At 58.3% G+C, this 113,680-nt stretch carries 108 protein-coding genes, 10 tRNA genes and 1 riboswitch (1 of these 119 running past the window's edge); of the genes, 61 read left to right on the top strand and 57 right to left on the bottom strand.

The window, feature by feature from the left end; translation table 11 throughout:
• Positions 1–63: 63 nt before the first annotated feature.
• The 11 genes from ybeD to leuS all read right to left on the bottom strand — a co-directional run bounded on the left by ybeD (position 64) and on the right by leuS (position 11,667).
• Positions 64–327, bottom strand: coding sequence for a DUF493 family protein YbeD (gene ybeD, locus AC6I7J_RS14010; RefSeq protein WP_010618866.1), 264 nt, complete (start codon positions 325–327; stop codon positions 64–66).
• A 93-nt stretch (positions 328–420) separates the two neighbouring features.
• Positions 421–1,632 carry a D-alanyl-D-alanine carboxypeptidase DacA gene (gene dacA, locus AC6I7J_RS14005; RefSeq protein WP_021508587.1) on the bottom strand — a complete coding sequence of 404 codons (1,212 nt, stop codon included), beginning with the start codon at positions 1,630–1,632 and terminating at the stop codon, positions 421–423.
• Positions 1,633–1,750: 118 nt separating this feature from the next.
• The gene (gene rlpA / locus AC6I7J_RS14000; RefSeq protein ID WP_498005976.1) at positions 1,751–2,851 is read right to left on the bottom strand and encodes an endolytic peptidoglycan transglycosylase RlpA; all 1,101 of its coding nucleotides are present in this window, start codon (positions 2,849–2,851) and stop codon (positions 1,751–1,753) included.
• 10 nt (positions 2,852–2,861) lie between these two features.
• Positions 2,862–3,974 carry a peptidoglycan glycosyltransferase MrdB gene (gene mrdB / locus AC6I7J_RS13995; RefSeq protein ID WP_031279886.1) on the bottom strand — a complete coding sequence of 371 codons (1,113 nt, stop codon included), beginning with the start codon at positions 3,972–3,974 and terminating at the stop codon, positions 2,862–2,864.
• An 8-nt stretch (positions 3,975–3,982) separates the two neighbouring features.
• Positions 3,983–5,887 (bottom strand): peptidoglycan DD-transpeptidase MrdA, encoded by a 1,905-nt coding sequence (gene mrdA, locus AC6I7J_RS13990; protein WP_394516299.1) that lies wholly within the window; start codon positions 5,885–5,887, stop codon positions 3,983–3,985.
• A 34-nt stretch (positions 5,888–5,921) separates the two neighbouring features.
• Positions 5,922–6,392, bottom strand: a complete 471-nt coding sequence (rlmH, locus tag AC6I7J_RS13985; RefSeq protein WP_058757899.1) for a 23S rRNA (pseudouridine(1915)-N(3))-methyltransferase RlmH — start codon at positions 6,390–6,392, stop codon at positions 5,922–5,924.
• Between the two features lie 3 nt (positions 6,393–6,395).
• On the bottom strand, positions 6,396–6,713 hold the full coding sequence (gene rsfS, locus AC6I7J_RS13980) for a ribosome silencing factor (protein ID WP_021508582.1): 318 nt from the start codon (positions 6,711–6,713) through the stop codon (positions 6,396–6,398).
• A gap of 92 nt (positions 6,714–6,805) precedes the next feature.
• A complete protein-coding gene (gene nadD, locus AC6I7J_RS13975; RefSeq protein ID WP_058769435.1) occupies positions 6,806–7,450 on the bottom strand; it encodes a nicotinate-nucleotide adenylyltransferase in 645 nt (214 codons plus the stop codon).
• A complete protein-coding gene (gene holA / locus AC6I7J_RS13970) occupies positions 7,443–8,474 on the bottom strand; it encodes a DNA polymerase III subunit delta (RefSeq protein ID WP_498005973.1) in 1,032 nt (343 codons plus the stop codon). Before holA ends, nadD begins: the two co-directional genes overlap by 8 nt.
• Positions 8,471–9,070: an LPS assembly lipoprotein LptE gene (gene lptE / locus AC6I7J_RS13965; RefSeq protein ID WP_498005971.1), complete on the bottom strand. Its 600-nt coding sequence runs from the start codon at positions 9,068–9,070 to the stop codon at positions 8,471–8,473. Before lptE ends, holA begins: the two co-directional genes overlap by 4 nt.
• Positions 9,071–9,084: 14 nt before the next feature.
• Complete coding sequence (leuS, locus tag AC6I7J_RS13960; protein ID WP_127833800.1) at positions 9,085–11,667, bottom strand: leucine--tRNA ligase; 2,583 nt, start codon at positions 11,665–11,667, stop codon at positions 9,085–9,087.
• Positions 11,668–11,888: 221 nt separating this feature from the next.
• Between leuS and AC6I7J_RS13955 the strand changes: the two genes are divergently transcribed.
• Positions 11,889–12,371, top strand: a complete 483-nt coding sequence (locus AC6I7J_RS13955) for a zinc ribbon-containing protein (RefSeq protein ID WP_021508577.1) — start codon at positions 11,889–11,891, stop codon at positions 12,369–12,371.
• 435 nt (positions 12,372–12,806) lie between these two features.
• Here the strand turns inward: AC6I7J_RS13955 and AC6I7J_RS13950 are convergent, their stop codons facing one another.
• The 9 genes from AC6I7J_RS13950 to miaB form a co-directional block, all read right to left on the bottom strand.
• Positions 12,807–13,532, bottom strand: coding sequence for an amino acid ABC transporter ATP-binding protein (locus tag AC6I7J_RS13950; RefSeq protein WP_058757895.1), 726 nt, complete (start codon positions 13,530–13,532; stop codon positions 12,807–12,809).
• Complete coding sequence (gltK, locus tag AC6I7J_RS13945; protein ID WP_021508575.1) at positions 13,533–14,210, bottom strand: glutamate/aspartate ABC transporter permease GltK; 678 nt, start codon at positions 14,208–14,210, stop codon at positions 13,533–13,535. It lies immediately after the preceding gene.
• Positions 14,210–14,950: an amino acid ABC transporter permease gene (locus AC6I7J_RS13940; RefSeq protein WP_021508574.1), complete on the bottom strand. Its 741-nt coding sequence runs from the start codon at positions 14,948–14,950 to the stop codon at positions 14,210–14,212. The genes gltK and AC6I7J_RS13940 overlap by 1 nt, the downstream gene beginning before the upstream one ends.
• A 161-nt stretch (positions 14,951–15,111) precedes the next feature.
• The gene (locus tag AC6I7J_RS13935) at positions 15,112–16,005 is read right to left on the bottom strand and encodes a glutamate/aspartate ABC transporter substrate-binding protein (RefSeq protein WP_021508573.1); all 894 of its coding nucleotides are present in this window, start codon (positions 16,003–16,005) and stop codon (positions 15,112–15,114) included.
• Positions 16,006–16,441: 436 nt separating this feature from the next.
• A complete protein-coding gene (lnt, locus tag AC6I7J_RS13930; RefSeq protein WP_498005968.1) occupies positions 16,442–17,968 on the bottom strand; it encodes an apolipoprotein N-acyltransferase in 1,527 nt (508 codons plus the stop codon).
• A 4-nt stretch (positions 17,969–17,972) separates the two neighbouring features.
• Entirely contained in the window at positions 17,973–18,854 is an 882-nt protein-coding gene (corC, locus tag AC6I7J_RS13925; protein ID WP_021508571.1) for a CNNM family magnesium/cobalt transport protein CorC, read from the bottom strand.
• An 82-nt stretch (positions 18,855–18,936) separates the two neighbouring features.
• Entirely contained in the window at positions 18,937–19,410 is a 474-nt protein-coding gene (gene ybeY, locus AC6I7J_RS13920; RefSeq protein ID WP_010616134.1) for an rRNA maturation RNase YbeY, read from the bottom strand.
• Complete coding sequence (locus AC6I7J_RS13915) at positions 19,407–20,480, bottom strand: PhoH family protein (RefSeq protein ID WP_058769440.1); 1,074 nt, start codon at positions 20,478–20,480, stop codon at positions 19,407–19,409. The genes ybeY and AC6I7J_RS13915 overlap by 4 nt, the downstream gene beginning before the upstream one ends.
• 205 nt (positions 20,481–20,685) lie before the next feature.
• Positions 20,686–22,110 carry a tRNA (N6-isopentenyl adenosine(37)-C2)-methylthiotransferase MiaB gene (miaB, locus tag AC6I7J_RS13910; protein ID WP_021508568.1) on the bottom strand — a complete coding sequence of 475 codons (1,425 nt, stop codon included), beginning with the start codon at positions 22,108–22,110 and terminating at the stop codon, positions 20,686–20,688.
• 482 nt (positions 22,111–22,592) lie between these two features.
• Between miaB and ubiF the strand changes: the two genes are divergently transcribed.
• Complete coding sequence (gene ubiF, locus AC6I7J_RS13905) at positions 22,593–23,765, top strand: 3-demethoxyubiquinol 3-hydroxylase (RefSeq protein WP_058781258.1); 1,173 nt, start codon at positions 22,593–22,595, stop codon at positions 23,763–23,765.
• 106 nt (positions 23,766–23,871) lie between these two features.
• On the opposite strand, the gene AC6I7J_RS13900 is transcribed toward ubiF, so the two are convergent.
• From AC6I7J_RS13900 to nagB, 12 genes are all read right to left on the bottom strand, one after another.
• Positions 23,872–23,946, bottom strand: a tRNA-Gln gene (locus AC6I7J_RS13900).
• A 28-nt stretch (positions 23,947–23,974) separates the two neighbouring features.
• A tRNA-Gln gene (locus AC6I7J_RS13895) sits at positions 23,975–24,049 on the bottom strand.
• Between the two features lie 7 nt (positions 24,050–24,056).
• Positions 24,057–24,133, bottom strand: a tRNA-Met gene (locus tag AC6I7J_RS13890).
• A 29-nt stretch (positions 24,134–24,162) separates the two neighbouring features.
• A tRNA-Gln gene (locus AC6I7J_RS13885) sits at positions 24,163–24,237 on the bottom strand.
• Positions 24,238–24,271: 34 nt separating this feature from the next.
• Positions 24,272–24,346 (bottom strand) — tRNA-Gln (locus AC6I7J_RS13880).
• Positions 24,347–24,367: 21 nt separating this feature from the next.
• Positions 24,368–24,452 (bottom strand) — tRNA-Leu (locus tag AC6I7J_RS13875).
• A 7-nt stretch (positions 24,453–24,459) separates the two neighbouring features.
• Positions 24,460–24,536: transfer RNA gene (locus AC6I7J_RS13870), tRNA-Met, on the bottom strand.
• A 216-nt stretch (positions 24,537–24,752) separates the two neighbouring features.
• Positions 24,753–26,420: an asparagine synthase B gene (gene asnB, locus AC6I7J_RS13865; protein WP_058757891.1), complete on the bottom strand. Its 1,668-nt coding sequence runs from the start codon at positions 26,418–26,420 to the stop codon at positions 24,753–24,755.
• Positions 26,421–26,759: 339 nt separating this feature from the next.
• Complete coding sequence (locus tag AC6I7J_RS13860) at positions 26,760–27,512, bottom strand: HAD-IIA family hydrolase (protein ID WP_021508565.1); 753 nt, start codon at positions 27,510–27,512, stop codon at positions 26,760–26,762.
• A 41-nt stretch (positions 27,513–27,553) separates the two neighbouring features.
• A complete protein-coding gene (gene nagC / locus AC6I7J_RS13855) occupies positions 27,554–28,774 on the bottom strand; it encodes a DNA-binding transcriptional regulator NagC (protein WP_021508564.1) in 1,221 nt (406 codons plus the stop codon).
• Between the two features lie 7 nt (positions 28,775–28,781).
• Positions 28,782–29,930, bottom strand: a complete 1,149-nt coding sequence (gene nagA / locus AC6I7J_RS13850) for an N-acetylglucosamine-6-phosphate deacetylase (RefSeq protein ID WP_031279885.1) — start codon at positions 29,928–29,930, stop codon at positions 28,782–28,784.
• A gap of 58 nt (positions 29,931–29,988) precedes the next feature.
• Positions 29,989–30,789: a glucosamine-6-phosphate deaminase gene (gene nagB / locus AC6I7J_RS13845; RefSeq protein WP_031279884.1), complete on the bottom strand. Its 801-nt coding sequence runs from the start codon at positions 30,787–30,789 to the stop codon at positions 29,989–29,991.
• A 343-nt stretch (positions 30,790–31,132) separates the two neighbouring features.
• Here nagB and nagE point away from each other — a divergent pair, with 343 nt between their 5' ends.
• The 3 genes from nagE (at position 31,133) to AC6I7J_RS13830 (ending at position 35,617) form a co-directional block, all read left to right on the top strand.
• Entirely contained in the window at positions 31,133–33,166 is a 2,034-nt protein-coding gene (gene nagE, locus AC6I7J_RS13840; RefSeq protein ID WP_498007234.1) for an N-acetylglucosamine-specific PTS transporter subunit IIBC, read from the top strand.
• 151 nt (positions 33,167–33,317) lie between these two features.
• Positions 33,318–34,985, top strand: a complete 1,668-nt coding sequence (gene glnS, locus AC6I7J_RS13835; protein WP_058757889.1) for a glutamine--tRNA ligase — start codon at positions 33,318–33,320, stop codon at positions 34,983–34,985.
• 236 nt (positions 34,986–35,221) lie between these two features.
• Positions 35,222–35,617: a hypothetical protein gene (locus AC6I7J_RS13830; RefSeq protein ID WP_498005965.1), complete on the top strand. Its 396-nt coding sequence runs from the start codon at positions 35,222–35,224 to the stop codon at positions 35,615–35,617.
• A gap of 61 nt (positions 35,618–35,678) precedes the next feature.
• Here the strand turns inward: AC6I7J_RS13830 and fur are convergent, their stop codons facing one another.
• The 4 genes from fur to ybfF all read right to left on the bottom strand — a co-directional run bounded on the left by fur (position 35,679) and on the right by ybfF (position 38,358).
• A complete protein-coding gene (fur, locus tag AC6I7J_RS13825; protein ID WP_021508558.1) occupies positions 35,679–36,128 on the bottom strand; it encodes a ferric iron uptake transcriptional regulator in 450 nt (149 codons plus the stop codon).
• Between the two features lie 352 nt (positions 36,129–36,480).
• Positions 36,481–37,011 (bottom strand): flavodoxin FldA, encoded by a 531-nt coding sequence (gene fldA, locus AC6I7J_RS13820; RefSeq protein WP_021508557.1) that lies wholly within the window; start codon positions 37,009–37,011, stop codon positions 36,481–36,483.
• 137 nt (positions 37,012–37,148) lie between these two features.
• Positions 37,149–37,424, bottom strand: a complete 276-nt coding sequence (gene ybfE, locus AC6I7J_RS13815; protein WP_010616122.1) for a LexA regulated protein — start codon at positions 37,422–37,424, stop codon at positions 37,149–37,151.
• Between the two features lie 169 nt (positions 37,425–37,593).
• The gene (gene ybfF, locus AC6I7J_RS13810) at positions 37,594–38,358 is read right to left on the bottom strand and encodes an esterase (RefSeq protein ID WP_498005963.1); all 765 of its coding nucleotides are present in this window, start codon (positions 38,356–38,358) and stop codon (positions 37,594–37,596) included.
• Positions 38,359–38,606: 248 nt separating this feature from the next.
• Here ybfF and seqA point away from each other — a divergent pair, with 248 nt between their 5' ends.
• Entirely contained in the window at positions 38,607–39,146 is a 540-nt protein-coding gene (gene seqA, locus AC6I7J_RS13805) for a replication initiation negative regulator SeqA (RefSeq protein WP_010616121.1), read from the top strand.
• A gap of 25 nt (positions 39,147–39,171) precedes the next feature.
• The gene (gene pgm, locus AC6I7J_RS13800) at positions 39,172–40,812 is read left to right on the top strand and encodes a phosphoglucomutase (alpha-D-glucose-1,6-bisphosphate-dependent) (RefSeq protein ID WP_021508555.1); all 1,641 of its coding nucleotides are present in this window, start codon (positions 39,172–39,174) and stop codon (positions 40,810–40,812) included.
• 42 nt (positions 40,813–40,854) lie between these two features.
• On the opposite strand, the gene kdpE is transcribed toward pgm, so the two are convergent.
• Complete coding sequence (gene kdpE, locus AC6I7J_RS13795) at positions 40,855–41,529, bottom strand: two-component system response regulator KdpE (RefSeq protein WP_215786364.1); 675 nt, start codon at positions 41,527–41,529, stop codon at positions 40,855–40,857.
• Positions 41,530–41,775: 246 nt separating this feature from the next.
• On the opposite strand from kdpE, the gene AC6I7J_RS13790 reads away from it, so the two are divergent.
• From AC6I7J_RS13790 to nei, 11 genes are all read left to right on the top strand, one after another.
• Positions 41,776–41,976 carry a YbfA family protein gene (locus AC6I7J_RS13790; protein ID WP_031279882.1) on the top strand — a complete coding sequence of 67 codons (201 nt, stop codon included), beginning with the start codon at positions 41,776–41,778 and terminating at the stop codon, positions 41,974–41,976.
• A 151-nt stretch (positions 41,977–42,127) separates the two neighbouring features.
• Positions 42,128–43,084 (top strand): YbgA family protein, encoded by a 957-nt coding sequence (locus AC6I7J_RS13785; RefSeq protein ID WP_058757888.1) that lies wholly within the window; start codon positions 42,128–42,130, stop codon positions 43,082–43,084.
• A gap of 12 nt (positions 43,085–43,096) precedes the next feature.
• Positions 43,097–44,524, top strand: a complete 1,428-nt coding sequence (gene phrB, locus AC6I7J_RS13780) for a deoxyribodipyrimidine photo-lyase (protein WP_498005960.1) — start codon at positions 43,097–43,099, stop codon at positions 44,522–44,524.
• Positions 44,525–44,542: 18 nt separating this feature from the next.
• Positions 44,543–45,286, top strand: a complete 744-nt coding sequence (locus AC6I7J_RS13775) for a type 2 GTP cyclohydrolase I (RefSeq protein WP_021508550.1) — start codon at positions 44,543–44,545, stop codon at positions 45,284–45,286.
• A 161-nt stretch (positions 45,287–45,447) separates the two neighbouring features.
• Complete coding sequence (gene pxpB, locus AC6I7J_RS13770) at positions 45,448–46,104, top strand: 5-oxoprolinase subunit PxpB (protein WP_021508549.1); 657 nt, start codon at positions 45,448–45,450, stop codon at positions 46,102–46,104.
• Complete coding sequence (pxpC, locus tag AC6I7J_RS13765) at positions 46,098–47,036, top strand: 5-oxoprolinase subunit PxpC (protein ID WP_058757884.1); 939 nt, start codon at positions 46,098–46,100, stop codon at positions 47,034–47,036. The genes pxpB and pxpC overlap by 7 nt, the downstream gene beginning before the upstream one ends.
• Positions 47,020–47,757, top strand: coding sequence for a 5-oxoprolinase subunit PxpA (gene pxpA, locus AC6I7J_RS13760; RefSeq protein WP_498005958.1), 738 nt, complete (start codon positions 47,020–47,022; stop codon positions 47,755–47,757). Before pxpC ends, pxpA begins: the two co-directional genes overlap by 17 nt.
• 57 nt (positions 47,758–47,814) lie before the next feature.
• Positions 47,815–48,543 carry a DUF969 domain-containing protein gene (locus tag AC6I7J_RS13755; protein WP_498005956.1) on the top strand — a complete coding sequence of 243 codons (729 nt, stop codon included), beginning with the start codon at positions 47,815–47,817 and terminating at the stop codon, positions 48,541–48,543.
• Positions 48,543–49,559 (top strand): DUF979 domain-containing protein, encoded by a 1,017-nt coding sequence (locus AC6I7J_RS13750; RefSeq protein WP_166719974.1) that lies wholly within the window; start codon positions 48,543–48,545, stop codon positions 49,557–49,559. The genes AC6I7J_RS13755 and AC6I7J_RS13750 overlap by 1 nt, the downstream gene beginning before the upstream one ends.
• Before the next feature lie 7 nt (positions 49,560–49,566).
• Positions 49,567–50,214, top strand: coding sequence for a pyroglutamyl-peptidase I (pcp, locus tag AC6I7J_RS13745; RefSeq protein ID WP_058775288.1), 648 nt, complete (start codon positions 49,567–49,569; stop codon positions 50,212–50,214).
• 12 nt (positions 50,215–50,226) lie between these two features.
• Positions 50,227–51,015, top strand: coding sequence for an endonuclease VIII (nei, locus tag AC6I7J_RS13740; protein ID WP_058769449.1), 789 nt, complete (start codon positions 50,227–50,229; stop codon positions 51,013–51,015).
• 350 nt (positions 51,016–51,365) lie between these two features.
• On the opposite strand, the gene AC6I7J_RS13735 is transcribed toward nei, so the two are convergent.
• Positions 51,366–52,649: a citrate synthase gene (locus tag AC6I7J_RS13735; protein WP_021508542.1), complete on the bottom strand. Its 1,284-nt coding sequence runs from the start codon at positions 52,647–52,649 to the stop codon at positions 51,366–51,368.
• 755 nt (positions 52,650–53,404) lie between these two features.
• On the opposite strand from AC6I7J_RS13735, the gene sdhC reads away from it, so the two are divergent.
• From sdhC to AC6I7J_RS13625, 22 genes are all read left to right on the top strand, one after another.
• A complete protein-coding gene (gene sdhC, locus AC6I7J_RS13730; RefSeq protein ID WP_021508541.1) occupies positions 53,405–53,794 on the top strand; it encodes a succinate dehydrogenase cytochrome b556 subunit in 390 nt (129 codons plus the stop codon).
• Complete coding sequence (gene sdhD, locus AC6I7J_RS13725; protein WP_021508540.1) at positions 53,788–54,135, top strand: succinate dehydrogenase membrane anchor subunit; 348 nt, start codon at positions 53,788–53,790, stop codon at positions 54,133–54,135. Before sdhC ends, sdhD begins: the two co-directional genes overlap by 7 nt.
• Positions 54,136–55,902, top strand: coding sequence for a succinate dehydrogenase flavoprotein subunit (sdhA, locus tag AC6I7J_RS13720; RefSeq protein ID WP_021508539.1), 1,767 nt, complete (start codon positions 54,136–54,138; stop codon positions 55,900–55,902). It begins immediately after the preceding gene.
• A 14-nt stretch (positions 55,903–55,916) separates the two neighbouring features.
• Positions 55,917–56,633: a succinate dehydrogenase iron-sulfur subunit gene (locus tag AC6I7J_RS13715; protein ID WP_021508538.1), complete on the top strand. Its 717-nt coding sequence runs from the start codon at positions 55,917–55,919 to the stop codon at positions 56,631–56,633.
• A 206-nt stretch (positions 56,634–56,839) separates the two neighbouring features.
• Positions 56,840–59,647 (top strand): 2-oxoglutarate dehydrogenase E1 component, encoded by a 2,808-nt coding sequence (sucA, locus tag AC6I7J_RS13710; RefSeq protein WP_021508537.1) that lies wholly within the window; start codon positions 56,840–56,842, stop codon positions 59,645–59,647.
• A 15-nt stretch (positions 59,648–59,662) separates the two neighbouring features.
• Positions 59,663–60,877 carry a 2-oxoglutarate dehydrogenase complex dihydrolipoyllysine-residue succinyltransferase gene (odhB, locus tag AC6I7J_RS13705; protein ID WP_021508536.1) on the top strand — a complete coding sequence of 405 codons (1,215 nt, stop codon included), beginning with the start codon at positions 59,663–59,665 and terminating at the stop codon, positions 60,875–60,877.
• Positions 60,878–60,947: 70 nt separating this feature from the next.
• Positions 60,948–62,114 (top strand): ADP-forming succinate--CoA ligase subunit beta, encoded by a 1,167-nt coding sequence (sucC, locus tag AC6I7J_RS13700; RefSeq protein WP_006118458.1) that lies wholly within the window; start codon positions 60,948–60,950, stop codon positions 62,112–62,114.
• Positions 62,114–62,989, top strand: coding sequence for a succinate--CoA ligase subunit alpha (gene sucD, locus AC6I7J_RS13695; RefSeq protein WP_021508535.1), 876 nt, complete (start codon positions 62,114–62,116; stop codon positions 62,987–62,989). The genes sucC and sucD overlap by 1 nt, the downstream gene beginning before the upstream one ends.
• Positions 62,990–63,665: 676 nt before the next feature.
• The gene (gene cydA, locus AC6I7J_RS13690) at positions 63,666–65,237 is read left to right on the top strand and encodes a cytochrome ubiquinol oxidase subunit I (RefSeq protein WP_058757874.1); all 1,572 of its coding nucleotides are present in this window, start codon (positions 63,666–63,668) and stop codon (positions 65,235–65,237) included.
• A gap of 11 nt (positions 65,238–65,248) precedes the next feature.
• Entirely contained in the window at positions 65,249–66,388 is a 1,140-nt protein-coding gene (gene cydB / locus AC6I7J_RS13685) for a cytochrome d ubiquinol oxidase subunit II (RefSeq protein ID WP_021508533.1), read from the top strand.
• A gap of 15 nt (positions 66,389–66,403) precedes the next feature.
• Complete coding sequence (gene cydX, locus AC6I7J_RS13680) at positions 66,404–66,517, top strand: cytochrome bd-I oxidase subunit CydX (RefSeq protein WP_010615998.1); 114 nt, start codon at positions 66,404–66,406, stop codon at positions 66,515–66,517.
• Entirely contained in the window at positions 66,517–66,810 is a 294-nt protein-coding gene (gene ybgE / locus AC6I7J_RS13675) for a cyd operon protein YbgE (protein WP_058775290.1), read from the top strand. The genes cydX and ybgE overlap by 1 nt, the downstream gene beginning before the upstream one ends.
• A 177-nt stretch (positions 66,811–66,987) precedes the next feature.
• Positions 66,988–67,410, top strand: coding sequence for a tol-pal system-associated acyl-CoA thioesterase (gene ybgC, locus AC6I7J_RS13670; protein ID WP_168714917.1), 423 nt, complete (start codon positions 66,988–66,990; stop codon positions 67,408–67,410).
• On the top strand, positions 67,407–68,093 hold the full coding sequence (gene tolQ, locus AC6I7J_RS13665; protein ID WP_010616001.1) for a Tol-Pal system protein TolQ: 687 nt from the start codon (positions 67,407–67,409) through the stop codon (positions 68,091–68,093). The genes ybgC and tolQ overlap by 4 nt, the downstream gene beginning before the upstream one ends.
• Before the next feature lie 13 nt (positions 68,094–68,106).
• Positions 68,107–68,535 carry a colicin uptake protein TolR gene (tolR, locus tag AC6I7J_RS13660; RefSeq protein WP_021508530.1) on the top strand — a complete coding sequence of 143 codons (429 nt, stop codon included), beginning with the start codon at positions 68,107–68,109 and terminating at the stop codon, positions 68,533–68,535.
• 25 nt (positions 68,536–68,560) lie between these two features.
• The gene (tolA, locus tag AC6I7J_RS13655; RefSeq protein WP_021508529.1) at positions 68,561–69,820 is read left to right on the top strand and encodes a cell envelope integrity protein TolA; all 1,260 of its coding nucleotides are present in this window, start codon (positions 68,561–68,563) and stop codon (positions 69,818–69,820) included.
• A 116-nt stretch (positions 69,821–69,936) separates the two neighbouring features.
• The gene (gene tolB / locus AC6I7J_RS13650) at positions 69,937–71,232 is read left to right on the top strand and encodes a Tol-Pal system beta propeller repeat protein TolB (protein WP_021508528.1); all 1,296 of its coding nucleotides are present in this window, start codon (positions 69,937–69,939) and stop codon (positions 71,230–71,232) included.
• Positions 71,233–71,296: 64 nt separating this feature from the next.
• Positions 71,297–71,815 (top strand): peptidoglycan-associated lipoprotein Pal, encoded by a 519-nt coding sequence (gene pal, locus AC6I7J_RS13645; protein WP_021508527.1) that lies wholly within the window; start codon positions 71,297–71,299, stop codon positions 71,813–71,815.
• Positions 71,816–71,824: 9 nt separating this feature from the next.
• The gene (gene cpoB / locus AC6I7J_RS13640) at positions 71,825–72,616 is read left to right on the top strand and encodes a cell division protein CpoB (RefSeq protein WP_058757869.1); all 792 of its coding nucleotides are present in this window, start codon (positions 71,825–71,827) and stop codon (positions 72,614–72,616) included.
• 166 nt (positions 72,617–72,782) lie between these two features.
• Positions 72,783–72,858: transfer RNA gene (locus AC6I7J_RS13635), tRNA-Lys, on the top strand.
• 50 nt (positions 72,859–72,908) lie between these two features.
• Positions 72,909–72,984, top strand: a tRNA-Lys gene (locus AC6I7J_RS13630).
• Between the two features lie 32 nt (positions 72,985–73,016).
• Positions 73,017–73,092, top strand: a tRNA-Lys gene (locus AC6I7J_RS13625).
• A 587-nt stretch (positions 73,093–73,679) separates the two neighbouring features.
• Here the strand turns inward: AC6I7J_RS13625 and AC6I7J_RS13620 are convergent.
• Positions 73,680–75,140 (bottom strand): AlkA N-terminal domain-containing protein, encoded by a 1,461-nt coding sequence (locus AC6I7J_RS13620; protein WP_498007233.1) that lies wholly within the window; start codon positions 75,138–75,140, stop codon positions 73,680–73,682.
• Between the two features lie 158 nt (positions 75,141–75,298).
• Here AC6I7J_RS13620 and AC6I7J_RS13615 point away from each other — a divergent pair, with 158 nt between their 5' ends.
• From AC6I7J_RS13615 to pnuC, 3 genes are all read left to right on the top strand, one after another.
• Entirely contained in the window at positions 75,299–75,814 is a 516-nt protein-coding gene (locus tag AC6I7J_RS13615; RefSeq protein WP_132465517.1) for a methylated-DNA--[protein]-cysteine S-methyltransferase, read from the top strand.
• Between the two features lie 126 nt (positions 75,815–75,940).
• Entirely contained in the window at positions 75,941–77,002 is a 1,062-nt protein-coding gene (gene nadA, locus AC6I7J_RS13610; protein WP_498005952.1) for a quinolinate synthase NadA, read from the top strand.
• A 25-nt stretch (positions 77,003–77,027) separates the two neighbouring features.
• Positions 77,028–77,747, top strand: a complete 720-nt coding sequence (pnuC, locus tag AC6I7J_RS13605; RefSeq protein WP_021508522.1) for a nicotinamide riboside transporter PnuC — start codon at positions 77,028–77,030, stop codon at positions 77,745–77,747.
• Here the strand turns inward: pnuC and zitB are convergent.
• The 4 genes from zitB to AC6I7J_RS13585 form a co-directional block, all read right to left on the bottom strand.
• Positions 77,744–78,700: a CDF family zinc transporter ZitB gene (gene zitB / locus AC6I7J_RS13600; protein ID WP_498005950.1), complete on the bottom strand. Its 957-nt coding sequence runs from the start codon at positions 78,698–78,700 to the stop codon at positions 77,744–77,746. The two genes, pnuC and zitB, sit on opposite strands and share 4 nt — an antisense overlap.
• Positions 78,675–81,755 (bottom strand): ATP-binding protein, encoded by a 3,081-nt coding sequence (locus AC6I7J_RS13595; protein ID WP_498005948.1) that lies wholly within the window; start codon positions 81,753–81,755, stop codon positions 78,675–78,677. Before AC6I7J_RS13595 ends, zitB begins: the two co-directional genes overlap by 26 nt.
• Positions 81,737–82,321 carry a response regulator transcription factor gene (locus AC6I7J_RS13590; RefSeq protein WP_021508519.1) on the bottom strand — a complete coding sequence of 195 codons (585 nt, stop codon included), beginning with the start codon at positions 82,319–82,321 and terminating at the stop codon, positions 81,737–81,739. The genes AC6I7J_RS13595 and AC6I7J_RS13590 overlap by 19 nt, the downstream gene beginning before the upstream one ends.
• 103 nt (positions 82,322–82,424) lie before the next feature.
• Positions 82,425–82,784: a YbgS-like family protein gene (locus AC6I7J_RS13585; RefSeq protein ID WP_058757861.1), complete on the bottom strand. Its 360-nt coding sequence runs from the start codon at positions 82,782–82,784 to the stop codon at positions 82,425–82,427.
• Positions 82,785–83,078: 294 nt separating this feature from the next.
• Here AC6I7J_RS13585 and aroG point away from each other — a divergent pair, with 294 nt between their 5' ends.
• A complete protein-coding gene (gene aroG, locus AC6I7J_RS13580) occupies positions 83,079–84,131 on the top strand; it encodes a 3-deoxy-7-phosphoheptulonate synthase AroG (RefSeq protein WP_021508517.1) in 1,053 nt (350 codons plus the stop codon).
• Positions 84,132–84,194: 63 nt separating this feature from the next.
• Here the strand turns inward: aroG and gpmA are convergent, their stop codons facing one another.
• The 6 genes from gpmA to modE form a co-directional block, all read right to left on the bottom strand.
• On the bottom strand, positions 84,195–84,947 hold the full coding sequence (gene gpmA, locus AC6I7J_RS13575; RefSeq protein ID WP_010616013.1) for a 2,3-diphosphoglycerate-dependent phosphoglycerate mutase: 753 nt from the start codon (positions 84,945–84,947) through the stop codon (positions 84,195–84,197).
• A gap of 152 nt (positions 84,948–85,099) precedes the next feature.
• Positions 85,100–86,134: a galactose-1-epimerase gene (gene galM, locus AC6I7J_RS13570; RefSeq protein WP_058757860.1), complete on the bottom strand. Its 1,035-nt coding sequence runs from the start codon at positions 86,132–86,134 to the stop codon at positions 85,100–85,102.
• A complete protein-coding gene (galK, locus tag AC6I7J_RS13565) occupies positions 86,128–87,276 on the bottom strand; it encodes a galactokinase (RefSeq protein WP_498005945.1) in 1,149 nt (382 codons plus the stop codon). Before galK ends, galM begins: the two co-directional genes overlap by 7 nt.
• Positions 87,277–88,320, bottom strand: coding sequence for a galactose-1-phosphate uridylyltransferase (gene galT, locus AC6I7J_RS13560; RefSeq protein ID WP_021508514.1), 1,044 nt, complete (start codon positions 88,318–88,320; stop codon positions 87,277–87,279).
• A 262-nt stretch (positions 88,321–88,582) separates the two neighbouring features.
• A complete protein-coding gene (gene modF / locus AC6I7J_RS13555; protein WP_498005943.1) occupies positions 88,583–90,055 on the bottom strand; it encodes a molybdate ABC transporter ATP-binding protein ModF in 1,473 nt (490 codons plus the stop codon).
• A gap of 76 nt (positions 90,056–90,131) precedes the next feature.
• Entirely contained in the window at positions 90,132–90,914 is a 783-nt protein-coding gene (gene modE, locus AC6I7J_RS13550; RefSeq protein WP_498005941.1) for a molybdenum-dependent transcriptional regulator, read from the bottom strand.
• Between the two features lie 117 nt (positions 90,915–91,031).
• Between modE and AC6I7J_RS13545 the strand changes: the two genes are divergently transcribed.
• The 4 genes from AC6I7J_RS13545 to modC all read left to right on the top strand — a co-directional run bounded on the left by AC6I7J_RS13545 (position 91,032) and on the right by modC (position 93,838).
• On the top strand, positions 91,032–91,190 hold the full coding sequence (locus tag AC6I7J_RS13545; RefSeq protein ID WP_021508511.1) for an AcrZ family multidrug efflux pump-associated protein: 159 nt from the start codon (positions 91,032–91,034) through the stop codon (positions 91,188–91,190).
• A 127-nt stretch (positions 91,191–91,317) separates the two neighbouring features.
• The gene (gene modA / locus AC6I7J_RS13540) at positions 91,318–92,091 is read left to right on the top strand and encodes a molybdate ABC transporter substrate-binding protein (protein WP_215786320.1); all 774 of its coding nucleotides are present in this window, start codon (positions 91,318–91,320) and stop codon (positions 92,089–92,091) included.
• Positions 92,088–92,780 carry a molybdate ABC transporter permease subunit gene (gene modB, locus AC6I7J_RS13535; RefSeq protein ID WP_021508509.1) on the top strand — a complete coding sequence of 231 codons (693 nt, stop codon included), beginning with the start codon at positions 92,088–92,090 and terminating at the stop codon, positions 92,778–92,780. Before modA ends, modB begins: the two co-directional genes overlap by 4 nt.
• A complete protein-coding gene (gene modC, locus AC6I7J_RS13530; RefSeq protein ID WP_498005938.1) occupies positions 92,780–93,838 on the top strand; it encodes a molybdenum ABC transporter ATP-binding protein ModC in 1,059 nt (352 codons plus the stop codon). The genes modB and modC overlap by 1 nt, the downstream gene beginning before the upstream one ends.
• Before the next feature lie 180 nt (positions 93,839–94,018).
• Here the strand turns inward: modC and AC6I7J_RS13525 are convergent, their stop codons facing one another.
• Positions 94,019–94,837 carry a pyridoxal phosphatase gene (locus AC6I7J_RS13525; RefSeq protein ID WP_058757854.1) on the bottom strand — a complete coding sequence of 273 codons (819 nt, stop codon included), beginning with the start codon at positions 94,835–94,837 and terminating at the stop codon, positions 94,019–94,021.
• Positions 94,838–94,985: 148 nt separating this feature from the next.
• On the opposite strand from AC6I7J_RS13525, the gene pgl reads away from it, so the two are divergent.
• Entirely contained in the window at positions 94,986–95,981 is a 996-nt protein-coding gene (pgl, locus tag AC6I7J_RS13520; RefSeq protein ID WP_421039410.1) for a 6-phosphogluconolactonase, read from the top strand.
• A gap of 78 nt (positions 95,982–96,059) precedes the next feature.
• Here the strand turns inward: pgl and AC6I7J_RS13515 are convergent, their stop codons facing one another.
• Together AC6I7J_RS13515 and bioA are read right to left on the bottom strand one after the other, a co-directional pair.
• Complete coding sequence (locus AC6I7J_RS13515) at positions 96,060–96,536, bottom strand: kinase inhibitor (protein ID WP_264239497.1); 477 nt, start codon at positions 96,534–96,536, stop codon at positions 96,060–96,062.
• Between the two features lie 67 nt (positions 96,537–96,603).
• Positions 96,604–97,896 carry an adenosylmethionine--8-amino-7-oxononanoate transaminase gene (gene bioA, locus AC6I7J_RS13510; protein ID WP_498005935.1) on the bottom strand — a complete coding sequence of 431 codons (1,293 nt, stop codon included), beginning with the start codon at positions 97,894–97,896 and terminating at the stop codon, positions 96,604–96,606.
• 87 nt (positions 97,897–97,983) lie between these two features.
• On the opposite strand from bioA, the gene bioB reads away from it, so the two are divergent.
• The 4 genes from bioB to bioD are packed head-to-tail and all read left to right on the top strand — an operon-like array spanning position 97,984 to position 101,570.
• Positions 97,984–99,015 (top strand): biotin synthase BioB, encoded by a 1,032-nt coding sequence (gene bioB / locus AC6I7J_RS13505; RefSeq protein WP_498005933.1) that lies wholly within the window; start codon positions 97,984–97,986, stop codon positions 99,013–99,015.
• Positions 99,016–100,167 carry an 8-amino-7-oxononanoate synthase gene (bioF, locus tag AC6I7J_RS13500; RefSeq protein WP_211726292.1) on the top strand — a complete coding sequence of 384 codons (1,152 nt, stop codon included), beginning with the start codon at positions 99,016–99,018 and terminating at the stop codon, positions 100,165–100,167.
• Positions 100,148–100,927: a malonyl-ACP O-methyltransferase BioC gene (gene bioC, locus AC6I7J_RS13495; protein ID WP_498005931.1), complete on the top strand. Its 780-nt coding sequence runs from the start codon at positions 100,148–100,150 to the stop codon at positions 100,925–100,927. The genes bioF and bioC overlap by 20 nt, the downstream gene beginning before the upstream one ends.
• On the top strand, positions 100,899–101,570 hold the full coding sequence (bioD, locus tag AC6I7J_RS13490) for a dethiobiotin synthase (RefSeq protein WP_152391228.1): 672 nt from the start codon (positions 100,899–100,901) through the stop codon (positions 101,568–101,570). The genes bioC and bioD overlap by 29 nt, the downstream gene beginning before the upstream one ends.
• A gap of 42 nt (positions 101,571–101,612) precedes the next feature.
• Here bioD and AC6I7J_RS13485 read toward each other — a convergent pair whose 3' ends face one another.
• On the bottom strand, positions 101,613–102,329 hold the full coding sequence (locus AC6I7J_RS13485; protein WP_021508499.1) for an ABC transporter ATP-binding protein: 717 nt from the start codon (positions 102,327–102,329) through the stop codon (positions 101,613–101,615).
• 918 nt (positions 102,330–103,247) lie between these two features.
• On the opposite strand from AC6I7J_RS13485, the gene uvrB reads away from it, so the two are divergent.
• Entirely contained in the window at positions 103,248–105,269 is a 2,022-nt protein-coding gene (gene uvrB, locus AC6I7J_RS13480) for an excinuclease ABC subunit UvrB (RefSeq protein WP_021508497.1), read from the top strand.
• Positions 105,270–105,299: 30 nt separating this feature from the next.
• On the opposite strand, the gene AC6I7J_RS13475 is transcribed toward uvrB, so the two are convergent.
• Positions 105,300–106,202 carry a gluconeogenesis factor YvcK family protein gene (locus AC6I7J_RS13475; RefSeq protein WP_021508496.1) on the bottom strand — a complete coding sequence of 301 codons (903 nt, stop codon included), beginning with the start codon at positions 106,200–106,202 and terminating at the stop codon, positions 105,300–105,302.
• Positions 106,203–106,396: 194 nt separating this feature from the next.
• Positions 106,397–106,533: riboswitch (molybdenum cofactor riboswitch) on the top strand.
• Between AC6I7J_RS13475 and moaA the strand changes: the two genes are divergently transcribed.
• From moaA to AC6I7J_RS13440, 7 genes are all read left to right on the top strand, one after another.
• Positions 106,522–107,508, top strand: coding sequence for a GTP 3',8-cyclase MoaA (gene moaA / locus AC6I7J_RS13470; RefSeq protein WP_021508495.1), 987 nt, complete (start codon positions 106,522–106,524; stop codon positions 107,506–107,508). Its footprint overlaps the riboswitch before it by 12 nt.
• Positions 107,509–107,525: 17 nt before the next feature.
• Entirely contained in the window at positions 107,526–108,041 is a 516-nt protein-coding gene (gene moaB / locus AC6I7J_RS13465; RefSeq protein ID WP_125308379.1) for a molybdenum cofactor biosynthesis protein B, read from the top strand.
• A gap of 2 nt (positions 108,042–108,043) precedes the next feature.
• The gene (moaC, locus tag AC6I7J_RS13460) at positions 108,044–108,529 is read left to right on the top strand and encodes a cyclic pyranopterin monophosphate synthase MoaC (protein ID WP_058757847.1); all 486 of its coding nucleotides are present in this window, start codon (positions 108,044–108,046) and stop codon (positions 108,527–108,529) included.
• Positions 108,522–108,767, top strand: coding sequence for a molybdopterin synthase sulfur carrier subunit (gene moaD, locus AC6I7J_RS13455; protein ID WP_021508492.1), 246 nt, complete (start codon positions 108,522–108,524; stop codon positions 108,765–108,767). The genes moaC and moaD overlap by 8 nt, the downstream gene beginning before the upstream one ends.
• A gap of 2 nt (positions 108,768–108,769) precedes the next feature.
• A complete protein-coding gene (gene moaE, locus AC6I7J_RS13450; RefSeq protein WP_125308381.1) occupies positions 108,770–109,222 on the top strand; it encodes a molybdopterin synthase catalytic subunit MoaE in 453 nt (150 codons plus the stop codon).
• Positions 109,223–109,304: 82 nt separating this feature from the next.
• Positions 109,305–110,399, top strand: coding sequence for a DUF1615 domain-containing protein (locus AC6I7J_RS13445; protein ID WP_104187090.1), 1,095 nt, complete (start codon positions 109,305–109,307; stop codon positions 110,397–110,399).
• Positions 110,400–110,456: 57 nt separating this feature from the next.
• Complete coding sequence (locus AC6I7J_RS13440; RefSeq protein ID WP_021508489.1) at positions 110,457–111,164, top strand: Bax inhibitor-1/YccA family protein; 708 nt, start codon at positions 110,457–110,459, stop codon at positions 111,162–111,164.
• A gap of 136 nt (positions 111,165–111,300) precedes the next feature.
• Here AC6I7J_RS13440 and AC6I7J_RS13435 read toward each other — a convergent pair whose 3' ends face one another.
• The 3 genes in view from AC6I7J_RS13435 to AC6I7J_RS13425 are tightly spaced (each overlapping or abutting the next) and all read right to left on the bottom strand, a layout consistent with a single transcriptional unit that may run on beyond the window.
• Positions 111,301–112,266, bottom strand: coding sequence for a lysylphosphatidylglycerol synthase domain-containing protein (locus AC6I7J_RS13435; RefSeq protein ID WP_058757844.1), 966 nt, complete (start codon positions 112,264–112,266; stop codon positions 111,301–111,303).
• Positions 112,266–113,510, bottom strand: coding sequence for a cardiolipin synthase ClsB (gene clsB / locus AC6I7J_RS13430; protein ID WP_058757843.1), 1,245 nt, complete (start codon positions 113,508–113,510; stop codon positions 112,266–112,268). The genes AC6I7J_RS13435 and clsB overlap by 1 nt, the downstream gene beginning before the upstream one ends.
• Positions 113,507–113,680, bottom strand: partial view of an endonuclease/exonuclease/phosphatase family protein gene (locus AC6I7J_RS13425; protein ID WP_021508486.1) — the end only. 588 nt of this gene lie beyond the right edge of the window; the window shows 174 of its 762 coding nt (coding positions 589–762); its start codon lies beyond the right edge, outside the window; its stop codon occupies positions 113,507–113,509. The genes clsB and AC6I7J_RS13425 overlap by 4 nt, the downstream gene beginning before the upstream one ends.

The raw sequence follows: 113,680 nt of genomic DNA, 5'->3' as shown, positions 1-113,680 counted from the left end.
AGTCCGGTAGCGAGTGGAGGGCAGAGTATAACGCTGGCAAAGCGGCCTTTACCAGCGTCAGCATTACAGCACCATGCGCACGATTTCGATGTTGCCCAGCTCTTCGTACAGGGTTTCCACCTGTTCGATGTGGGTAGCGTTAATGGTGATCGAAACCGAGTGATAATTGCCTTTGCTGCTGGGCTTCACGTCAGGGCTGTAGTCGCCGGGCGCATGACGCTGCACCACTTCAACCACTTGATCAACCAGCTCCGGTTGCGCCAGGCCCATCACTTTGTAGGTAAAAGGCGTCGGGAATTCGAGCAGTTCATTCAGTTTGGTTTTCATATTAACTCCGGTGCATAAAAAACAGGCTCCCGCCGAAGCGGGAGCAATATAGTAGCTTATCTGGGGACGGATTGGCGATTTTTCAAGCGCGCCTTAGCCGAACCAGTGATGGAACATCAGTTTGATGTAATCGATGATGCGGCTGAAGAAACCGCCTTCCTGCACTTCGTTCAGCACCACCAGCGGACGCTGTTCAATGGTTTTACCATCCAGCTGGAAGTTGATGCTGCCCACGACCTGGTTTTTCTGCAGCGGCGCGTGCAGTTCGGTGTTGTTCAGCACGTAACTGGCCTTGAGGTCTTTCATGCGGCCGCGCGGGATGGTCAGGTAGGCATCTTTTTCCACGCCGAGCTGCACGCGATCGCTGTTGCCAAACCATACCGGCTCAGAGGCAAACTCTTTGCCCGCCTTCAGCGGTGCCACGGTTTCGAAGAAGCGGAAGCCCCAGGTCAGCAGCTTTTTACTCTCGGTTTCACGGCCTTTGAAGGTGTGACCGCCCATCACCGCCGAGATCAGACGCATCTGGCCTTCGGTCGCTGACGCCACCAGGTTGTAACCGGCGGCTTCGGTGTGGCCGGTTTTGATGCCGTCGACGTTCAGGCTGGTATCCCACAGCAGGCCGTTACGGTTCATCTGGCGGATGTTATTAAAGGTGAACTCTTTCTCTCTGTAGACCGCGTACTCATCCGGCACATCGCGAATCAGCGCCTGACCAATCAGCGCCATGTCACGCGCCGTACTGTACTGACCGTCAGCATCAAGACCGTGCACGGTCTGGAAATGGGTATTTTTCAGGCCCAGCGCGCCCACGTAGTTGTTCATCAGGTTAACGAACGCGTCCTGGCTGCCGGCAACGTAATCGGCCATCGCCACGCAGGCGTCGTTACCGGACTGCAGCACAATACCGCGCGTCAGCTGAGAGACCGGTACGCGATCGCCCGGCTTGAGGAACATCAGCGAGGAGCCTTTGAACACCGGATTGCCGGTTGCCCAGGCATCTTTACCGACGGTAACAATGTCATCCTGATGGATTTTGCCCGCTTTGACCGCCTGGCCGATGACGTAGCTGGTCATCATTTTGGTCAGACTGGCCGGGTCGCGGCGCGCGTCCGCGTTCTTTTCCGCCAGCACTTTGCCGGAGTTATAGTCGATCAGCACGTAAGCTTCGGCATCGATGTCCGGCACGCCCGGAATCATGGTTTTCAGATTAACATCATCTGCAAAGGCAACGTGGCTGAGGGAGAGAGCGACCAGTGATCCCACTGTCAGGCGTTTCAGAAAACGAGAAGGTTTCAGCGTATTCATGTTCAGGACTACAGCATCCGTGGGGTTAAAAGTGAAAAAAGTGCCTTACTATAGCAAAGCTGCCATCGTGCGACATCTGGCTTTATGCCTCAGTGTCAGCAGGCAAGGGCACGGCCCGTCACATTGACGGGCGGGCCGTGGTAATAAAGGAGCTGATCTGCGCTTCAGTGCTCAGACGCTGTTGCAGCGCCGCGGCCTGAGCCCGGCTGCTGAAACCGCCAAGCTGCACGCGGTAGACGTTGCCATTGGCTTCCACTGCGCCGGGTACACCAAAGCGCTGGCCAAGGCTGTCCGCCATCTGCCGGGCGCGAGCGGCATCATTCAGGGCGCCAACCTGTACCACAAAACCGCTGCCGGCATGGGCACTGGCGTTATGGCTGGCCGGAGCCGGACTCGCTGCCGCAGCCGCAGCCGGTGCGGCAGGGCTGGCGGCAACCGGTGTGGCCGGTGCGCTGCCTTCCAGTACGCCGCTGGCTAACGGCTGCGGTGCGCCGAGAAAGCCGCTGCTCTGCACCGGTGCACCGATGTTGCCGTTGCTCTGCAGTGAACTGTTATCCACCGCGCGGACATCCTGTGCGGCAGGCGCTGGCGCGCTGCTGGCACCGGTCATCACCATGCCGCCGCTCAGGTCAGGGCGCGCCGGCAGCGCATAGCTCTGTTTGGCCACGGTGGTGCCGATGGTGCCCGGGCCGGATACTGAACCGTCCGGCGCTACTTTGATGTAATCCACCCGTACGCGGGTGTTATTGGAAATATTCAGGCGATCGCCCGCGGCGCGCGACAGGTCGATAATCCGGCCCGGCGTATAAGGGCCGCGATCGTTAACGCGCACCACAATCTGCCGGCCATTGGCCAGGTTGGTGACGCGCACGTAGCTTGGCAGTGGCAGGGTAGGGTGTGCGGCGCTTAACGCGTCCGGATCGTAGGTTTCACCCAGCGCGGTGCGGTTGCCCTGCGCTTCTTCACCGTACCAGGTTGCCAGACCAACTTCGCTGTAGTTGGACGGATCTTTAATCACCCGGTAGGTTTTGCCGTTGACGCTGTAGTCCTGGCTGGTAGAGGGATTGATCGGCTCATGGCGCGGCTCCACGCCGGGAATCTCCACCACCGGGCCATTGTAGGCCGGCTGCGGCGGGGCCGTGTTCGTCTGCTGTTCCGGTGTGGAACAGGCAGCCAGTACCAGTGATGCCAGAGCAACCCCAAGCCAGTCCTTACGCATGTGCAGCCTCTTAAACGCTTTTAGATAACATTTTTCGATGAGTGTGGATCGACATCACTATGCCAAATCCGGCCATTAACACAATCAGCGCCGATCCGCCGTAGCTCACCAGCGGCAGCGGCACGCCAACCACCGGTAAGATACCACTAACCATGCCAATGTTAACGAAAACATACACAAACAGAATCAGCATCAGGCCGCCGGACATTACGCGACCAAAGGTGGTTTGCGCGCGTGCGGCAATCACCAGCCCGCGCATGATCAGCAGCAGATAAAGTACCAGCAGCAGCAGGACGCCCACCAGGCCGAGCTCTTCCGCCAGCACCGCGAAGATAAAGTCGGTGTGACGTTCGGGCAGAAACTCCAGCTGCGACTGGGTGCCATGCAGCCAGCCTTTGCCGCGCAGGCCGCCGGAGCCGATCGCAATCTTGGACTGAATAATGTGGTAGCCGGCACCGAGCGGATCGCTCTCCGGATCGAGCAGCATCATCACGCGGTCGCGCTGATAATCGTGCATCAGGAAGAACCACAGAATCGGGATGAACGCCGCCACCAGCAGCACGGCTACGCCAATCAGCTTCCAGCTCATGCCCGAGAGGAACAGCACAAACAGGCCGGAGGCGGCGATCAGAATGGAGGTACCGAGGTCCGGCTGCGCCGCCACCAGCAGCGTCGGCATAAAAATCAGCACCAGCGCGATGCCGGTGTTTTTCAGCGTCGGCGGGCAGACATCGCGGTTGATGAAGCGTGCCACCATCAGCGGCACGGCGATTTTAGCGATTTCCGACGGCTGAAAGCGCACAAAACCGAGATCCAGCCAGCGCTGCGCCCCTTTGCTGATGTGGCCGAAGGCATCGACCGCCACCAGCAAAATCACGCAGACAATGTAGAGGTAGGGCGCCCAGCTTTCATACACGCGCGGCGGCACCTGCGCCATCACCAGCATGATGATGGTGCCCATGGCAATCTGCCCGAGCTTGCGCTCCATCATGCCCGGATCCTGGCCGCTGGCGCTCCAGATAACAATGGCGCTGTAGGCCAGCAGGCTGATGATGATCAGCATAAACAGCGGGTCGATATGGATACGCGTCCAGATCGTTCTTTTCTGGGGACTATCGTTCATCGACATCGTTATTCACCTTCGTAACCGGGCGGCATGGGTGCGGCTTCTGGCAGCACGGTATTGTTGTCGCCCAGCATTATGTGGTCGAGAATCTGGCGCATCACGGTGCCCACCGCCGGGCCGGCACCGCCGTTTTCCAGAATCATGGTGACGGCGACGCGCGGCTTGTCGTACGGCGCGAAGGCGGTCATCAGCTTGTGGTCACGCAGTCGTTCGGCAATTTTATGCGCGTTGTACGTCTCATTCTCTTTCAGGCCAAACACCTGTGCGGTACCGGATTTCGCCGCAATCTTGTACGGTGCATCGGCAAAGCTTTTGTGCGCGGTGCCGTTGGCGCGGTTGGCCACGCCATACATCCCGTCTTTGGCGATCTCCCAGTAGCCGGAGTGAATGTCGCCAATCGGCGCATCCGGCGGCTGGCGATACGGCACCATGGTGTTGCCTTCACGGGTGGCGCGCAGCAGGTGCGGCACTTTAATCACGCCGTCGTTAATCAGGATCATCAGCGCTTTGTTCATCTGCACCGGCGTCGCCGTCCAGTAGCCCTGGCCGATACCGACCGGAATGGTATCACCCTGATACCACGGCTTTTTGAAGCGTTTCATCTTCCATTCGCGCGTCGGCATGTTGCCGGGGCTCTCCTGCGGCAGGTCGATACCGGTACGGTGGCCGTAGCCGAATTTGGTCATCCACTCCGACAGGCGGTCGATGCCCATGTCATAGGCCACCTGATAGAAGAAGGTATCCGCCGACTCTTCCAGCGATTTGGTGACGTTGAGGCGACCGTGGCCCCATTTTTTCCAGTCGCGGTAGCGTTTTTCCGAGCCCGGCAGCTGCCACCAGCCCGGATCGAACAGGCTGGTATTACGGTTGATCACGCCGGCGCTGAGCGCTGAGACCGCCACATAAGGTTTAACCGTGGAGGCTGGCGGATACGATGCCTGCAGCGCACGGTTATACAGCGGGCGGTTCTCATCGCCGAGCAGCGCCTTATAATCTTTACTCGAAATACCATCGACAAACAGATTCGGATCGTAACTGGGTGTGGAGACCAGCGCGAGAATCTCACCGGTGCGCGGATCGCTCACCACCACGGCGGCGCGGCTGCCGGTCAGCAGGGTTTCGATGTACTGCTGTAGCTTGAGATCGATGGTCAGCCAGATATCGCGTCCGGCCTGCGGTGACTGCTCATGCAACTGACGGATCACGCGACCGCGGTTGTTAACTTCCACCTCTTCGTAACCGGTTTTGCCGTGGAGCACATCTTCGTAATAGTTTTCGATGCCGAGCTTACCGATGTCGTGGGTGGCGGCGTAATTCGGCCATTTGCCTTCTTCATCAAGGCGCTTGACGTCACGATCGTTGATTTTCGAGACGTAACCCACCACGTGCGTCAGCGTCTGGCCGTAAGGATAGTAGCGGCGCTGGTAGCCTTTTACTTCCACGCCCGGGAAGCGGTACTGGTTCACTGCGAAGCGCGCGACCTGCACTTCATTCAGGCCGGTTTTGACCGGAATGGAGGTAAAGCGGCGCGAGCGCTTGCGCTCTTTTTCAAACGCATCGATGTCATCGTCGGTCAAATCCAGCACCGGCCGCAGATCCTGCAGCGTCTGCTTCAGGTCATCGACTTTTTCCGGCACCAGCTCGGCCTGGTAAATGGTGCGATTGAGCGCCAGCGGCACACCGTTGCGGTCATAGATGATGCCGCGGCTGGGGGCGACCGGCACCAGTTTGATGCGGTTTTCGTTTGAACGGGTGCTGTAGTCGTCGAAGCGCAGGATCTGCAGATGATACAGATTGACCACCAGCACGCTGGAGAGCAGCAGGATGCCGACAAAGGCCACCAGGGCGCGGCGGACAAACAGTTTCTGTTCGGCAGTGTAATCGCGAAAAGCGTTGCTCTGTAATTTCATCCGCTGCGTTTATTGTCTGGAGGTTGTCAGGCGTTTATTCACGGTGATAAGGGTGATTGGTGGTGATACTCCAGGCACGATACAGGCTTTCCGCCACCAGCACACGCACCAGCGGGTGCGGCAGCGTTAACGCGGACAGTGACCAGCTCTGCTCGGCTGCCGCTTTACACGCCGGTGCCAGGCCTTCCGGTCCACCAATCAGCAGGCTGACATCACGCCCGTCCAGCTTCCAGCGCTCTAACTGCTGCGCCAGCTGCGGCGTTTCCCACGGCTGTCCGGGAATATCCAGCGTCACAATGCGGTTGCCTTTGCCCACCGCCGCCAGCATCGCTTCACCCTCTTTTTCCAGAATGCGTTTGATGTCGGCGTTTTTGCCGCGTTTACCGGCCGGCACTTCAGTCAGCTCAAACGGCATATCTTTGGGAAAGCGACGCAGGTACTCCATGAAACCGGTCTGAACCCAGTCGGGCATTTTGGTGCCGACGGCGACAAGCTGCAGTTTCAACGTTTAGCTCCAGAGCTTTTCCAGCTCGTACAGCTGGCGGCTCTCTTCCTGCATCACGTGCACGATCACTTCACCGAGATCGACCACAACCCAGTCAGCAGCCGCTTTGCCGTCGACGCCGAGCGGTTTCAGGCCTGCCGCGCGCGATTCCTGCATCACATGGTCAGCGATGGAGGAGACGTGACGGTTGGAGGTCCCGGTACAGATAATCATGCAATCGGTGATGCTGGATTTGCCCTGCACATCAATCGCAACGATGTCCTGGCCTTTGAGATCATCAATCTTATCAATAACGAACTCTTGGAGTGCTTTGCCTTGCAAAAGGTTCCCCTTAAAAACAGGTGATTATGGGCAGGCTGAATGCCCCGGAAAACGCAGCCAAAAATGAAGCGGCGCAGTATAGCACGCGGCGATCAATCGCGATATAAGCCCGCGCGATCGATGTAGTCGATCACCGCCGCCGGCAGCAGATCGGCGCAGTCCTGGCCATGATGGCGGCGCTGGCGAATCTCAGTGGCAGAAATGTCGAACAGCGGCGTATCGGCCAGCCAGATGTGGCCTGCGGGTGCGCGATGCAGCTGCTGCACTTCATGCGCGCGGTGCGCATCCAGCCACTGCTGCATCTCTGGCGTAGCCATCTGCGCGGCGTAGCCTGGACGTTGACAAACCAGCAGGTGACACAGCGACAGCAGTTCCTGCCAGCGATGCCATTTTCCTAACGTTAGCAGAGAATCCTGACCGATGATAAACCCCAGGGGCTGTTGTGCACCGCGCTCGGCGCGCAGGGTTTCCAGCGTGTCCACCGTCCATGACGGCGTGGTGCGCGTCAGCTCGCGCGTGTCGATATCAAACAGCGGACGATCGGCAATGGCGCAGCGCAGCATCGCCACGCGCTGTTGTGCGCTGGCTTCCGGCTGCGGCCGGTGCGGCGGCACGTTGTTCGGCAGCAGCGTCACTTTTTGCAGGCCAACCTGCTGCGCCAGCGCGGTGACCGGACGTAGATGGCCGTAATGAATTGGATCGAAAGTGCCGCCAAACAGCGCGTAAAGGTCAGACATCAGTTAAACCCAGCGGAAAATCACGATGGCACAGCAGCAATGACAGCGTCTCCAGCTGCGGCCACAGATTCTGACCGTAGTCCTGCTTCATGGTCAGTTCGAGTTGAGCCAGCAGATGCACCGCTTGCTGCAGCCGTTGCGCATCCAGTCGCTGCAGCGCTTCAGTGAACAGGGCACGGCGGTTCTGCCAGATACGCTGTTGATCCATCAGCGTACGCAGCGGCTGCTTTGCCTGCTGGCGTTGCAGCTGCAGTAGCGTCAGCAGATCGCGCTGCAGCGTGCGCAGCAGAATCACCACTTCGCTGTCCTCTTTTTGCAGCTGACGCAATATGTGCAGCGCGCGTTTGCTCTTGCCGGCCAGCAGCGCATCAACCCAATGAAACGGCGTGAAATGCGCGGCATCGTTCACCGCTTCTTCCACGCGGGGCAGCGTCAGTTTGCCATCCGGCCACAGCAGCGACAGCCGCTCCAGCGCCTGAGCCAGCGCCAGCAGATTACCTTCATAACAGTAGCAGAGCAGCTGAATTGCCGCGTCATCAATACTCAGCTGCAGGGCTTTCGCGCGGGCGGCCACCCAGCGCGGCAGCTGCGCCTGTTCCGGCGTCTGGCACGGCACCAGCACCGCATTGGCGCTGAGCGCTTTGAACCACGCGCTGTTTTCCTGCGCTTTAGTCAGCTTCGCCATCCGCAGCACCAGCATGATGTCGCTGTGCAGCAGCGCCGCCAGTTTCACCAGCTGTTCGGCGATGGCGGCGTTGGGGCCGTTTTCCGGCAGCTGCAGCGTCAGCGTCTGGCGCTGTGTGAACAGGCTCAGCGACTGACAGCTGGCGAAAATCGCCTCCCAGTCAGTCTGCGCATCAACGCTGACGGAAAAATGTTCGTCGAAGCCCTGCTGAGCGGCGGCAGCGCGGATGGCATCTGCGCTCTCCTGAATCAGCAGGGGTTCATTACCGGTGAGAAAATAACAGGCGCGCAGCCCCTCTCGAAGCTGCGCGCGCAGTTGTTCAGGATAGATCCTGATCATTGCAGACTGGTGGCTGACGAGGAGGGCACTTCCGGTGAGTCCGCGCCTGGCGCAATCACTTCAGGTTGCGGCAGCGTCTCTTTGTTGCTCTCCTGCGCGGCGTGTACCGTCAGCAGCTTACGTACCAGCTGCTCGGCGGCACGCTGACGCATCTCCTGCACGATCATATCCTGCTCGGCATCCTTCGCCAGCGCGGCGTTCGGGTTGTCGAAGAACGAACGGTACACCGTGGTGCTGATCGGATAAATGCCTTTACCCGGCAGCAACACCTGCGCGCTGACGGTCATCACCAGCGAGTATTCGGCGGTGGTGCCGCTGATGAATACCGACGCGGTGTCGCGTCCCTGACTCTCCGCGCCGAGACGCAGCGTCGGGTATTGCGCACTGGCCGCTTTGCTGTCTTCAACGATTTTGACATCGTTGATGCGCAGCTGCTGACGCACGGTGCGCGCCAGCGGGCCATACGGATCGCCGCTCTGGACGATCAGCGTTTTCATTTCCGGTGGCACCTGCGTGGTGCCGCGCTGATGAAAACCACAGCCGGCAGTGACCAGCACTGCCAGCAGGACAAACAGCCTGATAACGAGTTGTCGCACAGTTCCTCCTGAACTTAACCTACGACCAGGTTAAGCAGTTTGCCAGGGACATAAATCACTTTACGAAGGGTGACGCCATCCAGATATTTCGCCACCAGATGCTCCTGTGCCGCACGCGCCTGCACCTGCTCCTGCGTCGCATCCGGCGCTACGGTAATTTTACCACGCACTTTACCGTTGACCTGCACCACCACCAGCAGCGAATCCTCTACCATTGCCGCTTCATCGGCAACCGGCCAGCTGGCGTCGTCGATGCTGCCTTCGCCACCCAGTGCCTGCCACAGCACGTAGCTGGCGTGCGGGGTGAATGGATAGAGCAGGCGCGTTACGGCGACCAGCGCTTCCTGCATCAGGGCGCGATCCTGTTCGCTCTCCTGCGGCGCGCGCAGCAGTTTGTTCATCAGCTCCATGATCGCCGCAATCGCGGTGTTGAAGGTCTGACGACGGCCGATGTCATCCGCCACTTTGGCGATGGTTTTGTGCAGATCGCGACGCAGCGCTTTCTGCTCATCGTTGAGCGCGTTGACATCCAGCGCCACGGTCGCGCCTTTAGCCACGTGATCGTACGCCAGCTTCCACACGCGTTTCAGGAAGCGGTTTGCGCCTTCCACGCCTGACTCCTGCCACTCCAGCGTCATTTCCGCCGGGGAGGCAAACATCATGAACAGGCGCACGGTATCTGCGCCGTAGCGCTCAACCATCAGCTGCGGGTCGATGCCGTTGTTTTTGGACTTCGACATTTTGCTCATGCCCGCGTAGATCACTTCGCGGCCCTGATTGTCGATGGCTTTGGTGATGCGGCCTTTTTCGTCGCGCTCGACGTTAACGTCAACCGGTGAAACCCAGTTGCGCTCGCCGTTGGCGCCGACGTAGTAGAAGGCGTCGGCCAGTACCATGCCCTGACACAGCAGGCGTTTGGCCGGCTCGTCAGAGTTGACCAGGCCCGCGTCGCGCAGCAGCTTGTGGTAGAAGCGGAAATACATCAGGTGCATGATGGCGTGTTCGATACCGCCCACATACTGATCGACCGGCAGCCAGTAGTTCGCTGCCGCCGGATCCAGCATGCCTTCGTTGTAGTTCGCACAGGTGTAACGCGCGTAGTACCACGATGATTCCATAAAGGTGTCGAAGGTGTCGGTTTCACGCAGCGCCGGCTGACCGTTGACGGTGGTTTTCGCCCACTCCGGATCGGCTTTGATTGGGCTGGTGATACCGTCCATGACCACGTCTTCCGGCAGAATTACCGGCAGCTGATCTTCTGGCGTTGGCATTACGGTGCCATCTTCCAGCGTCACCATCGGAATTGGCGCACCCCAGTAGCGCTGGCGTGACACACCCCAGTCGCGCAGGCGATAGTTTACTTTACGCACGCCGACGCCTTTGGCCGCCAGCGCATCGGCGATGGCATTGAAGCCGGCGTCGTGGTCCAGACCGTCAAACTCGCCCGAGTTGAACAGCGTGCCTTTTTCGGTCATCGCCGCGGCGCTGATATCCGGCACGGTACCGTCGAGGTTGAGCACCACCGGCTTGATGTTGAGATCGTATTTGGTGGCGAATTCCCAGTCGCGCTGGTCATGACCCGGTACGGCCATTACGGCACCGGTGCCGTACTCCATCAGCACGAAGTTAGCGACCCAGACCGGAATCTCTTCGCCCGTCAGCGGATGGATAGCGTGCAGGCCGGTGGCCATGCCTTTCTTCTCCATCGTGGCCATGTCCGCTTCGGCGACTTTGGTGTTGCTGCATTCAGCAATGAAGTCAGCCAGCGCCGGGTTGTTGACGGCAGCCTGGCGCGCCAGAGGATGAGCGGCTGCCACGGCGACATAGGTTGCCCCCATGAAGGTGTCCGGACGGGTGGTGTAAACCGTGACTTTTTCCGCGCTGTTGGCCACGTCAAAGGTGATCTCCACACCTTCAGAACGGCCAATCCAGTTGCGCTGCATGGTCTTAACCTGCTCCGGCCAGTCTTCCAGCTTATCGAGGTCGTTGAGCAGCTCTTCGGCGTAATCGGTGATTTTCACGAACCACTGCGGGATCTCTTTGCGTTCGACTTTGGTGTCGCAGCGCCAGCAGCAGCCATCAATCACCTGTTCGTTCGCCAGTACGGTCTGGTCGTTCGGGCACCAGTTGACTGCGGAGGTTTTTTTGTAGACCAGACCTTTTTCGTACAGTTTGGTGAAGAACCACTGTTCCCAGCGGTAATACTCAGGCTGACAGGTCGCCAGTTCGCGACTCCAGTCATAGCCGAAGCCCAGCAGTTTCAGCTGGTTTTTCATGTATTCGATGTTGTCGTAGGTCCAGGGTGCTGGCGCAGTGTTGTTTTTCACCGCCGCCCCTTCGGCGGGCAGGCCAAAGGCATCCCAGCCAATCGGCTGCAGGACGTTTTTGCCCAGCATGCGCTGGTAGCGCGCAATCACATCGCCAATGGTGTAGTTACGCACGTGGCCCATGTGCAGGCGGCCAGAAGGATAGGGCAGCATAGACAGGCAGTAGTATTTCTCTTTGCCTTCCTGCTCGGTCACTTTGAAGGTTTCGTTTTCGTCCCAGTGCTGCTGGACGCGGGATTCTATCTCTTCCGGGCGGTATTGCTCTTGCATGGCTGCCTGTGGTCCTTGTGAAATCGTTTTTTAAACACTTTTGATCCGCATAGCATACCCATAAGGCCGCCCCTCAACAACAATTGACGCCCTCCGGCGGCGTGATTTGTGCGGAATGCGCCAGCGCTTTCACCCTTTTGCGATTTCCTCTGCGCTAAGCGCAGCAAATATGGCAAAGCGGCTAAACTTAACTCAGCATCCGCAGCGGAAAGGAGAACAAAATGAATAATGTGGCGCAGGAGTATCGTGCAACGGTAGCAGCATTAACCCAGCGGCTGGAGCGTGGCGAGCGTGATGTCGACGCACTGGTTGCCGAGGCGCGTAGTGCGCTGCTGCAGAAACAGACGCTGACCACCGCCGAAGTCGACGAGGTCATGCGCGCGGTGCGGCGCGATTTGCACGAGTTCGCGCTCAGCTATCAGGAGTCCAGCGAAGCGCTCGGCGATTCAGTGTTTCTGCGGGTGATCCGTGAAAGCCTGTGGAAAGAGCTGGCCGATATTACCGATAAGAGCCAGCTGGAGTGGCGCGAAGTGTTTCAGGATCTGCGGCATCACGGCGTGTATCAGAGCGGCGAAGTGGTGGGACTGGGTAACCTGGTGTGTGAAAAGTGCGGCTTTACCCGGGCGATTTACACCCCGGAGAGCCTGACGCGCTGCCCGGAGTGCGGCCACGATCAGTTCCAGCGTCAGCCGTTTGAGCCCTGAATTATCACCGTGCTCTGAAGCAAAAAAAGTATTGCTGCTTAAGGCGTGCGGACTGTCAGAAGGGAACCTGAACACGCCCGGATCGGCAAAACCCGCATCCCTGCGTGCCTCGACACGCGGCATCCCTGCCGCGTGACGTCCGGCTTAGTTCAGGATCCCTTCTGCCGTAAAAAACAGGTGCGGCGGTATGCGCGCATTTAGTCACCGCGATGATGAAGCTTAATGGTGCGCAAGGCATAGCGACTTGCGGCAGCCTCCGCGCCAGGGAAGGCACGGCGGCAGGCTCCAGGAGGATTCATGCCGGTGCGGCAAGACGCTATGCCTTGCGCAGTCGGGTACCACATCACAGCAGCAATATATCGATTTTGGTGAAGTGCAGAAGGGGCAAGATAAGCCCTGACGCTGGCGGTCCGTGGACCGCCAGCATTGTGAGTATTAGTGCAGGATTTTCGCCAGGAAGTCTTTGGCACGGTCGGACTGCGGATTGCTGAAGAAGTCATCCTTGTTGGTATCTTCAACGATCTTCCCTTCATCCATGAAAATGACGCGATTCGCTACTTTGCGCGCAAAGCCCATCTCGTGCGTCACCACCATCATCGTCATGCCTTCGTTGGCTAACTCCACCATGACGTCCAGCACTTCGTTGATCATCTCCGGATCCAGCGCGGAAGTCGGTTCATCGAACAGCATGGCGATAGGATCCATGCACAGCGCACGGGCGATGGCGACGCGCTGCTGCTGACCGCCAGACAGCTGACCAGGGAATTTCTCCGCATGCGCCGCCAGACCCACGCGCTTCAGCAGGGCAAGGCCCTTATCGCGCGCGGCAGTTTTGTCGCGCTTCAGCACTTTCACCTGTGCCAGCACCAGGTTATCAATGATGCTGAGATGCGGGAACAGTTCGAAGTGCTGGAACACCATGCCCACTTTACTGCGCAGTTGGGCGAGATTGGTTTTTTTGTTGTTCACCTCGGTACCGTTCACCTGAATGCTGCCCTGCTGCACAGGCTCCAGCCCGTTCACCGTTTTAATCAGCGTCGATTTACCCGAGCCGGACGGTCCGCAGACCACCACTACTTCACCTTTCTTCACTTCGGTGGAGCAGTCGGTCAGCACCTGAAAGTGCCCATACCACTTAGAAACATTTTTCAGGCTAATCATTTAAACCGTCCTTTTTCTTTTCAGATAACTTACCAACAGCGAAGCGCTCAGGCTGATCACAAAGTAGACCAGACCGGCAAACAGAACCATTTCTACCTGGGTACCGTCACGTTCACCGATGGTGGACGCGGTGCGGAAGAAGTCCGCCAGGCTTAACACATACACCAGCGAGGTGTCCTGGAACAGCACGATGCCCTGCGTCAGCAGCAGCGGCACCATGGCGCGGAACGCCTGCGGCAGGATGATCAGCTTCATCGACTGCCACTGCGTCATACCCAGCGCCAGCGCCGCGTTGGACTGGCCGCGCGAGATGCTCTGGATACCGGCGCGGATAATCTCCGAATAGTAAGCGGCTTCAAACAGCGCAAACGCCACCATGGCGGAGATCAGGCGGATATCGGTTTTTGGCGACAGCCCAAGCACCTGCTGCAGGAAGCTGGGGACCACCAGATAGAACCACAGCAGCACCATCACCAGCGGTACCGAGCGGAACAGGTTCACGTACAGTTTGGCGAACCAGCGGATCGGGGCGAACGCGGACAAACGCATCACCGCCAGAATGGTGCCCCAGATAATGCCAAACACCACCGCCACCGCCGTGATTTTCAGCGTAATGATCATGCCGTTCAGCAGATAGGGCAGGCTGGGTGGAATCGAACTCCAGTCAAAATCGTACATTATTTGCCTCCCAGGTTGCCGGGCAGGCGAATTTTGCGTTCTACCAGACTCATAATCAGCATGATCACCAGGTTAATACCGACATAGGCCAGGGTGATAGCGGTGAAAGATTCATAGGCGTGTGCCGAGTAATCCAGCAGCTTGCCCGCCTGCGCCGCCAGGTCGACCAGACCGATGGTAGAGGCGATGGCGGAGTTCTTCACCAGGTTAAGCATTTCCGAGGTCATCGGCGGCACAATCACGCGATAGGCGTTAGGCAGCAGCACGTAGCGGTAGGTCTGCGGCAGCGTCAGGCCCATCGCCAGACCGGCGTTTTTCTGGCCGCGCGGCAGCGACTGAATCGCGGCGCGCACCTGCTCACACACGCGTGCGGCGGTGAACAGACCGAGACAGATGGTTGAAGAGAGGAAAAACTGGATGTTCGGGTCCAGTTCAGCCTTAAACCACATGCCGAGCTTCTCCCCGACCAGTTCTGGCGCCACCAGATACCAGAAGAAGAACTGCACGATCAGCGGGATATTACGAAACAGCTCCACGTAGCAGGTGCCAATCGTGGACAGCCAGCGATTAGGCACGGTACGCAGAATGCCAAAGAAGGAACCTACCAGGAAGGCGATAATCCAGGCGCAGCAGGAGACCGCGACGGTCACCTGAAATCCGGACCACAGCCAGCCGAGGTAAGTCGTATTGCCGAACGGAGCCTGCTGTAAAAAGATGCCCCAGTTCCAATCGATACCCATAACGAGCTCCGGTAAAAAAAGGGTAGCGAGGCTACCCATAAGATTGTTGAGCGGTGTCTTGTGTCCTGCTTCAGGGGAACGGCCTGTTACAGTCTGTCTGTCCGCACCGCGTGTTCAGCAATCGAGAGGGCAGCAGTGCCGCCCTTGTTTTCATTGTTAATTCAGAGTGCTTTGTCGTTCGGTGCTTTAAACAGCGCCTGCATGTCAGAAGACAGCTCGAAGTTCAGGTTCAGGTTCTTCGGCGGAATTGGCTGTTTGAACCAGGTATCGAACCATTTGGTGGCTTCACCCGACGTCTGCGCTTTGGCGATGGTGTCATCCATCAGCTGTTTAAACGGCGCATCGTCTTTACGCAGCATGCAGCCGTAGGCTTCTTTGGACTGCGGCGTACCCGTGATTTCCCAGTTATCCGGTTTCTTCGCCTTGGCACGTTCACCGGCCAGCAGCGCGTCATCCATCATGAAAGCCACTGCGCGACCGGTTTCCAGCGTGCGGAACGAGTCACCGTGATCTTTCGCGCTGATGATGCGCATATCCATTTTCTTCTCGTCATTCAGCTTGCGCAGCAGAATCTCAGAGGTGGTGCCCGAGGTGACGACCACGGTTTTGCCTTTCAGATCGGCGAAGTCTTTGATGTCGCCGCCTTTCTTCACCAGCAGACGCGTACCGATGATGAAGATGGTGTCAGAGAACGCCGCCTGCTGCTGACGCTCTACGTTATTGGTGGTCGAGCCACACTCGAAATCGTAGGTGCCGTTCTGCAGCAGCGGAATGCGGTTTTGTGAGGTGATCGGCAGCATTTTGACCTGCAGATCCGGCTTATTCAGTTTCGCTTTGATGGCGGCAACAATGGCGTTGGAGTAGTCCTGCGAATAGCCCACCACTTTCTGCTGGTTGTCGTAGTAAGAAAAGGGAACGGATGACTCACGGTGCCCCACGACAATCACGCCACTATCATTGATTTTTTTCAGGGTGCCGGTGAGATCTTCCGCCTGGGCCGCGCCCGCTGCTGCGCCCAACAGCAGAAGCGATAATGCCACTTTGCGAATCTGCATGTTCCTACTCCTTCGTGTGAATGTTGCGCAGAACATAAACTGCGCAGATTGTGATGTTGTGTGTATTTCCTGCTGCTTTTTTAATTATCCCTTAGCGCAACTGCGCGCAGGATAGTGATTAAAATAGCGAATTGTTAACGTAATGAAACAAAAAAGTTCGTTTTTTGCGAGCCGCTCCGCACCAATAAGAGGCAAAAAACGGCCTCTGCGCCAATTAAGTGCGCTTCGGTGCCAGATAATGGTGCGCAAACAGGGCATTACGCTGACAAATCACCGATGTTGCTAAAACCACTGAAATAATTAGCAATGATCGTGCCAGTACGCGGAGAGCGGGCAAAAAGGCAGCAGAAAGTGGCTGTGACTGAGGAGAAAGGGAGCGGAAAACTGCGCAGAAAAAAGGCGAAGCCTGCGCTTCGCCTGGTGAGAGGGCGGGATATCAGGCGCGGCGGCGTAAAATCGCCAGCACGATGCCCGCCAGCGTCAGCAGCCATACCGGCCAGATACCGACGCGTGCATACGGCGTTTCCCCGCTGGCAGGCGTGACTGTTGCGCTCAGCACTTCGCGGGTGAACTGCGGGATGATGTTCTCCACGTCTCCCTGCGCATTCACCACTGCGGTAACACCGTTATTCGTTGAGCGCAGCAGCGGGCGACCCAGCTCCAGCGCGCGCATGCGTGCCATCTGGAAATGCTGCCACGGACCAATCGAATGACCGAACCAGGCATCGTTCGACACCGTCAGCAGGAAGTTGGTGTCCGGACGGAAGTTGGCGCGCACCTGTTCGCCCAGCACGATCTCATAGCAAATGGCGCTGGTGAGATTGTAGCCCGCCACTTTCAGCTGCGGCTGCAGGTAGGCGCCACGGCTGAACGAGGACATCGGCAGGTCGAAGAACGGCGCCAGCGGACGCAGCAGACCTTCAAGCGGCACAAACTCGCCAAACGGCACCAGATGGTTTTTCTGGTAGCGGTTGCGGCTCTGATAGCTGTAAGGCTGCGCGCCACCCAGCACAATCACCGAGTTGTAATCGTGATAGCGGTTGTCGCTCTCCACGCGCGAATCAACAATGCCGGTGATCAGCGTGCTGCCGCGCGCGCGCAGTTCGTCATCCAGCGCATGCAGAAACGGCTGCTGATTACTCTCCAGATCGGTAATTGCCGACTCCGGCCAGATAATGATTGGCGCTTTGCCGATAAACGGTTGGCTATAAGTGGTATAGACGCGCAGCGTGGTCAGCAGCTGCTGCGGATCCCACTTCATCGACTGCGGAATATTGCCCTGCACCATCGCTACATTGACGCTGCGCTGCGGCAGCGGCTGATACCACTGCAGCATCCGCAGTGGCCACGGCAGCAGCAGCAGCGCGACGGCGATAACCAGGTTTTTCACGCTGCGGTGATAGCAGGCCGAGGCCAGCAGGCCTGCAATCACCATCAGCAGGAAGGTGATGGTTTCCACGCCAGCCAGCGGTGCCAGGCCTTTCAGCGGCCCATCGATCTGGCTATAGCCAAACTGCAGCCACGGAAAGCCGGTCAGCACCCAGCCGCGCAGAAACTCGGTGACCTGCCACAGCGCCGGTGCCGCCAGCGCCATGCGCCACAGCGTGGCCCGTGGCCAGAAGCGGTTCAGCAGCAGGGCAAACAGCAGCGGGTAAAGCGCCAGATAGGCGGCGAGCAGCACCACGAGGAACACATTGACCGGGCCGGGCATGCCGCCAAACGTCGCAATGCTGACGTACACCCAGTTGATGCCGCTGCCGAACAGGCCAAAGCCCCAGGCAAAACCGATGCCTGCCGCCTGCGCGCTGCGGCGATCCAGCAACAGCAGCTGCAAACCGGCCAGAGAGAGCAGGGCGGCGGGCCAGAAATCATACGGGGAAAAGGAAAGGGTGCCCGCGGCACCCAGAATTAACGCCAGCAGCAGGCGAACCCGCTGCTGCGAGTAGAGAGAGGCTAATGCCATAAAATTATTCGTCTTCCAGTTGCGGTTGCGGAGAGTCTTCCGGAATTTTCACATGCACCTGGATGATACGGCGGCTGTCAGCCATCGCAACTTTGAATTGGTAACCCTCAATGTCGATGCTTTCACCGCGCGCCGGCAGATGGCCGAATCCCTGCATCACCAGACCGCCAATGGTATCGACTTCGTCATCACTGAAATCGCTACCAAATACCTCATTGAAATCCTCAATCGGCGTCAGCGCACGCACCGTATAGGTGTGGCGGTTGAGCTGACGGATATCGCGATCTTCTTCGTCGTCATATTCGTCTTCAATTTCGCCGACGATCAGCTCAAGGATATCTTCGATGGTCACCAGTCCGGAGACACCACCGAACTCATCAATGACGATCGCCATATGATAGCGCTGCGAGCGGAACTCTTTGAGCATGCGATCGACGCGCTTGCTCTCAGGCACCACCACGACCGGGCGCAGCACTTTTTCCATGCTGAATGGCTCGGCGCTGCTGCTCATAAACGGCAGCAGATCTTTCGCCATCAGAATGCCTTCAACATGGTCTTTATCTTCGCTGATTACCGGGAAGCGCGAGTGGGCAGATTCAATAATCACTGCCAGGCACTCTTCAAGGCTCTGGTTCCGCTTCAGGGTAATCATCTGCGAGCGCGGGATCATAATGTCGCGCACGCGCTGTTCGGCAATATCCAGCACCCCTTCCAGCATGTCGCGGGTGTCCTGGTCGATCAGCTCTTTTTGCTCAGAATCGCGGATCAGCCCCAGCAGTTCGTCACGGTTTTTGGGTTCGCCGTGGAAAAGCTGATTGATTAACAGGGAGAAAAAACCCTTTTTACTACTGGGTGCGTCGTTGTTTTGAGAATGGTCGTCGCTCATGGCGTTTTTATTTAGTTCTCTCGAATGAGGGAAAGGAACTGCCGGCATCCTCGCCAGCAGCGCAATGTCCTGAACCGGCGGTTCAGGCGTCTTCTTTTTCCGAAATGTACGGATCGGGATAGCCAAGAGCAAGCATTATCTCGGTCTCGAGCGCTTCCATCTCTTCAGCTTCCTCGTCTTCAATATGGTCATAACCCAGCAGATGCAGCGTGCCGTGAACCACCATGTGTGCCCAGTGCGCTTCAGGGCTTTTGCCCTGCTCGGCCGCTTCCTGCTCAACAACCTGACGACAAATAATCAGGTCGCCCAGCAGCGGCAGCTCAATGCCCGGCGGAGCTTCAAACGGGAACGACAGCACGTTAGTCGGCTTATCTTTGCCGCGATAAGTCAGATTAAGCTCATGACTCTCCGCTTCATCGACCAGCCGTATCGTGACTTCGCTCTCAGGCTGAAACGGCGTGACCGCCGCCTCCAGCCAGCGCTGAAACGCCGCTTCTGCGGGCAGGCCGTTTTCATCGGCACACGCCAACTGCAAATCTAAAATCACCGTGCTCATGAAGGCTCCTGCGGCGTCGGCTGGCTGGCAGGTTGTGCCGCCTGTGCTTCACGCTTACGCTCTTCCGCCAGTTTATCACGGCGTTTCTGGTCCGCTTCTTCCCAGGCTTCATAAGCATTAACAATGCGTGCGACCACCGGATGACGCACCACGTCTTCGCTGTGGAAAAAGTTGAAGCTGATCTCTTCCACATTGGCCAGCACTTCGATGGCGTGGCGCAGACCGGATTTGGTGCTGCGCGGCAGGTCAATCTGCGTCACGTCACCGGTAATCACCGCTTTGGAGTTGAAGCCGATACGCGTCAGGAACATCTTCATCTGTTCGATGGTGGTGTTCTGGCTCTCATCGAGAATCACGAATGCGTCGTTCAGCGTACGGCCGCGCATGTAGGCCAGCGGCGCGACTTCAATCACGTTGCGCTCCATCAGCTTCTCGACGCGCTCGAAGCCCAGCATTTCAAACAGGGCGTCATACAGCGGACGCAGGTAAGGATCGACTTTCTGACTGAGATCGCCGGGCAGGAAGCCGAGCTTTTCGCCGGCTTCGACCGCCGGACGCGTCAGCAGAATACGGCGAATCTCCTGCCGCTCCAGCGCATCCACCGCGGCGGCGACCGCCAGATAGGTTTTCCCGGTCCCGGCCGGCCCAATGCCGAAGGTGATGTCGTGATCGAGAATATTGGCGATGTACTGCGCCTGGTTTGGCGTACGCGGTTTAATCACGCCGCGCTTGGTCTTGATGTTTACCGCTTTACCGTACTCCGGCACGCTATCGGCCGTCTGTTCCAGCACGCGACTCTCTTTGATCGCCAGATGGATCTGATCCGGTTCAATGTCCGGGATCTGGCCGCGCACCGGCGCGGTATCAACGTACAGCGAACGCAGAATATTGGCGGCCGCCTCGACACTCAGCGCGCGGCCGACCAGCTTAAACAGGTTGTCGCGGCGATTAATCTCAATGCCCAGACGGCGCTCCAGCTGTTTAACGTTGTCATCAAACGGACCGCACAGGCTCATCAGTCGACGATTGTCTGCCGGTTCAAGGGCGATTTCACGAGTTTCGATATTCAAATGAATCCTTTGGGTCACTCAGGGCCAGTTGAAAGAAATAGCAGATACCGCACGCCAGGCGTCAGCATCTTTACGGAATTATTTATGGGGTCGCGCCTGGGCGCAAGCTTCAGGGGAGATATTTGGGCGGCAGCTGCGGAAAGCAAGGGCTGCGGGATGAAACAGGCGACAGCGCGTTGTGCGCTGTCGCTCAGTAATCGCGGTCTCAAGGTTGATACAGGCCCACGCCGATCTCATCCTCTTTACGCGTACGCGCAATCACCGATGCCGGACTCTCCGCGACGCGCAGGCCCATCTCCTCTTCGGTGCGAACCACGACGCCACGCAGCGAATTGGTATAAACATCGACGATTTCGACATCAACAAATTTACCGATCATGCGCACGTCGCCTTCAAAGTTGACCACGCGGTTGTTTTCGGTACGGCCGGTCAGCTCCATCACATTCTTACGTGAGGTACCTTCCACCAGAATACGCTGAACGGTACCAAGCATGCGGCGGCTCCATGCCATCGCCTGCTGATTGATGCGATCCTGCAAAATGTACAAACGCTGCTTCTTCTCCTCTTCCGGCACGTCGTCCGGCAGATCGGCCGCTGGCGTACCCGGACGCGCCGAATAGATAAAGCTGAAGCTGGTGTCGAAATTAACTTCGCCGATCAGCTTCATGGTCTGCTCGAAATCCTGCTGGGTTTCGCCCGGGAAGCCAATGATGAAATCTGAACTGATCTGGATATCCGGGCGCGCGGCCACCAGCTTACGGATAATCGCTTTGTACTCCAGCGCAGTGTGCGCTCGCTTCATCAGCGTCAGAATACGATCGGCACCGCTCTGCACTGGCAGGTGCAGGAAGCTCACCAGCTCCGGCGTATCACGATAAACGTCAATGATGTCGTCGGTGAACTCAATCGGATGGCTGGTGGTGAAACGAATCCGGTCAATCCCGTCAATCGCGGCTACCAGACGCAGCAGCTCGGCAAAGGTACAAATCTGGTCGTCAAAGGTCGCGCCGCGATAGGCGTTGACGTTCTGCCCCAGCAGATTCACTTCACGCACGCCCTGCGCCGCCAGCTGGGCAACTTCCAGCAGGATGTCATCGCAGGGACGGCTCACTTCCTCGCCGCGCGTATAAGGCACCACGCAGAAAGTGCAATATTTATTGCAGCCTTCCATGATCGAGACAAAAGCCGTAGGCCCTTCAGCGCGCGGCTCCGGCAGGCGATCAAACTTTTCGATTTCCGGGAACGAGACGTCAACAATCGGGCTTTTGCTGCCGCGTACCTGATTAATCATCTCCGGCAGACGATGCAGCGTCTGCGGGCCAAAAACGATGTCCACGCACTGCGCGCGCTGGCGAATTTTATCGCCCTCCTGCGAAGCCACACAGCCGCCCACGCCAATAATCAGCTCAGGATTCTTCGCCTTCAGCTTCTTCCAGCGTCCCAGCAAGTGAAACACTTTTTCCTGCGCCTTCTCACGGATGGAGCAGGTATTCAGCAGCAGTACGTCTGCGTCTTCGGCTTCCTCCGTCAGGGTATAGCCGTGCGTGCTGTTCAGTAGGTCAGCCATCTTCGATGAATCATATTCGTTCATCTGACAGCCCCAGGTTTTGATATGCAGTTTTTTGGTCATTGAACTAGCCATTGATTCTGAGCAGAGAAGTGCAGGGCGCGTATTGTAATGCTTTGGCGCGGGTGTGACCAGCATGCCCGTCATACTTCGCACGCCAGGTGCGTTGGCTGCGCGCGGCTCCCCCGGTCACTTACTGATGTAAGCTCCCGGGATGATCCTTGCTTGCCGCCTTCCCGGCATACGAATTATTTAGGGCATGATGCCCGGTTATATTTCACACGCCAGGTGCGTTGGCTGCGCGCGGCTCTCCCGGTCACTTACTGATGTAAGCTCCCGGGATGATCCTTGCTTGCCGCCTTCCCGGCGCACGAATTATTTTGGGCATGATGCCCGGTTATATTTCACGCGACAGGTGCGTTAAACATGCACGGCTGAAGCACAAGATTAGCAGGGCTTTTCTGCTGGTGCGGTAAATTTCCGGTACACTTTGCCACATAGAGTGCTGCCGCAAGGCGTCACGGCAATCAGAAGGATAAGAGTCGATGCAGGATTCACAGTTTGATGTGGTGGTAGTGGGCGGCGGCATGGTCGGTGCCGCGCTGGCCTGTGGTCTGGCGCAGCAGCAGTTTCGCGTGGCGGTGATTGAACGTGCCGAGCCGGCCGCGTTTGACGCCAGCCTGGCGCCGGATATACGCATCTCCGCCATTGGTGCGTCATCGGTGGCGCTGCTGCGCCAGCTCAATGTCTGGCCGCGTGTCCAGGCGATGCGCAGCGCGCCCTACCGCAAGCTGGAAACCTGGGAGTGGCAAAGCGCGCACGTCACCTTTGACGCGGCTGCACTGGGCATTCCCGAGCTGGGCTATATGGTGGAAAACAGCGTGCTGCAGCGCGCGCTGTGGGAGCAGATGCAGCAGGATGGCGTAACGTTACTGTGTCCGGCCTCACTGCAGGCGCTGCAAGCGCACAGCGGCGGCTGGCAGCTGCAGCTGGATGACGGGAGCACGCTGGATAGCCAGTTGGTGGTGGGGGCCGATGGTGCTAATTCGCGCGTGCGCCAGCTGGCGGGTATCGGCGTGCGCGGCTGGAACTATGCGCAATCCTGCATGCTAATCAGCGTTGAGTGTGAACACGAGGCCGGCGATGCCACCTGGCAGCAATTTACGCCGGACGGACCGCGCGCGTTTCTGCCGCTGTTCGATCGCCACGCTTCGCTGGTGTGGTACGACGCGCCGGCGCGGATCCGTCAGCTGCAAAATCTGCCGCTCAGCCAGCTGGCCAAAGAAGTACAGGCCAACTTCCCGGCGCGTGTCGGCCGCTTCCAGGTGAAGAACGCGGCGTCGTTTCCGCTGGTGCGCCGCCATGCCACACGCTACGTGCTGCCGGGCCTGGCGCTGGTCGGTGATGCTGCACACACCATCAATCCGCTGGCCGGGCAGGGGGTTAATCTCGGCTACCGCGATGTGGATGCGCTGATTGATACGCTGGTGGACGCGCGCAGCCAGGCGCAGCGCTGGTCATCGCTGCCGGTTCTGCAGCGTTATCACCGTCAGCGCTACAAAGATAATTTGCTGATGCAGGGCGGTATGGATCTGTTCTACTTCGCCTTTAGCAACGCGCTGCCGCCGCTGCGTGTGGTGCGTAACCTTGGACTGATTGCGGCAGAGAATGCTGGCGTGCTCAAGCGTCAGGTGCTGCGTTACGCGCTGGGGTTGTAAACTCACCGGGCGCCGCAATCGTGGCGGCGCCATCTGTTGTATAAGGCGTGAAATTCAGGAACGACAAAAACAACAAAGCCCGCAAAAGCGGGCCTGTTGTGCAATTTGGCTGGGGTGCAGGGATTCGAACCCCGGAATGCCGGAATCAGAATCCGGTGCCTTACCGCTTGGCGACACCCCAATAGGTGTTTGGTCAAATTGTCTTTGTATGGCTGGGGTGCAGGGATTCGAACCCCGGAATGGTGGAATCAGAATCCACTGCCTTACCGCTTGGCGACACCCCAATTTGTTTGGTGGCTACGACGGGAATCGAACCTGTGACCCCATCATTATGAGTGATGTGCTCTAACCGACTGAGCTACGTAGCCAGATTGTACTGCTTTACTGCGCCCGATGATGGCTGGGATACCTGGATTCGAACCAGGGAATGCCGGTATCAAAAACCGGTGCCTTACCGCTTGGCGATATCCCATTCGTCGACTCGTATCCACGAGAGTGCATCGGATTGGCTGGGGTACCTGGATTCGAACCAGGGAATGCCGGTATCAAAAACCGGTGCCTTACCGCTTGGCGATACCCCATCCGGCTGCCGAAGACTGAAATGGTGCGGGAGGCGAGACTTGAACTCGCACACCTTGCGGCGCCAGAACCTAAATCTGGTGCGTCTACCAATTTCGCCACTCCCGCAAAAAGATGGTGGCTACGACGGGAATCGAACCTGTGACCCCATCATTATGAGTGATGTGCTCTAACCAACTGAGCTACGTAGCCATCTTTTTTCGCGTTACCTTCATCGGCGTTGCGGGGCGCATTATGCGTATTGAGCTTTGTAGCGTCAACAAATTTTTTGCCGTTTTTTGCCTTAACGCGCCTGTTTGTCTGGCTTGTAACCAGGCTGATGATTTATTCGGCAATTTTCGATCGTATCCGCGTCAGATGCAAGAAAAAGGGGCCACAATGAGCCCCCTATACGCATAAAGAAAATGCTTATTTGTACGCTGACTGATGCACGCCTACCGCACGGCCAGACGGATCGTCCATCGATTTAAACGCTTCATCCCACTCAATGGCTTTCGCCGACGAACAGGCCACGGATGGACCGCCCGGCACGCACTCTGCCGCGCTTGGCAGTGGGAACAGCTCCTCAAAGATTTCGCGATACAGATACGCTTCTTTCGAGGTTGGCGTGTTGTGCGGGAAGCGGAAATGCGCGGTCGCCAGTTGTTGCTCGCTAATCTGCTTCGCCGCCACTTCTTTCAGCGTGTCGATCCAGCTGTAGCCTACGCCATCAGAGAACTGCTCTTTCTGACGCCACGCCACGCTCTCCGGCAGGTAAGAGGAGAAACACTCACGCAGAATGTGTTTTTCCATTTTGCCGTTGCTGCCGCACATTTTGTCTTCCGGGTTGATGCGCATCGCGACATCAAGGAATTTCTTATCAAGGAACGGCACACGTGCTTCCACGCCCCACGCCGACATCGCTTTGTTAGCGCGCGCGCAGTCAAACATGTGCAGTGCCAGCAGTTTACGCACGTTTTCTTCGTGGAACTCCTGAGCGTTCGGTGCCTTGTGGAAGTAGAGGTAACCGCCAAACACTTCATCCGCCCCTTCACCTGACAGCACCATTTTGATGCCCATCGCTTTGATTTTACGCGACATCAGATACATTGGCGTCGACGCGCGAATGGTGGTCACATCGTAGGTTTCGATGTGGTAAATCACATCGCGGATCGCATCCAGACCTTCCTGCACGGTGAAATGAATTTCATGGTGCACGGTACCGAGGTGATCGGCCACCGCCTGCGCCGCTTTCAGATCCGGCGATCCTTCCAGACCGACGGCAAACGAGTGCAGCTGCGGCCACCACGCATCGCTCTTGTCCTGATCTTCCACACGTTTGGCGGCATAGCGCTTGGTCACCGCAGAGATGATGGAAGAATCGAGTCCGCCGGACAGCAGCACGCCGTACGGTACGTCTGACATCAGGTGACTCTTCACTGACTCTTCCAGCGCGTGCTTCAGGCCAGCGGCATCGGTGGTGTTTTGCGCCACGGCGGCAAAATCCATCCAGTCACGCTGCCAGTAACGACGGATTTCGCCATCGGTGCTGGAGAGGTAGCTTCCCGGCGGGAATTCTTTGATGCTGCGGCACACCGGCACCAGCGCTTTCATTTCAGAAGCAACATACAGGTTGCCGTGCTCATCGTTGCCCATATAGAGCGGAATAATACCGATGTGATCGCGGCCAATCAGATACTGCTGTTTGACGCTGTCCCACAGAATGAAGGCGAACATGCCCTGCAGGTCGTCGAGGAAATCGAGGCCTTTTTCCTGATACAGCGCGAGGATGACTTCGCAGTCTGAACCGGTCTGGAAGGCGTAGCGATCGCTCAGTTCCGCGCGCAGCGCCTGGTGGTTATAAATTTCGCCGTTAACAGCCAGTACGTGGGTGTGATCCGCGTTGTACAGCGGCTGGGCGCCGTTGTTCACGTCAACGATGGACAGGCGCTCGTGCACCAGAATGGCTTTCTCATCAGCGAAGACACCTGACCAGTCCGGGCCGCGGTGACGCATCAGACGCGAACATTCCAGCGCTTTCTTGCGCAGTTCAACAGGATCGGTCTTCAGATCCAGCACACCAAAAATCGAACACATAACTGACTCCTGATCTCACCCTGTGGCGATGTTATTGACTTGTTTGTCCGGCAGCCTGCGCTGCGTGATGTATAAGAAAATGCGCTAATTGATGGTGGTAACGCAAGCGAAATCACCAAATACTGATAAAAAGATTGTTGGCGTGAAGTAATGTTGAATTTTATTCAAAAAATTAACGATTAAATTAGATGGTGTCTAATGAATTGTCAGAAGTGATGGTTTTGTGCGCAACCGATGAGGCCGCGTTAGCGGCTGAATCACAGCGCTATGCCAGACACATAAAAAAGCCCTGCACACCGTAACGGCGAGCAGGGCCATAAGCAGACAGCATGACGCGAATCAGAACAGGTCGATATCAGCCACGGAAGGGTAGATCCAGTCCGGACGGAACGGCATGGCGTCGATATCGCTCAGCGTAGAGACGCCGGACAGCACCAGAATGGTTTCCAGACCGGCCTGGAAGCCAGCCAGAATATCGGTGCGCAGATTATCGCCCACAATCACCGTCTCTTCTGAATGCGCATGCATTTTATTCAGTGCGGCGCGCATGATGTAAGGGCTGGGCTTACCGACATAAAACGGTTTGCGGCCGGAGATGGTTTCGATACCGGCACAGAGCGCGCCACAGGCTGGCACAAAGCCGCGTGCGTGGGTATCAGGATTGGTCGCGATAAAACGTGCACCGTTAGCCACAAAGAAAGCGGCTTTATGCATCATCTCCCAGTTAAACGATCGCGTCTCGCCGACGATGACGAAATCCGGGTTGACGTCAGTGATGGTAAAACCGGCCTTATACAGTTCATGAATCAGCGCGCCTTCACCAATCACGTAGGCTTTTTTGCCCTCCTGACGACGCAGGAAATCCGCGGTTGCCATGGCGGAGGTGTAAAACACCGAATCCGGGATGTCGACGCCGGCGTTGGCAAAGCGGTTGGCCAGATCCTGCGCAGTTTGTGACGGATAGTTGGTCAGTACCACCAGCGGCATCTCTTTTTCCAGAATGCGCTGCAGGAATTCGTTTGCGCCTTTCACGGCGGTATTGTCGTGCATCAACACGCCGTCGATGTCACAGATTACGCTTTTGATGGTCATAGGTGGCTTCCGGTCAGGCCTGCCAGCCGGCAGGCTTTCTATTATTCTTCCAGCAGGTGCTGCAGCAGAATGCCATTCAGCATAGCGCGTTTTGCCAGCGCGAAAGCGCCAATTGCCGAGCGATGGTCCAGTTCAGACCGCACCACGGGCAGATTTTTGCGAAACGCGTTCAACGCCTGGGTGTTAATGCAGCCCTCAATCGCCGGGAACAGCACTTTATCGGCATCGGTAATTTCGCCGGCCAGCACTACTTTTTGCGGGTTAAACAGGTTAATGGCGATAGCGATCGCTTTGCCGAGATAGCGGCCAACGTACTCGATCACTTCGCAGGCCAGCGCGTCGCCCTGATTGGCGGCGCGGCAGATTTGCGGCATCTGGCAATCATCCAGCGTCAGGCTGCTGGGATAACCCTGGTTGAGCAGGTGGCGCACGCGGTTCTCAATCGCGCCGTTGGCGGCGATGGTTTCGAGGCAGCCAAAGTTGCCACAGTGGCAGCGTTCGCCGAGCGGATCGACCTGAATGTGGCCAATCTCACCTACGTTGCCATTGCTGCCGAGAAAAATGTGGCCGTTAGCGATGATGCCGGCGCCGGTTCCGCGATGTAAACGCACCAGAATGGAGTCTGCACAGTCGCGGCTTGCACCGAAATAGTGCTCAGCCAGCGCCAGGCTGCGGATATCGTGCCCGACAAAACTGGTGACGTTAAAGCGTTTTTTCAGGCTCGCCACCAGCGGCCAGTGGCTGACGGCAATGTGCGGCATGTAGCGAATGATGCCGTTAATCGGGTCGACCAGCCCCGGCAGGATCACCGCGATAGCGATCAGCTCATGAATTTTACGCTGGTGCGCGCTCATAAAGGCACTGATGGCGTTGAACAGCGCGTTCTCCAGCGTCTCCTGGGTGCGCTCCGGCAACGGATAATCTTCCTGCGCCAGCGATTTTCCGCTGAGATCGAACAGCGTCAGCGTGGCATCGTTGCGCCCCAGGCGCACGCCGATGGTATGAAAATGGCGGGTTTCGGTGATGATGGAGATGGCGCGGCGCCCACCGGTGGAGGCCTGTTGCTCCACCTCTTTGATGAGGCCGCGTTCGATAAGCTGACGGGTAATTTTGGTGACGCTGGCGGGCGCAAGCTGGCTGAGTTCGGCAATCTGAATACGCGAAATCGGCCCCTGTTGATCAATCAGCCGGTAAACAGCTGCACTGTTAAGTTGTTTGACAAGATCGACATTTCCTATTTGAGTCTGGCCGCCAGTGGTCATTCAGTACTTACTCGCTGAGGACGTTGTCTCCGTTGACGAACGTCTTAGTGATTTGATAATCGCGGGTAAAGACAGTGAGGTTGGCGACTTTTCCTGCTTCCACCGTACCAAACTGCTCTTCCACACCCATTGCCCTTGCCGGATACAGGGTCGCCATGCGCAGCGCTTCGTCCATCGCGATACCACAATGTTCCACGCTATTCTGCACCGCTTCAATCATCGTCAGCGCAGATCCGCTCAGGGTACCGTTCTCATCTACGCACAGGCCGTCGCGATAGTATATTGTTTTACCTGCAAAAATGAATTGATCAATCGACGCACCGGCCGGCGCGGTGGCATCGGTCACCAGCACCAGTTTGTCGCCTTTGATTCGTTTTGCATTGCGCACGTTAGCGTAATTGACATGTAAACCGTCTGCAATAATGCCGCAGTATACATCAGGCGAATCAAACAGCGCACCGATAAGACCTGGCTCACGACCGCTAAAGGCGCTCATGGCGTTATACAGGTGGGTGGCAAAGGTGACGCCCGCGCTGATGCCCGCTTTGGCTTCGGCATAGGTGGCATTGGAGTGACCAGACGACACAATAATCCCGGCGTCACGCAGCTGGCGAATCACCGCGCTGCCCGCATTTTCCGGTGCTAGCGTAACTTTGGTGATGACGTCAGCGTTGGCGCACAGGAAATCCACCAGCTCCGCATCCGGCAGACGAATCAGCTGCGGATTATGGGTGCCTTTCTTCTCTTTATTCAGCCACGGACCTTCCAGATGCAGGCCCAGCGCCTGATTCTGATGCTTCGCCAGGTAAGCGCGCATGGTTTCAATCGCACGCTTCATCAGTTCATCACTGCTGGTAATCAGCGTCGGTAAATAGCTGGTGCAGCCGGATTTTTCATTGGCACGCTGCATGATTTCCAGCGTTTCCACGCTCAGGGCATTGATGTCATCGTTGAACTGCACGCCGCCGCAGCCGTTGAGCTGCAGGTCGATAAATCCGGGAGCGATGAACCCACCAGCCACATCCTGTTGTGGAATCGCGGCGTCCAGCGCATCGCGCGGGCAGACACGCTCAATCAGGCCATTGGCAATCACCACGGCGTGATTGTCCAGAACTTCATGACCGGTAAAAATCCGGCCGTTAACTAATGCGTACATCATCTCTTCTCCCGGCTGAACCTGCTGCGCTTAACAGCAGGCTTTCTACAACGTGTTGTTACACACCCTTCATATTTTCCGCTTCCATTTCGCGGAAATATTTCACGGTTTTCACTTTCAGTTCCATGGTGGCTGGCTCATCACACACCACCACCGCTTTCGGGTGCAGCTGCAGGCAGCTGATGGTCCACATGTGGTTGACGTTACCTTCTACCGCCGCCTGCAGCGCCTGGGCTTTGACGTGGCCGGTCACCAGAATCATCACTTCTTCCGCATCCAGCAGCGTGCCGACGCCCACGGTCAGGGCATATTTAGGCACCTGATCAACATCGCCGTCGAAGAAACGCGAGTTCGCCACACGGGTGTCGTGCGTCAGGGTTTTAATGCGGGTGCGGGAAGAGAGCGAAGAAGCCGGTTCGTTGAACGCAATGTGGCCATCGTTGCCGACGCCGCCCATAAACAGGTGGATTTTACCCAGTGCGCGGATCTTCTCTTCGTATTGGCGACATTCTGCGTCAATATCTTCGGCATTGCCATTCAGAAGATTGATATTTTCTGGTTGAATATCAACGTGATCGAAAAAGTTACGGTACATAAAGCTGTGATAGCTTTCCGGATGCTCTTTCGGCAGACCGACATACTCATCCATATTGAAGGTGATCACGTGTTTGAAACTAACCTGGCCCGCTTTATGCATCTCGATCAGGTGCTTGTAGGCTTCCAGCGGCGTACCGCCGGTTGGCAGTCCCAGCACAAAGGGACGGTCTGCGCTGGGTTTAAAGGCATTGATGCGATTAACGATATGGCGTGCAGCCCATTTACCCACCTGGGTCGGTGTGGCCAAAGGGATCAGTCTCATGTCTTCACCTCAGTTAAGATTGGAAAGTTAGGGTCGCGTTTACTGCTGCAGCTGGCTGCTTATAGGGTAACCCGTTTGCGCGCTCGCGGCGTTGGAAAAGTGCGACCTGATATTTTTCATCATAAAATAAGTTTGTAGTGGTGGCTAGCATTTCGCAGTGAAAAACGTCAATTTTGGTGATTAAAGTCACAGTTACACTGGTTTTAATTTGCGAGGCGAATTAATTTATCTTTACACTGCGCCTCGTGGTGAAGTGTGTCATCAAGGTACCGGGTGCCGGGATAATAAAATCAACCCGCATCACGGCAAAACGCCAGTCTCATAGGGGGAGAATAAGGTGAGTATTTTAGGATATCTGCAAAAGGTCGGCCGCGCGCTTATGGTGCCGGTAGCGACCCTGCCGGCAGCGGCAATCCTGATGGGGGTAGGTTACTGGATCGATCCGGACAGCTGGGGCGCAGGCAATGCGCTGGCAGCACTGCTGATCAAATCGGGTTCTGCCATCATCGACAACATGTCCGTGCTGTTCGCCATCGGTGTGGCTTACGGCATGTCAAAAGATAAAGACGGTGCAGCGGCATTAACCGGCTTTGTAGGTTTCCTCGTGGTTACTACCCTGTGTTCACCCGCCGCGGTGGCCATGATTCAGAAAATGCCGGTGGAGCAGGTTCCTGCCGCTTTCGGTAAAATCAATAACCAGTTTGTCGGCATTCTGGTGGGCATTCTCTCGGCGGAAGTGTACAACCGCTTCAGCCACGTTGAGCTGCCCAAGGCGCTGTCGTTCTTCAGCGGTCGCCGTCTGGTGCCGATCCTGGTCTCCTTCCTGATGATTGTGGTCGCCTTTATCCTGATGTATGTCTGGCCGATCATTTTCGGCGGTCTGGTGAGCTTTGGTGAGCACATCCAGAAACTGGGCTCGGTCGGCGCGGGCGTGTACGCCTTCTTTAACCGTCTGCTGATTCCGGTTGGCCTGCACCACGCGCTGAACTCGGTGTTCTGGTTCGACGTGGCGGGCATCAACGATATTCCTAAATTCCTGGGCGGCGCGCAGTCTATCGCCAACGGTACCGGCATCCCGGGTATCACCGGTCGCTATCAGGCGGGCTTCTTCCCGATCATGATGTTCGGTCTGCCGGGTGCGGCGCTGGCAATCTATCACTGCTCACGCCCGGAAAACCGCGCGAAAGTCGGTGGTATCATGCTGGCAGCGGCTTTTGCAGCCTTCTTCACCGGCATCACCGAGCCACTGGAATTCTCCTTCATGTTTGTGGCACCGGTGCTGTATGTCATCCACGCCGTGCTGACCGGTATTTCGGTCTTCATCGCTGCCAGCATGCACTGGATTGCCGGTTTCGGTTTCAGTGCCGGTCTGGTGGACATGGTGCTGTCGACGCGTAACCCGCTGGCTGTGCACTGGTGGATGCTGATCCCGCAGGGTCTGGTGTTCTTCGTCATCTACTATGTGGTGTTCCGCTTCACCATTCAGAAATTCAACCTGCTGACGCCGGGCCGCGAGCTGGCTGCCGGTGATGAGACAGACGGCTACGACGTCAACGTTGATCACAGCAGCAACGGTGAGAGCGAAACCGAATCTCTGGCACGTCGCTACATCGGCGCGGTGGGCGGTTCTGACAACCTGACCAACATCGACGCCTGCATCACCCGTCTGCGTCTGAATGTGAAAGACTCTGCGCAGGTGAATGAAAGCGTGGCTAAACGCCTCGGTGCTTCTGGCGTGATCCGCCTTAACAAGCAGAGCGTGCAGATCATTGTTGGTACGCAGGCCGAAAGCATTGCGACCGCCATGAAAACCGTACTGAGCAAAGGCCCGGTGGCCGGCGCAGCGGCACCTGCTGCGGTAACCACCGCCGCGCCTGCGGCTGCTCAGCCCCAGGCCGTGCGCAATAGCGAGAAAAAGGTGATTGCAACGCTGCTGGCACCGGTCAGTGGCGAAGTGGTAGCGCTGGAAAACGTGCCGGATGAAGCCTTCGCCAGCAAAGCGGTAGGCGATGGTCTGGCGATCAAACCGAGCGATAAAACTGTCGTCGCGCCTGTGGCGGGCACCGTGGTGAAAATCTTCAACACCAACCATGCATTCTGCCTTGAAGCCGAAAATGGCGTCGAGATTGTCGTGCACATGGGTCTCGATACCGTCGCGCTGGAAGGCAAAGGCTTTACCCGTCTGGTGGAAGAGGGCGCTACCGTCACAGCGGGCCAGCCGATCCTCGAAATGGATCTGGACTTCCTCAACGCCAATGCGCGTTCGATGATCAGCCCGGTGGTGGTCAGCAACAGCGATGATTTTGCTGGTCTGAATCTGCTGGCAGGCGGTACCGTGGTAGCAGGCGTTACGCCGCTGTATGAAGTGAAAAATTAACACGTTTTGATCGTCACTGAAGGCAGGAAGCAATTCCTGCCTTTTTTGTTTTAAAACGACCAACAAACGGTTGTTTCCCTTCAGCGCTTTGTGGATCATACTCCGTTACTTCGTGGTACAAATCACCCGCTATTGTTTTGAGGATTTTGAGATGAGTGAGGCTGAAGCCCGCCCAACGAACTTTATTCGTCAGATCATCGACGAAGATTTGGCGAGCGGTAAGCACAACAGTGTGCATACCCGTTTCCCGCCTGAGCCCAATGGTTACCTGCATATTGGCCATGCAAAATCGATCTGCCTGAACTTTGGTATCGCACAAGATTATCAGGGGCAGTGCAACCTGCGTTTCGACGACACCAATCCGGTCAAAGAGGATATGGAGTTCGTTGAATCGATCAAGAATGATGTGCAATGGCTGGGCTTTGAGTGGAGCGGCAACATTCGTTACTCCTCTGACTACTTTGACCAACTGTTCAACTACGCGGTTGAGCTGATCAACAAAGGCCTGGCCTACGTTGACGAGCTGTCGCCAGAGCAGATCCGTGAATACCGCGGCACGCTAACCGCGCCGGGCAAAAACAGCCCGTATCGCGATCGCAGCGTGGAAGAGAACCTGGCGCTTTTCCAGAAGATGCGTGATGGCGGCTTCGAAGAGGGCAAAGCCTGTCTGCGTGCCAAAATCGACATGGCATCCAGCTTTATTGTGATGCGCGATCCGGTGCTGTACCGCATTAAATTTGCTGAACACCACCAGACTGGCAACAAGTGGTGCATCTATCCGATGTACGACTTTACCCACTGCATCTCCGATGCGCTGGAAGGCATCACCCATTCCCTGTGTACGCTGGAGTTCCAGGACAACCGTCGTCTCTACGACTGGGTGCTGGATAACATCACTATTCCGGTGCATCCGCGTCAGTACGAGTTTTCGCGCCTGAATCTGGAATATGCGGTGATGTCGAAGCGTAAGCTGACGCAGCTGGTGAGCGAGAAGATTGTTGAAGGCTGGGACGATCCGCGCATGCTGACCGTATCCGGTCTGCGCCGTCGTGGCTATAGCGCGGCGTCAATCCGCGAATTCTGCCGCCGTATTGGTGTGACCAAGCAGGACAACATTGTTGAGATGGCGTCGCTGGAGTCGTGCATTCGTGACGACCTCAACGAGAACGCGCCGCGCGCTATGGCGGTGCTGGATCCGCTGAAAGTGGTGATCGAGAACCTGCCGGCCGGGCATGAAGAAATCATCAGCATGCCGAACCATCCGAACAAGCCGGAGATGGGCACGCGTGAGGTGCCGTTCAGCCGTGAGGTGTGGATCGATCGCGCCGACTTCCGTGAAGAGGCCAACAAGCAGTACAAACGTCTGGTGCTGGGTAAAGAAGTTCGTCTGCGCAACGCTTACGTCATTCGTGCCGAGCGCGTGGCGAAAGATGAAGCCGGCAACATCACCTGCATCTACGCTACCTGCGATGTCGACACCCTGAGCAAAGATCCGGCCGATGGCCGCAAGGTGAAAGGCGTTATCCATTGGGTGTCGGCGATTCACGCGCTGCCTGCCGAATTCCGCCTGTACGATCGACTGTTCAGCGTGCCAAACCCGGGCGCGGCCGAGGATTTCCTCACCACCATTAACCCGAACTCGCTGGAGATCAAACAGGGCTTCGTTGAGCCGGGTCTGCGTGCCGCCAGCGCGCTGGCGCCGTATCAGTTTGAGCGCGAAGGTTACTTCTGCGCAGACAGCGTGTACTCGCAGCCGTCGAAACTGGTGTTCAACCGCACCGTGGGTCTGCGTGATACCTGGGCAAAAATCGGCGAATAATTTTACTGCTTGATAGCACGATATGATCAGCAAAGGGCGAGCAATCGCCCTTTTTTATTGCCCGTTATCTGCAAACGGGAATCGATTATGCTGAACCAGACAAAAAACAGTAATCACGCGCGATTACGACTAATCTGACTTTAATAAAATTAACTAATTTACCCGTGTGAAATCGTTATTTTCAGGTAGGCTATGCGCTCTTAAATGTTGCTGTGCGGGTTAGCGAAGGAAGAAAAATGACAAGTCTCGCTCTGGAAGCCAAACATAGCGTGGTGGTTTTACATCAGCTTATCGAACGTATTTTTAATCAGGCCGAAGGCAGCGATGACAGTATGGAACTGCTGCTGTCGCACTTTCATCCCGACTTCAAAATGGTGACGCCGCAAGGCAAACAGCTCGATCTCAATGACACTGAAACCCTGTTTCGCAAACTGCACGGGCAGCGGGAAGGGATGCGAATCGCCACCAGTGAGCATGCCATCATTTCCCAGCAGCAGCAGGAAGTGACCATTCAGTATCACGAACTGCAAATGCTTAACGGCAACAACCAGACCCGCATTTCGCTGGCGGTGCTGGACTGCAGCACGCCGGTTCCGCGCTGGCGCTATTTGCAGGAAACGCTGGTCGCCTGAACGCAGCCATAAAAAAACCGGTGCCTGGCACCGGTTTTTTTATACTGCATAGCATATTCAATTACTGATCGTGGAGCGTCTCGTCTTCGCGGCAGTCTCCCAGCGCACAGTGGCCGTACAGATACAGGCTGTGGTTGCTGAGTTTAATACCGTGGCGTGTTGCAATCTCACGCTGACGCGTTTCGATAGATTCATCGCTAAACTCGATCACTTTGCCGCAGTCGAGGCAAATCAGGTGATCGTGGTGGTGCTGCTGGGTCAGTTCGAACACGGATTTCCCGCCTTCGAAGTTATGACGCGTCACGATGCCGGCGTCGTCAAACTGGTTCAGAACACGGTATACCGTCGCCAGACCAATCTCTTCGCCCATGTCGATCAGGCGTTTGTACAAATCTTCCGCACTGACATGATGGGACTCGGGTCCGGGTCCCTGAAGCACTTCCAGAATCTTCAGTCTGGGCAGCGTGACTTTCAGGCCAGCCTTTTTCAATGCGGAGTTGTTGTCAGTCATGCGGATATTGTCCTGTTACTTTGCTAGTCACTTACGGCGCAAAGGCCTTGAATGTGTGGTCAACGCGCATTCTCATTTGCGTCTCATTATAGAGCTCAGCCTGCGAAATGAAAACCGGCTGCGGCGGACAATTCCCCGGATGCTGTAAGGAGAAATGTCGTGAACCTCAGCGGGATCGTGCAGATCGATGTTCCTTTTCGCGCAGCCTCAGTCTGATGCCCGAGGAATAAGCAGATGACCGTTGCGGGTATTCTACAGAATTGAGGGAAAAAGTTAAAAAACCGTAGCTATTATTTTTATAGGTAATTCCATTGCCCGATGTGAGCCAGCGCCCACATCGGACAGGAAAGCATCAGGCTTCGATGATCGCCTGCAGCTGCAGCTCGTCAAAGATCTGCTTAACCCATTTGTCGACGCGCTCGTTAGTCAGTTCAGGCTGACGATCTTCATCGATGGCGAGGCCGAGGAAGTGTTTGTCGTCTGCCAGACCTTTAGAGGCTTCGAAGTGGTAACCTTCGGTTGGCCAGTGGCCCACAATCACTGCGCCGTTTGGCTCAATGATGTCGCGAATGGTGCCCATCGCGTCACAGAAGTACTCGGCATAATCTTCCTGATCGCCGCAGCCAAACAGCGCTACCAGCTTACCGTTGAAATCAATCTCTTCCAGCGTCGGGAAGAAGTCATCCCAGTCGCACTGGGCTTCACCGTAGTACCAGGTCGGAATACCCAGCAGCAGAATATCGAATGCTTCGAGATCTTCTTTGGTGCTCTTAGCAATGTCATGCACTTCGGCGACATCTTTACCCAGTTGTTTCTGGATCATTTTTGCAATGTTTTCAGTGTTGCCGGTATCGCTGCCGAAGAAAATGCCTACGATTGCCATGGAGTGAGTAACCTCTTAAATCCTGATTGTGAAAGTAAGTCAGAAGACGACACAGTTATGCGAATGATAGCAGACCGGCGAAAAGCGCGGAATGTGTAAAGCGCTGAGTTTGTGTTCCAGCGTGCGGTCTGCGCACGTTACGCCAGTTTGAGCTGCGCCAGCAGCATTTGTTCAATCAGTTCACTGCGGCTGATGTTCTGCTGCTCGGCCAGCGTATTAAGCGCGTCGACCGCTTCGCTGGACATTTTCAGCTCAACGCGGCGCAGGCCGCGCACCCGGTCGCGCTTCAGCTGGTTGCGCTTATTAATGCGCAGCTGCTCATCACGCGACAGCGGACTGGTTTTAGGGCGACCGGGACGCCGCTCGTCTGCGAAGAGATCGAGCGTGGTACGATCTGTCTGTTCTTTTGCCATGGTTTGTGAAACTGCGTGGGCGCGAACGGCGGAAAGGCGCTGCGCGATTTAAACATTTATCGGCCCGACCGCGGCGAAAAAAGCATCCGCGGCAAATTTTTAGCGCGACATCATACTCCAGCGCCCGGCGCGACGCCAACCCTAAACCGCCTGTGGCAAGCTTTTGCTTTTACAGGTTAAAAAAGCGGCGCACCGCGCGCAGCACGGCATCGGGTTTTTCGGCATGCACCCAGTGGCCGGCACCGCTGATAATGTGCGCCTGCGCCTGCGGGAACTGGCGCAGCAGCGCATCACGGTGCTGATTGTCCAGATAGGGTGAATCACCGCCGCGAATAAACAGCGCCGGATGAGGCCACGCGGGCACCTCCTGCCAGCCGGAGAGCACCGGATAATTTTCCCACAACACCGGCACGTTAAAGCGCCATTCGCCTTCATGGAAAGATTTCAGAATGAACTGAATCACGCCTTCTTCGCGCACGTGTTCACGCATCACGTCGGCTGCAGCGCTGCGGCGCGTGACGCCAGCTGCGCTGACCGCGCGGATCGCCGCGAAGATCTCATCGTGGCGTCGCGTCTGGTAATCCACCGGCGCGATATCAATCAGCACCATTTTGCCAATCCGTTCGGGCGCAACGGCGCTCAGCGCCATGGCAATTTTGCCGCCCATTGAGTGGCCGATAATATCGACCCGTTCGATGTGGTGCGCATCCAGCGTGTCGACCATATCCTGCGCCAGCGCAGCGTAATGCATCTCTTCGCTGCGCGGAGACAGGCCGTGGTTACGGACATCCACCTGCAGCGTGGGCCGTGCATCGCGCACGCCGCGCGCCAGGACGCCGAGGTTATCCAGGCTACCAAACAGGCCATGAATTAACAGAATGGGCTGGGCATCAGGGGCAGATTGTTCAGTTTGCAGACGGGCGTTCAAAATCATGGCTAAAGTTCTTTCGGTTGAGACCTGGGCTTAGGGTATCATGGATTCACCTGTCCCGGCGCCAGGCGGTCAGGCATTAGGGCATATTCCGACTTTTGCCCGTAAACGATGCCAGCGCTACCGGCTGTCGCGGATTTAACTTTATAATCCTTATGTTAGAGCCCGCTCACATTTTGCACGACCGGATTTTGTTAAGGCCTTTGCAAAGTAGCGTGGTTCTGCCATTTGCCAGAATCGCACGGAAAAAGATGAAAACGATTGAAGTTGACGAAGAACTCTACCGTTATATTGCCAGCCACACGCAGCACATTGGTGAAAGCGCTTCGGACATTTTGCGCCGTATGCTGAAATTCACTGCCGGCCAGAGCGCATCCGCTGCGCCAGCGGCGAATGCGGCGGTAAAAGAAGCACCGGCTGCACGCAGCGAAGCGCGACCTCAGGATCGTGTGCGCGCCGTACGCGAGCTGCTGCTGTCTGACGAGTATGCGGAGCAGAAGAAAGCGGTTAATCGCTTCATGCTGATCCTGTCAACGCTTTATCGTCTTGATCCGGCAGCCTTTGCTGATGCCACTGCCTCGCTGCAGGGCCGCACCCGCGTTTACTTTGCGGGCGACGAGCACACGCTGCTGCAAAATGGCACCCATACTAAGCCGAAGCACGTGCCCGGCACGCCGTACTGGGTGATCACCAATACCAATACAGGTCGTAAATGCAGCATGGTGGAACACATCATGCTTGCCATGCAGTTCCCGCAGGAACTGGCAGAGAAAGTTTGCGGCACCATTTAAACCGAAGCGTCAGGGAGAAGCGCCAATGGCCAATCACCCCCGTGCCGGGCAACCTGCCCAGCAGAGCGATTTGATTAACGTTGCACAATTAACCTCGCAGTACTACGTCCTGAAGCCGGATGCGGCGAACCCGGACCATGCGGTGAAATTTGGCACCTCCGGCCACCGCGGCAGCGCGGGACGTCATAGCTTCAACGAAGTACACATTCTGGCGATTGCGCAGGCGATCGCTGAAGAGCGTAAAAAGAACGGCATCACCGGTCCGTGCTACGTAGGTAAAGACACCCATGCGCTGTCTGAGCCGGCGATCCTGTCAGTGCTGGAAGTGCTGGCCGCCAACGGCGTTGATGTGATTGTGCAGCAGGACAACGGCTATACGCCGACGCCAGCTATCTCCAACGCCATTCTGGAGCACAACAAGCGCGGCGGCGCGCAGGCGGACGGTATCGTGATTACCCCGTCGCATAACCCGCCGGAAGACGGTGGCATCAAGTACAATCCGCCGAACGGTGGACCGGCTGACACCAACGTCACCAAAGTGGTGGAAGATCGCGCGAATCAGCTGATCAAAGGTGAGCTGAAAGAGGTTAAGCGTCTGGCGCTGGATCAGGCGTGGGCCAGTGGCCACATCGTTGAGCAGGATCTGATCCAGCCATACGTTGAAGGTCTGGCGCAGGTGATTGATTTCCCGGCAATCCAGAAAGCCGGCCTGAAAATCGGTGTCGATCCGCTCGGCGGTTCCGGCATGGCCTACTGGCAGCGCATTGCAGAGCACTACCAGCTGGATCTGACCATCGTCAATGATGCCATCGATCAGACGTTCCGCTTCATGCATCTGGATAAAGATGGCGTGGTGCGCATGGACTGTTCGTCCGAGTGCGCGATGGCCGGTCTGCTGGCGTATAAAGATAAGTTTGATCTGGCCTTCGGTAACGATCCGGATTACGACCGTCACGGTATCGTCACGCCCGCCGGTCTGATGAACCCGAACCACTATCTGGCGGTAGCGATCAACTACCTGTTCCAGCATCGTCCGCAGTGGGGCAAAGAGGTGGCCGTCGGTAAAACGCTGGTCTCCAGCGCGATGATTGACCGCGTGGTGAACGACATTGGCCGCAAGCTGGTGGAAGTACCGGTCGGCTTCAAATGGTTCGTGGATGGTCTGTTCGACGGCAGCTTTGGCTTTGGCGGCGAAGAGAGCGCCGGCGCCTCGTTCCTGCGTTTCGACGGCTCCGCCTGGTCAACAGACAAAGACGGCATCATCCTGTGTCTGCTGGCGGCGGAAATCACTGCGGTTACCGGTAAGAATCCGCAGCAGCACTATGATGAGCTGGCCGCGCGTTTTGGTGCGCCAAGCTACAACCGTCTGCAGGCACCTGCCACTTCTGCGCAGAAAGCGGCGCTGTCGAAGCTGTCACCTGAAATGGTCAGCGCCGATACGCTGGCGGGCGATCCGATCACCGCACGTCTGACCGCGGCACCGGGCAACGGCGCCTCGATTGGTGGTCTGAAAGTGATGACTGAAAACGGCTGGTTCGCGGCACGTCCGTCCGGCACGGAAGACGCCTACAAAATCTATTGTGAAAGCTTCCTCGGCGCTGAGCATCGCCAGCAGATCGAGAAAGAAGCGGTAGAAATTGTCAGCGAAGTGCTAAAAAACGCCTGACAGGGCATCCTGCATGAAGAAGGCCGCGTTTGCGGCCTTTTTTTATGGCATGAAGCGATAGCCGATGCCGGTTTCTGTCAGCAGGTGCGTCGGCTGGGTGGGGTTGGCTTCCAGCTTTTGCCGCAGGTGTCCCATATAGATGCGCAGGTAATGGCTGTGTTCCACGGCGTTGGGCCCCCACACCTGGTTAAGCAACTGGCGCTGGGTCAGCACTTTGCCGGCGTTATTCAGCAGCAGGCTGAGCAGGCGAAATTCAGTCGGCGTCAGATGCACCTCTTCGCCGCCGCGCAGCACGCGTCGCGCGGCGAGATCAACGCTCACTTCGCCAAACTGCACCAGCGGCTCTGGCTGGCTGCGCTGATGGCGGCGCAGCGCTACGCGCACCCGCGCCAGCAGTTCGCCGATGCCAAACGGCTTGGTGAGATAGTCGTCAGCGCCGGCATCCAGCGCCTCAATTTTATCCTGCTCATCGCTGCGCGCTGACAGCACAATCACCGGCATGCTGCTCCACTGCCGCACTTCGCGGATGAAGGCATTGCCATCGCCGTCCGGTAAACCGAGATCGAGAATCACCAAATCCGGTTTGCGCGTAGCCGCTTCAATCAGGCCGCGCTGCAACTGCTCCGCTTCCACAATCTTCAGGCCTTCGCTCTCCAGCGCCAGGCGCACGAAACGGCGAATCTCCTTTTCATCTTCGACAATCAAGATGGTCGTCACGCTGACTCCTGCGGCAAATAAGGTTAACGCATTACTTTAACAATAAACCGCGACGGCGTCCGTCACGATCTCAGTAACTCGCTGTGATCCAAAATTTTACAAAAATGTAACTTCCTTTCATCCCGGCCAGGAAATGGCTGAAAAAAGATCAAAATAGTGGTCGGATGAGTAGTAAAATTACACAACCAGGCGTAATATCTGAGGCAGATCACATTTCAAAGCAAAATTTACCACGAGGAGGCATTGATGTATCAGGCATATCCACTCGCCAAAATTGTGCTGCGCCGTGTGCTGGTGGTATTGATTGGCGTACTGGCGCTGCCAGTGATGCTGTTCCGCCAGGATCGCGCGCGCTTCTACAGTTATCTGCACCGCATGTGGTGCAAAACCAGCACCAAACCGGTCTGGCTGGCGCAATCGGAAGCGGCAGGCGGTATTTACTGGTAACGCCCGGCTTCGCGGTGATAACCCGGTGACCTCGCTCGAGGCACCGGGTTTTTTTATCTTAAAGTGGTGCGACAAACGCATTGTCCCGCTGTTATCTCGCGGCATTTCAGCTACACTTAAACCTCTACAAGATTTTGGAGGTTGTACAAGTATGAGCGAGAAAATTCCTGTAGGTATCAGTGCCTGCCTGCTCGGGGATAGCGTCCGATTCGATGGCGGCCACAAGCGTTTTGCCTTTGCAACTGACGAGCTCGCGCCATTTGTGCGCTTCGAACCTGTCTGCCCGGAAATGGCGATTGGTCTGCCGACGCCGCGCCCGGCGCTGCGGCTGGTCAAACAGAGCGACGATCAGATCCACCTGTGTTTCAGTAAAGACGGCGGGGAAGAGCTGACCGATGACATGGCCCGCTGGTCTGCGGAGCGCGTTAAATCGCTGCACCACCTGTGCGGCTACATCCTGTGTGCCAAATCGCCGAGCTGCGGACTGGAGCGCGTGCGCGTCTACGAGCCTGACACTAACAACAATCGCAAAGCCGGCACCGGTGTGTTCACCTCATTCCTGCAAAAAGAGCTGCCGTGGCTGCCGCTGGAAGAGGATGGACGCCTGCACGATGATGCGATTCGCGAAAACTTCATGGGGCGCGTCTATGCGCTGCATGAGTTCAACGAAATGTGGCGCAGCGGGCTGACGCGTCACAAGCTGATTGCCTTCCACAGTCGCTACAAACTACTGCTACTGTCGCATGCGCAGGATGAGTACCGCGAGATGGGGAGGTTTGTCGCGGCAATGGAACAGTGGGAGTCACTGGATGCGTACGCCTTTGAATACCGTAACCGTCTTATGCACCTGATGTCGCACCAGGCGTCGCGTCGTAATCACACCAATGTGCTGATGCATGTACAGGGCTATTTCCGGCCGAAGCTGAGTTCACCGCAGCGTCAGGAGCTGGCGCAGCTGATCGATCGCTACCGTCGCGGTGTGCAGCCGTTGCTGGCCCCCATCACCATGCTGAAACATTACATGGCGGAGTTCCCGCACCCGTGGCTGGCGCAGCAGCGTTATTTCGATCCCTACCCGGAAGCGCTGCGTCTGCGCTATGGCCAGTAAACACGGAGCGTTATGAGCACTCACTTAGTCTGGCTGCGTAACGATTTGCGCATGAATGATAACAGCGCACTGGCCGCGGCCTGCCGCGACAATCAGGCCGAGGTGCTGGCGCTGTTCATCGCCACGCCCGGCCAGTGGCAGCAACACAGCATGGCTCCCAAACAGGCGGCTTTTATCCATCAAAACCTGTGCCTGCTGCAGCAGTCGCTGGCAGAACGCGGTATTAAGCTGCACTTTCATCAGTGCGATGACTTCGCCGCGTCGGGCGACTATCTGGCGACCTTCTGCCAGCAGCACAAGGTGGATGCGCTGTTTTACAACTATCAGTATGAATTCAATGAGCGCCAGCGCGATGCTGCGGTTGAAAAGCAGCTCGATCAGCAGGGCGTGGTGTGCCAGGGATTCGATGACAGCCTGCTGTTACCGCCGGGCAGCGTACAGACCGGCAGCAACAGCATGTTCAAAGTGTTCACGCCGTTCAGCAAAGCGTTTATCCGGCGTCTGCAACAGGGGCTGCCAGAGTGCCATCACGCACCGAAAGCGCGCGCCGGGGCACCCGTGGCCGCCGGCAAAAAAATAGCGGCATTCGATTATCCTGTGGAAGAATTCGACGAAACCTGGTTTCCTGCCGGAGAAGAGGCGGCGCTGAAGCAGCTGCGCCATTTTGCCCAGCAGCGGGTGGAAAAATATGACCAGCAGCGCGACATACCGGCGATTGACGGTACCAGCCGCCTGTCGCCATATCTGGCGATTGGTGTGCTGTCGCCGCGTCAGTGCCTGCATCGCATTCTGAAGGAGCATCCGCAGGCGCTGAACAATGGCAGCGCGCTGGTGTGGCTGAATGAACTGGTCTGGCGCGAATTTTATCGCCACCTGATGGTGGCCTTTCCGGCGCTGTGTAAGCATCAGCCGTTTGTCGACTGGACGCGCAATGTCAGCTGGCAACAGAATGAGCAACACCTTACCGCCTGGCAGCAGGGCAAAACCGGTTATCCGATTGTCGACGCAGCGATGCGCCAGCTCAATACGCTGGGCTGGATGCACAACCGGTTACGCATGATCACCGCCAGCTTTCTGGTGAAAGATCTGCTGATTGACTGGCGCGAGGGTGAACGCTATTTCATGCAGCAGCTGATTGACGGCGATCTGGCGGCTAACAACGGTGGCTGGCAGTGGGCCGCGTCGACCGGCACCGACGCCGCGCCTTACTTCCGCATCTTCAACCCGACGACCCAGGGCGAGCGCTTTGATAAGCAGGGCGAGTTTATCCGCCGGTGGCTGCCGGAGCTGCAAGACGTGCCGGACAGCGCCATCCATCAGCCGCACGCCTGGGCGGAGAAAAATAACAAGAAACTCGATTATCCGGCGCCAATCGTGGAACATAAGGCGGCACGTAAAAAGACATTAGACGCCTTCGAGCGCGCGCGCAGCGCAGCCTGAGGCGGTCACGGAGCCGTTATGAACAATTTCGAGTTAGAACAGATCGTCAATCAGCAACTCAACACCAGTGCCTTCAGCGACTATGCGCCCAATGGTTTGCAGGTTGAGGGGCGTGAGCAGGTGCGCCGCGTAATCACCGGCGTGACGGCCTGTCAGGCGCTGCTGGATGAGGCGGTAAAACGCCAGGCCGATGCGATACTGGTGCATCATGGCTACTTCTGGAAGAGCGAAGCGCCGGTGATTAAAGGAATGAAACGCCAGCGTCTGCGCACGCTGCTGGCCAATGACATCAACCTGTACGGCTGGCACCTGCCGCTCGATGCTCACCCACAGTTGGGCAACAACGCCCAGCTGGCCACGCTGTTTGATATCGACGTCAAAGGTGAAATTCAGCCGCTGGTGCCCTGGGGCGAGCTGGCTGAGCCGCTAAGCGGTCCGGCGCTGGCGGAAAAGATCGCGGCGCGCCTCGGCCGCCAGCCGCTGCACTGCGGTGATAATGCTCCGGCGCTGATTCGCCGGGTGGCATGGTGCAGCGGTGGCGGTCAGGGCTTTATCGATGCGGCCGCCGCCTTTGGCGTTGACGCCTTTATCAGCGGTGAAGTCTCTGAGCAGACCATTCACAGCGCCCGTGAACAGGGGCTGCATTTCTTTGCTGCCGGCCATCACGCCACTGAACGCGGCGGCATCAAAGCGCTCGGTGAGTGGCTCGCCAGCCAGCATGGTCTGGATGTGACCTTTATCGATATCGACAATCCCGCCTGACCGCCTCGCTTATGCGCCCGGAAAACACGTGCCGGGCGCAAATCAGTTGACACATCTCCTTCACTTTCGCATAACTTATTGACTTTTCGCATAAGCGAATGCCCTCAGGCGCGCCGTCACTGCGGTCACGGCGCGTTTTATTAATGACCGGGAGGTGGGTTTTGCAACGAGCACGTTGTTATCTGCTGGGTGAGCGGGCGGTGGTACTGGAGCTGGAACCGCCGGTTTCGCTCGTCAGCCAGCAGCGCATCTGGGGATTGTGCCAGCGGCTGCAGCAGAATGAGCAGATCGCGGAAGTGATTCCGGGCATGAATAACCTGACGCTGCTGCTGCGCGATCCGCAGCTGAAAGCGCTGGATGCAATTGAGCGTTTGCAGCGCTGGTGGGAAGAGAGCGAGGTGCTGCTGGCCGAGCCGCGTCAGGTTGAGATTCCGGTGGTGTATGGCGGCGCGGGCGGTCCGGATCTGGCGGAGGTCGCCCGTGCGGCGGATCTGACCTCGCAACAGGTGGTGGAGCTGCACAGCAGCGCGGATTACGTGGTCTATTTCATTGGCTTTCAGCCGGGTTTCCCTTATCTCGGTGGGCTGGATGAGCGGCTGCACACGCCGCGTCGCGCCGAGCCCCGGCTGGTGGTGCCTGGCGGTTCTGTGGGCATTGGCGGCAGCCAGACCGGTATCTATCCGCTGGCTGCGCCCGGTGGCTGGCAGTTGATTGGTCACACGCCGCTTAGCCTGTTCGATCCACAGCAGCAGCCGCCGACGCTGCTGCGTCCCGGCGACAGCGTCCGCTTCGTGCCACAACGGGAGGGCGTATGTTAAACATTTTGCGTGCCGGATTAATGACCTCGGTGCAGGATCGCGGCCGCCACGGCTGGCGGCAATACGGCATCAGCCTGAGCGGCGCACTGGATGAGCCTTCAATGCGCACGGCCAATATGCTGGTCGGCAACGCGGAAAACAGCGCGGTGCTGGAAATTGTGCTCGGTCAGTTCAAAGCGGAGTTTCGTCGCGACGGCTGGTTTGCGCTGACCGGTGCCAGCTGCAGCGCCGAACTGGATGGCCAGCCGGTGTGGACCGGCTGGCGTCTGCCGGTGAAAAAAGGCCAGGTGCTGAGTCTGTCCATGCCCACGCGCGGTATGCGCAGCTATCTGGCGGTGAACGGCGGTTTTGCCATCGACGCCATGCTGGGCTCGCACAGCACCGATCTCAAAGCGGCCTTTGGCGGCTGGCAGGGACGTAAACTGCAGGATGGCGATCAGCTGCCGCTGGGCAAGCCGACGCGCCGCTTCAGCCATCAGGCTGGCGTACGGCAGCTGCTGTGGGGCAACCGCATCCGCGCACTGCCGGGGCCGGAATACAACGAATTTACCCACGACGCGCAGGACGCATTCTGGCGTAACCCGTGGCAGCTCAGCCCGCAAAGTAACCGCATGGGCTACCGGCTGCAGGGCAGTCCGCTGCAGCGCAGTGTCGCACGTGAACTGCTGTCGCACGGCCTGGTGCCGGGTGTGGTGCAGGTGCCGCCGAACGGTCAGCCGATTGTGCTGATGGCCGATGCGCAAACCACCGGCGGCTATCCGCGTATTGCCTGCGTCATCGAAGCCGATCTCTATCAGCTGGCGCAGATTCGTCTGGGAGAACCGATTCACTTCATCCGCTGCACGCTGGAGGAGGCGCTGCTGGCCAAACAGCAGCAGCAACGTTCGCTTGATCAGATAGCCTGGGGGCTTGCTCATGAAGATCGATCTTAACGCCGACCTCGGTGAAGGCAGTGCCAGCGATCGGGCCCTGCTGGAGCTGGTGAGCTCGGCCAACATCGCCTGCGGTTTCCATGCCGGCGATGCCGAAACCATGCTGCAGTCGGTGCGCTGGGCCAGTGCCAGCGGCGTGGCGATTGGTGCGCATCCGAGCTTTCCCGACCGGGAAAATTTTGGCCGGACCGCCATGCAGCTGCCACCGGAAACCGTCTACGCGCAGGTGATCTACCAGATTTGTGCCCTGAAAAGCCTCGCCGAAAGTGAAGGAGCGAAGCTGGTGCACGTGAAGCCGCACGGCATGCTGTATAACCAGGCGGCGGCCGATGCAGCGCTGGCGGATGCGATTGCGCGCGCGGTGAAGGCCGTCGATCCGGCGCTGATTCTGGTTGGCCTAGCGGGCAGCGCTTCAATTGCCGCCGCCGCGTATCATGGTCTGCGTACGCGCGAAGAGGTGTTTGCTGACCGCGGCTATCTGGCCAGTGGCGCGCTGGTGCCACGCAGCCAGCCGGGGGCGTTAATCGAAGAGGCTGAGCAGGCGCTGGCGCAGACGCTCACCATGGTGCAGCAGCGTCAGGTGCGCAGCGTCAGCGGCGAATGGGTGGCGGTGAATGCGCAGACGGTCTGTCTGCACGGCGATGGCGCCCATGCGCTGGAATTCGCCCGCACGCTGCGCGCCGCTTTTGCGACAAATCAGATTGCTGTCACCAGCGCCTGATCATTGACTGTTAGCCCGGCCTGTTGCCGGGCTTTTTATTTCTGACGAGGGGAAAACATGGATAACGTGGTCAATCTCTGGCCGTTACTCGGCATTGCCGCGATTGTGCTTGGCTTTGTGCTGCGCTTCAACCCGGTGCTGGTGGTGATTGTTGCCGGTTTTGTCACCGGGCTGGCGGCGCATATGCCGCTCGGCGATATTCTGGAGAAGCTCGGTTCCGGCTTTCTCAATACCCGTAATCTGCCGCTGATCCTGCTGTTACCGCTGGCGGTTATTGGATTGCTGGAGCGCCACGGTTTGAAAGAGCGTGCGCAGACGTGGATCGCCCGGATCAAAACCGCCACCGCCGGCCGTTTACTGATCGTCTATCTGTTCGTGCGTGAGCTGACTGCGGCGCTGGGGCTGACCAGCCTGGGCGGGCATCCGCAGATGGTGCGTCCGCTGCTGGCGCCGATGGCCGAAGGTGCTACTGAAAACCGTTACGGCAGCGTATCACCGGAGATTCGTCAGCGGCTGCGCGCCATGTCGGCGGCTACCGATAACGTCGGGCTGTTCTTCGGTGAAGATATTTTCGTGGCCTTCGGCGCGATCATTTTTATGCACAACTTTATGCAGGAGTCGGCGGGCATCAGCACCGAGCCGTTGCACATCGCGCTGTGGGGCATTCCGACGGCGCTGTGTGCGTTCCTGATTCATGCTGCGAGACTGGTGCGGCTCGACCGTCAGCTGTCGCGTGAGCTGGGCGCGCTCAACCAGCAGGCGCTGCGCGAAAAAGGAGGTGAGTGATGTTTCAGCAACAGTATCTGATGTGGCTGGCCGGGGCGATCCTGCTGATTGTCGCGCTGCTGTCATGGCGCGATAGCGCCAACCCGCGCCGTTTTACCACCGGTTTATTCTGGGCGCTGTACGGTCTGATTTTCCTGATTGGCGACGGTGCTTATCAACTGATGGGGCAGTGGGCCGGTGATGCGGAGCTGGGACGTCGCTGGTTGCATATTGCCGTGGGCGCGGCGGTGGTGATCATGGCGCTGATTGCCGGGTTCGGCGGCGTGCGCCTCGGTCGCTATCATCAGCGCAGCGATGAACAGAAGCAGCAGAGCGCGCAGCGTCTCGGCAACAAGCTGTTTCTGCCGGCGCTGGCGATCCCGCTGGTGACGGTGATTGGCGTGCTGGCGTTCAATCATATTCCCGGTCTGCAGGAGCGGGTGTTTGGCCCGGGCAATCATTCGACGCTGGTCACGCTGTTTTCGATGATGATTGGCTGCGTGCTGGGCTGGCTGATTGCGCTGAAGTTTACCCACGAGAAGCCGCTGCAGTCGATGCAGGAGACGCGGCGCTTACTGGATGCAGTGGGCTGGGCATTTATCCTGCCGCAGATCCTCGCCACGCTCGGCCTGCTGTTTACCAGCGCTGGCGTCGGCACGGCGATTTCACATCTGACCGAACACTATCTGGCGGTGGATAACCGGCTGATTGCGGTCGCGGTGTATGCGCTGGGCATGGCGCTGCTGACCATGGTGATGGGCAATGCGTTTGCGGCGTTCCCGATTGTCACCGCCGGCATCGGTATTCCGATTCTGGTGCTGCAGCACGGTGGCAATCCGGCGGTGATGGCGGCGATCGGCATGTTCTGCGGGTACTGCGGCACGCTGATGACGCCAATGGCTGCCAACTTCAATATTGTTCCGGCACGTTTACTGGAGCTGCCGGACCGTAACGCGGTGATCAAGGCTCAGGTGCCAACCGGTGTGCTACTGTTAGTAGTAAATATTTTCCTGCTTTATTTCCTGATGTTCCTGTGAGGTTGCGATGAAAACGGTGTTAATGACGGCGTTCGAGCCGTTTGGCGGCGAGCGCATTAATCCGTCGTGGGAAGCGGTACGCAGCTTTGATGGTCGGGAGTTCGGCGGCGCGCGGATTGTGGTGCGCCAGCTGCCGGTGGTATTCGCCCGCTGCGGCCAGGTGCTGACCGCTGCGCTGGAAGAGCTGCAGCCGCACCGCGTGCTGTGCGTCGGCCAGGCTGGCGGGCGCAGCGATATCAGCGTAGAGCGCGTGGCGATTAATGTGAACGATGCGCGCATTCCGGATAACGACCAGCAGCAGCCGGTCGATCAGCCGATTGTCGCCGGGGGACCGGCGGCCTATTTTTCCACGCTGCCGATCAAAGCGATGGTCGCGGCACTGCGCGAAGTGGGGATTCCGGCTTCGGTGTCGCAAACCGCCGGGACGTTTACCTGCAATAACGTCATGTATCACCTGCTGCACTGGCTGCAGACCACAGGCAGCGCAGCACGCGGCGGTTTCGTGCATATCCCGTATATGCCGCAGCAGGCGGCGCAGCATCCTGGGGCACCGAGTATGTCGACCGCCAGTGTGATCCAGGCGCTGGAAACGTCGCTGCAGGTGATTCTCAGCACAGAGAAAGACATTCGCGAAGTGGGCGGCGCAACCCATTAATCAGGAGCGGTTATGCCAGAGGGACCGGAGATCCGCCGCGCGGCGGATCAACTTGCAGCGGCAATGGTGGGCAAGCCTCTGACCGAGGTATGGTTTGCTTTTCCGGCGCTGAAGACCTACGAACCGGCGCTGATGGGGGAAACCATCGACGCCTTTGAAACGCGCGGCAAGGCACTGCTGACACACTTCTCCAACGGGTTGACGCTGTATAGCCATAATCAGCTGTACGGCGTGTGGCGTGTGGTGCCGAGCGGGACTGAGCCCAATACTTCGCGCCAGCTGCGCGTGCGGCTGGGTAATGCCGACCGGGCAATTTTGCTGTATAGCGCTTCGGATATTGAGCTGCTGAACGCAGATACGCTTGGCGCGCATCCGTTTTTGCAACGCGTCGGACCTGACGTACTGGACGCTACGCTGACGGTGGAAGAGGTGCGCGAGCGACTGCTGTCGCCGCGTTTTCGTCGCCGCCAGTTCAGCGGTTTGCTGCTGGATCAGGCATTTCTCGCCGGGCTCGGCAACTATCTGCGCGTCGAGATTTTGTGGCACGCCGGTTTGCTGGCGCAGCATCGTGCACAGGATTTGAGCGACCAGCAGCTGGATGCGTTGAGCCACGCCATGCTGGCGGTGCCGCGTTTGTCCTATCAGATGCGTGGCAGCATGAAGAAGTATCACGAAGAGGCGGCGTTTCGTTTCGAGGTGTTTCACCGCCAGGGCAAAAAGTGCCGGCGCTGCGGCACCGTCATTGAGAAAGGCGTACTTTCATCACGACCGTTTTACTGGTGTCCGGGCTGTCAGCATTGAGTATTGGTCATCAATAGAAGAGGCGCGGGACAGGCCATCCCCGCATCGTCTCCCGGCAAACTGCACCAGAGCTAATGCACTGACTGGCTGAGCCCCGGGACAGGCAATCCGCAGCGCTGAACAGCATGAGGAAGTCAGGATGAGACCGCATGGATGCGGGCGAAAGCCGTAGCCGGGACAGGATGTCCCGTCTACGGCGGTCCGTCAGACTGACGAAGGATGTGAAGGTACCGCGTCAGCGGCGCGAGGACGCCTGAAACGGGGCTTAGCCAGGCAGGGCTTGGCACGATGCGCCCCAAACTTTCGCCGTGTACTAAAAAAGAAAAGGGCGGGATAACCCGCCCTGATTGTTATTTTTTCAGCGCCGAGCTGAATTCGCGCTCGGTGTAACCGGTGTAGAGCTGACGTGGGCGGGCAATCTTCATGCCTTCGTCGTGCATCTCTTTCCAGTGCGCAATCCAGCCAACGGTACGCGCCATCGCGAAGATCACGGTAAACATTGATGACGGAATGCCCATCGCTTTCAGAATGATACCGGAATAGAAATCGACGTTCGGATAGAGTTTGCGCTCGATAAAGTACGGGTCGTTCAGCGCGATGTGCTCCAGCTCCATCGCCACTTCCAGCAGGTCGTCCTTCATGCCCAGCTCGTTCAGCACTTCATGACAGGTTTCACGCATCACGGTCGCGCGCGGGTCATAGTTCTTATACACACGGTGACCGAAGCCCATCAGACGGAACGAATCGTTCTTATCTTTGGCGCGACGCACGAATTCCGGGATGTGATCCACGGTGCTGATCTCTTCCAGCATACGCAGCGTGGCTTCGTTGGCACCACCGTGCGCAGGTCCCCACAGCGAGGCGATACCGGCGGCGATACAGGCAAACGGGTTGGCACCGGAAGAACCGGCGGTACGCACGGTAGAAGTTGATGCGTTCTGTTCGTGGTCAGCGTGCAAGATCAGAATACGGTCCATGGCGCGTTCCAGCACCGGGTTCACTTTGTACTCTTCACACGGCGTAGCAAACATCATATGCAGGAAGTTACCGGCATAGGAGAGGTCGTTACGCGGATACACAAACGGCTGGCCGATGGAGTATTTGTAACACATCGCGGCCATGGTCGGCATTTTTGACAGCAGGCGGAAGGCGGCGATTTCACGGTGACGTTCAATATTCACGTCTAATGAATCGTGATAGAAGGCAGCCAGCGCGCCGGTCACGCCGCACATCACTGCCATCGGGTGTGAATCACGACGGAAGCCGTGGAACAGGCGTGTGATCTGCTCGTGAATCATGGTGTGACGGGTTACGGTGGTGCGGAACTCGTCGTACTGCGCCTGAGTTGGGGCTTCACCGTTCAGCAGGATGTAGCACACTTCCAGATAGTTTGAGTGGGTAGCCAGCTGATCGATAGGGAAACCGCGATGTAACAAAATCCCTTCATCACCATCAATAAAGGTAATTTTTGATTCGCAGGACGCCGTAGAGGTAAAACCGGGGTCGAAGGTGAACAGGCCTTTTGAGCCAAGGGCGCGGACATCAACAACATCCTGTCCCAGCGTGCCTTGCATCACATCCAGTTCCACGGAGTTGTTATCTTGTAGGGTTAGCGTCACTTTTTTATCTGTCATTTTTCGTCTCCATAGCGCCTTAGTAGGTAAGGATCTTAGACACCAGAACAGTCATCATGTTGCGTTTACCCGCCGTATTTTCGGGCCGCCGCTACACTGGCTGCGCGCGCGCAGTGCGGTCATTTACTTCCGTAAACGCCCATCATTTGCACGCTTACTGCCTTGTTGCAACCCGCACGACTTAGGCTAAAACAGAATCTTCACAGCATCACTCAGCGGTAACGTTCATGCTGCAAGGTTACGGAGCGAAATGTGTAAAGCCAATCGGTGGTGTCCGGGCATGACGCGCTGCACATCGTGGATGTTAAAGATCCTGTCACGACATAACTTCTTGGTAACCAATAACCTGACGGTTTGTGTTGCTCGTAAAGGCAATGTTACATAACTTGAGCTTAGGGGAAAGTGTATCCCCATAACTTTTATGCATCATAGGGTTTTAGTGCGTTCGTTTGTAACTGAAATGTTGATCTATTGTCAAATCAGATAATTAAAAATGTATAAATTGTGAAATACGTGAGGCGGATCACTGTTCAGCTTAAATGTGACCAAAGAGATTGTAGGGGAATTGTAATCAGAATGTGATCCTCCTATACTGCCGCCAGGTCTCCGGAATACCCTGACACCAGGAGCCACCCAGCGTTTTACCCGCTTCATTTAACACTGGATGTTGCTATTTTGGTGGCGGTTGCAGTCCGAACACGCACTGTGCTCTTCTGTAACTCAGGACCGGAGGAAGCAAAATAAAAAAGAGCTGTGTGGGCAAAACCGTGAAAAAACAAAGACCTGTTAACTTGGATCTCTCGACGATCCGGTTTCCCGTTACTGCAATATCGTCCATTCTCCACCGCGTCTCCGGCGTGATTACCTTTGTCGCTCTCGGAATTCTGCTCTGGTTACTGGGTCTCTCCCTCTCTTCTCCGGAAGGTTTCCAGCAAGCGGCATCCATCATGGATAGCTTCTTCGCCAAATTCATCATGTGGGGCATTCTGACCGCGCTGGCATATCACGCAGCAAGCGGCATTCGTCACATGCTGGCCGACTTCGGTTTTACGGCAGAAACCCTGCAGGTGGGAACCCGTACCGCGCAAGCGGTTTTTGTTATCACTGTCGTGCTCTCAATTCTGGCTGGAGTCCTCGTATGGTAAGCAATGCTTCTGCATTAGGACGCAACGGTATCCATGACTGGTTGTTACTGCGTGCTGCTGCAATCTTAATTACGCTCTACATTCTCTACATCCTCGGTTTTGTCGTGATGACCGGCACGCTGACGTATGACGTCTGGCGCGGCTTTTTCGCTTCCTCCTTTACCAAAGTGTTCACGTTGCTGACGCTGTTCTCGATTCTGGTCCACGGCTGGATTGGCATGTGGCAGGTCCTGACCGACTACGTGAAACCGCTGGCAACGCGTCTGGTGTTGCAACTGGTGATTGTGGTCGCGCTGTTGTCGTATGCAATTTATGGAACTGTTGTGGTGTGGGGTGTGTAAATGAGTTTGCCAGTCAGAGAATTTGATGCCGTGGTGATCGGCGCAGGTGGTGCGGGTATGCGCGCCGCGCTGCAAATCTCCCAGTCGGGCCAGAGCTGTGCTCTGTTATCCAAAGTGTTCCCAACCCGTTCCCACACCGTATCGGCGCAGGGCGGGATTACCGTGGCGCTGGGTAACTCCCACGAAGATAACTGGGAATGGCACATGTACGATACCGTCAAAGGCTCCGATTACATCGGTGACCAGGACGCGATCGAATATATGTGTAAAACCGGTCCGGAAGCGATTCTGGAGCTGGAGCACATGGGCCTGCCATTCTCCCGTCTTGATGACGGCCGCGTTTATCAACGTCCGTTTGGTGGTCAGTCGAAAAACTTCGGTGGTGAGCAGGCGGCGCGTACCGCTGCTGCTGCCGACCGTACCGGCCACGCCCTGCTGCATACGCTGTATCAGCAGAACCTGAAAAACAAAACCACCATCTTCTCCGAGTGGTATGCACTGGATCTGGTGAAAAACGCTGACGGCGCGATCGTCGGCTGTACCGCCATCTGCATCGAAACCGGTGAAACTGTCTACTTCAAAGCCAAAGCCACTATCCTCGCGACCGGCGGTGCTGGCCGTATCTATCAGTCCACCACCAATGCCCACATCAACACCGGTGACGGCGTCGGCATGGCGCTGCGTGCCGGCGTGCCAATGCAGGATATGGAGATGTGGCAGTTCCACCCAACCGGCATCGCCGGGGCGGGTGTGCTGGTGACCGAAGGCTGCCGTGGTGAAGGTGGCTATCTGCTGAACAAGCATGGCGAGCGTTTCATGGAGCGCTACGCGCCGAACGCCAAAGATCTGGCGGGCCGTGATGTGGTGGCGCGTTCAATGATGGTGGAAATCCGTGAAGGTCGCGGTTGCGACGGCCCGTGGGGCCCACACATCAAACTGAAACTCGACCATCTGGGCGCTGAAGTGCTGGAATCCCGTCTGCCGGGCATCCTCGAACTGTCGCGCACCTTTGCTCACGTTGACCCGATTAAAGAACCGATTCCGGTTATCCCGACCTGCCACTACATGATGGGCGGCGTACCGACCCGCGTGACCGGTCAGGCGCTGCGCGTTAACGAGCAGGGCGAAGATGAAGTGATTCCGGGCCTGTTCGCGGTAGGCGAAATTGCCTGCGTATCGGTACACGGCGCAAACCGTCTTGGCGGCAACTCGCTGCTCGACCTGGTGGTATTCGGCCGCGCGGCCGGTGTTCACCTGATGGAGTGCATCGCTGAGCAGGGCGAACTGCGCGACGCCACCGAAGATGAAATCGACGCGGCGATGGCCCGCTTCAACCGCTGGGAAAACAACACCACCGGTGAAGACCCGGTTGAAATCCGCAAGGCGCTGCAGCGCTGCATGCAGAACAACTTCTCGGTATTCCGTGAAGGGGATGCGATGCGTGAAGGCCTGGCCGAGCTGAAAGAGATTCGTGAGCGCCTGAAAAACGCGCGTCTCGATGACCGTTCACCGGACTTCAACACCCAGCGTATCGAATGCCTTGAGCTGGATAACCTGATGGAAACCGCTTACGCCACCGCGGTAGCGGCCAACTTCCGCACCGAAAGCCGTGGCGCTCACAGCCGCTTCGACTACCCGGAGCGTGATGATGCCAACTGGCTGTGCCACAGCCTCTATGTTCCGCAAACGGAAAGCATGACGCGCCGTGAGGTGAACATGCAACCGAAACTGCGTGCGGCCTTCCCACCGAAAGCGCGTACTTACTAATTGCGGAGATCATCATGAGACTCGAATTTTCTATCTATCGTTACAACCCGGAAGTCGATGACAAACCGCGCATGCAGGATTACACCCTCGAAGCGGAAGATGGTCGCGACATGATGCTGCTGGACGCGCTGATCCGTCTGAAAGAGAAGGATCCTACGCTGGCCTTCCGTCGCTCCTGCCGTGAAGGCGTGTGCGGCTCCGATGGCCTCAACATGAACGGTAAAAATGGCCTGGCGTGTATCACGCCGGTCTCCGCACTGGGCAATGGCAGCAAGAAGATTGTTATCCGTCCACTGCCCGGTCTGCCGGTAATCCGCGACCTCGTGGTGGACATGGGACAATTCTATGCTCAGTATGAGAAGATTAAGCCTTTCCTGTTGAATAATGGGGAAAATCCGCCAGCGCGCGAGCATCTGCAAACGCCTGCGCAGCGCGAGCACCTGGACGGCCTGTACGAGTGTATTCTCTGTGCCTGCTGCTCCACGTCGTGCCCGTCGTTCTGGTGGAATCCGGACAAGTTCATCGGTCCGGCCGGCCTGCTGGCGGCGTACCGCTTCCTGATTGACAGCCGCGACACCGAAACCGATGCGCGTCTCGACAATCTGAATGATGCTTTCAGTGTTTTCCGCTGTCACAGCATCATGAACTGTGTGAGCGTGTGCCCGAAAGGCTTAAACCCAACGCGCGCCATCGGCCACATTAAGTCGATGCTGCTGCAGCGCGGGGCGTAACAAACGGAAGTCACGGTCGGGAACTCAGGTTCCCGATCGTTTACGGAAGCCTCTATAAGCGCGGTACTGACCACGCTTATAAAGGTTCCCTTACGGGCCAGGCGCCGGTTGCGCACAGGTTCGTATCGCTGAACTCACTACGGCAAGCCGCGTAAGCGGCAACAAATGAAACCTCAAAAAAGCAGATTAATGCTTAAGGGATCACAATGCAGAACAGCGCGATGAAACCCTGGCTGGACTCCTCCTGGCTGGCCGGCGCGAACCAGTCCTACATAGAGCAACTCTATGAGGATTTCCTGACCGATCCTGACTCTGTTGATGAAGTGTGGCGCTCGATGTTCCAGCAGCTGCCGGGCACCGGTGTGAAACCTGAGCAGTTTCACTCCACGACGCGTGAATACTTCCGCCGCCTGGCGAAAGACGCCACCCGCTACACCTCCACAGTCACCGATCCGGCCGCTAATTCCAAACAGGTTAAAGTGCTGCAGCTGATTAATGCGTTCCGCTTCCGCGGCCATCAGCACGCTAACCTCGATCCGCTCGGCCTGTGGAAGCAGGAGCGCGTGGCGGATCTCGATCCGGCCTTCCACGATCTGACCGACGCCGATTTTCAGGAAAGCTTTAACGTAGGCTCTTTCGCCATTGGCAAAGAGACCATGAAGCTGGCCGATCTTTATGCCGCACTGCAGCAGACCTACTGTGGTTCGATTGGTGCAGAGTACATGCACATCAACAACACCGAAGAGAAGCGCTGGATTCAGCAGCGTCTGGAATCGGTGGTGGGCCATGCGTCATTCAGCGCGGACGAGAAAAAAGGTTTCCTGAAAGAGCTGACGGCGGCAGAGGGCCTGGAAAAATACCTCGGCGCGAAATTCCCGGGTGCCAAACGCTTCTCGCTGGAAGGCGGTGATGCGCTGGTACCGATGCTGCGCGAAATGATTCGCCACGCCGGCAAGAGCGGCACGCGTGAAGTGGTGCTGGGCATGGCGCACCGCGGCCGTCTCAACGTGCTGATCAACGTGCTGGGTAAAAAACCGCAGGATCTGTTCGACGAGTTCTCCGGCAAGCACAAAGAGCACCTTGGTACCGGTGACGTGAAGTACCATATGGGCTTCTCGTCAGACGTGGAAACCGAAGGCGGCCTGGTGCACCTGGCGCTGGCGTTCAACCCGTCGCATCTGGAAATTGTAAGCCCGGTAGTCATGGGCTCGGTGCGTGCGCGTCTGGATCGTCTGGCGGAGCCGGGCAGCAACAAAGTCCTGCCGATCACCATTCATGGTGACGCCGCGGTTATTGGCCAGGGCGTGGTGCAGGAAACCCTGAACATGTCGCAGGCGCGCGGTTACGAAGTGGGCGGCACCGTACGCATCGTGATTAACAACCAGGTGGGCTTCACCACCTCGAATCCGAAAGATGCGCGTTCTACCCCTTACTGCACCGACATCGGCAAAATGGTGCTGGCGCCGATCTTCCACGTCAACGCGGACGATCCGGAGGCGGTAGCGTTTGTTACCCGTCTGGCGCTGGATTATCGCAACACCTTCAAACGCGATGTGTTCATCGACCTGGTGTGCTACCGCCGTCACGGCCATAACGAAGCCGACGAGCCAAGCGCAACCCAGCCGCTGATGTATCAGAAAATCAAAAAGCATCCGACGCCGCGCAAAATCTACGCCGATCAGCTGGAAAGCGAAGGCGTGGCCACGCAGGAAGATGCCACCGAGCTGGTAAACCTGTACCGCGATGCGCTGGATGAAGGCGAGTGCGTGGTGCCGGAATGGCGTCCGATGAGCCTGCACTCGTTCACCTGGTCTCCGTACCTCAACCACGAGTGGGATGAGAGCTACCCGGAAACCGTGGACATGAAACGTCTGCAGGAGCTGGCGCGCCGCATCAGCAGCATTCCGGAAGCGGTGGAAGTGCAGTCGCGCGTTGCCAAGATTTACAACGACCGCAAAGAGATGGCGGAAGGCAACAAGCTGTTCGACTGGGGCGGCGCGGAAAACCTGGCTTACGCCACGCTGGTGGACGAAGGCATTCCGGTGCGCCTGTCGGGTGAAGACTCCGGCCGCGGCACCTTCTTCCACCGTCACGCGGTGATTCACAACCAGCAGAACGGTTCAACTTACACTCCGCTGCACCACATCCATAACGGTCAGGGTCAGTTCAAGGTGTGGGATTCGGTGCTATCGGAAGAAGCGGTACTGGCGTTCGAATACGGTTACGCCACCGCCGAGCCGCGCGTGCTGACCATCTGGGAAGCGCAGTTCGGTGACTTCGCCAACGGCGCTCAGGTGGTGATCGATCAGTTCATCAGCTCCGGCGAGCAGAAATGGGGCCGCATGTGTGGTCTGGTGATGCTGCTGCCGCACGGCTACGAAGGGCAGGGGCCGGAGCACTCCTCCGCGCGCCTTGAGCGCTATCTGCAGCTGTGTGCTGAGCAGAACATGCAGGTCTGCGTGCCATCAACGCCAGCGCAGGTCTACCACATGCTGCGTCGTCAGGCGCTGCGCGGTATGCGCCGTCCGCTGATCGTGATGTCGCCGAAGTCGCTGCTGCGTCATCCGCTGGCGGTGTCCAGCCTTGATGAGCTGGCCAACGGCAGCTTCCAGCCGGCGATTGGTGAGATCGACGACCTCGATCCGCAGCAGGTGAAACGCGTAGTGCTGTGCTCCGGTAAAGTTTATTACGATCTGCTGGAGCAGCGTCGTAAGAACGAGCAGACCGATGTCGCCATCGTGCGTATCGAACAGCTCTATCCGTTCCCGCACAAAGCGGTGCAGGAAGCGCTGAAGAATTACGCCCATGTTCAGGATTTCGTCTGGTGTCAGGAAGAGCCACTGAACCAGGGCGCATGGTATTGCAGTCAGCATCATTTCCGCGAAGTGGTTCCATTTGGTGCGTCACTGCGTTACGCAGGCCGTCCGGCTTCTGCTTCACCGGCCGTGGGCTATATGTCCGTACATCAACAACAGCAGCAAGACCTGGTCAATGACGCGCTGAACCTTGGTTAATTAAAAGGAAAGAAAATGAGTAGCGTAGAAATTCTCGTTCCCGATTTGCCTGAATCCGTAGCGGACGCCACGGTAGCCACCTGGCATAAAAAACCCGGCGACTCTGTGACCCGCGACGAAGTGCTGGTCGAGATCGAAACTGACAAAGTGGTACTGGAAGTGCCTGCCGCCGCTGATGGTGTGCTGGAAGCGGTGCTGGAAGACGAAGGCGCCACCGTAACATCGCGCCAGATTCTGGGCCGCCTGAAGGAAGGCAACAGCGGCGGGAAAGAGACCACGGCGAAAGTGGAAAGCAAGGAGTCTACGCCTGCACAGCGTCAGACTGCATCTCTGGAAGAAGAGAGCAATGACGCGCTCAGCCCGGCCGTGCGCCGCCTGATTGCGGAAAACAACCTCGACGCCAGCCAGATTAAAGGCACCGGTGTTGGCGGCCGTCTGACGCGCGAAGATGTGGAAAAACATCTGGCGAAGAAAGCCGACGGCGCGAAAGCGGCACCGGCAGCCGATGCGGCTCCGCAGGCCGTTGCCAACCGCAGCGAGAAGCGCGTGCCAATGACCCGTCTGCGCAAGCGCGTGGCCGAGCGTCTGCTGGAAGCGAAAAACAGCACCGCAATGCTGACCACCTTCAACGAAGTCAACATGAAGCCGATCATGGATCTGCGCAAGCAGTACGGCGATGCCTTCGAGAAGCGTCACGGCGTGCGTCTGGGCTTTATGTCCTTCTACATCAAAGCGGTGGTCGAAGCGCTGAAACGCTTCCCGGAAGTCAACGCGTCGATCGACGGCGATGATGTGGTGTACCACAACTATTTCGATGTCAGCATCGCGGTCTCAACGCCGCGTGGTCTGGTGACGCCAGTGCTGAAAGATGTTGATGCGCTGAGCATGGCCGACATCGAGAAGAAAATTAAAGAGCTGGCGGTGAAAGGCCGTGACGGCAAGCTGACGGTGGAAGAACTGACCGGCGGTAACTTCACCATCACCAACGGTGGTGTGTTCGGTTCGCTGATGTCTACGCCGATCATCAACCCGCCGCAGAGCGCGATTCTGGGGATGCACGCCATCAAAGATCGCCCAATGGCGGTGAATGGTCAGGTGGTGGTGCTGCCAATGATGTATCTGGCGCTCTCCTACGATCACCGTCTGATCGATGGTCGTGAATCTGTCGGCTATCTGGTCGCGGTGAAAGAGCTGCTGGAAGATCCGGCGCGTCTGCTGCTGGATGTCTGATTTTCGCCGGGCGCGCTGGCACGAGGCGCGCCCAAATTAACCCTGTTTAGATCTGAATGGATAGAACATCATGAACTTACACGAATACCAGGCGAAGCAGCTGTTTGCACGGTATGGTATGCCAGCACCGACTGGCTACGCCTGCACCACGCCACGTGAAGCCGAAGAAGCCGCCTCGAAAATTGGCGCGGGTCCGTGGGTGGTGAAATGTCAGGTTCATGCCGGTGGCCGCGGTAAAGCGGGCGGTGTGAAGGTGGTTAACAGTAAAGAAGACATTCGTGCTTTCGCTGAAAACTGGCTGGGCAAACGTCTGGTGACCTACCAGACTGACGCCAATGGTCAGCCGGTAAACCAGATCCTGGTTGAAGCGGCGACCGACATCGATCAGGAGCTGTATCTGGGTGCGGTGGTTGACCGTGCCACCCGTCGCGTGATCTTCATGGCGTCAACCGAAGGTGGCGTGGAAATCGAGAAAGTAGCGGAAGAAACCCCGCACCTGATCCACAAAATGGCGCTGGATCCGCTGACCGGCCCGCAGCCATACCAGGGCCGCGAGCTGGCATTCAAACTGGGCCTGACCGGCAAGCAGGTCAGCCAGTTCACCAAAATCTTCATGGGTCTGGCGACCATGTTCCTGGAGCGCGACCTGGCGATGGTTGAGATCAACCCGCTGGTGATCACCAAACAGGGCGACCTGATCTGTCTGGATGGCAAACTGGGTGCCGATGGCAATGCCCTGTTCCGTCAGCCAGAGCTGCGTGAAATGCGCGACCCAAGCCAGGAAGATCCCCGTGAAGCCCACGCGACGCAGTGGGAACTGAACTACGTCGCGCTGGAAGGCAACATTGGCTGTATGGTCAACGGCGCCGGTCTGGCGATGGGCACCATGGACATCGTGAAACACCACGGTGGTCAGCCTGCAAACTTCCTTGATGTTGGCGGCGGCGCAACCAAAGAGCGCGTTACCGAAGCCTTCAAAATCATCCTGTCTGACGATGCTGTGAAAGCGGTATTCGTTAACATCTTCGGCGGCATCGTGCGCTGCGATCTGATCGCAGACGGCATCATCGGTGCTGTGGCTGAAGTGGGTGTCAACGTACCGGTCGTGGTACGTCTGGAAGGTAACAACGCCGAGCTGGGCGCGAAGAAACTGGCGGACAGCGGTCTTAACATCATTGCAGCAACCAGCCTGACAGACGCAGCACAGCGTGTTGTCGCTGCTGCGGAGGGTAAATAATGTCCATTCTGATCGACAAAAACACCAAAGTCATTTGCCAGGGTTTCACCGGTGGCCAGGGAACGTTCCACTCTGAGCAGGCGCTGGCCTATGGTACGCAGCTGGTTGGCGGTGTGACGCCAGGTAAAGGCGGCACCACCCATCTCGGTCTGCCGGTGTTTAACACCGTGCGTGAAGCAGTAGAAGCCACGGGCGCCACCGCTACCGTGATCTACGTGCCGGCACCGTTCTGCAAAGACGGTATCCTGGAAGCGATCGACGCGGGCATCAAACTGATCATCACCATCACCGAAGGCATCCCGACGCTGGATATGCTGACGGTGAAAGTGAAGCTGGACGAAGCAGGCGTGCGCATGATCGGCCCGAACTGCCCGGGTGTGATCACGCCTGGCGAATGTAAGATCGGTATCATGCCGGGCCACATTCACCAGCCAGGCCGCGTGGGTATCGTGTCACGTTCCGGTACGCTGACCTATGAAGCGGTTAAGCAGACCACCGACATCGGCTACGGCCAGTCCACCTGTGTGGGCATCGGCGGTGACCCGATCCCTGGCTCTAACTTCATCGACATCCTGAAAATGTTCCAGGACGATCCGCAGACCGAAGCGATCGTGATGATCGGTGAGATCGGCGGCAGCGCTGAAGAAGAGGCCGCGGCGTTCATCAAAGAGCACGTGACCAAGCCTGTCGTCGGCTACATCGCCGGCGTAACGGCGCCGAAAGGCAAGCGTATGGGCCACGCCGGCGCCATCATTGCCGGTGGTAAAGGCACCGCCGATGAGAAATTTGCTGCGCTGGAAGCGGCCGGCGTGAAAACCGTTCGCAGCCTGGCCGATATCGGCGACGCGGTGAAAGCGGTACTGCCAGCGAAATAAGATTTTGCTGCTGAAAGAACAAAGCCACCTGCGGGTGGCTTTTTTTATGGCTGTCATGCACGGCCATTAGCCGTCCTCACACATTTGCAGTAAAAACGTAACGGCAACATTTTCTGCGGCTATGCTTACGTTGTCGTTGAGTAAAGAAGGGCAAAGAGGCGTGCTTTTTCCCGTCAGCGTCCAGGCGTCTGGCTGGCAAAGAGGTTAAATAATTACGGGAAAGGTAATTGTTTTCTTAATTGCGCCATCGATTTATGACAACTAATTAACAACAACTCTAACACTACATATCTGGAAAATTATTGTCTTAATCCAGATCAATAAAAGGCGATATATAGCAAACTTTACCGCTGGCTAAAAGCAACCCAACCGATATAAATTGCGCTGCATCAATTCAGTCTTTTTCATCATTTTTCAGGAGTTTGTGCCAGGCGTTGTCATATCAATTCTGTCGCCTCCTCATCTTACTCCTGCTCGAAACAGGCTGAAGCGATCGGTTTTTCGGGGAATTTTCACCACTGTTACTCGCTCACTTCGGGCCGCAGTACGCATTGTGCTGTCGGTAACAAAACTGGAATCAATAATCAGTCGTTCCTGACCTTATTCTGCATCGCACTGCCCGCTGTTTGTGGTTGTTATTCGCAGGATGAGTTCATGCGAGGAGCAAGGAGTCATCATGTTAGATATTGTCGAGCTGTCGCGTTTACAGTTTGCCCTGACGGCGATGTACCATTTCCTGTTCGTGCCCTTAACGCTCGGTATGGCGTTTTTACTGGCGATCATGGAAACGGTCTATGTCCTGTCGGGAAAACAGATTTATAAAGATATGACCAAATTCTGGGGCAAGTTGTTTGGTATCAACTTTGCGCTGGGTGTGGCCACCGGCCTGACCATGGAATTTCAGTTCGGTACCAACTGGTCTTATTACTCCCACTACGTCGGCGATATCTTCGGTGCGCCGCTGGCCATCGAAGGCCTGATGGCGTTCTTCCTTGAATCCACCTTTGTCGGCCTGTTCTTCTTCGGCTGGGATCGCCTCGGTAAAGTGCAGCACCTGGCGGTGACCTGGCTGGTGGCACTCGGCTCGAACATGTCCGCGCTGTGGATCCTGGTGGCGAACGGCTGGATGCAGAACCCGATCGCCTCCGAATTCAATTTCGAAACCATGCGTATGGAGATGGTGAGCTTCTCCGAGCTGGTGCTAAACCCGGTGGCGCAGGTGAAATTTGTGCATACCGTGGCCGCGGGCTACACCACCGGTGCGATGTTCATTCTGGGCATCAGCGCCTGGTATCTGCTGAAAGGGCGCGACATCGCGTTTGCTAAACGTTCCTTTGCGATCGCTGCCAGCTTCGGTATGGCTGCCGTGCTGTCGGTCATCGTGCTGGGTGACGAATCCGGTTATGAAATGGGCGATGTGCAGAAAACCAAGCTGGCCGCCATCGAAGCCGAATGGGAAACCCAGCCGGCGCCGGCGGCCTTTACGCTGTTTGGCGTGCCGGATCAGGCGACGCAGGAGAACAAGTACGCCATCCAGATCCCGTATCTGCTCGGCCTGATCGCCACCCGTTCTGTCGATACGCCGGTCACCGGCCTGAAAGATCTGCTGGCGCAGCATGAAGTGCGCATCCGTAACGGTATGAAAGCCTATGCGCTGCTGAACGAGCTGCGTGCCGGCAGTAAAGATCCGGCGGTGCGCAGTGAGTTTGAGACGCATAAACAGGATCTCGGCTACGGTCTGCTGCTCAAGCGTTATACCCCGGACGTGGCGAACGCCACGGAAGCGCAAATCCAGCAGGCAACGCAGGATTCCATTCCGCGCGTGGCACCGCTCTATTTTGCCTTCCGCATCATGGTGCTGTGTGGCGTGCTACTGCTGGGCATCATTGCGCTGTCGTTCTGGAGCGTGATTCGTAACCGCATCGGTAAGAATCGCTGGCTGCTGAAAGCGGCGCTGTACGGTATTCCACTGCCGTGGATTGCCGTCGAAGCCGGCTGGTTTGTCGCTGAATATGGCCGTCAGCCGTGGGCGATTGGTGAGGTGCTGCCAACCGCCGTGGCTAACTCATCGCTGACCGTCGGCGATCTGCTGTTCTCGATGATCCTGATCTGCGGCCTGTATACCGTGTTCCTGGTGGCGGAGATGTATCTGATGTTCAAATTTGCCCGCCTTGGTCCAAGCAGCCTGAAAACCGGCCGCTATCACCATGAAACAGTGCAGGCTGTGACTCAACCGGCGCGCGGATAAGGAGAGCGACCATGTTTGACTATGAAGTGTTGCGTTTTGTCTGGTGGCTGCTGATTGGCATTCTGCTGATCGGTTTTGCCGTCACCGACGGCTTCGATATGGGCGTGGGAATGCTGACCCGCATCCTCGGTCGCACCGATACCGAGCGTCGCATCATGATTAACAGCATCGCGCCGCACTGGGACGGTAACCAGGTCTGGCTGATCACTGCCGGCGGGGCGCTGTTCGCCGCCTGGCCAATGGTCTATGCCGCCGCGTTCTCCGGTTTCTACGTGGCGATGATTCTGGTGCTGGCCTCGCTGTTCTTCCGTCCGGTCGGCTTTGATTACCGGTCGAAGATTGAAGATATGCGCTGGCGCGGTGCCTGGGACTGGGGCATCTTCATTGGTAGCTTTGTGCCGCCGCTGGTGATTGGCGTGGCGTTCGGTAACCTGCTACAGGGCGTGCCGTTCCATGCTGATGAGTACCTGCGCCTGTTCTACACCGGTAATTTCTTCCAGCTGCTTAATCCGTTTGGCCTGCTGGCTGGGGTGATCAGCGTCGCGATGATTCTGGCCCAGGGCGCGACTTACCTGCAGATGCGCACCAGCGGCGAACTGCACCTGCGTTCCCGCACCGCGGCGCAAATCAGCGCGCTGGTGATGCTGGTGGGCTTTGTACTGGCCGGCGTGTGGGTGAAGTACGGCATTGATGGCTATGTGCTGAAAAGCGCAATCGATCATCACGCGGCGTCTAACCCGCTGGGTAAAGATGTGGTGCGTGAAGCCGGGGCCTGGCTGGTCAATTTTGAACAGATGCCGGTGCTGTGGCTGTTCCCGCTGCTCGGCGCGCTGCTGCCGCTGCTGACGATCCTGTGTTCGCGTATGGAGAAGGGCGCATGGGCGTTTATCTTCTCTTCGCTGACGCTGGCGTGCGTCATTATGACGGCTGGCATTGCACTGTTCCCGTTCATCATGCCATCCAGCACCGTGCCGGGCACCAGCCTGACCATGTGGGACGCGACCTCCAGCCTGCTGACGCTGCAGATCATGACCGTGGCCGCCATCATCTTTGTGCCAATTATTCTGGCTTACACCAGCTGGTGTTACTACAAGATGTATGGCCGCATCACCAAAGAACACATTGAGCGCAATACGCACTCCCTGTACTGATTGAGGAGATTGAGCATGTGGTATTTTGCCTGGATTCTTGGCACCTTGCTGGCCTGTGCGTTTGGCGTGGTCACGGCACTGGCGATTGAGCATGTTGAAGAGGGCGGCGCGCAGGACGACAAGCTCTGATGCGCAGCCTGATACAGACGCTGTATCGTCTGATGGATAAGGGCCCGCTACGGGCCCTTTCACTGATTCTGGCGCTGTGGCTGGCCGGATGCGTCATCTGGCAGCCGGCGCGCTTTGCCGCACGCACCAGTGAGCTCGCTATCTGGCACGGATTATTGTTAATCTGGGCGGTGTGCAGCGGCGTGATTCACGGCACCGGTTTCCGGCCACAGCGTGCCCGCTGGCAGGCGCTGTTTGCCCCGCTGCCGGCGCTGATCGTGCTGGCGCTGGGAATTTACTGGTTCTACCATTAAGTTCTGTCTCAGCCCGTAAGGGCTGTTTTACCGCTGCTGACGTGAGTTTTTGTCAGCGGTTGGTCAGGAAATCTCCCGAAAATCCTTCCAGTTGTTAACGTCTGATAATTATTTTCTCCTGGCTCTGGCGGACCATTCCCAAGCCGATCTCACTTGCGTATAGTAGCAACGTTTAAAATGAGACCGGGATGTAGAGTGAGTACAACGCTGTTTCGCTGGCCGGTTCGGGTCTATTACGAAGACACTGACGCCGGTGGTGTGGTTTACCACGCCAGCTATCTTGCTTTTTATGAACGAGCACGTACCGAGATGTTGCGCCAGCACCATTTCAATCAACAGGCCCTGTTGGAAGAGCAGGTGGCTTTTGTGGTACGGCGCATGACGGTGGACTTTATTGCCGCGGCACGTCTCGACGACCTTCTGGAGATCCAGAGCGAAGTGACAGCAATGACGCGCGCAACCATGACGTTCTCGCAGCGTATCGTGAATGCTGAAGGCAAAGTGCTCAATGAAGCAGACGTCCTGATTGCCTGCATCAACCCACATCTAATGAAGCCGATTGCGCTTCCCAAGTCTATTGTCGCGGAGTTCAAGCAGTGACTGACATGAACGTTCTTGATTTGTTCCTGAAGGCAAGCCTTCTGGTCAAACTTATCATGTTGATTTTGATCGGCTTTTCTATTGCCTCCTGGGCAATCATCATTCAGCGCACCCGCATTCTTAACGCGGCGGGGCGTGAGGCCGAGGCGTTCGAGGACAAGTTCTGGTCCGGTATCGAGCTGTCGCGTCTCTATCAGGAGAGCCAGGCGCGCCGTGACGAGCTGAGCGGGTCTGAACAGATTTTCTATTCTGGCTTCAAAGAGTTTGCCCGCCTGCACCGCGCTAACAGCCATGCGCCGGAAGCGGTGGTCGAAGGGGCCGGTCGCGCCATGCGCATCTCGATGAACCGTGAACTGGAAGCGCTGGAGAATCACATCCCATTCCTTGGCACCGTCGGTTCCATCAGCCCGTATATCGGTCTGTTTGGTACAGTGTGGGGGATCATGCATGCCTTTATCGCACTGGGTGCGGTGAAACAGGCCACGCTGCAAATGGTTGCGCCCGGTATCGCCGAAGCGCTGATCGCCACCGCAATCGGTCTGTTCGCGGCCATTCCTGCCGTTATGGCGTATAACCGTCTGAACCAGCGTGTGAACAAGCTGGAGCAGGGCTACGACAACTTTATGGAAGAGTTCACGGCCATCCTGCATCGTCAGGCTTTCTCTACCGACAACAGCAAGTAAGTCGAGGTTAACGATGGCCAGAACCCGTGGTCGCGGGCGTCGCGACCTTAAGTCGGAAATCAACATTGTTCCGCTGCTGGACGTGCTGCTGGTGTTGCTGCTCATCTTTATGGCAACCGCGCCGATTATTACGCAGAGCGTGGAAGTGGACCTGCCGGACGCAACCGATTCGAAAACCGTTTCCAGCGACGATAATCCGCCGGTGATCGTGGAAGTGGCCGGGGTAGGGCAGTACAGCCTGGTGGTGGATCACGATCGTATGACGCAGCTGCCGCCGGAGCAGGTGGTGAGCGAAGCGCAGCGCCGTATTGAAGCCAATCCGAAGACGGTCTTCCTGATTGGTGGGGCGAAAGATGTGCCTTACGACGAAATCATCAAGGCGCTGAACCTGTTGCATCAGGCTGGCGTGAAATCCGTCGGTTTGATGACGCAGCCGATTTAACGCGAACCGTTTTTGGGAACCGAGAGTGTCGAAGGCAACCGAGCAGAACGAGAAGTTAAAACGCGCGATAATCATTTCGGTGATTCTGCACATCGTGCTGATCGCCCTGCTGATTTGGAGCTCGTTTAACGAACATATCGAAGCCAGCGGCGGCGGTGGCGGCAGTGATATCGACGCGGTGATGGTCGATCCTGGCGCGGTGGTTGAGCAGTATAACCGTCAGCAGAATCAGCAAAGTGACAGTCAGCGCGCCGAGCAGCAGCGCCAGAAGCAGGCACAGCAGCAGGCGGAAGAGTTGCAGCAGAAGCAGGCCGCTGAACAGCAGCGGCTGAAAGAGCTGGAAAAAGAGCGTCTGCAGGCGCAGCAGGAAGCCAAAGAGCAGGCGAAGCAGCAGGCTGAGCAGCAGAAGGCGGCCGAAGCAGCAGCGAAGCAGGCGCAGGAGCAGCAGAAAGCCGCAGAAGCGGCCGCGGCGAAAGCCAAAGCTGATGCCAAAGCGCAGGCCGATGCTCAGGCGAAGGCCGCAGCGGACGCGAAAGCCAAAGCGGAAGAGCAGGCGAAGCAGGCCGCAGCCGACGCGAAGAAGAAAGCGGAAGAGCAGGCCAAAGCCGCCGCAGCCGAAGCAGCGAAAGAGAAAGCCGCGCAGCAGGCGAAAGCGGCAGCTGAAGCGAAAGCCAAAGCGGAGGCAGAAGCCAAAGCTCAGGCCGCGGCAGATGCGAAAGCCAAAGCTGCACAGGAAGCCAAAGAGAAAGCTGCGGAAGCTGCGAAAGAGAAAGCGGCCGCCGAAGCCAAAGCGAAAGCTGAGGCAGCAGCCAAAGCCAAAGCGGATGCGGCGGCCAAAGCTAAAGCTGCCGCCGATGCGAAGAAGAAAGCGGCTGCCGAAGCGGCGAAGAACGAGAGCGATGTGGATGATCTGTTAGGCGGTCTCTCTTCCGGTAAGAATGCGCCGAAAAGCGGCGCCGCTTCCGGTGGTGGCGCGGCGGCAGGTCAGGGCAATCAGAAGAAGGCGGGTGCCTCAGGTGCTGAAGTGAATGCGTATCTGGGACAGATTACCAGTGCGATTCAAAGCCGCTTCTACGATGCCGATCTGTATCGCGGTAAAAGCTGCGATCTGCGGATTAAACTGGCACCGGATGGTTTGCTGATTGACGTGAAAGCTGAAGGCGGCGATCCGGCGCTGTGTCAGGCGGCGATTACCGCAGCGAAGCAGGCACGCATTCCGAAGCCGCCTTCGCAGGCAGTATATGAAGTGTTTAAGAACGCACCGATGCGTTTCAAACCAGAATAATGCAGTAACGTACGGCAGGTTGAACTAAGGTTAGCTTGCCGTACTCTATGAGTACTCGTGTTTTTTCAGGAACTGTGCGAATTATCATGAACTCAGGTTCAGATAAGGGAGATAAGATGAAGCAGGCACTTCGTGTAACCTTAGGTTTTTTTGTACTGCTGTGGGCAGCGATGCTGCACGCGGAAGTACGCATTGAAATTACGCAGGGCGTGAATACCGCGCGCCCAATTGGTGTGGTGCCGTTCCAGTGGGCCGGTCCGGGCGCTGCACCCGAAGATATTGGTGGCATCGTTGCAGCAGACTTACGTAACAGCGGTAAATTCAATCCGCTGGATCGCTCTCGTCTGCCACAGCAGCCGACCAGCGCACAGGAAGTTCAGCCTGCCGCGTGGAGCGCACTGGGTATTGATGCCGTGGTCGTCGGGCAGGTTACGCCGAACGCCGATGGCAGCTACCAGGTGGCTTATCAGCTGGTGGATACCGGTGGCGCACCGGGCACCGTGCTGGCGCAGAACTCCTATAAAGTCACCAAACAGTGGCTGCGCTATGCCGCGCATACCGCCAGCGATGAAGTGTTTGAGAAGCTGACCGGTATCAAAGGTGCGTTCCGTACCCGTATCGCCTATGTGGTGCAGACCAACGGCGGTCAGTTCCCTTACGAACTGCGCGTGTCTGACTACGATGGTTACAACCAGTTTGTGGTACACCGTTCGCCACAGCCGCTGATGTCACCGGCCTGGTCGCCAGACGGCAGCAAAGTGGCTTACGTGACCTTCGAAAGCGGTAAATCGGCGCTGGTGGTGCAGACGCTGGCCAACGGCGCTATCCGTCAGGTGGCTTCTTATCCGCGTCACAACGGTGCGCCGGCCTTCTCGCCGGACGGCTCTAAGCTGGCCTTCGCCCTGTCGAAAACCGGTAGCCTGAACCTGTACGTGATGGATCTGGCCTCCGGTCAGACGCGTCAGGTGACCGATGGCCGCTACAACAGCACCGAACCTACCTGGTTCCCGGACAGCCAGACGCTGGCTTACACTTCGGATCAGGCCGGTGCGCCACAGATTTACAAAGTTAACGTTAACGGCGGAACGCCACAGCGCATTACCTGGGAAGGGGCTCAGAACCAGGATGCGGATGTGTCATCTGACGGTAAAACGATGGTGATGATCAGCAGCGCCGGTGGCGCGCAGCACGTCGCCAAACAGGATCTGGAAACGGGAGCCGTTCAGACAATAACGGACACGTTCCTGGATGAGACGCCAAGTCTGGCTCCTAACGGCACGATGGTAATCTATAGCTCTACTCAGGGGATGGGTTCCGTGTTGCAGTTGGTTTCAACCGATGGGCGTTTCAAAGCGCGTCTTCCGGCAACTGATGGACAGGTCAAATTCCCTGCCTGGTCGCCGTATCTGTGATGCATAGCTCCCTCGCCTGGCGGGGGAGTAAAATGTATGGCAAACAAAATAATAGGATAAAGAAATGCAACTGAACAAAGTGCTGAAGGGTTTGATGCTGGCTCTGCCGGTTATCGCGGTAGCTGCATGTAGCTCTCACAAAAACAACAACAACGATCAGACCGGTATGGGTGCTGACGGTGCATACGGCGCGGGCGCTGGCCAGAACGGCAACATGTCTTCTGACGAGCAGGCGCGTCTGCAGATGCAGCAGCTGCAGCAGAACAACATCGTTTACTTCGGTCTGGACAAGTATGACGTGCAGTCTGAATACGCTCAGATGCTGGATCAGCACGCTGCTTTCCTGCGCAGCAACCCATCTTACAAAGTGACCATCGAAGGTCACGCGGATGAGCGCGGCACCCCAGAGTACAACATCGCCCTGGGCGAACGTCGTGCTAACGCCGTTAAAATGTACCTGCAGGGTAAAGGCGTGTCTGCTGACCAGATGTCTATCGTATCTTACGGTAAAGAGAAACCTGCTGTACTGGGCCACGACGAAGCGGCTTACGCTAAAAACCGTCGTGCCGTACTGGTTTACTAAGAGAATCACATGATTAGTAACTTCAGACTTCATCTGTTGAGTCTGTCGTTACTGGTTGGCGTAGCGGCCCCCTGGGCCGCTAATGCCCAGGCGTCAATCAGTAGCGTTGGCTCAGGCTCGGTCGAAGACCGTGTCACCACTCTTGAACGTATCTCCAATGCCCAGGCTCAGCTTCTGCAGCAGTTGCAGCAGCAGATGAGTGATAACCAAAGCGATATCGATTCGCTGCGCGGGCAGATCCAGCAGAACAGTTATCAGCTTAATCAGGTGATTGAGCGGCAGAAGCAGCTTTATCAGCAGATCGACAGTCTGAGCAGCAGTAATGGTGCGCAGGCCAGCGGTGGTGCGGATGCAGCAGCTGGTGCCGCAGCGGGAAACGCTGATGCGGGGAGCAGCAATACGGCTGCCGCTGCACCCGCACAAACCGGCGATGCCAACACCGATTACAATGCTGCCGTCGCGCTGATTCTTGAGAAGAAACAGTACGACCAGGCGATTACTGCGCTGCAGGCGTGGGTGAAGAAGTATCCGGACTCCACCTATCAGCCGAATGCCAATTACTGGCTGGGTCAGTTGTTTTACAACAAAGGCAAAAAGGACGATGCGGCCTACTATTTTGCCACTGTAGTTAAAAACTACCCGAAATCGCCAAAAGCGGCGGAAGCGCTGTTTAAGGTTGGGGTGATCATGCAGGAGAAGAACGATACAGCGAAAGCGAAAGCGGTCTACCAGCAGGTGATCAAACAGTTCCCTAACTCTGAGTCTGCTAAGCAGGCACAAAAACGGCTCGCTGCGATGTAATTGCTGCAGTTAAGACCGGATTTCGTCTGATTTCTGGTCTTGCCGCATGAAAGGTAAGCAGTTGAGACATTTAGCGGAAAATAAGGGTTGCGCCCTCCCGCTAAATCAGTAATATATGCCGCCGTTGCCGGGACATATCTTAACAAGTATCGGCAGCACTGAAGATGGGTCGTTAGCTCAGTTGGTAGAGCAGTTGACTTTTAATCAATTGGTCGCAGGTTCGAATCCTGCACGACCCACCATCTCAACCATTCAGTTTTGATGTCACTTCAGTTTGCTTCACAACCTTGATGGGTCGTTAGCTCAGTTGGTAGAGCAGTTGACTTTTAATCAATTGGTCGCAGGTTCGAATCCTGCACGACCCACCATCAAGTCGAAAGTTGTAAGCCACTTCCCGAGCGGGTCGTTAGCTCAGTTGGTAGAGCAGTTGACTTTTAATCAATTGGTCGCAGGTTCGAATCCTGCACGACCCACCAGTTATGTAGAAAGGCGCCCTAAAGGCGCCTTTTTGCTTTTTTACGTTTTTTACAGTGTTAGATGGGTTGCTTTGAGATTGTGCACCGGCCAGATAAGGCGGGGCGGATCGCAAAGGAACCTCACATCCCTGTGGATCGGCCTCGCGAGTATTCGCCTCATCCCTGAGGCTCACCCGCAAGCGGGCAACACTGCGTGTTGTTCAAAAATGCTCCCGGCATTTTTGTCCATGGCTCGGACGCTTCGCTCCTTCCGCTCCCGCCTTAACTGGCTTTCAACCCTCACAGCTGCGGTAATTCGTAGTGGCGACCCGTTAGGGGCGACAGTGAATCGCAGAGGGCGTTAACAAAGACGGCCATACCGGGGCGGGGGAGTAAAGCTTACGGCGCATGGACAAAAATGCCGGGAGCATTTTTGAACAACGCGTAGCGCTGGCCCACAAAGTGGGCGAGCCTCAGGGATGAGGCGAGTAAACCGCCGGCAGAGCCTACAGGGATGTATTTACGGCGACTTTACGCAACCGCTCCGTACCTTTTGGCTGAAAAGCACTATTACAGTTATTCTGGCAACCACATCATGCCAAATCTCACTACCGCTTTTCCGGCGTCAGGCTCTTCCAGATATGCAGCACCGCGTAACTGCGCCATGGGCGCCACACCTGCGACATCTGCTCTGCGACCTTTGCGCTCACGCCGCCGAGATTATTGCGGATCGCAATGTCCTCTTTCGGGAAGGCATCCGGCCAGCGCAGGGCGCGCATGGCGATATAACTCGCTGTCCATGGCCCGACACCCTTCAGCGCCAGCAACTGCTGCTGCACCACGTCCGGATTAACCGCGCCATTGAAGCGCATCGCTCCTGAGGTGCAGGCCGCGGCCAGTGCCTGGATCGCCTGCGCGCGGGCGCTCACAATGCCGAGGCTGGCGATATCATCGAGGGTGGCAGCAGCCAGTGATTCGGCCTCTGGCGGTAAGCGGGAGAGCGCAGGCCACGGTGTGGTGAGGGGTGCGCCAAAACGCTCCGCCACGCGACTGCTCAGCGTCGTTGCGGCTTTCACCGTCACCTGCTGGCCGAGGATGGCGCGGACCGCCAGCTCGAAGCCGTCAAACGCACCAGGAACGCGTAAGCCGGGATAGCGTGCCAGACTCGCAGCTAATAGCGGATCCTGGCTGAGCTGCTCGCTGATGCGCTGTGGCTGGGCATCCAGATCAAACAGATCGCGCAAGCGGCGCAGCAGGGCAGGCAGCACCGGCGTCAGCGTGGTGGTAAATTGCACCTTCAGCGCTTGCTTTTCCGGCAAATGGCTAATGCGCACCCAGCCACGACACTGACCGAGCGCCACAGTACGATGATAAACGCCCTCGCTGACCCACTCGACTTGCTTCATCACGCGCTGTTGCAGGAAATCGAGGATGGCGTCCCAGTCATAAGGAGGCCGGTAGCTGAGGCGCAGTTCGGCGCTCTCCTGCTCACCATTCAGGGTTTCCGTCTGAATCTGCTTACGCAGACGCGATGGCGTCATGCGATAGCGAGCCTGAAACACGTCGTTAAAACGGCGCAGGCTGCGAAAACCGCTGGCATAGGCAATTTCGGTCACCGGCAATGCGGTTTCAGTCAGTAGCTGCTTCGCCAGCAGCATGCGCCGGGTTTGCCGCAGTTCAAGCGGCGACACGCCCAGCTCCTGCTGAATCACCCGTCTTAGCTGGCGTTCACTCAGGTCAAACTCGCTGGCGATCTCAGCCAGCGTCTCCTGTTCTTCCAGTAAGCCTTCTTCGATACGGCGAATCAGCCGGTCGGCGATGCGATGATGGCTATCGACCGGTGCCGAACCAGGTGCCAGCTCGGGACGACAGCGCAGGCAGGGGCGAAAGTGCGCCTTTTCAGCCGCTTCGGCACTGGTGAAAAACAGGCAGTTCTTCTGCATCGGTGCTTTCACCGGACAGATCGGACGGCAGTAAATACCGGTGGAGGTCACGCCGACAAAAAACACCCCGTCGAAACGGCTGTCGCGCGCCGTCAGCGCCTGATAGGCAATTTCAGGATCAAACATCATCGTCTCCGGCAAATAAACACCATCGTCGCGCAGGTGCGGATGGAAAACTGGCTGCTTTCGGACAGCTAACCAGTTTATGCTCATGGCCGAAAACAGCCAGTTTCGCCGCGCAAAAGTGCGATAATCATCCGCATAGCCCACGCCGGAGGTGCAACATGTATCACGCTAAAATCATTACCACGCCCGTCGGAGAACTGACGCTCATTGCCACGGATCGCGGTCTGTCAGCCATTTTATGGGAAAACGAAGGCGCGCAGCGCGTGCCGCTGAAACCGATCGCGCGTAACGACCAGCATCCGATTCTCTGTGAGGCCGAGCGCCAGCTGCGCCAGTACTTTGCCGGCGAGCGTCAGCAGTTTGACATGCCGTACGACACCATTGGCACTGCGTTTCAGAAAAAGGTCTGGCAGGCGCTGCTCACCATTCCGTTTGGTGAAACCCGCAGCTATCTGCAAATCGCGGAGCAGATCGGCAACCCGAAAGCGGTACGTGCCGTCGGGGCTGCCAACGGTAAAAATCCATTGTCGATCATGGCACCCTGTCATCGCGTTATCGGCAGCAACGGTAAGCTCACCGGCTTCGCTGGCGGCCTGGCGGTAAAAGCGTTTCTGCTTGAGCTGGAAAGCCCACAACAGGCGCAGGCCGGCACGCAGCTGGTACTTCCCGCATAAAAATCACACGACAGGCTCGGTGTAATCCGCTATTGTGTTTAGCATATAAAACATGATGGCGAATTTAATGCCGCATCATCGTCCTGATGGGCGATTTTGTTAAATCGATAAAACGAGAGCCGTGTCATGAGTGCAATGTTTGATGCTGAAAGCGCCATTTATCCCTTCCCGCCGAAACCGGCGCGCCTCAGCCCGCAGGAAAAAGCCGGTTACATCGAAGAAATTAAACGCCTGCTCAAAGCACGCGATGCGGTGATGGTGGCGCATTACTACACCGATCCGGAAATCCAGGCGCTGGCCGAAGAGACCGGCGGCTGCGTGGCGGATTCCCTTGAGATGGCACGCTTTGGCAGCCAGCATCCGGCGCAAACGCTGCTGGTGGCCGGCGTGCGTTTCATGGGCGAAACCGCCAAAATCCTTAGCCCGGAAAAAACCGTGCTGATGCCCACGCTGCAGGCGGAGTGCTCGCTTGACCTCGGTTGCCCGATTGACGAATTTAACCGCTTCTGCGATGCGCATCCGGATCGGACCGTGGTGGTGTATGCCAACACGTCGGCAGCGGTAAAAGCACGTGCCGATTGGGTGGTGACATCCAGCATTGCGGTTGAGCTGATTGAATATCTCGACAGTCGCGGTGAAAAAATCATCTGGGCACCGGACCGCCATCTGGGCCGTTACGTCACGCAGCAAACCGGCGCTGATGTGCTGTGCTGGCAGGGCGCCTGCATTGTGCATGATGAGTTCAAAACACAGGCGCTGCAGCGCATGAAAGCGCTCTATCCTGACGCGGCGGTGCTGGTACACCCGGAGTCACCGCAGGCGATTGTCGAACTGGCCGATGCGGTCGGTTCCACCAGCCAGTTGATTCAGGCCGCCAAAACGCTGCCGCATCCGCAGATGATTGTGGCGACCGACCGCGGCATCTTTTACAAAATGCAGCAGGCGGTACCGGATAAAGAGTTACTGGAAGCGCCTACCGCAGGCGAAGGGGCGACCTGCCGCAGCTGCGCGCACTGCCCGTGGATGGCGATGAATGGCCTGCAGGCTATCGCTGAAGGGCTGGCGCACGGCGGCGCGCAGCATGAAATTCACGTCGATGCGGCAATGCGCAAGGCAGCGTTACTGCCGCTCAACCGCATGCTAGACTTTGCAGCACAACTCAAACTTACGCTGAAAGGGAACGCCTGAGGCGGTTTTCATACAGGTGCAGATGATGGACTTCTTTAGCACACACAATATTCTGGTTCACATTCCGATTGGCGTCGGCGGCTACGATCTGTCATGGATTGAGGCGATCGGTACGCTGGCCGGCCTGCTGTGTATCTGGCTTGCCAGCCAGGAAAAAATTATCAACTACCTGTTTGGTCTGATTAACGTCACGCTGTTTGCGGTGATTTTCTTTCAGATTCAGCTGTATGCCAGCCTGCTGCTACAGCTGTTCTTCTTTGTTGCCAATGTGTACGGCTGGTACGCGTGGAGCCGGCAGACCAGCAGCCATGAAGCGGCGCTGAAAATCCGCTGGCTGCCGCTGCCGAAAGCCATCGGCTGGGGCGCCGCCTGCGTGATCGCCATTGCGCTGATGACGCGCTATATCGACCCGGTATTCGCTTTCCTCACGCGCACCGCGGTGGGGCTGATGCAGTCGCTCGGCCTTAACGTGGTGATGCCGCAGCTGCAGCCGGATGCCTTCCCGTTCTGGGATTCCTGCATGATGGTGCTGTCGATTGTGGCGATGATCCTGATGACGCGCAAATACGTCGAGAACTGGCTGCTGTGGGTGGTGATCAACGTTATCAGCGTGATGATCTTTGCGCGTCAGGGCGTGTATGCCATGGCGCTGGAGTACGCCATTCTGACGCTGATCGCGCTGAACGGCACGCGCCTGTGGATGCAGAGCGCACGGGAACAGGGTTCGCGCGCGCTGTCCCATTAGTGGTGGTGATGCGCGTGGCCTTCCAGCGCTGCGTGCTCGTGCTGCGTGCCGCTCTCCTCGCATAACTCGCAGTCCGGGCCGACGCAGGGCTGATACTCCATCTGCACCGTGGCATGGGCAATCTGATAATGCTGGTGCAGATACTGATGAATGCGTCGCAGCAGGCCGTCGTGATCGTACGGCGGAATCACCTGCACGTGCAGCGTCAGCACCGGCTTTTCGCCCACCTGCCACACATGCACATGATGTACATTGCGCACTTCATCAATGTGACGCGTCAGCGCCCGCGCCAGCTTCTCCACGTCGATATGCGTCGGGGCGCCCTCCAGCAGCTCGTGCAGGCTCTCGCGCAGCAGCGCCCAGCCGCTGCGCACCACCAGCAGCGCCACCAGCAGCGACAGAATCGGATCGATCGGCGTCCAGCCGGTCAGCATGATGATCACTGCCGCCACGATTGCGCCCACCGAACCCAGCAGATCACCCAGCACGTGCAGCGCGGCGGCACGCACGTTGAGATTCTTCTCTTCGCTGCCGCGGTGCAGCAGCCAGAATGACAGCAGATTCGCCAGCAGGCCGGCAATCGCGATGCCGAGCATCAGCCCGCCTTCAATCGGCTCGGGCTGGTAAAAACGGCGCAGCGCTTCCCAGACGATCAGGACGGTAATCACCAGCAGCGCGATGGCGTTCACAAACGCTGCCAGCGTGGTCAGACGCAGTAAGCCAAAAGTGTGACGCGCATTCGGTTTGCGCCGGGCGAACTGCACGGCCAGCAGCGCCATCAGCAGCGCGGCGGCGTCGGTGAGCATATGTCCGGCATCGGCCAGCAGCGCCAGCGAACCGGACACCAGCCCGCCGATGACCTCGGCAACCATAAACAGCGCGGTGACGCCAAACGCGGCGGCGAGACGCGTGCGGTTGCCGCCGTGCTCACTGTGAGAATGAGTGTGTGCCATAACGTTCCAGTTGGTTAAGTAGCCTGTTCGTTAATGATATCAGTAAATTGAGATTATCAGGGTCAGGCTGATGCTGTTTTGCCGCGTCGGCCAGCTGCTGGCAGCGGGCGGCTACGTCGTCAATGCCGAGCATCAGCCAGCTGCCTTTCAGGCGGTGCGCCGCGCGCGCCAGCTGGGGCCAGTCTGCGGCCGCGCTCGCCTGCAGCAGCGCATCATGATCCTGCTGCAGCGTACGCTGCAGGGTATGGCAAATACGCGGGATGAAAGCCGGATTGTGCTGCGCCAGAATCTGCAGGCTGTCCGGCAACACCTGCAACGGATCGCGCACCGCCTGCGCCAGCAGCGGTGCAATATCCCGCAGAGTCATCGGCTTGACCAGCTGCGCTTCGTGCGCCTGCAGCGGCAGTTTCAGCAGCTGTACGTCGGCGGAGCACAGTATGCGCAGCGCAGGCTGCACGCGCTGGCGCTGACGGCGGCGCAGGATGCGCAGCAGCGTCAGGCCATCCGGGCGCGGCATCATCTGGTCGATAAACAGCACATCAAACGGCTGCTGCGCATCGGCCCGCAGCAGTTCGCGGCCATCCTCAAACACCGCCGCAGTAATGCCAAAGCTCGCCAGCTGCTGCTGCATCACCAGCAGATTAGTCGGGTGATCGTCGACAATCGCCACGCGCAGCTGCGGATAGTGTGGCCAGTGCGTGGCGTCATCTGTCGCCGTCGCCGCACAGGGTTCCAGCGGCAGGCGCACGCTCACCGTGGTGCCCTGCTGCGGCGCTGACTCCAGCGACAGCGTGCCGCCCATGCGCTGTACAATCTCGCGACAGATAAACAGCCCGAGGCCGCTGCCCTGCACCGCATGGCGCTTGCCCGACGGCGCCTGATACCACGGTTCAAACAGCTGCGCCTGCTCGCTGAGCGGAATGCCGCTGCCGCTGTCGCTCACCGTCAGCGCGATATCCCCGGTGACCGCCAGCGTCAGGCGGATTTCGCCGTGGCGGGTAAATTTCAGCGCATTGGCCACCAGATTGTTCACCACCTGCTGCAGGCGATCGCTGTCGAGCATCACGCTGGCCGGCAGCGGGGTCAGCGCCGCTACGTGCAGCTGTGGCCCGCCATCGCGCATCAGCGGGTGGTAAAACTGCTGTTGCTGCTGTAGCCATAGCGTGAGATCGAGCGGGCGCGGCGTCAGGCGGAAGCTGTGATTCTCGATGCGCGCATGATCCTGCAGGTCGTTCAGCAGCGTCATCAGCGACCGGGCGCTGCTGTGCATCAGATCGAGCCGCGCGCTCGGATGCTGCTGCTGCTCCAGCTCCAGCAGACCCAGAATCGCCTGCATCGGCGTGCGCAGCTCGTGGCTGGCGGTGGCGAGAAACTGACTTTTAGCGGCATTGGCGCGCTCCGCCTGCTCGCGCTGTAACCGCTCACGCCGCTGCTGCAGATAACGGCGCAGCAGCAATACCAGCAACAGCAGGATGATCACGGCGGCCGCAATCAAAATCAGCAGCGGCACATTGCGCATCGTCATGGTGGTGCCGGGCTGCGGCGGCTGCGACCAGCTGACGCGCATCTGATTCAGCGTATCCGCCGGGATCTGCTGCAGCGCATGGTCGAGCAGGGCGCTCAGCTGCGGCTGCTGTGCGCTCACCTGCGGCGCCAGCGGCCAGGCGATATCGCTGGCCACAAAGGCGAGATGCACGCGGTTGCCCTCATGGCTGGCCATGCGCCAGCGCGCCGACAGCACGTTATCCACCACTGCATCAATCTGGCCAGTGTTGAGGGCCTGCCACAGCTGGGCGCGATTGTCGAACAGCTGAGGCGCGATTTCAGCCGGAAGCAGACGCTGCGCCAGATCGCCACGCAGCACGCCGACGCGCTGAGCGTGCAGCGCGGACCAGCCCATCGGCTGCCTGTCGGACAGCGTGTAAATGCCCCAGATGGCGCGCCACACTGGCAGCGCGGTGCGGTTAGCATCGTCCCCGTACAGCGGCTGTAACAGGTTGAGCATCACCTGCTGCTGCTGCAACAGACTGGCGGCCTGCTGCGGATTATTGACCCAGCGCGGCGTGAAACGCAGGCCGGTACTCTGGCTCAGGGCGTTAAGCAGGTCAATACCGAAGCCGCGCGCGTTGCCGCTGGCATCGCGATAGCTCCACGGCGCGTTATCGCTCTCGGCGGCATAAGGGATGGCATCCTGCTGCGCCAGCCACTGTTTCTCTTCGCCCGTCAGCATCAGGGTTTGCGTATCCTGATAGCGCAGCAGCGGTGGACTCCAGCGCTGCTGCACGCGATTGCTGAACTCCGCTGGCAGCAAACGCAGCTGGCGGTTGAGCCAGGCAATCAGCGCCGGATCGCGTGTCTGCGCGCGCAGCGACAGCTCGCCGGCACCGGGATCGGCGGTGATTTGATAAATCTGTCCCTGCTGCAGCTGGCTGAGCAGGAAACCGGCGCTGGCTTCATCGGCCACCAGATAGTCACTCTGCTGGTTCAGCAGCGCATACAGCGCCTGTAAATTGCCGGGCAGCGTCTGCCAGCGGTGGCGATGTGCAAAGGTTTGCGGCAGCTGCGCCAGCGTGTCGGCGGCGATGGTCAGCTGGGCGTTGTCACTGTTGAACATCACCGCGCGCTGGTTGTCGCGATTGCGGTAGATGCGCATCGGGCTGGTGAACCAGCTCTCGCTGGTCAGTACGTCGGCGGGCAGATCGCGCTGGCGGGTGCTCAGCACCATATCCACGTCGCCACGCTGTAGCGCCGCCAGCTGGGCGGCAAAGTCAGGATAGCCGTGCAGGCTGAATGTGCTGCCGCTCAGCTGGCTGAGGGCGCTGAGATAATCGGCATCAATGCCCCAGATGCGATCGCCAATGCGCATCGCCCAGGGCGCGCTGTTTTGCGCCGGCACCGCCACGCGCAGCACCGGTCCCGGCCACGGCTCGGCGTGCGGCGCGGGCATCATGGCGGGCAGCATCACGCTGCTGGCGGGCTGCAATCCGGCGCGCGCCAGCAGACTGAAAAACAGCGCGAACAGCAACAGCCAGCGTTTCACTGCTGCGCTTTCCACAGTTCTGCCAGCTCGACCACCGACTGCACGCCGGTCTTCTCGAGGATATTTTTCTTGTGGGTGCTGACGGTTTTATTGCTGATGTGCAGCTGTTCGCCAATCTGAATATTCGACAGCCCGCGCACCAGCAGCGCCACAATCTGCTGCTCTTTCTCGGTGAGCGGCAGCGCAATGCGCTCCGGCAGCGGCGGAAACGCCTGCTGGCCGCCCAGCACCGCCAGAATCGCGCTCAGCAACTGCGCCATGCTTTGACTCTTCACCACATAGCCGGCCGCGCCGAGCGAGGCGGCGCTGAGCAGCGTGTGGCGGCTCTGCTGGGCCGAGTAAATCAGCACCGGACACTGCGGATGGCGCGCGCGCAGACGGCGCAACAGCTCCAGACCATCGCTATCCGGCAGGCCGATATCCAGCACAATCAGGTCAATATGATGCTGTTGCAGCAGCTGACGCGCCTGGGCTTCGTCACCGGCGGCGTAGAGCTGTAATGGAATAGGGGCGTTGAGGCAGGCCGCTTCCAGCGCGACTTCAACTAAAGGGTGATCATCGATAAGCAGCAGCGCGGCCATGAAACAGTTCCTGTGAATTTCATAGCGTTAGCATAGCGGAAATAGGGCAGGGGAAAAACAACAGGGCGAGCCGAAGCTCGCCCTGCATCACGCTCCGCGTGGATTACTGCGTGGTGCCGTCAGTTTTGTGTTTAACGTGACCACCGCCTTCCTTGGTTTCAACTTTCTTATTCATATCCGGGCAGCGACCATCTTTACACATGGTATTTTTGTGTTCCTGGCTGGCCGACATATTGCCAGAGGTGGTACCAGAAGTCGCGGCACCGTTGGTGTTCATGCTGCCATTATTAATGTTGCTATTGTCGACATTATTTGGCGGCAGATTCTCTTTCGCGCCGCCCGCGGCTGCGCCGGCTTCTGCTGACGCATTCGCCTGGCCGTTGTTGTTATCCGCAGCCAGTGCTGCGCCGCTGCCCAAAGTCATCGCTGCCGTCAGAAAAATCAATGCAAACTTATTCATCATTATGCTCCTGTAATAAATGGATAGTTGCCGCGTGACACCCGCTGGTGCTGTTTGACGAAAAAAGCGTGCCGCGACGGAATTTAATTCCGTCATGAGTGTTCGGCATGAATATAAATAGCGAAAGCACCTCATTCCTCAGTGCTTACGTTTAAAAAGCTTAGTTCATAAACGAATAAATGCAAATCTGAGCGAGCCATTGGCGCACAGGACATAATTTACACCTGGTGCCTGAAGGGATACATTGGACGGGTTGCGCCCGGCGTACGCAGGGCCAGAAATTTGAATGGAATAAGTATGGATTACCAGAACGACGATTTACGTATCAGAGAGATCAAAGAGTTACTGCCCCCTGTTGCGCTGCTGGAAAAATTCCCCGCCACCGATAACGCTGCTCAAACCGTTGCCCAGGCCCGCCAGGCCATTCACCGCATTCTGCACGGTGAAGATGACCGCCTGCTGGTTGTGATTGGGCCATGCTCCATCCACGATACGCAGGCTGCCAAAGAGTATGCCGCTCGCCTGCTGACGTTGCGCGAGGAGCTGAAGGGTGAGCTGGAAGTGGTGATGCGCGTGTACTTTGAAAAACCGCGTACCACGGTGGGCTGGAAAGGGCTGATCAACGATCCTTACATGGACGGTAGCTTCCAGATTAACGACGGCCTGCGCCTGGCGCGTAAGCTGCTGGTGGATATCAACGACACCGGACTGCCGGCTGCCGGTGAGTTCCTCGACATGATCACGCCGCAATACATGGCGGATTTGATGAGCTGGGGCGCGATTGGTGCGCGTACTACCGAATCGCAGGTGCACCGCGAGCTCTCGTCCGGGCTCTCCTGTCCGGTTGGCTTCAAAAACGGCACTGACGGCACCATCAAAGTGGCGATCGATGCCATCGGTGCTGCCAGCGCGCCGCACTGCTTCCTGTCGGTCACCAAATATGGTCATTCGGCGATTGTCGAAACCAGCGGTAATGAAGATTGCCACATCATTCTGCGCGGCGGCAAAGAGCCAAACTACAGTGCGGAACACGTTGCGGCGGTGAAAACCGGGCTGGAAAAAGCGGGCCTGCGTCCACAGGTGATGATCGACTTCAGCCACGCCAACAGCAGCAAGCAGTTCCAGCGTCAGATGGTGGTGGCCGCAGACGTGGCGCAGCAGATTGCCGGCGGCGAGCAGGCGATTACCGGCGTGATGATTGAGAGCCACCTGGTGGAAGGCAACCAGAGCCTCGACAGCGGCAAACCGCTGGTGTACGGCCAGAGCGTCACCGACGCCTGTATTGGCTGGGACGACACGGAAAAAGCGCTGCGTCAGCTGGCGCAGGCGATCAAAACCCGTCGCGGCTAACGGCAGCGCACGGCATAAAAAAAGGCCAGACTCGCGTCTGGCCTTTTGCGTTTCAGCGTGAACTTACTTCGCTTTACCCTGGTTAGCAACGGCGGCGGCTTTCGCTGCGATCTCGTCGGCATCACCCAGATAGTAATGTTTGATTGGCTTGAAGTTCTCGTCGAACTCATACACCAGCGGTACGCCGGTTGGGATGTTCAGTTCGAGGATCTCATCTTCGCTCATGTTATCGAGGTATTTCACCAGCGCGCGCAGTGAGTTACCGTGCGCGGCAACGATCACTTTCTCACCGCTCTTGATGCGCGGCAGAATGCTTTCGTTCCAGAATGGGATCACGCGATCGATGGTCAGTGCCAGGCTTTCGGTGGTTGGCAGCTGCGCGTCGGTCAGTGATTTGTAGCGCGGGTCGTGGCCCGGGAAACGCTCGTCGTTACGATCCAGCTCCGGCGGCGTAACGGCAAAGCCGCGGCGCCACTGTTTCACCTGATCGTCGCCGTATTTGGCGGCGGTTTCCGCTTTGTCCAGACCCTGCAGCGCACCGTAGTGACGCTCGTTCAGACGCCAGGTTTTTTCGACCGGCAGCCAGGCCTGATCCAGCTCATCCAGCACGTTCCACAGAGTGTGGATGGCACGCTTCAGCACTGAGGTGTAGGCAAAATCAAACACGAAACCTTCTTTTTTCAGCAGCTGACCGGCTGCTTTGGCTTCGGTGCGACCCTTGTCGGACAGATCCACGTCGTACCATCCGGTGAAGCGGTTTTCCTGATTCCACTGGCTTTCGCCGTGGCGCACCAGAACCAGCTTAGTTACGGCCATAGCTTTACTCCTTAATGCTTAATGTTTCGATGATGATAGAAACCGGCTGCGGCCGCTGATTTCAGCGGCACACTGATAGCGCCATACCATAGCGGAAAACAGCGCACGGCGTAAGCCTGTCGGCACCGCAGTGCGCGTTTTTCAACCGGCGCTTAGTGCGGGGTGAAGCGATAACGCGTCACGGAGTGCCATGTGTCGCCGGGCTGCAGCCAGCAATCAGGCTGCGGCCACTCGCTATGGTTGGGCGAATCCGGTAAAAACTCACTCTCCAGAGCGATGCCCTGGAAAGCAGTATAGCTGCCCTGTTCACGGGCGCGCGTTCCCTCCAGATAGTTGCCGGAGTAGAACTGCAGCGCCGGCGCGGCGGTGAACACGCTCACGCTAAGTTTGTCGTCCGCTGACCACAGCTGCGCAGCAGGCTGGCTGCTGTCACCGGCGGTGGTGAGCAGAAACGCGTGATCGTAACCTTTCACCGCGCGCTGATCGTCGTCGGCCAGGAACTCATCCGCCACGCGTTTCGGCTGGCGGAAATCAAAGCTGGTGCCGTCCACCGCTTTCAGCGGCGCATTGGGAATGCCTGCGCTGTCCACCGGCAGATAACGATCGGCCTGCAGTTGTAAGCGATGCTGGCGCGCGTCGCCATGATGCGCATCAAGGTTGAAGTAAGCATGGTTGGTCAGGTTGACCGGACAGGCCTGATCGGTCTGCGCTTCATAGCGAATCGACAGGCAGTTATCGTCATCGAGCTGATAAATCACATCGGCAATCAGATTGCCGGGATAGCCCTGGTCGCCGTCCGGCGAATCAAGACGATAGTGCACTTCGCTGTCGCTCTGGCTGAGGATCTGCCAGCGGCGCTTGTCGAAACCCTGCGGCCCGCCATGCAGCTGGTGCGGACCCTGATTGGCCGCCAGCAGCCGGTTAAGCGGCTTCAGCTCAGCGAAGGCGATGCGGTTCGCGTAACGCCCGATGGTGGCACCGAGATAAGCATCCTGATGCAGATAGTCGGACGGCGTGGCGCAGCCGAGCAGCGCTTCGCGCACGCTGCCGTCCTGCATCGGCACGCGCGCCGACAGCCAGGTGGCGCCCCAGTCCATAAAGGTGGCGACCATGCCGTTGCGGTTGCGCAAAACGGTGATGCGCCACGGCTGGCCGTCCGGCGCATGAGAGTTGACGTCGCTTACCATTGGCCGGCTCCTGCTGAGGCTTTGCACACGTAAAAGGTCTCTTTGATGCCGGTCTGCGCTTCGTACTGCTGCGCCACCGCCGCTTTTACCTGATCGACCAGATCGGTTGGCATCAGGGCGACAATACAGCCGCCGAAGCCGCCGCCGGTCATACGCACGCCGCCGCGCGGGCCAATTTCCGCTTTGACGATCTCCACCAGCTGATCGATGGGCGGCACGGTGATCTCAAAATCGTCGCGCATTGAGGCGTGCGAGGCGGCCATCAGCTCACCCATGCGTTGCAGATCGCCGCTGCTCAGCGCGTCCGCCGCTTCCAGCGTCCGGGCGTTTTCGGTGATCACGTGACGCACGCGTTTGGCCACCAGCGGATCGAGCTGCTGTTCTGCCGCCGCAAACTCCTCCAGCGTCACGTCGCGCAGCGCCTTTTTGTTGAAGAAGCGCGCACCGGTTTCGCACTGCTCGCGGCGGGTATTGTATTCGCTGCCCACCAGATTACGGCGGAAGTTCGAGTTGATGATCACCACCGCGACATCCTCCGGCATGGATACGGCGCGCGTGCCCAGCGTGCGGCAGTCCAGCAGCATGGCGTGATCCTGCTGGCCGAGCGCTGAAATCAGCTGATCCATGATGCCGCAGTTGCAGCCAACAAACTGGTTCTCCGCTTCCTGCCCGTTAACGGCAATCGCTGCGCCGTCGAGCTTCAGCTGATACAGCTGCTGGAACACAGTGCCTACCGCCACTTCCAGCGAGGCGGACGAGCTGAGACCGGCACCCTGCGGCACGTTGCCGCTGATCACCATATCCACGCCGCCAAAGCTGGCGTCGCGCTGCTGCAAATGTTTCACCACGCCGCGCACGTAATTGGCCCACATCGGTTCGCTGAGCGGCTCAATCGGCGCATCCAGCGAGAAGCTATCCTGCTGATTGTCGTAATCCACTGCCACCACGCGCACCTGGCGATCGTCGCGGCGGGCGCAGGCAATCACGGTCTGATAGTCAATGGCGCAGGGCAGCACGAAGCCGTCGTTGTAATCGGTATGCTCGCCGATCAGGTTCACCCGACCCGGTGCCTGAATGCTGTGGCTCGGCGCATAGCCGTAGGTGTCAGCGAAAACCTGTTGAGTGATCGATTTTAAAGACATTTATTGTTCCTCGCGGAAATGGATAGCGCTGACAGAGCGCAGACGTTCTGCTGCCTGTTCCGCCGTTAAATCACGTTGGGTCTCGGCCAGCATCTCGTAGCCAACCATAAATTTTCGTACCGTCGCGGAGCGCAGCAGCGGGGGATAGAAGTGCGCGTGCAGCTGCCAGTGATCGTTGGCTTCGCCGTTGAACGGCGCGCCGTGCCAGCCCATCGAATAGGGGAACGAGCACTGGAACAGATTGTCATAACGGCTGGTGAGCTGCTTGAGCGCCAGCGCCAGATCGGTGCGCTGCGCCTCGCTGAGATCGGTAATGCGTTTCACGTGCGTTTTAGGCAGCAGCAGGGTTTCAAACGGCCAGGCCGCCCACCACGGCACTACCGCCAGCCAGTGATCGGTTTCAACCACGGTACGGCTGCCGTCCTGCAACTCGCGCGTTACGTAATCTACCAGCAGCGGCGTACCTTTATCAGCAAAGTAGCGGCGCTGGTTGTCATCCTCTTTTTGCGCTTCATTCGGCAGAAAACTGTTGGCCCACACCTGACCGTGCGGATGCGGATTCGAGCAGCCCATGGCTGCGCCTTTGTTTTCGAACACCTGCACCCACGGATAGTGCTGGCCGAGTTCGGCGGTCTGCTCCTGCCAGGTGCGCACGATATCCTGCAAGTTGTGCAGCGGCAGTTCGGGCAGGGTTTTGCTGTGATCCGGCGAGAAGCAGATCACCCGGCTGGTACCGCGCGCGCCTTCACAGCGCATCAGCACATCATCGCTCTGCGGCGCGTCCGGCGTATCGGTCATCAGCGCGGCGAAGTCATTGGTGAACACGTAAGTGCTTTTGTAATCGGGATTTTTGTCGCCGGTGATACGGGTGTTACCGGCGCACAGGAAGCAGTCCGGATCGTGTGCGGGCAGTTGCTCCAGCGCCGGCGTCTCCTGCGCACCCTGCCACGGACGTTTGGCGCGATGCGGTGACACCAGCACCCATTGATCGATCAACGGGTTATAGCGGCGATGCGGATGATCGACCGGGTTAAATTTTTGCATAACAAGTCCTGGTAATCGGCAAACAGAAGAAAATCACTGCCTTCAACGTAGCATAACGGTGGCGCTGAAAGCGTGATCCAGTCTGGATAAATGGTATCGTTTACACAAGGTGACGATTCTCATTTTGTGGGTTTATGCGCAGCGTTTGCTGAATAATGCGGCAGGCTAGTGGTAGCGGTTACATTTTTAGGGAAGGAAATCTGTCAGGTGCGTACTGTTATCGCCGGGTCGCCATGCATGGCGACCCGCTCATCAATGAAAACTAACGCAACGCCTCCTGCTGATAAGCATAGCCCGCGCCCTGTTTTACAAAACTCAGGCGGTGGGTGATGCACTGCGGCGCGTCTTCGGCGTGGTGGGACACAAACATCAGCTGGGTACGGCCTTCGCCGATCAGCACATCAACAAAGCGGCGCACCAGCTGGCGGTTAATGGGATCGAGCCCCTGCAGCGGCTCATCCAGGATTAACAGCGTCGGGTGCTTCACCAGCGCGCGCGCAATCAGCACCAGCCGCTGCTGGCCCCACGACAGGTTATGAAACGGCGCATCGGCCAGCGCATTGTCCATGCCAAGCAGCGCCAGCCACTGGCGCGCCAGCGCTTTCTGCCGATCCGATACCGCCTGATACAGACCGATCGAATCAAAAAAGCCCGACAGGATTACCGTACGCACATTACAGCTGACGCGGTAATCCAGATGCAGGCTGCTGCTGACGTAACCGATATGTTGCTTGATGTCCCAGATGGTTTCACCGCTGCCGCGCCGAATACCAAACAGCGTTAAATCATTGCTGTAGCCCTGCGGATGATCGCCGGTGACCAGGCTAAGCAGGGTCGATTTACCCGCGCCGTTGGGGCCGATAATCTGCCAGTGCTCGCCGGGATTGACCTGCCAGTTCAGGCCGTCGATCACCGCATGATCGTTATACGACACCACGCCGTTGCGCAGGATAACGCGCGGCGCATCTGCCGCCAGCTGCGGCAGCTGATCCGGCTGGTCCGGCTCCGGCAGCGCCATGCCCTGCAGGCGTTCGCTGTGCGCCAGCTGCGCCACCAGCGCTTCGGCGAGAATCGCCTGGCGCCCACCCACGTGCGTCAGCGTGCACTCTGCCAGCACGCCGACCTGCTGGACAAAATCCGGGATATCGTCAAAGCGGTTAAGCACCAGCACCACGGTGTAGCCGTCGCGATGCAGCTGATGCAGCGTATCGGCAAGGCTGGCGCGCGATGCCACATCCAGACCATCAAAAGGTTCGTCGAGGATCAGCAAATCCGGCTGCGCCATCAGCGCCTGACACAGCAGCGTTTTGCGCGTTTCGCCGGTAGAAAGGTATTTGAAGCGGCGAGTCAGTAAAGCGCGGATGCCAAACTGCTGGGCCAGCGCCTGCGCCCGCGCCTCATCCTTTACTTCATCCTGAATGATCTCCAGCGCGGTGCGGCCGGTGTCATCTTCGCCTTCACTCAGCAGATCGGTGTTGTTGCGCTCCCACTCCTGCGTCACCAGCTGTTGCAGCTGCTCCAGCGACAGACGGGTGCGGCGCTGAAAATCCTGCCGCAGTTCGCCCTTTGCCGCCGTCAGCTCGCCGGACAGCGCGCGCGCCAGCGAAGATTTACCGCTGCCATTGGCACCGACAAAGGCCCAGCTTTCGCCGCTGTGCAGGGTTAAGTCCGGCAGGGTCAGGGTACGGCTATCGCTCAGGTGAAATATGCCTTGCGAAATTTGCAATGAGGCCATGATTTGTTCCGTTTTCTGCATCAAGTCGCTCAGTTGTAGCGAGCCAGCGAAATGAAGTCAAATCATGGCGGCCAGATCAGAGCAGTGTGGCGATGATGGCGTGTTCTGCATTAAAACAGGCGGTCACGGCGCTGCCGAGCTGCAGATTATGCTGGCGAAGCGCCTGGCTGGGGACGGTGGCGCACAACATTTCACCGCCCGTCAGCGCAATTATTACTTCACTCTGCGTCTCGCCGGGTTCGATGGTGTGGACAACGCCCGGCAGCTGATTATCGCCCTCGGCGGCGTCAGGCGTCAGGCGGATCCACGGCGCTTTGATCAGCACCAGCACCTCTTTACCGCTGTCGAGCTGCAGCCGCTCCGCGCTGCGTTCGGTCAGGGCCACCTGCAGGCGCGTCACGCCGTCGTTCAGCAGTATCTCAACATGCTGCTGCACCTGCTGACGATCGCGCGCCTGCACCGTGCCAAACAGCTGGTTGCGCGCGCTGGTTTGCAGGGAAAAGCGGGCGATCGCCGCCAGCAGGCTGTCGAGCGGCAGGCTGTCGTTTTGCAGCACGTCAAAGGCTTTTTGCTGGATCTGCTCCATCAATTGAAACAGCTGAATCAATCGCTCGCCGTAGCGCGTCAGCCGCGCACCACCGCCGCCTTTGCCGCCGGTCGCGCGTTCGACCAGCGTCTGATCCGCCAGCTGATTCATCTCATTGATGGCGTCCCAGGCGCTTTTATAGCTGATGCCCGCCAGTCTGGCGCCCTGGCTGATGGAGCCGGTTTCCTGCACGCGCCTGAGCAGCTCGATACGGCGCGGATCGGCAAACAGTTTCTGCTGAAGACGGATGTGAAGAGAGAGTTCTGCCTGCATGTCAGCTCCTTATGTGAATGCGCCAATTGTAAGGCCTAAAGTAAAAGCACGAAAAGGGCAGTGCCTTTTTTTCTCCAGCCGTTACAATCACTTTTTTACTCTTTGCGCGAGGTTTCCATGCTGGAACTGTTAAAAAGCCTGGCGGTCGCCATCATCATGGTGCCCATCGTGATGGCGATTATGCTGGGTCTGATTTACGGCCTGGGTGAAGTCTTTAACGTCATCTCTAAATTTGGCCGCCGCGACGACCGTCCCGCCAATAGCTCACACCACTGATTTTTAACGCCCGCACGCTGCGGGCGTTTTGCCCTTAACTTCCCGCCATTTTTGCCGATATAAAGCTCATGACAGCTTTCAGGCTCGCGTTGTATTATCAACTATATAACGTAACCTGGAGCTCTCTATGCAAAATACGCTTTATCACTGGGCGGCGGCGGCCGTGGTCACCGTGTCGCTGTCGGGTCAGGCGCTGGCGGCGGAGAAAATTACTGTGTTCGCTGCGGCCTCGCTGACTAATGCGATGCAGCAGATTGCCACGCAATATCAGCAAAAAAGCGGCGTTGAAGTGGTATCCTCGTTCGCTTCCTCGTCGACGCTGGCGCGGCAAATCGAGCAGGGCGCCCCGGCGGATCTGTTTATCTCTGCCGATCAGCAGTGGATGGATGATGCGGTGGCGAAAAACAGCGTGATCGGCAGTACGCGCTACACGCTGCTGGGCAACGATCTGGTGCTGGTGGCGGCAAAAAGCGCTCACGCGCAGCCGGTGACCATCAATGCGCAGACCCAATGGCAGAACCTGCTTAAGGGCGAGCGCCTGGCGGTGGGCGATCCGGATCACGTGCCGGCAGGTATTTATGCCAAAGAAGCGCTGCAAAAGCTGGGCGCGTGGGACACGCTGGCTTCACGGCTCGCACCGGCTAACAACGTGCGTGCCGCGCTGGCGCTGGTGGAACGCCGCGAAACGCCGTATGGCATCGTGTACGGTTCCGACGCGGTAGCCAGTGATAAGGTGCAGGTGGTCGGACGCTTCCCCGAAGCGAGTCACAAACCCGTAGAGTACCCGATGGCGGTGGTCAGCGATCACCAGAACGCAGCGGTGCAGGCCTTCTATGACTATCTGCAGGGGCCGGATGCCGCTGCCGTGTTTAAACAGTATGGATTTACGCCGAAGAGATGATACTGAGCGATCCCGAATGGCAGGCCGTGTTCCTCAGCCTGAAAGTTTCCTGCGTGGCGGTGCTGTGCAGCCTGCCGTTTGGCATCCTGATGGCCTGGATTCTGGCGCGCTGCCGCTTTCCCGGCAAAACCCTGCTCGATAGCCTGATTCACCTGCCGCTGGTGCTGCCGCCGGTGGTGGTGGGCTATTTGCTGCTGCTGACGCTGGGACGGCGCGGCCTGATTGGCAGCTGGCTGTACGACTGGTTCGGTATCACCTTCGCCTTCAGCTGGCGCGGTGCGGTGCTGGCCTCCGCGGTGATGGCGTTTCCGCTGATGGTGCGCGCCATTCGTCTGGCACTGGAAGCGGTAGACAGCCGGCTGGAGCAGGCGGCGCGGACCTTAGGCGCGGGCCGCTGGCGGGTGTTTTTCACCATCACGCTGCCGCTGACTTTTCCGGGCATCATTGTGGGCACCGTGCTGGCGTTTGCCCGCTCGCTCGGTGAGTTTGGTGCCACCATTACCTTTGTCTCCAACATTCCCGGCGAAACCCGCACCATCCCGTCAGCCATGTTTACCCTGATTGAAACGCCCGGCGCGGAAGGCACTGCGGCGCGGCTGTGCGCGGTGGCGATTGCGCTGGCGCTGCTGTCGCTGGTGGCCTCGGAGCTGCTGGCGCGCTGGGGCCGCAAGCGGCTGGGAGCGGCCTGATGCTGAAAATCAACATTGCGCAACAGCTCGGTGAGCATCAGCTCAACGTCGATGTGGAAATTCCGGCCAGCGGCATCACCGCGATCTTTGGCGTGTCCGGGGCAGGAAAAACCTCATTAATCAATGCTATCAGCGGTCTGACGCAGCCGCAGAGTGGCCAGATTGCGCTTAACGATCATCTGTTGTTTGACCGCGACAGCGGCATCAATCTGCCGCCGGAAAAACGCCGCATCGGCTACGTGTTTCAGGATGCGCGCCTGTTTCCCCATTATCGCGTGCGCGGCAATCTGCAGTATGGCATGGCGCCCAAAATGAAAGCGCAGTTCGGGGCGCTGGTGACGCTGCTGGGACTGGATGCGCTGCTGGATCGCTATCCGGCCTCGCTGTCGGGTGGCGAAAAGCAGCGTGTGGCGATGGGCCGGGCGCTGCTGAGCGCGCCGGATATCCTGCTGATGGACGAACCGCTGGCGTCGCTCGATCTGCCACGCAAGCGCGAGCTGATGCCCTATTTGCAGAAGCTGGCGAAGCAGGTGGAGATTCCGCTGCTGTACGTGAGTCACAGCCTGGAGGAGATTGTCCAGCTGGCGAATCAGGTGCTGGTGCTGGATAACGGTAACGTCAAAGCCTTTGGCGCGCTGGAAAAAGTGTGGGGCAGCAGCGCGATGCGGCCCTGGCTGCCGGCGGCCGAGCGCAGCAGCGTGCTGCGCGTGCAGGTGCTGGAGCAGCATCCGGATTACCCGATGACCGCGCTGTCGCTTGGCGATCAGCACATTTGGGTCAGCCGGGTGAATCAGCCGGTGAAAAGCGTACTGCGCATCCGTATCGCCTCGGCGGACGTGTCGCTGGCGCTGCAGCCGCCGCAAAATACCTCGATCCGCAATATTTTACCGGCGCAGGTGGTGGAACTGCTGGAGCTGGACGACCAGGTCGAAGTGAAGCTGCGCATCGGCGTCAGCGAGCTGTGGGCGCGCATTTCACCGTGGGCGCGCGACGAACTGAATATCAGGCCCGATCAGTGGCTGTATGCGCAGATCAAGAGCGTGTCGATTACCGCGTAACACAAACCGGACGACAACGCGGTACGTCTGGTCTGCGGATCAGCGCGATTAATCGCGCCGCTACCGGATGTGCCATGTACCGCTGCAGTAATCATCCGCTGCACCTTCTGTAGCGGCGCGATTTTTCGCGCTTTTTTCGGGTTAACCTGACTGATGCCTTGTGCCGCGACCAGCCTGGCGTTACAGCACTTCCTGGTAGATCACCTGCGCAATGCCCGGCTCAAGGTTGGTACCGATCACTTTGCGCGCGCGTGCTTTGATGGCGTCATCGGCATTGCCCATCGCCACGCCCAGCCCGGCCTGCTCCAGCATGCTAAGATCGTTGTAATTGTCGCCAAACGCCAGCACGTCCTGCATGCTCAGACCCTGGCTCGCCACCCACTGCGCCAGGCGTTTGCCTTTGCTGTTGCCGGCCTGAGCGATGTCGACCTGATCGTGCCACGACCATTCACACGCCAGACCCAGCTCGCGTTCGGTGCGTTCAGCAAACTGCTGCAGCGCGCGGGTATCCGGATGCGACAGGGCAAATTTCCAGATCGACTGCGCGTCGTGCGCCGCCTGCGCCAGGCTCGGCACCTGCACAAACAGCGGGCGCTGCGCTTCCGGCAGCGACTGCGCCCAGTTGAGGGTGCGCGTCACATGGCCGGTCGCTTCCTGATACAGCATCGCATCATCGACATACAGCAGACCGTGAATATTCTCCTGATCGAGCATCTCAATCACTCGCGCCGCCTGACTTTTCTCCAGCGGATCGGCAGCCAGCACCCGTTGCGCCTGGTAATCGTACAGATACGTGCCGTTACAGCAGATGGCGGGCGTTGTCAGCTGCAGCGCCTGATAAAACGGGTGAATGGCGCAGTGATGGCGACCGGTGACGATCAGCACCTGAACGCCAGCCTGTTGCGCGCGGGCTAAGGCTTCAAGGGATTCTGGCAGGATGGTTTTGTTTGGGGTTAGCAGGGTGCCGTCGAGGTCAAGGGCGATTACGCGGTAGCTCATTACACTTTCCGTCCGGAGTTAGCAAAGCAGTAAGTCTACACCCGCCAGCGGCCCTGAGACAAAAAGCAGGGCACAAATCAGCCCAGCGCGCGGCGGTGAAACGCGCTACAGTTACTGTTTTTCATCAGGCAGCGAATAAGGAAAACGCATGAAACAAGTCGTGTATACCGCCAGTCCCGAGAGCCAGCAGATCCACGCCTGGCAGATGCAGGAAGATGGCGCACTGACGTTATTGCAGGTCACGGATGTGGCCGGCCAGGTGCAGCCGATGGTGGTGAGCCCGAAGAAAGATTTTCTCTATGTCGGCGTGCGTCCGAATTTTCGCGTACTGGCGTACCGCATTGCGGCCGACGGTACGTTAAGCCTGGCCGGTGAAGCGCCGCTGCCGGGCAGCCCGACTCACATTTCTACCGACCGCCAGGGCAACTATCTGTTCTGCGGCTCGTATAACGATGCCTGTGTCAGCATCAGTCCGATTGGCAGCGACGGCCTGCCGCAGTCGCCACTGCAGGTGATTAACGGGCTGGAGGGCTGCCATTCGGCGAATATCGACCTCAGCAACCAGACGCTGTTTGTGCCAGCGCTGAAACAGGATCGCATCTGCCTGTATCAGCTGCAGGCGGACGGCACGCTGGCACCGCGCGCGCAGCCGCAGGTGACCACGGTAGAAGGCGCCGGCCCGCGTCATATGGCGTTCCACCCGAACGGCGCTTATGGCTATGTGGTTAACGAACTGGACAGCACCGTCGACGTCTGGGCGCTGAACAATGTTAACGGCCAGGTCGAGCGCGTGCAGAGCCTTGATATCATGCCACCGGGCTTCAGCGATACACGCTGGGCAGCGGATATCCATATCACCCCGGACGGTCGCTTCCTGTATGCCTGTGACCGCACCAGCAGCACGCTGACCGTGTTCAGTATCAGTGAGGACGGCTCGGTGCTGACGATTGAAGGTTATCAGCCGACCGAAACTCAGCCGCGTGGCTTTAACATCGATGGCAGCGGTCAGTATCTGGTGGCGGCGGGGCAGAAATCGCATCACATTGAAGTCTATCGCATTGGCGATCGTGGCCTGCTGCAACCGCTGGCGCGTTACGCCGTGGGTCAGGGGCCGATGTGGGTAGTGATTCACACGCTGGACTGAGGAACGCTATTCGGTCATGCAGGGTCGCCATCCACGGCGACCTCTGCCGAGGTGCGCAGCGATGCGCACCTTATGCAATCAGGCGTATTTCACCGTGATCGACGCGCTGGCCAGCGCATGGAAGTGCACGTTGAAGCCGACCATCGCGCCGCTGGCACCTTCGTCCACCTCAATTTTTTCCACGTCCAGCGCATGCACCGTAAAGATGTAGCGATGCGATTCGCCCTGCGGCGGTGCTGCACCACCGTAACCGCTCTGACCGAAATCGGTGCGCGTCTGAATGGCACCCTCCGGCAGTTCCGCCACGCCGGAACCGGCGCCCTGTGACAGCACGGTCACCTCAGCCGGAATATTGGCGACCACCCAGTGCCACCAGCCGGAGCCGGTCGGGGCATCCGGATCGTAGCAGGTCACCACAAAGCTTTTGGTGCCGGCCGGCACTTCATCCCATGCCAGGTGCGGCGACAGATTATCGCCCTGGTAACCCATGCCGTTAAACACGTGGCGCACGGGCATTTTATCGCCATCGTTAAAATCCTGGCTCACTACGCGCATGATCTCTCCTTTCCTGTTGTGTACTGCTCTCCATGATGGTGGAAAATGGCGGCGAGTGCCAGCGGTGTCAGGGCTGAAAGTGGCCGTCCACCGCCAGTGCAGCGCTTAACGCCGCCGTCAGCTGCGTCAGCTGTGCGGCAGAAATCAGATAAGGTGGCATCAGGTAAATCAGCTTACCGAACGGGCGAATCCATACGCCGCGTTCCACGAAGAACTGCTGCAGCGCCGCCATGTTCACCGGCTGATGGGTCTCAATCACGCCAATCGCCCCCAGCACGCGCGCATCCGCCACCATCGGATGGCCGCGCAGCGGCAGCAGTTCCGCACGCAGCTGCTTTTCAATCGCCGCCACCTGCGCCGGCCAGTGCCCTTCGTTGATCAGCTTCAGGCTTTCAACCGCCACCGCACAGGCCAGCGGATTACCCATAAACGTCGGACCATGCATAAAGCAGCCCGCCGCGCTGCGGCTGATGGTATCGGCGACGTCGCGCGTGGTCAGGGTGGCGGAGAGCGTCAGGGTGCCGCCGGTCAGCGCCTTGCCGAGGCACAAAATGTCCGGCGTGATGCCGGCGTGCTCGCAGGCAAACAGCTTGCCGCTGCGGCCGAAGCCGGTGGCGATCTCATCGGCGATCAGCAATAAACCGTAGCGATCGCACAGCGCCCGCACCTGTTGCAGATAGCGTGGATGGTAGAAACGCATGCCGCCGGCACCCTGCACGATAGGTTCCAGAATTACCGCGGCAATGCTGCGATGGTGCTGTTCGGCCAGCCGGGCGAAATCGGCAATATCGTTGTCATCCCAGTCATCGTCAAAGCCACACTGCGGCGCGCGGGCGAACAGATGCTCCGGCAGGTAGCCGCGCCACAGGCTGTGCATGGAATTTTCTGGATCGCACACTGACATGGCGGCAAACGTATCGCCGTGATAGCCGCGCTGCAGCGTGAGGAATTTCTGCCGCGTCTCTCCGCGCCCCAGCCAGTACTGCAGCGCCATTTTCATCGACACTTCGACGGCGATCGAGCCGGAATCGGCGAGGAACACGCACTCCAGCGCCTCGGGCGTCATGGCGATCAGCTGGCGGCTCAGCTCCACGGCTGGCGGATGGGTGATGCCGCCGAACATCACGTGTGACATCTGCGCCATCTGCTGCTGCAACGCCTGATTGAGGCGCGGATGGTTATAGCCGTGGATCGCTGCCCACCACGACGACATGCCGTCGACCAGCTCACGTCCATCGGCCAGCTGCAGCGTGCAGCCGTGCGCGGCCACCACCGGGTAGCACGGCAGCGGTTCGCGCATTGAGGTGTAAGGATGCCAGATATGCTGGCGGTCAAAGCGGAGGTCGTCCTGTGTGAACATCTGTCTTGTAAACCATTTTGAAAAGATTTAGTTTACAAGTATAACCACGTTAATCGTCAGGATGAACCCCCTTTTTTGGAGTAAGCAATGGCTAATCGCTGGACACTGGCTCAGGCTCAGGCGCTATTTGATAAACCTTTTCTCGAGCTGATGTTTGAAGCACAGCAGGTGCACCGCCAGCACTTCGACCCGCGTCAGGTGCAGGTCAGCACGCTGCTGTCGATCAAAACCGGCGCCTGTCCGGAAGACTGTAAATACTGTCCGCAGAGCGCGCGTTACAAAACCGGGCTGGAAACCGAGCGCCTGATGGAGGTGGAGGCGGTGCTGGAATCGGCGCGCAAGGCCAAAGCAGCCGGCTCCAGCCGCTTCTGCATGGGCGCGGCGTGGAAAAACCCGCACGAGCGCGACATGCCGTACCTGGAGCAGATGGTGCAGGGCGTGAAAACCATGGGCATGGAAACCTGCATGACGCTGGGAACGCTCGACCACGATCAGGCGCAGCGGCTGGCCAGCGCCGGGCTCGATTTTTACAACCATAACCTTGACACCTCGCCGGAGTTTTACGGCAGCATCATCACCACCCGTACCTATCAGGAGCGTCTTGATACGCTGGATAAAGTGCGCAACGCCGGCATCAAAGTGTGCTCGGGCGGCATTGTCGGGCTGGGCGAAACGGTCAACGACCGCGCCGGTTTGCTGGTGCAGCTGGCCAACCTGCCCACGCCGCCGGAGAGCGTGCCGATTAACATGCTGGTGAAAGTCAAAGGCACGCCGCTGGCGGATAACGATGACGTCGAGCCGTTCGACTTTATCCGCACCATTGCCGTGGCGCGCATCATGATGCCAACCTCGCACGTGCGCCTGTCGGCCGGTCGCGAGCAGATGAGCGAACAGACCCAGGCGATGTGCTTCATGGCGGGGGCCAACTCGATTTTCTACGGCTGCAAGCTGCTGACCACGCCGAACCCGGAAGAGGACAAAGATCTGATCCTGTTCCGCAAGCTGGGCCTTAATCCGGAGCACACCGCCACGACGGCGGGCGATAACGAACAGCAGCTTCAGCTCAGCGAGCAGTTGTTGCACGCCGACAGCGCGCAGTTCTACAACGCGGCCGTGTAAATGTGGTCTGAACGTATTGCGCAGGCGCTGACGGCGCAGCGTGCCGCCGACGGCTGGCGGCAGCGGCGGCGCATTGAGCACAACAGCGTGCGTGAAATTATCCTCGACGGGCAGCGCTATCGCCACTTCTCCAGCAATGATTACCTGGGCCTGAGCCAGCATCCGGCGGTGATGGCCGCCTGGCAGCAGGGCGCGCGCGAGGCGGGTGTCGGTGCCGGCGCTTCCGGCCACGTCACCGGCTACAGCCGTCACCATGCGCAGCTGGAGCAGCAGCTGGCGTCCTGGCTCGGCTACCCGCGCGCGCTGCTGTTTATCTCCGGCTTTGCCGCCAACCAGGCAGTAATCCATCTGCTGGCGCAAAAGTCGGATCGCATTATCGCTGACAAACTGGCGCACGCCTCGCTGCTGGATGCCGCCAGCCACAGTCCGGCAACGCTGCGCCGTTTTGCCCACAACCAGCCGGCCAGCCTGGCGAAGCTGCTGGCGACGCGCGCGGAAGGCGGCACGCTGGTGGTGACCGAGGGCGTATTCAGCATGGATGGCGACAGTGCGCCGCTGGCTGAACTTGCCGCCGAAACCCGGCGCGCGGGCGGCTGGCTGCTGGTGGACGATGCGCACGGCATTGGCGTCACCGGTGAGCAGGGGCGCGGCAGCTGCTGGCAGCAGCAGGTGAAACCGGAATTGCTGGTGGTGACTTTTGGTAAAGGCTTTGGCGTCAGCGGTGCCGCGCTGCTGTGTGATGACGCTACCGCAGATTACGTCGAGCAATTCTCGCGCCATTTAATCTATTCCACCGCCATGCCGCCGGCGCAGTGCTGTGCGCTGCTGGCGGCGCTGGCGCAGATCCAGCAGGGCGACGCGCTGCGCGCGCGGTTGCAGCAAAATATTGCCCGCTTTCGCGCGGGCGCGGCGCAGTTGCCGTGGCAGCTGATGGCCTCTGACAGCGCCATTCAGCCGCTGATCGTCGGCGAAAACCGCGCCGCGCTGGCGCTGTCACAGCGGCTGGCACAGGCCGGTTGCTGGGTGAGCGCGATCCGGCCACCAACGGTGCCGCCGGGTACCGCGCGGCTGCGCATTACGCTCACCGCCGCGCATCATCCCGAAGATATCGACGCGTTGCTGGAGGCACTGTATGACGCTGCAGGTGAATAAACAGGCGGTGGCGCAGGCGTTTGGCCGGGCGGCCGCGCACTACGAACAGCATGCTCAGCTGCAGCGCCAGAGCGGCGAGGCGCTGCTGGCGCTGGCGCCGGCCGGATTTGGCCCGCAGCTGCTGGATGCCGGCTGCGGCACCGGCTGGTTCAGCCGCTACTGGCGCGATCGCGGTCGCCAGGTCTGCGCGCTGGATCTGTCACCGGCGATGCTGCAGGCGGCACGCGAACAGCACTCGGCGCACGACTATTTACAGGGCGATATCGACCAGTTACCGCTGGCGGATAACAGCGTCGACGGCGTCTGGAGCAACCTGGCGGTGCAGTGGAGCAGCGATCTGCGCACCGCGCTGCTGCAGTTTCTGCGCGTGACGCGCCCGGGCGGCAGCGTGCTGTTCTCGACGCTGCTCGACGGCTCGCTGCAGGAGGTGCACCAGGCGTGGGCGCAGATCGATGGTCGGCGTCACGCCAATCGCTTCCTCAGCGGCGATGCCTTTGCCCTGGCGACCGCGGGCTTGCCGCTGCGCAGCCAGACGCAGATCGTCACGCTGCATTTCCCCAGCGCGCTCAGCGCCATGCGCTCGCTGAAAGGTATCGGCGCAACGCACCTGCACGATGGGCGACACGCGGCTCTGCTGACGCGCCCCCAGCTGGCGCAGCTGGAGCAGCACTGGCCGCAGGATGCGCACGGCTATCGTCTCAGTTATCACCTGATGTATGGAGTTTTAAAAAATGACACGCTGGTTTATTACCGGAACTGACACCGAAGTGGGCAAAACAGTCGCCAGCGGCGCCCTGTTGCAGGCGGCCAGCGCTGCGGGATTACGCACTGCCGGCTACAAACCGGTGGCCTCCGGCTGCGAGATTACGCCCGACGGCGTGCGCAACAGCGACGCGCTGGCGCTGCAGCGCTACAGCAGCCTGACGCTGAGCTATGAGCAGGTGAACCCGCTGGCGTTCATCGAACCGACGTCGCCGCATATCGTCAGCGCAGAAGAGGGCAGACCGATTGAATTTGCGCAGCTCTCCGCTGGCTTACGCGCGCTGGAGCAGCAGGCTGAATGGGTGCTGGTGGAAGGTGCGGGCGGCTGGTTCACGCCGCTGTCCGCAACGCAAACCTACGCCGACTGGGTCGCCGCCGAGCAGCTGCCGGTGATTCTGGTGGTCGGCGTGAAGCTCGGCTGCATCAACCACGCCATGCTGACGGCGGAAGCGGTGAAGGCGCGCGGGTTGCGCCTTGCCGGCTGGATTGCCAATGACATCCAGCCGCCGGGTAAGCGACATGCGGAATATCTGGCGACGCTACAACAGCGCATTGCGGCCCCGTTCCTCGGTGAGATTCCGTGGCTGAGCAGCGCGGCACAGCAGGCCGACTGTGGCCGTTACCTTACCCTGCCACAGTAAATGGCGCGGCGGCGCAGCACTCTGCGCCGCACGCTACCAACGCTAGGTGGCCGTTAACCACTTACTCACCGTTACATCATCCAGCTGCGCCACGCTGCCCTGCGCCACGTTGCGGCCACGATGCAGCAGCAGAAAATAGTCTGCCACGCGGCGAATGAACGACACATGCTGTTCCAGCAGCAGAATCGTCAGGCCATAGTCGCGGTTCAGGCGGCGAATCAGATTCCCCATCTCCTCCTCCAGCCACGGCGACATGCCTTCGGTGGGTTCATCGAGGATCAATAGTTTCGGCTGCAGCACCAGCGCGCGCGCCAGGGCCAGCTGCTGCTGCTGATCCATCGGCAGTTCGCCACTGCGCTGATGACGCAGCGAGTAGAGCGCCGGAAACAGATCGAACACCATCTCGGGAATGGCGCGGCTGCGATCGTCCTGTGCCGCCATCAGCGCAATCAGCAGGTTATCTTCCACGCTCATCTGGGAAAAGATGTGGCGTCCCTGTGGCACGTAGCCGATGCCCATGCGCGCGCGTTGCTCAGCAGGCTGCAGCAGCAGGTTTTCCGGCGGCGCGCCGTCTTCCTGCCAGGTCATCGATCCACTATTAATGGGCAGGCGACCCATAATACAGTTCACCAGCGTGGTTTTGCCCATCCCCGGGCTGCCCAGCACGCCGGTGCAGGTGCCTGGCGGCAGATCGAGATCCACATCCCATAAAATATGGTTCTGACCGTAAAATTGATTCACCGAACGTAAACTCAGCATCTGACATTCTCCTTCCAGATTATTCGCCTGAATGCTCCCGCTCTGTGTCGTCTGGCATACAGTCATGCACAATGGCTATTGGGACACTGCTGTCGCCGGCGGCGCTTGTTCATCCTGCCGGCATGGACTCGTCACTCCACCGTTAATTCACTGCAATTCCCAGGCCAGATCCGCCAAAGCAGCCTCAACCGGGGTAAAAGGCAGCGAAACTCGCCATAATTGATGAGCAAAGCTTAACAATTGCCCGCAGTAATAACTCGCCTGCACTTTGACGGTGCTGACTGCTTAACGTTTCTGGTGCATCTGTACTGTCATAAGGCAGGGACTGAAGAAATAAGTGGCCTTAACGCTGGGCTTTTTCCCGTTACGGCACGATGGGGTACGCCAAAAGAATAGTTAAAGCCGCACGGGATGATGGAAAAATAATCGCAAAAAAAATTTTTTCGCACAGCAGGATAAGCGAGGGGAAAATTATACACAGCCGATGGACGTGGGGCTGGATTCAGTTATCCACTATTCCTGTGGATAACCTTGTGCATTAGCGACTGAAAACCGGGCGCAAGCGAGGAAATACGCGGGTTGCATACATAATGCTGCGAAACTGGGCTTTTGAGTCAATCTCTTTTAAATCAGCAGGTTATTTAAAAGCAAGCCTGAGAATTGTCTGGCTTGTCATCAGACTGCAATTTAATGACGCTCTATTGACAATTGTTAAAAGCGTTGCTCGTCTGGGGATAACCTTGCGCAACAAACGCTTCCGGATTACCGCATAAATTACGCTGAAGCGAATCGCGACATCTCCCCATCATCGTGCAGTATATCTGTAATTATATCCAGTATTTTTTTCTGGCAAAATCGCCATAGCAGAGTAGAATTACCAGCCTGCCCGCCGACTTCTTCAGCAGGAACCGTAATACCATGAGTAAAGCCTTTAAACTCAACTCCGCTTTCAAACCTTCAGGCGATCAGCCTGAGGCGATTCGTCGTCTTGAAGAAGGGCTGGAGGATGGACTGGCGCACCAGACGCTGCTGGGGGTTACCGGTTCAGGAAAAACTTTTACCATCGCCAACGTCATTGCCGATCTCAACCGGCCGACCATGGTAATGGCACCGAATAAAACGCTGGCGGCACAGCTGTATGGTGAGATGAAAGAGTTCTTCCCGGATAATGCGGTCGAGTTCTTCGTCTCCTACTACGACTACTATCAGCCGGAAGCCTACGTGCCCAGTTCGGATACCTTCATCGAGAAAGATGCGGCGGTAAACGAGCACATCGAGCAGATGCGTCTCTCTGCCACTAAAGCGATGCTGGAGCGCCGCGACGTGATTGTGGTGGCGTCGGTTTCTGCCATCTACGGCCTGGGCGATCCCGATCTCTACCTGAAAATGATGCTGCATCTGACGCGCGGCATGATCATCGACCAGCGCAGCATTCTGCGCCGCCTCGCCGAACTGCAGTACACCCGCAACGACCAGGTTTTCCAGCGCGGCACCTTCCGCGTGCGCGGCGAAGTGATCGATATCTTCCCGGCGGAATCCGATGACATTGGTCTGCGCGTTGAACTGTTTGATGAAGAGGTTGAGCGCCTGTCGCTTTTCGACCCGCTGACCGGCCAGGTGATCTCGGTGATTCCGCGTTTCACCATCTACCCGAAAACGCACTACGTCACGCCGCGCGAGCGTATTCTGCAGGCGATGGAAGAGATCAAGGATGAGCTGGCGGTGCGGCGCAAAGTGCTGCTGGAGAACAACAAACTGCTGGAAGAGCAGCGCATCACCCAGCGCACCCAGTTTGACCTCGAAATGATGAACGAACTCGGCTACTGCTCGGGCATTGAAAACTATTCGCGCTATCTCTCCGGACGCGGACCGGGAGAGCCGCCGCCGACGCTGTTTGATTACCTGCCGGCGGATGGCCTGCTGGTGGTCGATGAATCCCACGTGACTATTCCGCAGATTGGCGGCATGTATCGCGGTGACCGCGCGCGTAAAGAGACGCTGGTGGAGTACGGTTTCCGCCTGCCGTCAGCGCTGGACAACCGTCCGCTGCGCTTTGAAGAGTTTGAAGCGCTGGCACCGCAGACCATTTACGTCTCGGCCACGCCAGGTAACTACGAGCTGGAGAAATCGGGCGGCGACGTCATCGATCAGGTGGTGCGGCCTACCGGTCTGCTCGATCCGATTCTTGAGGTGCGTCCGGTGGCGACCCAGGTCGACGATCTGCTGTCGGAGATCCGCAAGCGCGTCGAAATCAACGAGCGCGTGCTGGTTACCACGCTGACCAAGCGCATGGCCGAAGACCTCACCGAGTATCTTGAAGAGCACGGCGAGAAGGTGCGTTATCTGCACTCCGACATTGATACCGTTGAGCGTATGGAGATCATTCGCGATCTACGTCTCGGGGAGTTTGACGTGCTGGTGGGGATCAACCTGCTGCGCGAAGGGCTGGATATGCCGGAAGTGTCGCTGGTGGCGATTCTTGACGCCGATAAAGAGGGCTTCCTGCGCTCCGAGCGCTCGCTGATTCAGACCATCGGACGCGCGGCGCGTAACGTCAACGGCAGAGCGATTCTCTACGCAGATAAGATCACGCCGTCGATGGCGCGGGCGATGGAAGAGACCGAGCGCCGCCGCGAGAAGCAGCAGCGTTATAACGAAGAGCGGGGCATTGTGCCGCAGGGCCTGAACAAGAAAATCACCGATATTCTTGAGCTGGGCAAAAACGTGGTGAAAACGCGCGGCAAAGGCAAAACGGCTTCACGCACGGCCGCCGAGGCTGAGGCCAGCTATCTGGCGCTCACGCCCCAGGCCATGCAGAAGAAGATCCACGAGCTGGAAGGGCAGATGCAGCAGCACGCGCAGAACCTGGAGTTCGAAGAGGCCGCGCGGGTGCGCGACCAGCTGCACGAGCTGCGTGAACTGTTTATCGCCGCCTCTTAATCTGAAGCCGGCGGTCGCGTTGCGCGCCGGCTAAACCGCCTGAATGGCATGTTCCAGCGCGCGGCGCAGCAGCTGGCGGTCGTGACGATAGCGGATATCGGCGGCTTCCAGCGGTTCGCGCACGATCAACCGCTCAGTGACGCCGCGCGTGTCTGCTGACGGGCCGACCACTACAGCGTCAATCACCCGTTTGCCAATGGCTTTTTCCATCATCGCCAGCTTGTCGGCGACCGTCAGGCTGGCCGCCGCCGGACTCAGTTCGCGCCCGAGATTTCCGATGAACACCATGGTGGCAGGCGTCCGGCGCAGCGCGCGTGCCATCTCCTCCATCAGCAGAATCGGCATCAGGCTGGTGTAAAAGCTACCGGGACCAATCAGGATCAAATCGGCCTCGGCGACGGCGTCCAGCGCTTCGCGCGTCGGCACCACATTAGGGTGCAGCATCAGCTCTTCCGGCGCCTGCTTCATTTCGTCAATCGCCGTTTCACCGTACACCATATTGCCTTCGCTATCCTGCGCGACCAGGTCCACCGGCTGCTCTGACATCGGAATCAGAAACGCATCCACCTTCAGCAGGTTGCGGATAATGTTGATGGCTTCCAGCGGACGCACGCTGAGGTGATCGAGCGCTTTCAGGATCAGATTGCCCAGATTATGCCCGGCCAGTTCGCCGTTGCCGGTAAAGCGATACTCGAACATGGCAGAGGCCACGCTGGGTTCGGTGATCAGCTGATTAATGCAGTTGCGCATGTCGCCCCAGGCAATGCCGCCTTCTGAACGGCGTATGCGGCCGGTGGATCCGCCGTTGTCGGTGGTGGTGACGATGCCGGTCAGGCGTGAGCCCAGCGGCGCCAGCGCCGACATCACGCGGCCAAGGCCGTGGCCGCCGCCGAGTGCCACCACGCGATCCAAATCTGCCAGGGTACGATTCATGCTGCTCCTTAAAACGCCGCACGTGAGGTGCAGACGGCGTTCAACTGATGTGTATCAATATCTGTCGCGCATTTTACCGTATCCTGTCGCGAAAATGCGGTGAAATAACGTTATGTATCAATATATATAGCGATAAATGCCGATGGATGCGAGCGTCAAATCGCGCTACCATTTGCTTTAACCGTGTTGTCCACAATGACAACAGACTCCCAAGCCTTGCGTTCCTAAGTCGTGTGATATGGATGCCTGGCCGCAGCCGCGAGCTGCCAGGGTGCAGAAAGAAATGACTGCATCTCCCGTACTTTGGAAAGGTGTTCAGGTGCCACAATTTACAGATGCCTATGCGCGCAGCTTTTATTATCTGCGCCTGTCGGTCACGGATGTGTGTAACTTCCGTTGTACCTACTGCCTGCCCGACGGCTACCGGCCGAACGGCGTGCACAACAAAAGTTTTCTCTCGCTGGATGAGATTCGTCGCGTGACGCGTGCCTTTGCGGCGGCGGGCACCGAAAAAGTGCGCCTGACCGGCGGCGAACCCTCGATGCGGCGCGACTTCACCGATATCATTGCCGCCGTGCGCGACAACGCGGCAATCCGCCAGATCGCCATGACCACCAATGGCTACCGCATGGCGCGCGACGTCGGCGCCTGGCGTGCGGCAGGCCTCACCCATATCAATGTCAGCGTCGACAGCCTCGACGCACGGCAGTTTCACGCCATTACCGGGCAGAACAAGTTTCATGAAGTCATGGCGGGGATTGATGCGGCCTTTGATGCCGGTTTCAGCACCGTCAAAGTCAACAGCGTGCTGATGCGCGACGTCAACAGCCACAGTCTGGAGACCTTTCTGGCGTGGATCCGCACCCGGCCGATTCAGCTGCGCTTTATCGAGCTGATGGAAACCGGCGAGGGCGGCGATCTGTTCCGCCGTCATCATGTGTCCGGCGAGGTGATCCGCGATCAGCTGATCATGCAGGGCTGGCAGCGCCAGCCGCGCGGCCGCAGCGATGGCCCGGCCCAGGTGTTCCGCCATCCGGATTATCAGGGTGAAGTTGGCCTGATCATGCCGTATGAAAAAGATTTCTGCGCCAGCTGTAATCGCCTGCGCGTATCGGCGATCGGTAACCTGCATCTGTGCCTGTTTGGCGACGGCGGCGTGCCGCTGCGCGACCTGCTGGCCTCCGACGATCAGCAGGCCGAGCTGCAGGCGCGCATCGCCCACAGCCTCGGGCAGAAGAAGCAGACGCATTTCCTGCATCAGGGCAATACCGGCATCACGCAGAACCTCTCCTTCATTGGTGGCTAAACACAGGAGTTACGGCCATGGGTAAACCTTCCGGCGATTTTGTCGCCTTAAATGCGGCGGTGATGACCGTCTCTGACAGCCGCGACGCCAGCAGTGACAGCTCCGGCGACTATCTGCGTGAGGCGCTGACCGAAGCCGGGCATCAGGTGGTCGATCACGCCATTGTTCCGGACAACCGTTATCGCATCCGCGCCACGCTGTCGCGCTGGATCGCCAGTGAAGATGTGCAGGTGGTGCTGATTAACGGCGGTACCGGCTTTAGCAGTAAAAACAGTACGCCGGAAGCGCTGCTGCCGCTGCTGGATCGCGAAATTGACGGCTTTGGCGAACTGTTTCGCATGATCTCCTACGAGGAGATTGGCAGCGCGACGCTGCAATCACGCGCGGTGGCCGGTCTGGCCAACCAGACGCTGCTGTTTGCCATGCCGGGCTCAACCGGTGCCTGCCGCAGTGCATGGGAGCGGATCATTGAAGCCCAGCTGGATGCGCGTACGCGTCCGTGTAATTTTGTCTCACATTTGAAGAAGTTATAAGCATGTCCTCGTTAACCCATATCAACGCGGCCGGCGAAGCCCACATGGTGGACGTCTCCGGCAAAACTGACACCGTGCGAGAAGCGCAGGCGGAAGCGCTGGTGCTGATGCAGCCGGCCACGCTGCAAATGATCCTCGACGGCAGCCATGACAAAGGCGATGTTTTCGCCACCGCACGTATTGCCGGCATCCAGGCGGCGAAGCGTACCTGGGAACTGATTCCGCTGTGCCATCCGCTGATGCTGAGCAAAGTCGAGGTGACGCTGGTGGCTGAGCCGGAGCACAGCCGCGTACGCATTACCTCGCGCTGTCGCCTGAGCGGCAAAACCGGCGTGGAAATGGAAGCGCTGACCGCCGCGTCGGTCGCGGCGCTGACCATCTACGACATGTGCAAAGCGGTGCAGAAAGATATCGTCATCGACCAGCTGCGGCTGCTGAGCAAAAGCGGCGGTAAATCCGGTGATTTCCAGGCGGTGCGCCATGATTAAGGTGCTGTTTTTTGCCCAGGTGCGCGAACTGACCGGCACCGCCGCGCTGGACCTGGCGGCAGAGTACGCTGACGTCGCCACGCTGCGCGCGGCGCTGGCGCAGAAAAGCGATCGCTGGGCGCTGGCGCTGGAGTCCGGCAAGCTGCTGGCGGCGGTGAATCAGACGCTGGTGCCGATGAACCATCCGCTGCGCGCCGGCGATGAAGTGGCGTTCTTCCCGCCGGTTACCGGAGGCTGAGCATGACAACCCGAATTCGCGTCGGCAGCGCGCCGTTTAACGTTGGCGAAGAGTATGCGCTGCTGGCGGCGCATGACAGCGACGGCGCGGTCGTCACCTTCACCGGCAAAGTCCGCAACCACAATCTTGGCGACAGCGTGGCAGCACTAACGCTGGAGCACTATCCCGGCATGACGGAAAAAGCGCTGGCAGAGATTGTGGCGGATGCGCGTCAGCGCTGGGCGCTGCAGCAGGTGACGGTGATTCATCGCGTAGGCGAACTGTTCCCTGGTGATGAGATCGTGTTTGTTGGCGTCAGCAGCGCCCATCGCGGCAGCGCCTTTGCCGCCAGTGAATTCATCATGGATTACCTGAAAACCCGCGCGCCGTTCTGGAAGCGCGAAGCCACTGAGCAGGGCGATCGCTGGGTCGATGCCCGCGATAGCGATCATCAGGCCGCTGAACGCTGGAACTAGCGCGCAAAATCCGCCCGCGCTGATAGCCGCCAGACCACGAAAACGGTAAGGTACGGTTTTTGCTGGCTTATCAGGGAGCAGGATGAACACCACCACGATATTACGCGGCGCAGCGCTGCTGGCTGCGCTGGTGCTGGCCGGATGCAGCACCAAAAAGGAGCCGCAGCTGCCGGCCCGCCAGCCCGCTGACGTGAAAGCGCAAATTCAGCAATTGCTGCCCGCCCACGTCACGCAAAAATCGGCCTGGGCCGACGACATCTATACCGCGCTGCGCGTGCAGCACATCGACGCCAGCGCCAGCAACATTTGCGCGGTGATCGCCGTGACCGATCAGGAATCTAACTTCAGCGCCGATGCCACCGTGCCGGGTCTGCCAAAAATCGCCTGGGCGGAGATTGACCGCCGCGCCGCCAGCGTGCACGTGCCGGCGTTTCTGGTGCGCACCGCGTTACTGATCAAATCCTCTAACGGCGAGAGCTACGCGGCACGTCTCGATAAGGTGCACAGCGAGAAAGAGCTGAGCGCCATTTTCGATGACTTTATCGATATGGTGCCGATGGGGCAGAAGCTGTTCGGTAATCTCAACCCAATCCACACCGGCGGGCCGATGCAGGTCAGCATTGCCTTTGCCGAAGCGCACGCGCAGGGCTATCCGTACCCGATTGACGGCTCGATCCGGCGCGAAGTGTTCAGCCGACGCGGCGGTATCTACTTCGGCACGCTGCACCTGCTGGGTTATCCGGTGGATTACAGCCAGCCGCTGTATCGCTTTGCTGACTTCAACGCCGGCTGGTACGCCAGCCGCAACGCCGCGTTCCAGGCTGCGGTGGCGCGTGCCAGCGGCATCAAACTGGCGCTGGACGGCGACCTGATCCGCTACGGCAGCGAACAGGCGAGCGCCACCGAACTGGCGGTGCGCACGCTGGCGAAACAGCTGGACATGAGCCCGCGGGAAATTCGCCGCGATCTGGAGAAGGGCGACAGCGAAAGCTTCAGCGACAGCACGCTGTGGAAACAGACCTTTATCCTCGCCGATAAGATGGCGGGAAAACGTCTGCCGCGCGAAGTGCTGCCGGGCATTAAGCTGGAGAGCCCGAAAATTACCCGTAATCTCACCACCGCGTGGTTTGCCCAGCGGGTTGACGGGCGATATCAGCAGTGTATGACGCGCCGTTGACGATCGGTGGTGTACACTTCACACTGACGTTATCAGTAACTTTTAAAGAGGTGCATCATGGATCGATATCCACGTAATGGTTCAATCGTGCAGCAGGCGTCGACCGGGCTGCAAACCTATATGGCGCAGGTGTATGGCTGGATGACCTGCGGTTTATTGCTGACGGCGTTTGTGTCGTGGTTTGCCGCGCGCACCCCTGCCGTCATGGAACTGGTGTTTGCCAATCGCATCACCTTCTTCGGCTTGATTATCGCGCAGCTGGCGCTGGTATTCGTGCTTTCCGGCATGGTGCAGCGCATGAGCGGCGCCGTGGCGACCGGGCTGTTTATGCTCTATTCCGCGCTGACCGGGCTGACAATGGCGAGTATTTTCCTTGTTTATACCTACTCGTCGATCGCCAGTACCTTCTTTGTTACCGCGGGCATGTTTGGTGCCATGAGCTTTTACGGCTACACCACCAAACGCGACCTGAGCCGCTTCGGCAGCCTGCTGTTTATGGCGCTGATCGGCATTCTGCTGGCGTCGCTGGTGAACTTCTGGCTGAAAAGCCCGGCGCTGATGTGGGCGATTACCTATATCGGCGTGGTGGTGTTTGTGGGCCTGACGGCTTATGACACGCAGAAACTGAAAGCCATCGGTGAGGGCATTGATGTTAACGATAAAGAGAATCTGCGCCGCTTCTCCATCATGGGCGCGCTGACGCTGTATCTCGATTTCATCAACCTGTTCCTGATGCTGCTGCGGATTTTCGGTAACCGTCGCTAAGAGTAACCAGCCATTAAGGCTGTGAAAATAATCGCGCCGCTACGGCCAGGTGAACGGTTTGTACTTATCAGCCCGTTTCACCTTCTCCGTAGCGGCGCAATGTATTACGCGTTATTCAGCCTGCGCCTGGCACGCCTTATCGTGCCGCCATCTTGCGCTCATTCTTCTGCCGTAAATGCTTCGCGCGGCTCTCCAGCCACAGATACAGCACCAGCGCCAGCAGCAGCGGCAGAATAAAATAGAGCACGCGATAAGCCAGCAGCGCGGCGATAATCTCACCGTGCGAAGCATGCTGGCCGCTGAGCAGCGCGAGGAACACCGCTTCCAGCACGCCAATGCCGGCCGGAATATGAATAATCACCCCGGCAATACTGCTGATTAACAGCACGCCCAGCACGATGGGATAATCCACTTCACGCGCCAGCAGCAGCCAGATAATGGTGCCCATCACCATCCAGTTGGCGCAGGAAACGGCAAACTGAAATAGCGCCATGCGCAGCGAGGGCAGTTGCAGATGCTGGCCCTTCACCGTCCAGCGGCGCTTCTTCGCGAAAGCACAGGCCCACAGATAAACCGCCACCATCGCCAGCAGTACCGCACCAATCACCCGTAGCGTGCCTTCGCCGATGAACCAGCCGGGCGGAATCGGCACCATGCCGGAGACAAACACTACGCCGCCAAGCAAAATGTAGCCGAGCCAGTTAGTGGCAATACTCAGTGAAAAGATGCGCGTGATGGTGCCGCCGGGCAGGCCGAGGCGCGAATAGAGGCGATAGCGCATCGCCACACCGCCCACCCAGGTGCTCAGCGTCAGGTTAAAGGCGTAACAGATGAATGACACCAGCATCACCTGACGTTTCGCCAGCTTATGCCCGCAGTAGGCGCGGCCAATCAAATCGTACAGACCGTAGGTGAGGTAGCTCACCACCACTAACGCGGCGGCGCTCAGCACCACGTAGCGGTTATAGCCGACGATGACCTTATACACGTCCTCCCAGTTCACCTTGCGTGCGTAAACCACCAGCAGCACGATCACCGCAATGAAGAACAGCCAGGTAAGGATTTTTTTCGCTAACTGCCAGCGCGGGTTCTTTTTGCTCATCAGGGTTTCGCTCCTTCGTTATCGGCTTCAACCCGGTCCTGGGTTTCCATTTCCGGCTGCACCGGCGGATCGACCTGAGACAAATGGGGCGTATGGGCAGGCAGCCAGCCGGCGATGGCCGGGAAATGGCGCAGGAAATGGAACACGATGACGCTCTTGGTCAGCTGCCACCAGGTGCGCGGCGGCAGCTTGTCTTCATCGACGCGCACGCAGTCCGCAGCCAGCAGCTGCTCAAGGTTATCGCGCAGCGTCTGGTTGAAGGCGTGGTCGTGAATGATCAGGTTGGCTTCGAGATTCAGCGACAGGCTGAGCGGGTCGAGGTTGCTGGAACCGACCGTTGACCACTGCTGATCCTGCACCGCCACTTTGCCATGCAGCGGGCGACGGCAGTATTCGTACACTTCAACGCCAGCATCCACCAGATAGTTGTACAGCAGCTCGGCGCCGACTTTGACAATCGGCATGTCCGGTTCACCCTGCACAATCAGCCGCACGCGCACACCGCGCTGGGCCGCGCTGCGCATTTCCCGCAACAGGCGATAGCCGGGGAAAAAGTAGGCGTTGGCGATAATCACATCCTGCTTCGCCTTGCGCAGCATATCGAGATAGTGCTGTTCGATGTCATCGCGGTGCTCATCGTTATCGCGGTAGACAAACAGCACCTGCGCATCACCGGGCAGGGCGTTCACCGCCAGGCGCTGGGAGCGCGCGCCCCACCAGCGGCGCGTTACCTGTTCGCTGCCGATCGCCTGCTGTACATAGCGTGCGATGTCCAGCACCACCGGTCCTTTCACCTCCACGGCGTAATCCTGCTTGGCTTCCGGCCCGTAATCGGTGTTGTGCTCGGCGGAGAAATTGATACCGCCGACAAACGCAATCTCCTCATCAATTACCACAATTTTGCGATGCAGACGGCGGAACACGTTGGTGCGCATGCCCATCACCAGCGGACGCGGATCGTAATAGATAAAGCGCACGCCTGCTTCGGTCAGGCTGTTGATGTACTGGGTGGAAAGATCCGGCGAGCCGTAGCCATCCACCATCACTTCCACCTTAACACCGCGCTGCGCGGCGGCCAGCAGATCGCGGTGCAGCGCCTTACCGACCTCATCTTCAAACAGGATAAACGTCTCCAGCAGCAGCGTACGCTGGGCGCGCTGAATCGCGCCGGAGACGCGCGGAAAGAATTGATCGCCATTTTCCAGCAGCCGCAGCTGGTTACCTTCGCGCCAGCTGAAATTCATAGAAAGATCTCCACGGCCAGCGGGGCATGATCGGACAGATGTGACCAGGGTTTCACCGGCAGCGCCCACGGCTGGCTCACCGACGCATTTCGGATATAGATGCGATCGAGACGCAGCAGCGGAAAGCGCGCCGGGAAGGTGCGCGCCGGGCGACCGTTTTTCATGCTAAA

It is taken from the genome of Type-C symbiont of Plautia stali (assembly GCF_059730935.1).
Note: the sequence above shows the minus strand (reverse complement) of the source record. Positions and strands in the feature narration are given on the sequence as shown.

Bases quoted from the DNA above. Each gene is read 5' to 3' on its own strand.
- nadD (WP_058769435.1), bottom strand. From the start codon at position 7,450: ATGTCTGACCTTTACGCGCTGTTTGGCGGCACTTTCGATCCAATTCAT.
- AC6I7J_RS13940 (WP_021508574.1), bottom strand. From the start codon at position 14,950: ATGGGTATCGATTGGAACTGGGGCATCTTTTTACAGCAGGCTCCGTTC.
- leuS (WP_127833800.1), bottom strand. From the start codon at position 11,667: ATGCAAGAGCAATACCGCCCGGAAGAGATAGAATCCCGCGTCCAGCAG.
- seqA (WP_010616121.1), top strand. From the start codon at position 38,607: ATGAAAACGATTGAAGTTGACGAAGAACTCTACCGTTATATTGCCAGC.
- AC6I7J_RS13935 (WP_021508573.1), bottom strand. From the start codon at position 16,005: ATGCAGATTCGCAAAGTGGCATTATCGCTTCTGCTGTTGGGCGCAGCA.
- modB (WP_021508509.1), top strand. From the start codon at position 92,088: ATGATACTGAGCGATCCCGAATGGCAGGCCGTGTTCCTCAGCCTGAAA.
- AC6I7J_RS13830 (WP_498005965.1), top strand. From the start codon at position 35,222: ATGACAAGTCTCGCTCTGGAAGCCAAACATAGCGTGGTGGTTTTACAT.
- AC6I7J_RS13620 (WP_498007233.1), bottom strand. From the start codon at position 75,140: ATGTTTGATCCTGAAATTGCCTATCAGGCGCTGACGGCGCGCGACAGC.
- nadA (WP_498005952.1), top strand. From the start codon at position 75,941: ATGAGTGCAATGTTTGATGCTGAAAGCGCCATTTATCCCTTCCCGCCG.
- sucA (WP_021508537.1), top strand. From the start codon at position 56,840: ATGCAGAACAGCGCGATGAAACCCTGGCTGGACTCCTCCTGGCTGGCC.
- AC6I7J_RS13785 (WP_058757888.1), top strand. From the start codon at position 42,128: ATGAGCGAGAAAATTCCTGTAGGTATCAGTGCCTGCCTGCTCGGGGAT.
- moaC (WP_058757847.1), top strand. From the start codon at position 108,044: ATGTCCTCGTTAACCCATATCAACGCGGCCGGCGAAGCCCACATGGTG.
- bioF (WP_211726292.1), top strand. From the start codon at position 99,016: ATGTGGTCTGAACGTATTGCGCAGGCGCTGACGGCGCAGCGTGCCGCC.
- sucC (WP_006118458.1), top strand. From the start codon at position 60,948: ATGAACTTACACGAATACCAGGCGAAGCAGCTGTTTGCACGGTATGGT.
- AC6I7J_RS13735 (WP_021508542.1), bottom strand. From the start codon at position 52,649: ATGACAGATAAAAAAGTGACGCTAACCCTACAAGATAACAACTCCGTG.
- AC6I7J_RS13615 (WP_132465517.1), top strand. From the start codon at position 75,299: ATGTATCACGCTAAAATCATTACCACGCCCGTCGGAGAACTGACGCTC.
- modE (WP_498005941.1), bottom strand. From the start codon at position 90,914: ATGCAGGCAGAACTCTCTCTTCACATCCGTCTTCAGCAGAAACTGTTT.
- galK (WP_498005945.1), bottom strand. From the start codon at position 87,276: ATGTCTTTAAAATCGATCACTCAACAGGTTTTCGCTGACACCTACGGC.
- uvrB (WP_021508497.1), top strand. From the start codon at position 103,248: ATGAGTAAAGCCTTTAAACTCAACTCCGCTTTCAAACCTTCAGGCGAT.
- tolR (WP_021508530.1), top strand. From the start codon at position 68,107: ATGGCCAGAACCCGTGGTCGCGGGCGTCGCGACCTTAAGTCGGAAATC.
- pxpC (WP_058757884.1), top strand. From the start codon at position 46,098: ATGTTAAACATTTTGCGTGCCGGATTAATGACCTCGGTGCAGGATCGC.
- bioA (WP_498005935.1), bottom strand. From the start codon at position 97,896: ATGTTCACACAGGACGACCTCCGCTTTGACCGCCAGCATATCTGGCAT.
- galT (WP_021508514.1), bottom strand. From the start codon at position 88,320: ATGCAAAAATTTAACCCGGTCGATCATCCGCATCGCCGCTATAACCCG.
- pcp (WP_058775288.1), top strand. From the start codon at position 49,567: ATGAAAACGGTGTTAATGACGGCGTTCGAGCCGTTTGGCGGCGAGCGC.
- AC6I7J_RS13755 (WP_498005956.1), top strand. From the start codon at position 47,815: ATGGATAACGTGGTCAATCTCTGGCCGTTACTCGGCATTGCCGCGATT.
- corC (WP_021508571.1), bottom strand. From the start codon at position 18,854: ATGAGCGACGACCATTCTCAAAACAACGACGCACCCAGTAGTAAAAAG.
- pgl (WP_421039410.1), top strand. From the start codon at position 94,986: ATGAAACAAGTCGTGTATACCGCCAGTCCCGAGAGCCAGCAGATCCAC.
- bioB (WP_498005933.1), top strand. From the start codon at position 97,984: ATGGCTAATCGCTGGACACTGGCTCAGGCTCAGGCGCTATTTGATAAA.
- AC6I7J_RS13950 (WP_058757895.1), bottom strand. From the start codon at position 13,532: ATGATTAGCCTGAAAAATGTTTCTAAGTGGTATGGGCACTTTCAGGTG.
- ybeD (WP_010618866.1), bottom strand. From the start codon at position 327: ATGAAAACCAAACTGAATGAACTGCTCGAATTCCCGACGCCTTTTACC.
- AC6I7J_RS13525 (WP_058757854.1), bottom strand. From the start codon at position 94,837: ATGAGCTACCGCGTAATCGCCCTTGACCTCGACGGCACCCTGCTAACC.
- modC (WP_498005938.1), top strand. From the start codon at position 92,780: ATGCTGAAAATCAACATTGCGCAACAGCTCGGTGAGCATCAGCTCAAC.
- nagB (WP_031279884.1), bottom strand. From the start codon at position 30,789: ATGAGACTGATCCCTTTGGCCACACCGACCCAGGTGGGTAAATGGGCT.
- pnuC (WP_021508522.1), top strand. From the start codon at position 77,028: ATGGACTTCTTTAGCACACACAATATTCTGGTTCACATTCCGATTGGC.
- sdhD (WP_021508540.1), top strand. From the start codon at position 53,788: ATGGTAAGCAATGCTTCTGCATTAGGACGCAACGGTATCCATGACTGG.
- lnt (WP_498005968.1), bottom strand. From the start codon at position 17,968: ATGGCATTAGCCTCTCTCTACTCGCAGCAGCGGGTTCGCCTGCTGCTG.
- ybeY (WP_010616134.1), bottom strand. From the start codon at position 19,410: ATGAGCACGGTGATTTTAGATTTGCAGTTGGCGTGTGCCGATGAAAAC.
- moaD (WP_021508492.1), top strand. From the start codon at position 108,522: ATGATTAAGGTGCTGTTTTTTGCCCAGGTGCGCGAACTGACCGGCACC.
- pal (WP_021508527.1), top strand. From the start codon at position 71,297: ATGCAACTGAACAAAGTGCTGAAGGGTTTGATGCTGGCTCTGCCGGTT.
- tolB (WP_021508528.1), top strand. From the start codon at position 69,937: ATGAAGCAGGCACTTCGTGTAACCTTAGGTTTTTTTGTACTGCTGTGG.
- rlpA (WP_498005976.1), bottom strand. From the start codon at position 2,851: ATGCGTAAGGACTGGCTTGGGGTTGCTCTGGCATCACTGGTACTGGCT.
- ybgE (WP_058775290.1), top strand. From the start codon at position 66,517: ATGCGCAGCCTGATACAGACGCTGTATCGTCTGATGGATAAGGGCCCG.
- nagC (WP_021508564.1), bottom strand. From the start codon at position 28,774: ATGACCACTGGCGGCCAGACTCAAATAGGAAATGTCGATCTTGTCAAA.
- odhB (WP_021508536.1), top strand. From the start codon at position 59,663: ATGAGTAGCGTAGAAATTCTCGTTCCCGATTTGCCTGAATCCGTAGCG.
- miaB (WP_021508568.1), bottom strand. From the start codon at position 22,110: ATGACCAAAAAACTGCATATCAAAACCTGGGGCTGTCAGATGAACGAA.
- dacA (WP_021508587.1), bottom strand. From the start codon at position 1,632: ATGAATACGCTGAAACCTTCTCGTTTTCTGAAACGCCTGACAGTGGGA.
- aroG (WP_021508517.1), top strand. From the start codon at position 83,079: ATGGATTACCAGAACGACGATTTACGTATCAGAGAGATCAAAGAGTTA.
- cydB (WP_021508533.1), top strand. From the start codon at position 65,249: ATGTTTGACTATGAAGTGTTGCGTTTTGTCTGGTGGCTGCTGATTGGC.
- ybgC (WP_168714917.1), top strand. From the start codon at position 66,988: ATGAGACCGGGATGTAGAGTGAGTACAACGCTGTTTCGCTGGCCGGTT.
- mrdA (WP_394516299.1), bottom strand. From the start codon at position 5,887: ATGAAATTACAGAGCAACGCTTTTCGCGATTACACTGCCGAACAGAAA.
- galM (WP_058757860.1), bottom strand. From the start codon at position 86,134: ATGGTAAGCGACGTCAACTCTCATGCGCCGGACGGCCAGCCGTGGCGC.
- cpoB (WP_058757869.1), top strand. From the start codon at position 71,825: ATGATTAGTAACTTCAGACTTCATCTGTTGAGTCTGTCGTTACTGGTT.
- nei (WP_058769449.1), top strand. From the start codon at position 50,227: ATGCCAGAGGGACCGGAGATCCGCCGCGCGGCGGATCAACTTGCAGCG.
- phrB (WP_498005960.1), top strand. From the start codon at position 43,097: ATGAGCACTCACTTAGTCTGGCTGCGTAACGATTTGCGCATGAATGAT.
- pxpA (WP_498005958.1), top strand. From the start codon at position 47,020: ATGAAGATCGATCTTAACGCCGACCTCGGTGAAGGCAGTGCCAGCGAT.
- nagA (WP_031279885.1), bottom strand. From the start codon at position 29,930: ATGTACGCATTAGTTAACGGCCGGATTTTTACCGGTCATGAAGTTCTG.
- gltK (WP_021508575.1), bottom strand. From the start codon at position 14,210: ATGTACGATTTTGACTGGAGTTCGATTCCACCCAGCCTGCCCTATCTG.
- gpmA (WP_010616013.1), bottom strand. From the start codon at position 84,947: ATGGCCGTAACTAAGCTGGTTCTGGTGCGCCACGGCGAAAGCCAGTGG.
- modA (WP_215786320.1), top strand. From the start codon at position 91,318: ATGCAAAATACGCTTTATCACTGGGCGGCGGCGGCCGTGGTCACCGTG.
- AC6I7J_RS13515 (WP_264239497.1), bottom strand. From the start codon at position 96,536: ATGCGCGTAGTGAGCCAGGATTTTAACGATGGCGATAAAATGCCCGTG.
- AC6I7J_RS13545 (WP_021508511.1), top strand. From the start codon at position 91,032: ATGCTGGAACTGTTAAAAAGCCTGGCGGTCGCCATCATCATGGTGCCC.
- AC6I7J_RS13475 (WP_021508496.1), bottom strand. From the start codon at position 106,202: ATGAATCGTACCCTGGCAGATTTGGATCGCGTGGTGGCACTCGGCGGC.
- AC6I7J_RS13435 (WP_058757844.1), bottom strand. From the start codon at position 112,266: ATGAGCAAAAAGAACCCGCGCTGGCAGTTAGCGAAAAAAATCCTTACC.
- AC6I7J_RS13955 (WP_021508577.1), top strand. From the start codon at position 11,889: ATGAATAATGTGGCGCAGGAGTATCGTGCAACGGTAGCAGCATTAACC.
- bioC (WP_498005931.1), top strand. From the start codon at position 100,148: ATGACGCTGCAGGTGAATAAACAGGCGGTGGCGCAGGCGTTTGGCCGG.
- moaE (WP_125308381.1), top strand. From the start codon at position 108,770: ATGACAACCCGAATTCGCGTCGGCAGCGCGCCGTTTAACGTTGGCGAA.
- AC6I7J_RS13775 (WP_021508550.1), top strand. From the start codon at position 44,543: ATGAACAATTTCGAGTTAGAACAGATCGTCAATCAGCAACTCAACACC.
- cydX (WP_010615998.1), top strand. From the start codon at position 66,404: ATGTGGTATTTTGCCTGGATTCTTGGCACCTTGCTGGCCTGTGCGTTT.
- AC6I7J_RS13590 (WP_021508519.1), bottom strand. From the start codon at position 82,321: ATGGCCGCGCTGCTGCTTATCGATGATCACCCTTTAGTTGAAGTCGCG.
- holA (WP_498005973.1), bottom strand. From the start codon at position 8,474: ATGATCAGGATCTATCCTGAACAACTGCGCGCGCAGCTTCGAGAGGGG.
- zitB (WP_498005950.1), bottom strand. From the start codon at position 78,700: ATGGCACACACTCATTCTCACAGTGAGCACGGCGGCAACCGCACGCGT.
- AC6I7J_RS13485 (WP_021508499.1), bottom strand. From the start codon at position 102,329: ATGCTGAGTTTACGTTCGGTGAATCAATTTTACGGTCAGAACCATATT.
- moaB (WP_125308379.1), top strand. From the start codon at position 107,526: ATGGGTAAACCTTCCGGCGATTTTGTCGCCTTAAATGCGGCGGTGATG.
- glnS (WP_058757889.1), top strand. From the start codon at position 33,318: ATGAGTGAGGCTGAAGCCCGCCCAACGAACTTTATTCGTCAGATCATC.
- fur (WP_021508558.1), bottom strand. From the start codon at position 36,128: ATGACTGACAACAACTCCGCATTGAAAAAGGCTGGCCTGAAAGTCACG.
- sucD (WP_021508535.1), top strand. From the start codon at position 62,114: ATGTCCATTCTGATCGACAAAAACACCAAAGTCATTTGCCAGGGTTTC.
- AC6I7J_RS13715 (WP_021508538.1), top strand. From the start codon at position 55,917: ATGAGACTCGAATTTTCTATCTATCGTTACAACCCGGAAGTCGATGAC.
- mrdB (WP_031279886.1), bottom strand. From the start codon at position 3,974: ATGAACGATAGTCCCCAGAAAAGAACGATCTGGACGCGTATCCATATC.
- AC6I7J_RS13445 (WP_104187090.1), top strand. From the start codon at position 109,305: ATGAACACCACCACGATATTACGCGGCGCAGCGCTGCTGGCTGCGCTG.
- cydA (WP_058757874.1), top strand. From the start codon at position 63,666: ATGTTAGATATTGTCGAGCTGTCGCGTTTACAGTTTGCCCTGACGGCG.
- bioD (WP_152391228.1), top strand. From the start codon at position 100,899: ATGACACGCTGGTTTATTACCGGAACTGACACCGAAGTGGGCAAAACA.
- AC6I7J_RS13790 (WP_031279882.1), top strand. From the start codon at position 41,776: ATGTATCAGGCATATCCACTCGCCAAAATTGTGCTGCGCCGTGTGCTG.
- ybfE (WP_010616122.1), bottom strand. From the start codon at position 37,424: ATGGCAAAAGAACAGACAGATCGTACCACGCTCGATCTCTTCGCAGAC.
- sdhA (WP_021508539.1), top strand. From the start codon at position 54,136: ATGAGTTTGCCAGTCAGAGAATTTGATGCCGTGGTGATCGGCGCAGGT.
- AC6I7J_RS13440 (WP_021508489.1), top strand. From the start codon at position 110,457: ATGGATCGATATCCACGTAATGGTTCAATCGTGCAGCAGGCGTCGACC.
- AC6I7J_RS13585 (WP_058757861.1), bottom strand. From the start codon at position 82,784: ATGATGAATAAGTTTGCATTGATTTTTCTGACGGCAGCGATGACTTTG.
- ubiF (WP_058781258.1), top strand. From the start codon at position 22,593: ATGCAGGATTCACAGTTTGATGTGGTGGTAGTGGGCGGCGGCATGGTC.
- AC6I7J_RS13860 (WP_021508565.1), bottom strand. From the start codon at position 27,512: ATGACCATCAAAAGCGTAATCTGTGACATCGACGGCGTGTTGATGCAC.
- ybfF (WP_498005963.1), bottom strand. From the start codon at position 38,358: ATGATTTTGAACGCCCGTCTGCAAACTGAACAATCTGCCCCTGATGCC.
- fldA (WP_021508557.1), bottom strand. From the start codon at position 37,011: ATGGCAATCGTAGGCATTTTCTTCGGCAGCGATACCGGCAACACTGAA.
- modF (WP_498005943.1), bottom strand. From the start codon at position 90,055: ATGGCCTCATTGCAAATTTCGCAAGGCATATTTCACCTGAGCGATAGC.
- pgm (WP_021508555.1), top strand. From the start codon at position 39,172: ATGGCCAATCACCCCCGTGCCGGGCAACCTGCCCAGCAGAGCGATTTG.
- asnB (WP_058757891.1), bottom strand. From the start codon at position 26,420: ATGTGTTCGATTTTTGGTGTGCTGGATCTGAAGACCGATCCTGTTGAA.
- AC6I7J_RS13750 (WP_166719974.1), top strand. From the start codon at position 48,543: ATGTTTCAGCAACAGTATCTGATGTGGCTGGCCGGGGCGATCCTGCTG.
- clsB (WP_058757843.1), bottom strand. From the start codon at position 113,510: ATGAATTTCAGCTGGCGCGAAGGTAACCAGCTGCGGCTGCTGGAAAAT.